This window comes from Hyphomonas sp. GM-8P (genome assembly GCF_003263315.1).
Taxonomy (GTDB): domain Bacteria; phylum Pseudomonadota; class Alphaproteobacteria; order Caulobacterales; family Hyphomonadaceae; genus Hyphomonas.
In genome coordinates this window covers 1-114,312 of sequence record NZ_AWFE01000105.1, presented here as the reverse complement: position 1 = coordinate 114,312, position 114,312 = coordinate 1, and the positions used below count along the sequence as shown (strand labels likewise).

Sequence of the window (114,312 nt, the reverse complement as noted above, 5' to 3'; positions counted from 1 at the left end):
CCAGCCCGGCGACAGCAGCATCATGCCGAACAGCACCAATGCGGCGCCCGATGTGTCTGTGATCGAGGCGGCATGCAGGCGGGTATAGATGTCCGGGAAACGCAACACCCCAACTGTGCCGATGACACAAAGGATGGATCCGCCGAGGCACAGAAGTGCGCCCAGCGGGAAGCGGATCATTTCCCAGTATCCGTGAAGGTCAGCAAGGAACTCAGCCATCGGCGTTGCCTCCCTGCCCGCGGCGCACCAGCGGCACCTGGAACGACCGGTAACGGAAGAACTTCAGGATCGCGATCGTCGAAACGAAGTTGATCAGCGCATAGGTAATGGCAATGTCGAGGAATTCCGGACGGTCCATCACAAAGCCCAGAAGGCCGAGCGCCAGCACGGTTTTCGTGCCGAAGGAGTTCACCGCCAGGATGCGGTCATAAAGCGTCGGCCCGATAAAGGCGCGCAGCAGGAGCAGCGCCATTCCAAACAGGATCGCGATCAGCGCGGCGGCGGTCATGCAGCAGCTCCCTTTCCGTCAATCGCGCGGGCAGAGCGCTGGTCCATTTCAACAAAAGCTTCCGGCTGGGAATCCTGTTCGTACAGTCCGTGCACCAGCAGCTTGTCGCCTTCGATCTCCACCGTCACGGTGCCCGGCGTCAGCGTGATCGAGTTGGCGAACGTCACCTTGGCGAGGTCCGATTTGCAGATCGTCTTCACCTTCACCAGCGCCGGCGCGATATCAAGGTCCGCCTTCACGCAGGCGCGGATGACGCTGATATTCGCCTTGACGATCTCCTTGGCCAGCCAGGGAAAGTAAAGGAGGAAACCGACAAGGCGCACATAGGGCGAGCCTTCACGGTCAATGATGTCCAGCCTGTAGGCCAGAATGCACGTCACGATGAGCGAGATACTGCCCAATGAAAGAATCAACGGGGTATTGTGGCCGGACATTCCGAGCCAGAACGCCGCCAAAGCCAGTACCAGCCCCAGAAAATACGCCACGCGCAACCCTCTTCCGATCGCCCTTAACCGGGATTGGGACTAAAGGTGTTAAGTGGTTTTGAAAAGCCCGTTCCCGACGCTTTTACAGTTTTGAGCGGTTATCTGCCAAAAACCAGACGTGCTGTGCGCTGTGCCGTGGAGAACTCTTCTTCCTCGTTCGCTGGCACGGGCATGGCCGGCCCGCTTTGCACCGCTCCTGGTGAATAGGCAGACGACAAAGCCCAGTTCCAGTAACGCAGGATCGTCTGCGCCTTGGCGACGCTCAAAACTTCATAAACTTCAGAGACATGCTGGAACTGAGGGTGAATGACCCCCTCCTCCAGTTCGAGCGGTTTTTTAAGCGCGACCCAGAGAACCGGCAGGAAGTCCCGTTTCACGCCAGTCGCCTTGCAAAGTACGGCCAGCGCCTCACCGCCCTCATCGCCCAAAATCTTGGCAGCGGTTACAGGTTTCACACCAGACAGGTATCCGATTTCCTGTTCGGTCTGCGCATCCATGCCGTTGAGGGCCGCGGCGTTGATGGCGCTTTCGAGGCTGTCGAAGGGACTGCGCTCAAGGGCTGCGCGGTTGCGCTGGCGGCGCTCGATCAGCTGGATGGCCTTGCGCGCGACAGGGTCTGCCCAGTTCTCCTCCGCGATCATTTCAAAGACGTCCTTGCAGGAGTCGATGATTTCAAGCCGGTCGGACGCGTAGCGCAAAAGGATCCGTTTCCGGGTCGGGCCATCCGCCCACCAGAACAGCGTCAGGGCGTGAGACGGGATCGTTTCCAGACGATCCGCGATCAGTGAACACAGGACCGGCAGGTCACGCGAACGGCGGACCAGCTTGTCCACCGCCTGCTCCGGCAATTCGGCGCCTTTGTTGAGCACCAGTTCCTTCAGCACATGATCCTCGCCGGTTTCTGCGAGATGGTTGCTGACCGGTCCCGGAACGAATTTCCGCTTGGCGATCGCAAGACGGTGTTCCGCTGTCCCGGTCATCGCAATGTCCAGCAGGTCACACGCATCAAAGGCTTCATTTTCTTCAAGAAGCGGCGCAGCGATCGCATACGGGCACTGCGCCAGGTACCGCAACAGCCGGCGCGGCGCCTCTTTGCTTTGCGCCAGTCGCCGGGCGCACATGGCGCGATCTTCATTGTCGGCGTGGAACAGCATGTCGAGCAGGATATCCGCTGCCATATGGCGGTCCTGTTGGGTCAGGCGCCCGCCGGACGGCATCGAAACAATATCCACCAACCGGCGGAACAGCGTGTTCCGCGCGCGGCCAATGCGTGGCTTTTCGGCCTGTTCGATCGATTCCATGTCGAATTCGTATCCGTTGAACCGGGAAAGGGTCGCAGGAAACAGTTAACGAGGGGTGGAATGTTTGGCGGTCTGCTAACCGCGGATACGGCCCGGATGCACCACCATGACCAGCAAGCTGGCGACCAGCATCAGGATGGAAAGCATGAACAGCTGTCCCCCGTCCGTCGCGGTGCTCGCAGGGTCCAGCGAAAGCGGGACATTCCGGCCAAGCCACGGCGACAGGTGAAACGCAATTGCGGCGCCGCAGACCAGTGCGGCAATCGCAGCGCCGAAGCGTCGCGAGAATGGCAGAAGCAGAAAGAAAGCTGCGAACAGTTCAATGATCGCTATCACGAACCGTCCAGCCGGCTCGAACAGGGAAACACCTGAGCGCTCGGCAATGGTCTGGAACACGATATTCTGACCTGGCGCATCAAACAGTTTCACGGAGCCTTCGGACGGGTCCGGCAAAGGCGCAATTGTGGACTGGATGAACATGGCGATCAGGAACAGTGCCAGCGCCCAACTGATAAGATGTCTGAATATACGCATGGTCCACCCTGGATACCGGCAGGTTTGTTAAGGCTACCGGTCGCAGCGCAGCAGCGCAACTGGTTGAAACCCGGCGTTTCTGTGGCGAAGCGGGCTTTCCATCCCTGCCCGGGCTACCTAATGTCCCGCCTCTAGCGGGAGGTCGAATGGACGAACAGGTCGAATCCATTGCCGACGAGATTACGGAAGAAGCGGCGGGCGACGTCACTTCTCCGGTCAGCGGTGTCAGCGAAGCGCTGACAGCAGGCGCCTCGCTTCTGTCGACCGCCAGCCATTGGCGTGCCCGGCGCATCCGCCGGGTCGTGAAGATCGAGCTGCCGGCCTACCTTCTTGTCCAGTGCAGCTGGTTCATGGCGTTCGGCCTCCAGATGGTTCTGTTCCCCTACCTGATTACGGACGCCAATCACCTGCACCGGGACGGCCTCGCACTCGGCCTCGCCAACATGGCCTTGTCCGGTCCCTCCGTGATTTTCCTGCTGCTGGGCGGTGTGGTGGCCGAACGCGCAGACGGCAAACGCCTGCTGATCCTGCTGCACCTTCTGGCAGCCGCGCCGGCGCTCGCGCTGGCAGCGTTCGTCTGGAAAGGCACCCTCACCTATCCCGCCATGATCGCCTATGGCCTCACCATCGGCACCGTCGGTGCCTTCATGATGCCCGCCCGGGACTCGATCGTGAACGAAGTCGTTGAACGCCGCGCCCGGGTCGGATCGGGCGTGACGCTGCAACTCGGCGTGACGCTGGCCACGATGGCACAGTTTGTCGCCCAGATCGGCGGACTGATCATTGGCGGCTATGCCGACAAGCTGACCAAGATGCCTGACTGGATGGGCGGCTTCGGGATCGGTCCGATCCCGGCACAGCAACTCCTTTTCATTCAAGGCACCGTCCTGGCACTGGGCGCCATCTTCGCGCTCTGGCTGGGCAAGGGCCGCCAGTTGCTCAGCAGCGGCCGGGGTGTAAAGGGCGCGCTGGCCGATATCGCCGATGGTTTCCACGCCGTACGCTCTGACGGCAAGCTCTGGGCGATGACGGCCCTGATGTTCGGCGTCGGCATTTTCGTGATCGGCGCCTTCCTCGTCGTGCTGCCCATCGTGAACCGGGATGTCTATGGCTTCGGCCCCGATGGCATCCGGGACATGTTCGTGACTTTCTGGATGGGCGCGTTCGTCTCGTCCGTGGTGCTGTCGGTCTTCAAGCGCATCAAACGGCAGGGCCGCCTTTTGCTCATCGCACAATTCCTGGCCTCGCTCAGCATCCTCCTGATGATGTGGCCGATCCCGCATTGGGGCTTCCTCACCATCGTGTTCGTCTGGGGGCTCGCCGCCGGTATTTCCATCGCCATGAGCCGTTCCATCGTTCAGGACGCCGCGCCGAAGGAAAAACTGGCCCGCGTACTGTCCATCTACCAGCTCGGCTTCATGGCAGGCGCGCCGTTCGGCGCGTTCCTGATGGGGGCCCTGGTCGACCTGTTCGGCCCGGCGAAGATCGCCATCGTGCCGGCAGGCGGCATGATCATCCTGATCCTCTGGATGGTTTTCTTCACACCGGTCTGGAACATGAAAGGCTCCGCCTGGCTTGCCCATCGCGAAAAGGCCTGAAAAGTGCCGCCATTGCCGGGCTGACAATTGGCCAGAAGCCAATTAACCCGTGCAGACATGTCGTCCCTGCCACGCGCCACCATCCACCTGGACCATATCGTCGCCAATTGGCGCACGATGGCAGGCCTGCAGCCGAAGTCGACAACCGCCGCAGTCGTTAAGGCCAATGCCTACGGCCTTGGCGCGGAACCTGTGGCCCGCGCACTGGCAGCCGCCGGGTGCAACACCTTCTTTGTCGCCTATCCGGAAGAAGGCGCGGCCGTTCGGAAGACCGTCGGGCCAGCCCCTGCCATATTCATTCTGAGCGGGCCTGCTCCCGCCACGATGCACCTGTTCCATGCACACGCTCTCACCGCAGTCCTGAACAGCGAAGCGCAAGTCAGTCTCTGGGCCGATATGGCGGGCCTGCCCTGCGCGCTTCACTTCGACACCGGCATGAACCGGCTGGGCCTGCCGGTGAGTGTGCTGGAATCCAATGGGGACGCGCTGCGCGCCCTGCAGCCGGTCCTGGTAATGAGTCACCTCGCCTGCGCCGATGAGCCGGACCATGAAATGAACGCCGCCCAGCTCGTCGCCTTCAGCGATATCGCAGCCGCCTTCCCCGGCGTTCCGGCAAGCCTCGCCAATTCGGCCGGCTGTTATCTTGGCCGCGATTACGGCTTTCAGCTCACACGACCCGGCCTTGCCCTTTACGGCGGCACGACCCCCCCAGCCCGCGTGCAGCTGCAGCACGCCGTTACGCTGGAGGCAGAGATCCTCAGCGTGTTCTCCGTCAAGGCAGGTGAAACCGTAGGATATGGCGCGACATTCAAGGCGCCGCAGGATATGATGCTCGCCACTGCCGGCCTCGGTTATGCCGACGGCGTTCTGAGGTCTGCCTCCAACTGTTTCATCGGCTGGCTGGATGATCAGCCTTGCCCCGTCACCGGCCGGGTGTCGATGGACCTCATCACAATTGATGTATCCAAAGCACAGCAGGCGGCAAAAGCAGGCCGCCGCGTTGAATTCCTTGGCTCGCATGCCAAACTCGAAGACCAGGCCGCACGGGCCAACACGCTCGGCTATGAGCTACTCACAGGACTCGGGACACGTGTCGAACGCCTCTACCCGTAATCGCGGGATACCCAATCCGCTGGCCTGGATCGGCGCAGCAGCACTCGGCCTCTTCGGGGAGATCGGCCGACTGGCTGTATTCTCCGCCCGGGTAAAGGCTGCGGCCTTCTCGCCGCGCTGGTATATTGGCCAGATCTGGAAGCAGATCGTCCAGATTGGCTTTTTCTCCCTGCCGGTCGTGGGCATGTCCGCCATCTTTATTGGCGCCGCGCTCGCCCTGAACATCTATCAGGGAAGTGGCCGCTTCGGCGCAGAACAGTTCGTTCCGAACATCGTGGTGCTCGGCATTACGCGCGAACTTGGCGCGACGATCACTGCACTGATGCTCGCAGGAAGGGTCTCTGCCGGTATCTCCGCAGAGATCGGTGCCATGCGCGTGACCGAGCAGATTGATGCGCTGGAATCCCTGTCCGCATCGCCGTACCGCTACCTCTATGCCCCTCGCTTCCTTGCCGCGCTGATCGCCTTGCCACTGCTTGTGCTGGTCGCTGACATTATCGGCGTCATGGGCGGCTGGGCTGTGTCTGTCTTTGGCCTCGGCTTCGACTCCACGGTCTACCTTCGCAACACGCTCGACTTCGTCACCCGTAACGACATCCTGACCGGCCTGATCAAGGCGGTGGTGTTCGGCGCCGTGATCGCGCTGATGGGGTGTTATCAGGGCGACAGGTCCAAGGCGGGCGCGACGGGTGTGGGCCGCGCAGCGACCCTCTCCATGGTCGGCGCCGCCGTCCTGGTGCTTGCCTCAAACTACATCATGTCGACCATCTTCGTGGAGGTCGGCCTGTGACGACACCCATTCTCAGCCTGCAGAATGTCGAGAAGCGGTTCGGCAAGAACCACGTCCTGCGCGGCGTGACGCTGGATGTCGCCCCCGGTGAGAGCCTTGTCGTGATCGGCGGCTCCGGCTCGGGCAAATCCGTCATGCTGAAGAATGCGCTCGGCCTGATGACACCGGACTCCGGCAAGATCCTCTTCAACGGCGAAGACGTGACCCAGGCTAAGGGCAAGACCCGTGCCCGCATGCGCGAGCGGGTCGGCATGCTGTTCCAGTCCGGCGCGCTGTTCGACTCGCTCACAGTCTGGGAGAATGTCGCCTTCCGCCTCGTGAATTCCGGCGTGGTCAGCCGCGCCAAGGCGAAAGACCGCGCCATCGAGACTCTCAGCAAGGTGCGCCTCGGGTCAGATGTGGCCGACCTTTACCCGGCAGAGATTTCCGGCGGCATGCAGAAACGCGTCTCACTCGCCCGCTCCATCATTTCCAAGCCGGACCTGATCTTCTTCGACGAGCCAACAACAGGTCTCGACCCGATCACGGCAGACGCGATCAATGACCTCATCATCGAGCAGGTGCGCGGCCTCGGCGCGGCGACAGTGACCATCACCCACGACATGGCGTCGGCTCGAAAGATCGCTGATGAAGTGGCCATGCTGTTCGAGGGTGAGATCATCTGGCGCGGCAAGGCGTCAGACGTCGACAATAGCGGCAACCCGTATGTCGACCAGTTCGTACACGGACGCGCCGAAGGCCCCATCCAGCCCGCGCTTTAAGGTCTTTCTTCAGCCCGCGAACCCGCCTATCCCGACATCATGGCCAAAACCGCTACCACCGCCTTTGTTTGCCAGTCCTGTGGGGAGGTTCACTCCAAATGGAGCGGCAAGTGTAATGGTTGCGGGGAGTGGAACACGCTGGTGGAAGAAGTCACCGGCGGAGTACCTGGCGGCCTCGCAGCGCCGAAGACAGGCTCCAAACGCTCCGGCAAGGTCGAATTCGTTGCGCTGAACGACACGGCTGAGGCGCCCGCCCGCATTGTCATGGGCGTCGACGAGCTGGACCGCGTGTTCGGCGGCGGCATTGTCCCCTCGTCTGCGACGCTGATCGGCGGTGATCCCGGTATCGGCAAATCGACCCTGTTGCTGCAGGTTGCCGCGCGCCTCGCCCGCAACGGGCTGAAGACAGTCTATGTCTCTGGCGAGGAAGCCGCGCCCCAGATTCAGGACCGCGCAAAGCGCCTCAAAGTGGCCGAAAGCCCTGTCCAGCTCGCGACGGAAACGGACTTACGCAAGATCATAAGCGCCCTGAAGGCTGCCGAGCCGGACTTTGTCGTGATCGACTCGATCCAGACACTCTGGTCCGACAGTCTGGAAGCGGCTCCCGGCTCGGTCGCCCAGGTACGGGCCTGCGCGCAGGAGCTGACCCGTTGGGCGAAGAAGTCCGGCGCGGCGCTTGTCCTCGTCGGCCATGTCACCAAGGAAGGCACCATCGCGGGCCCGCGCGTTGTGGAACACATGGTGGACGCCGTCTTCTATTTCGAGGGTGAACGCGGCCACCAGTTCCGCATCCTGCGCGCTGTGAAGAACCGGTTCGGTCCGACCGACGAGATCGGCATCTTCGAGATGCACCAATATGGGCTCGCCCCCGCCAAGGAACCCTCGGCCCTGTTCCTCAGCGCGGATGGCGAGAGCGAAGGCGGCGCAGCAGTATTCGCAGCCATGGAGGGCTCGCGACCCGTACTGGCAGAAGTGCAGGCCCTTGTCGCCAAAAGTGCCTATGGCACACCGCGGCGCAGCGTGGTCGGGTGGGATTCCGGACGCCTCGCCATGTTGCTGGCCGTGCTGGAAGCGCGCTGCGGAATCACGATGGCGGGCATGGACGTCTATCTCTCCGTGGCCGGAGGTTACAAGATTATGGAACCCGCCGGCGACCTCTCCGCCGCCGCGGCCCTGCTTACTTCCCTGTCTGCCAACCCGGCGCCGGAACGCAGCGTTTTCTTCGGCGAAGTCGCCCTGTCCGGCGCCGTCCGCCCGGTTGCCCGCATGGAACAGCGCCTCAAAGAAGCCGAGCGGCTCGGTTTCGAGCGCGCATTCGTGCCGGAAGGTGCGCCGACCGCAGTGGATGGCTTGACCGTGACGCCGATTAAACGGCTTATCGACCTTGTGGAGTTGCTTGCCCCGGACGCACTGAATGCTTGAGTCCATTACAGCTTTCGACGGAATCGCGCTGGCGGTTGTCGTGATCTCAGGGATCATGGGGTTTGCCCGTGGATTTCTAAGGGAATTGGCTACGCTCGGCGCATTTATCGGCGCGCTGGCCGCCGCCTATTACGCCCGCGTCTTCTTCCACGACGATCTTTCCGCCCTGCTGCCGCCGAATCTGGCGCCCTGGACGGCGGACGTGATTCTGCTGATCGTCGCCTTCATCATCGTTTATGTGCTGATTGCCTGGCTCGGGCAGCGACTTTCCAAAAATATCCACGGTGCAGAAGGCATTGGCATGTTCGACCATGTGGCCGGCGCCGTGTTCGGCGTGCTGCGAGGCTTCGTAGCCCTTGTTTTCTTTGTAGTCCTTCTGGGACTCGTGCTCGAACAGAGCCGGATTCCAAGCTTCATCCAGAACGGAATTACCTATCCGCCGCTGCGGAATCTGGCCGATTTCGTGAATGTTGAAGCAGCCAAGGTGGGAAAAGAAGTGCAAGTCCCCCTTTCCTCTGAGGAGGAAAACGGGCAATAGGCCCCTGTCGCAAGTCTGTCATCCAGGAGCGCATGTCGTATGGTCCACTTTGATCACGATGACGACAAGCCCCGCGAAGAGTGTGGCGTCTTCGGTATTTTCGGAAATCACGAAGCGAGTCTTCTGACTGCGCTTGGCCTGCACGCGCTGCAGCACCGCGGACAGGAAGCCTGCGGCATCACCTCTTTCGACGGCAAGCGTTTCCCCTCCGAGCGCCATATGGGCATGGTGGGTGAGCATTTTGGCGGAGACCTGCGGGCGCGCCTGCCGGGCCATGCCGCAATCGGCCACAACCGTTATTCCACGCAAGGCCGGCCGATGCTTCGCAACATCCAGCCGATCTTCGCGGATCTTGCCGGCGGCGGCTTTGCCGTTGCCCATAACGGCAACCTGACGAATTCCCGCGAGCTGCGCTACCAGCTGGTCCAGGATGGGGCGATCTTCCAGTCCACCATGGACACCGAGGTGATCCTGCACCTCGTTGCCCGCTCCAGCCGTCCGCGTTTCCTCGACCGCCTGATCGACGCCCTGCAGAAGATTGAGGGCGGCTATGCCCTGGTCGGCCTGACCGGCAAGAAGCTGATCGGCGCACGCGATCCGGTGGGCCTGCGCCCGCTGGTGCTCGGCCGCCTTGGCGATGCGTATGTGCTGGCTTCTGAAACCTGCGCGCTCGACATCATCGGTGCCGAATTCGTGCGCGAAGTTGAGAATGGCGAAGTTGTTGTCATTTCCGACAAGGGGATTGAATCCCATCGCTTCGCCCAGGCCCGCCCTGCCAGCCCCTGCATCTTCGAATATGTCTACTTTGCGCGCCCTGACAGTATCGTTCAGGGCCGCTCTGTTTATGAAGTGCGCCGCCGCATGGGCCACCAGCTGGCCGCGGAAACGCCGTGCGAAGCCGATGTGGTCGTGCCGGTGCCGGATTCCGGCGTACCTGCCGCGCTCGGCTTCTCAGAAGCCTCCGGCATCCCCTTCCAGATGGGCATCATCCGGAACCACTATGTGGGCCGGACCTTCATCCAGCCGACCCAGACTGGCCGCCAGAGCGCGATCTCCAAGAAGCACAGCCCGAACAAGGCTGTGCTGGAAGGCAAGCGCGTTGTGCTGGTCGACGACTCCATCGTCCGTGGCAACACGTCGAAGAAGATCGTGCAGATGGTGAAAGAAGCAGGCGCCAAGGAGATCCACTTCCGTTCCGCCAGCCCGCCGATCGTGAACCCGGATTTCTACGGTATCGACATGGCCGCGAAGTCCGAACTGTTCGCCGCGATCCACACCCATGAGGAAATGGTGCGTGAGCTGAAGGTGGACTCCCTCGGCTTCCTGTCGGTTCCGGGTCTCTACCACGCCATCGGCGAGCCGGTGCGCAACAATATGATGCCGCAGTTCGCCGACCATTGCTTCACCGGCGAATACCCCACCCCGCTGGTCGATTACGAACATGACGAGAGCGACAAGGAGCGTCAGCTCTCCCTGCTGGACGACGCGTAAGGCCTGCGCTAGACGCGCGGCATGACCCAACCCCGTCTCATCCTCGTTACCGGCGCCTCCCGCGGCATCGGCCGGTCCGCCGCCCTGCATCTCGCGAAACAGGGTGACATCGTCATTGCCATTGCCCGCTCGAAACTGGCCCTCGAAAAGCTGGACGACGAGATCCGCGCACTTGGCAGCGAAGCCGTTCTGGTGCCGATGGACCTGAAAGACACCAAGGGGATCGAGACGCTTGGCAAAGTGATCGGCGAACAGTTCGGACGCCTCGACGGCCTGGTGGCGAATGCTGGCATCCTTGGCACACTGGGACCGCTGGAGACCTGCGGCCCGCGCAGCTTCGAGGAAACAATCGCGGTGAACCTGACCGCCAATTTCCACCTGATCCGGGTGCTCGGCCCATGGCTGCACAAGTCGGAAGCCCCGCGCACCGTTTTCGTCACCTCTGGCGTTGCCCGTCACCCCCGCGCTTTCTGGGGACCTTACCAGGCCGCGAAGGCGGGTCTTGAGGCCATGGTGCTTGGCTGGGCCGACGAGCAGGAAAACCTGCCTTTGCGCGCGAACCTGTTCAATCCAGGTGGCACCCGCACCGGCATGCGCGCCGAAGCCATGCCGGGCGAAGACCCGATGAGCATTCCGTCAGCGGACGATGTGTCCGCTGAACTGGTGAAGCTCGTCAGCAAGGACGAGACCCGTACGGGCCAGCTGGTCAACTATCGCGAAGTGGCCGCCGCACATTGATGCCGGAGAAACCTGCTGTCCGGTCCGCCACAAGCGAAGACCTGCCGCTCCTGAAAGAATTCGAACAGGGCATCATCACGGCTGAGCGGCCGTATGATCACACGCTGAAGCCGGACCCGATCAGCTATTACGACATCGGAGAACTGATCGATTCCGATGATGCAGACGTTGCCGTGGTCGAACTGGATGGCGAGATCGTTGCGTCCGGCTATGCCCACAAACAGCGTTCAAAACACTATATCCAGCACGAATACCATGCCTTCCTGGGCTTCATGTTCGTCCGCCCGGAATATCGCGGACGCGGCCTGAACAAGATCCTGATCGATCATCTCACAGGCTGGGCCAAGGCAAACGGCCTCAGCGAGATCCGGCTGACGGTCTACTCCACGAATGAACCGGCGATCCGGGCTTATGAGAAGGCCGGCTTTGCGCCCTACATTACCGAGATGCGCCTGAATCTGGACGAGTAGTCTCGCGTTTTCGTTCCTCTTCGCGCACAGCTTCCCACCGCTTGCGCAAGCGGGCGACGCGTTCCGGGAAACGTATTTCCAGCATTTCAACCTGCTTCACCCGGTCGGTGCGAAAATGGCGGAAGCCTTCCCGCAGTTCGCACCAGGCGCACATCATGCGGATATCGTCGGCATAGACGATCAGGAAGGGCCAGACCGTGCGACGGGTTATTTTACCAGCCTCATCGGAATAACTGAGGTCCAGCTTCTTCTGTGTCCGGATCGCTTCGCGGACCAGTGCCACATCGAAGGAATCCTCAGGCCGCTTGCGGAAACTGACCGGCACAAGCCCCGCATCCATGATGACGGGCTGGAGGTCCAGCGGCACGGCGGTCGAGAGTTTTGCGATCAGGTCTTCCGCCCCGCGAACCAGCCGCGCATCCCCGCGTGCTGCCACCCAGCGCGCCCCCAGCACGGCAGCCTCCAGTTCGTCCGTCGTCAGCATCAGCGGCGGCATGTCATATCCGGAGTCCAGCACATAGCCCGTGCCTGCCTCCCCGCGGATCGGCACACGCTGCGCGATCAGCTCTGCCATGTCGCGGTAGAGCGTACGCAGGCTGGTTTCAAGCTCTTCCGCGAGTTCCCGTCCCGTCACGGGGCGGTTCTTCCGGCGGAGGATCTGGATGATCTGGAACAGTCTCTCGGTGCGTCTCATGAAAAGGACCCTACTGCCACGCTGCTGACACCATGCTGTCAGCAGGCCTCCCGTATCAAGTCCTCATCGCAACCCGAACCAGGAGAAAGACGATGATCACGCTTTACGGATGGGGGCCAATGTTCGACTGCCCCTCGCCCAGCCCCTATGTCATGAAGGCCGATATCCAGCTTCAGATGCTGGGCGTCGATTTCACCCGCGCCATCGCAGACCTCGACGCCGTGCCGAAGCACAAGGCTCCTTACGTCATCGATGATGGCCAGTTGATCGAAGACAGCAATTTCATCCGCCATTATTACGAAACGAAGCTCGGCAAGGGCCTCTATGACGGCATGAGCGGCAAGGACATCGCGCTCAGCTGGGCACTCGAGCGAATGGCCGAGGGCCAGCTGAACAAGATCATGGCCTATGAGCGCTGGATGAAGGAGGACAATTTCAACAAAGGCCCGGCCCAGTTCTTCGCTGATGTCCCCGCCCCGGCCCGCCAGGCCGTGCTGAAGGAAGTCCGCGACGGCGTCGCCGCCACCAATATGAGCGAAGGCACTGGCCGCTTCACGGAAGCCGAGCGCATGCAACTCGCGGACTGGGATATCGGTGCCATCGCCATGCAGCTTGGCGAGCAGGATTATTTGCTGGGTGACCAGCCAACCTGTGCCGATGCCGCGGTCGCCGCCGTACTGATCTCGTGTGCGACGGAGTTCTTCAACACGCCGCTGAACGGCCTGGTCCGCAAGCATGACAATCTTGTGGCCTATCTCGACCGGATGACAGCCCGATATTTCGCGCACGTTACATGGCCTGGATGGCCGGCACTGGAACAGGAGCCAGCCTGACCGCCGGCGAGTCGAAAAAAATATGCCGTAATCTGATAATGTAAAACGAACTTCCCGGGGCGTGGTTTCGCATTCCCCGGGAATAACGTATGCTGCGCACCAGAAGCCGGGCGATCCCTGTCATTTGTCCCGGAACGGAGGCAGCATGAAAGGCGCGATATTTTATTCCGGCCAGTATGGCAGCACAGCGCAATATGCCGACTGGATCAGCGAAGCGACAGGCCTGCCGGTGTTCAACATCAAACATGCGAGCGTCGCCCCGTCGGAGTTCGATTTCCTGGTGCTGGGCAGCTCGGTCATCATCTACAAGCTGACCATCCGGAAATGGGTCGCCAAACACTTGCCTGCACTCCTGAACCGCCCGGTGCTTTTGTATACGGTGTCCGGCGCCGCGCCCGGTCCGAAACTTGACGGCTGGGTGCATGACAGCCTGCCTGCCAGCCTTGTCTCCCATGCAGAACCATTCGCCTTCCAGGGACGGCTCGACATGGACTCCCTGGGCTGGTGGACCCGCACAGTGCTGAAGATCGGCGCCATGATGAACAAGGATCCGGAAGGCCGGAAGGACGAACTCCACGGGTTCGACTATATGGACAAGTCCGCAATCGATCCGCTCGTCGCCCGCATCAGCGAACTGACGGCGACACCGCGCGACAGCATTTAAAGCCGGAAGTGTTTCGACAGTTTCAGGCCCTGCCCCTGATAGTTTGATCCCTTGCCGCCATAGAGCGCGCCAGGCTTACCCAGCATCGGCTCGTAGATCAGTTTGGCCACCGGCTGGCCGTGTTCAAGAATGAAGGGCACATCACGCGAGCGCACTTCCAGCACAGCCCGGCTGCCGCCCGTATTGGTGCCGAAACCCGGATCGAAGAAACCGGCATAATGCGCGCGGAACTCGCCGAGCTCCGGCGCAATGGGCGCCATCTCCGCGGCCTCGTTCGGCGCCACCTTCACCGTCTCGCGTGACACAAGGATGTAGAATTCTTCAGGGTTCAGCACGATACGCCCGTCCCGCGGATAGACCGGTTCCCAGAACTGGGCCGCGTCATGCGCGCCGATGCCTCGCAGGTCCACCACGCCAGAATGGTGTTTCGCTCGATATCCGGCTGGCTGTCCTGCCGGTGGCTCCAGATCGATGGAGACAACTTTCTCTTTCAGCGCCTCGGGTTTTTTCTTCTTGAACCGGACCTGCGCCAGCCGGTCGCCCGGCCGCACCATGATTGGAAACGTCCGCGGGGACACTTCGAGATAGAGCGGACCGGAATAGCCGGTCGGCACTTCGTCAAAGGCGCGGGACCGATTCGTCACCAGCCGGGTGAACACATCGATCCGGCCAGTTGAGCTTTTCGGGTTCGCCCGCGCCGCAATGCCCGCTGGCAGGCGCAAATGCTCCTGAAGGGGCACGAGATAGACGCAGCCCGTCTCCAATACAGCGCCTTCCTGCGTCAGGTCGATCCGATGCAGGTGAATGCCGGGTTCCTGCAGCATCTCGGCGACCGTGCGCTCCTTGCCCGGCAGGAAGCTCGCCCGCAGACGGTAGGCATCCTCGGCCAGGCGCAGGTCCAGGCTCGCCGGCTGGACCTGTCCTTCGTCCAGCGGCGTGTCCGTCCGGATGGCGCCGGAAGCTACCAGCGCCTCGATTTCCCGGTCGGGAAGAACACCTGTATCCTGTGGCATCTCTTGCACCCCTCGCCCTCTCAGGCATAAGGGCGAAACACGGAAACACAAGGAATAAGCTGCCATGGCAGACGCATCAGGCGGAGACGCCAAAAAAGGCTGGAAACCTGCCACCAAGGCGGTGCGTGGCGGCCTCATGCGCTCCGAGCATGGGGAGATCGCCGAAGCGCTCTATCTCACCTCCGGTTATGCCTATGACAGCGCCGAACAGGCGATGCGCCGCATGGCGGGTGAAGAGCCGGGTTTCGTCTATTCCCGCTATGGCAGCCCGACCTGCGAGATGCTGCAACAGCGCCTCGCCCTGATCGAGGGGGCGGAAACCTGCCGTGTGACCGGATCCGGCATGGGCGCCATCTCCTCGGCCATCATGGCCCCGCTGAAAACGGGTGACCGCGTCGTAGCCGCGAAGGCCCTGTTCGGCTCCTGCCGCTGGATTATCGCCAACCAGATGCCGAAGTACGGGATCGAGACCGTTTTCGTGGATGGCGCCGACCTCGACGCCTGGGAACGAGAAATCGCCAAGGGCTGCCAGCTGGTGCTGATTGAAAGTCCGGCAAACCCGTTGCTGGACGGTGTGGATATTGCTGCTGTCTCGGAACTCTGCCGCAAGGCCGGCGCCCTGCTGGTGGTGGACAATGTCTTCGCCACACCGATCCTGCAGAAGCCGCTGGAACTTGGCGCCGATGTGGTCGTCTATTCCGCCACCAAGCACATGGATGGCCAGGGCCGTGTCATGGCCGGCGCCATCCTCTGCGACGAACCGCGAATGACCGAAATCTACGATCCGTGGCTGCGCCATATGGGCCCGGCCGCTTCGCCGTTTAACGCCTGGGTCGTGCTGAAAGGCCTTGAAACCCTGCAGCTGCGCGTCGAAGCGCAAAGCCGCAGCGCCGCGCGCCTTGCCGACGCCATTGCAGACCATCCGGCCATCGCCGCGGTGCGCTACCCGCATCGCAAGGACCACCCACATTACGAGGTCCATAAAAAGCAGATGCGCATGGGCGGCACGATGATGGCCCTGTCGGTAAAAGGAGGACAGGAAGCGGCTTTCCGGTTCCTCAACGCGCTGGAGCTGGTCGATATCTGCAACAATCTTGGCGACACCAAATCCCTGGCCTGCCACCCGTCGACCACGACGCACCGCGCCCTCAGCGACGAGGAACAGGCAACCATGGGGCTCGACCGCTCCTGGATCCGCTTTTCAGTGGGCCTGGAAGATGCCGATGACCTTGAATCGGACCTGATCCAGGCTCTTAACAAGGTGTAAACAAACAGCGGGCAATTTCACCGAATGGCTCGAAGGTCGCCCCCACCCCAGTACGAACACGTCACCGACGGAGTGCGCATCCGCGTGCGCCCGAAATTCATGTATGACGAGTCCGAACCGGCAGCCGGCCGCTTCATGTGGTCCTACACAGTCGATGTGGAAAACGAGAGCGACCGCACCTGGACCATTATCCGGCGGCACTGGGAAATTGTCGATGCGATGGGCCGCCTGCAGGCAGTCGACGGCGAAGGCGTCATCGGCCAGACGCCAACCCTCGGCCCGGGTGAGCGCTTCAGCTACACCTCCGGCGCGCCGCTATCCGCCCCGTCCGGCATGATGCGGGGCACCTATGACCTTGTGGATGAGGAAGGCGGCGAACTGGTCGCCCGGATCCCCGCCTTCTCCCTCGACAGTCCATACGACCAGTCGCGGCCGATCTGACAGCCTAGCCTTTCAGGGCTTCCTTGATAGCATTCTTGACGCCCTGCTCGTCGGCGCCGCCGATGGCCGTGTCACCGATGTAGAAGCCCGGCGTACCATCCAGGTTCAGCGCGTGACCGAGACGCTGCATGTCGTCCAGCTGCTTCTTCAGCGCGACCGATTGCATGTCCGCCCGCATCTTGCGGACGTCCACACCGATCTCCTCGGCGAGTTCGTCGATCTTGGCTTCGGTCAGCTGATCGTTCGACTTCAGGTTCATCAGAGCTGCGTGCATGTCGTAATACTTGTCCTGCTTGCCTGCCGCGAGCGCAGCCAGGGCTGCGGTTTCGCTGATGCCGCCGAAGATCGGGTATTCCTTGAAGACAACACGCACCTTGTTGTCGAACTCTTCAGGCAATGCCTGAACGAATGGCAGGGAGCGCTTGCAGTAGCCACAGCGGTAATCGAAAAACTCCACGACGGTCACCGGCGCATCCGCCGGACCGATGAAGTGGTCCGTATCCAGACTGTACAGCTTGTCCTTGTTCTGGCTGATCGCCTCCTGTGCCGCCTTGGCAGCCTCTGCCCGGTCGCGGGCATTCAGGGCGATGATCGCTTCCTCGATCACTTCGGGATGCGTCACGATATACTCGTGAATAATCGTCTCAAGCTCGGCACGCTCCATGGTGACCGGGGCCTTGTTGCCTTCGGCGCAAGCTGGGGTCATGGCGACCATGGCGACAGCGGTGGTCGCAAGCAGGGGGCGGATCATCATCAATACCTTTCCAGGCCCGTCAGGGGCTGTTTCAATTCAGCGGGACTATACTGGCGAAGGCCCGCCCGTCCATCAGTCCTGACAGAAAGTTGAACGGTTTCAGTGCTCACCGACTGTAATTGAGAACTGGTTCACCCCGCGCCGGGCAACGCGATTATAAAAATCGCGATTGTCGGGATTGTTCGGGTCCGTGATCAGCAGAATGTCGTCGGCACGGCGATAATTCACCGTGTTGCGATCCAGCTGATCTCGGGCGCGATGCGCGAAAATGTTCGCACGTTGCAGGTCGCCGACCGCATAGGCGGACTCAGCAGTGGCCAGCTGCGCTTCGGCGCGGCGCCCCTGCTTTTCCAACGTGATGGCCAGTTGTTGCCAGGCAAATGCATTGTCCGGTTCAGCGATCAGCGCATCCCGCAGGGCAGACTCCGCCTCTTCCACATCGCCTGGTTCAGCACGGGCATTCAGGGACCGTGCATAATTGATCAGGAGCAGTGGCTGGCCAGGTTTGAATTCAAGGGATTTGCGGTGCGGCTCAACCGAGTCAGCGGCACGACCGCCCTCAAACAGGATCTGGCCTTTCAATTCCCAGAAGTACGGGTTCTCGGGCTCGTCCACCAGAAGAGAATTGATATCGTCCAGCGCAACCTGAATGTCGGATGCCTGCATGGCAGCGATCGACCGGGCATAGCGTGCCGGTTCGCTCTGGTCGGCATCGGGATACTCCCGGCGCACTTTACCAGGGGTGTCGAGGAAACCGATCAGCTTGGCGCGCATCATCTCATATTGATACTGCTCCCGGTCCGTAGGCGGAACATCCCGCGTAGGGGACTCATCCGCCAGCATCCGCACATTGCGGATCCGGTCCGATGCCAACGGGTGGGAGCGGAAATACGGATAGCGGCGGGCTTGCGAGATAACTTCCTGCGCGCGGAATTTCTCGAAGAATTCCACGATGCCTTCCGGCGACTCGCCAAGTTCTGTGAGGTACGACACTGCCGCGGTGTCCGCCATCGACTCTTCGGAGCGTGTGTGGACGAAGAAATTCAGCGCCGCGAATTGCTGCGAGGATCCAATCAGGGCTGCGCCGGCTCCGCCCTCCCCGGCTGCAATGGCCAGGATGCCAAGGCCGATCGAGATCAGCGCCGGACGGGCGGCAACACCGGCTGCCCGGCTACGCGAGACCGTGTGACCGCAAGCGATGTGGCAGGTCTCGTGCGCCAGCACGCCCTTGATCTGTCCGGGTGTGTCCGCCGCGATGATCAGGCCGGTATGAATATGAATGTTCTGACCATTCGCCACAAACGCGTTGAGCGACGGATCGTTGATTACATAGAGGCCGACGTCTTTCGGATTGAGTCCCGCAACATCGAGGATCGGATCCGTCCACTCGCGCAGCGTTTCTTCGATTTCGGCATCCCGGATCAGGCCCTGGGCTGAGGCCGAGACAGCTACGGTCAAAGAAGCTGCTGCCATTGCGATATATCGCAGGAAAGTACGGGCCATGCGGGTCCTGTCTCCGTTTTCCGCCATTCCCCTGAATCTACGGGTCTCAGCCAGCAAATGCGAGGGGGAAGCTACAGAATAACAGAAATGTCAGGGTTTAGCTGAGGGGAAGATGAACGAAAGCGCCGGATCGAGCCGGACTCCCACGTCTTCACCCGCTTTTGGCGCCTGATCCCGTGGGACAAGCGCCACAAGGCGTTGTCCGCCGGCATTCAGCACCAGCCGAGTCATCGCCCCGGTCACCTGGCTGGCCAGCACGGTCGCACGCACGCCCGAGCTGGAATCGAGGAAAATGCCTTCCGGGCGTACGACCAGTTCCGTTCCATCCGCAACATCTGCAAGCCCTGCGGGCACATCCGCTGCGGCGAGCCGGTTCACCGGACCGAGCGAAGCCGCCACGTCGGCGCTGACTGGATTCATGTAGACGTCGGCCGCCGGGCCTTCCTGGCGCACCTTGCCTCCGCGCATGACCGCGACATGGTCTGCCGCCTCCAGCGCTTCGACCGGATCATGCGTCACCAGCAGCGCCGGAATGCCAGCGGCGCGGACCGCTTCCAGCGCTTCATCGCGCACGCTGGCCCTCAGCGCCGGATCGAGGCCAGAGAACGGTTCGTCCATCAGGATCGCAGCAGGTTTCGGAGCCAGCGCCCGGGCGATGGCCACGCGCTGCTGCTCACCACCTGACAATTCGTGCGGATAGGCATCGGCCCGCTCGGTCAGGCCAAGACGGCCGAGCCAGCCCCGCGCTTCAGCCCTAGCGGTCTCCTTGCCCAGCGGCTTCAGGCCGAACGCAACGTTCTGCAACGCCGTCAGGTGCGGAAAGAGCGCAAAGTCCTGAAAGATCAATCCGATGCGCCGCTTGTCCGGCGGCAGTGTTGTCTTTGTGGAAGACAGCACCCGGTCGCCGAGCCGGATCTCGCCTTCGTCCACCGGTTCCAATCCTGCGAACAGACGCAGAAGGGTCGACTTGCCAGCACCAGATCCGCCCAGCAGTGCAGTGACCATGCCGGGCTTCAGATCGAGCGACACCGCATCGACCACGCGCACGCCATGATAGGCGCGGCTCACTCCAATGGCGGACAGGCTGTCACTCATGCGTGTGCTCACCTGGCCGCGAATGGGATAGGCGCCACGAGAGCAGGATCACGGGAATCAGGCCCGCCAGCGTGATGAGCAATGCCGGCAAGGCCGCCGCCGCAAGGCGTTCATCCGAGGCGTAGGCATTGGCACGCACAGCCAGCGTGTCCCAGCTGAACGGGCGAAGCATCAGCGTTGCCGGTAATTCCTTCAGGCATTCGACGAACAGGATCAGCGCGCCGGCACTTGCACCGGAAAGCGCGATCGGCAGGTCGACCTCCCGCGCCCTGCGCAGCGGGGACGCGCCAAGACTTTCGGCCGCATGGCCAAGAGAGGCAGGCGCACGGGCAAGTGCCGCCACCATGGGTTCTGCGCCGGTGGTCGTGAACCGGCTGGCATAGACCCATGCCAAGGCCAGCACCGGCACAATCCCTGTCAGCGTCAAACCCAGCCCTCCCAGAACGACCAGCGCGCCCAGCGCCAGCACAGCTCCCGGAATGGCATAGGCAGACGAGGCCGTCAGCCGCGCAAAGGCAGCGGCAGGCCCCTTCCCGCGCCCTGCCAATGCGATCACGAGCGCCAGCACGAAACCGAATGCGGCGCCGGCCCCGGCCAGAATGAGCGTGTTCTTCAGGGCCTCCCCAACCGGGGCGACATATTCCCGTGCCTCAAGCGCACGCCAGACGAGACGCGAAACAGGCACGAGGAAGCCAATGGAAAATCCGACCAGGCAGAACATGGCCGCTCCCAGACCCGTCAGGCCACCCAGCTTGGTACGGGAAACGGTGCGCCAGCGCGTGGAGCTCTGCTGGCTGCCCGCCCGCCCCCGGCTCCAGCGCTCCGCCAGCAACAGGCCGACGACCAGAACCAGAAGAATAACCGCGAGGCGCGCAGCCGCAGCCGGTTCGCCGAAACTCTTCCAGGCGCGCACGATGCCAAAGGTCAGCGTTGGCACACCCAGATATTCCGCAGCGCCATAGTCCGCGGCAGTCTCCATCAGGGCCAGCGCGAGCCCTGCCGCAATCGCGGGGCGGGCCGCCGGCAACACGACGCTCCAGAAACTGCGCAGCGGAGACGCGCCGAGGCTTCGGGCCGCTTCCAGCGCGCAAATGGACTGGGACACAAAGGCCGTCCGCGCGGTCAGGTACACATAAGGATACAGGCCACTCGCCAAAACAAAGGCGAGGCCCGGCATCGATCGCATCGACGGGAACCAGTAGTCCCGCGCCGACCAGCCGGTCAGGTCACGCAAGACTGACTGAAGCGGGCCGCCAACGCCCATCAGGTCACCCCACGCATAGGCCAGTACATAGCCGGGCGCCGCCAGCGGCAGGATCAGCAGCCATTCGAAGACAGGCCGTCCCGGAAAATCATGCATCGTCACCAGCCACGCCGCAGGCACGGCGAAGACCAGCATGAAGAAGGCCGCCAGTGCCAACGTCCCCAGCGTCCCACCGAGATAGGACACCATCAGCGTGTCGCGAATATGCTGCCACGCCTCCCCGCCGCCCATGAACAGGGCCGCCACCAGGACGGAGACGACCGGCACGGAGATGATGACACCCGCCAGCACGGCCGGCACATCAGCAGGACGGAAGTTCAGGCGCTTCGGTATGAATACCCGGGCAGGAAGGGGAAGACCGGCCAAACGCGTCCGCCTCAGTTCCAGCCGGCCGTGTCATAGATCTCCTGCGCTTCGGACTGGTGCGTGCCCAGCTCGTCCAGCGGGAAGTCGCTCTTTTTGAAGTCCGGCAAGGCACCGAGACCCTCCGGCAGAGGAGTGCCTTCGATCATCGGGTATTCCTTGGTCTCGCCGGTCAGCCAAACTTGGCCATCGGTGCTGGCAAGCCATTCAATGAATTTGATGGCGTTGTCGCGGTGCGGGGCATTCGCCGCGACACCAGCGCCGGTGACGTTCACATGCGTGCCGGTCGTGTCCTGTTCCGGGAAGCTGAGCTTCACCTTGGCAGCGGCAGCCTGCTGGCTCGGCGCGCCGGTGGTCATGCGGACATAATAATAGTGATTGGTCAGCGCGACGGAGCATTCGCCTGCTGCGATCGATTCGATCTGCGTGATGTCCCCGCCCTGCGGCGGACGGGCGAAATTGGCGACCACGCCATCGGCCCAGGCCTGGGCCGCGTCATGGCCCATCCGGCCGATCAGCTCGCCCATCAGTGACAGATTGTAGATATTGGTCGAAGAGCGCTGACAGACTTCACCCTTGAAGCGCGGGTCGGCCAGGTCGCTGTAATGGGCAACCTCATCGGGCGTCACACGCTCCGGGTCATACGCGATCACGCGCACACGGCGGGCGAGGCCGAACCAGTAACCATCCTTCTGGCGGAAGTGCGCCGGGATCTTTTCGTCCAGTGTCACATCCTCAACAGGCTGCAGCAGACCGGCTGCTTCAAAGCGGTACAGCGTGCCAGCATCGGACGAAATCACGACATCCGCCGGGCTCGCATCGCCTTCAGCCTTCATGGTTTCCAGAAGTTCCGGCGCGCCCGATTCGCGAAAGCGGACCTTGATGCCGGTCTCGGTCTCGAACGCCTTGTACATCGCCTTGTCGGAATCATAGTGCCGCGCCGAGTAAACATTGAGGACACCCGCGCTTTTGGGCTTGTCCCCTGATTCAGCTACAGGTTTGCCTGCATCTGAGGCAGGCGCGCCCGGGTTCCCGCATGAGGCGAGGAGCACGGTGGCGGCGGTGAGCCATAGGCGAATTCCGGTCATATCAGAGCCTGTCTTCTGCTTTTAAGGCCATCAAACATAGTTGAGAATAATTCGCAACAAACCCTTGTCGCGACTTTTTGCCCGTTTTTTGCACAAGCGTAAGGAAATCTCCCGCTCCGGGAGAAAATGCTTCAAAATTCCTATGGTTTCCGATTAACTAAATGGAAACCCGGGGAACATGGGGGTTGGTGGTTATGACGACCGACATTGTGGTGGATCTAGGCTTGAAGTCGGCGGAAGAAGTCGCCCTTCTGGCAACTGTCGTGGACGCATTCGTGCAGCAGTTCCTGGGACGGAACCGCTACGGAAGCGATGCGCCTGACATGATGGTGCGCACGGCTTTCACGCCGGATGGCGAAGTCTCCAAAGCCGTCATCTTCCAGGACCGCAAATGGGCAGACGCCTTCGTCAATTTCTGGGAAGTCCAGAAAAACCAGGTCGACGCCGCCTGATCAGCTCCTGAACGCAGGTCATCTGTCGCCGCGTCAAAGCGGATAGTTCACCTTCGCGCGCAAAGGGCCTAAATGAAGGCCCATGAGCCCGCCCCTGCCTCCGCCGATTTCGAGTTTCACACCGAAGGTCGCCATCCTTGGCGCTGGCATCATCGGCCTCGCGACCGCTTTCGAACTGGCTGTCAAACGCGGCGTGCCGGTGACGCTTTACGATCCCGCCCCGATGGGCCGCGGCGCCAGTTGGGCCGCCGCCGGCATGCTGGCCCCAGCCTATGAGGCCGCCGCTGAAGAAGGCGTGCACCCGCACCTGTTCGATCTCTGCATGGAAGCCGCCGAGCTATGGCCGGATTTTTCCATCGATCTTGCCCACGCGGCCGACACCGATTCCGGTTATAGTGGCCGTCCCTCCCTCGCCCTCGCCTTCGACAAGGCAGAGACAGCCGCCATGCACAAACTCGCCCGCGCCCTCGACGCGCGCGGCATTGCGCATGAGGAACTCCCGCCTGCGACAGCGCACCTGCTGGAGCCTTCCATAGCGAAAGACCTGATTGCCGCTCTGCAGATGCCGACCGATGGCCAGGTTGACAATCGCGCTGTCGTCCGTGCCCTGATCATGGCACTGCAGCGTAGCCCGCTCGCCACGCTGCGCAGCGAGGCCGCGCCATTGCGCAGCGAAGGCGGACGCCTGACGCTGGAAGGACATGACCTGATCCTCGCCGCCGGCGGCTGGAACACCGCCGCCATCAAGGTGGAAGAGAATGGCCAGCCGCTCAGCCTCGTGAACTGGGATCCAGCCCTCGACCAGATCGACTGCTATGGCGGCCAGATGCTGTCGGTCGCGCATGGTTATGGCTCACCCGAAACGACCCTGCGCTGCGGCGCGATCTATATCGCCCCCAAAGCAGACCGTGTGATCATCGGCGCGACGGTGGAGCCAGGCGTTGCCACCGAAGCGCCCGAGCCGGAAGCCATTGCCGCCCTCCATGCCCGCGCCGCGCGCCTCTGCCCGGTGCTTGAAGACCTTCCCGTCATCGAGACCTGGGCCGGCATCCGTCCCGGTACGCCGGACCGCGCCCCGATGATCGGCCAGACAGCCTCGCCCGGCCTGTTTGTGGCCGCGGGCCATTACCGGAACGGTATCCTGCTTGCGCCGATCACGGCACGGATCATTGCCGACCTCATGCTCTGCAAGCCGCTGAGCCCGCTGCATGAAAGCTTTGCACCGAACCGGCTCTGCGCCGCCGCCTGAAAATTATTCCCACGCTCTTGAAATCGCGATGCCTGTCCGCTAAGTCGACCGCTCGGCGAGCCCCGCCCGAAAACTGAAGGATGCCCGAAATGAAAAACGCACAGCGCCTCGCCCTGCGTTCCAACTTCATTTCACAGCCCTTCCATGACCAGCTTTCTGACGCTCGACTCCCTCTCCCTTTCCACGCCTGACGGCACGCCGCTTTTCCGTGACCTGACACTCTCACTCGGCCGCGAACGTGTCGGCCTTGTCGGCCGCAACGGGTCCGGCAAGTCCACGCTGCTTCACGCGATCATCGGCAAGGTACCGCCTGCGAGCGGCAGCATTCACCTGAATGGGACCGTCGGCATGCTCCAGCAGTCGCTGGACGAAACGTTCGACCTTGCCGGCGCGCTCGCCGTCACAGACTCGCTCGCCTGCCTTGCCCGGCTGGAAGCCGGTGAGGGCAGTGTGGAAGATGCTGCAGAGGCAGACTGGACGCTGCCATCGCGCGTCGAACAGGCGCTTGCAGATACGGGTTTGCGCGATATCCCACTGGGAACACCTGTCGCCACCTTGAGCGGCGGTGAGCGCATGCGTGTTACCCTCGCCCGGCAGATCCTCGAAGCACCAGACCTGCTGCTGCTGGACGAACCGACCAACAATCTGGATACGGAAGGCCGTCAGGCGATTTCCAACCTGCTGCGCACCTGGCCGGGCGGGATGCTCATCGCCAGCCACGACCGGGACCTTCTGGAACAGGTCGACCGGATCGTGGACCTTTCCCCTGTCGGCATCACGATATTCTCCGGCGGATGGAGCGAATATGCCGAGGCCCGCAATGCCGCCCGCGAAGCAGCCGAAACCGATCTCGCCCGCGCCAGCGACGCGCTGAAACGCACACGCAAGAGCGCTCAGCAAGCGAAGGAACGTCAGGACAGGCGCGACAAGGCCGGCCGCGCCGCGCGGGCAAAGGGAGATGCCCCCAAAATGCTGCTCGACAAGCGACAGGAGCGCGCTGAGGCCACCCGCGGCAAAGGCAGCACGCTCGCCGCCAGACAGATGGCGGAGAGCGAAGAGGATCTCTCCGCCGCCCGCGCTCGTATCGAAATCCTTGCGCCGATCACGATGGACCTGCCGCCCTGCGGCCTGCCTTCCGGCCGACGCCTGATCGATTTTCGCGGCGTCGAAATGGCGTTCGGCAACCGGCACCTGTTCGGTCCGCTCGACTTCCAGCTGACTGGCCCGGAGCGGGTCGCCATCGCCGGGCCGAACGGGTCTGGCAAATCCACCCTGCTCCGTCTCGTCACCGGAGACCTTCAGCCCACCACTGGCAAAGCCTCCCGCCTGACCGAAAATGTCGCCCTGCTGGACCAGCATGTCAGCCTGCTGGCACCGGGTGAAACGATCGTCGACAACATGCACCGGCTGAATCCTGGTCTCAGCGCCAATGCCGCTCATGCCGCGCTCGCCCGGTTCGGCTTCCGCAATGACGATGCCCTGCAGGTGGCCGGGACGTTGAGTGGCGGGGAGAAACTGCGCGCGGGCCTTGCCTGCGTCTTTGCCCGCGAGACCCCACCGGATCTGCTGATCCTCGACGAACCCACCAACCACCTGGACCTGCGCGCCATCGAAGCGCTAGAGACCGGCCTGAACGCCTGGGATGGCGCCATCCTGCTCGTCAGCCATGATCACACCTTCCTGAGCGCTATCGGCGTGACCCGATTTTTGGAATTACCCGCCAACGGAAAAGCGGCGCGATCTTGACGTGAAGGGTTGAAACCGGCTGGGTGAAACAGTCACTTGCCTTGGCCAACCGCGCTTTTGCAGCCAAACTCTGACAGCCATGGCCCCGGCAAAGGCCTTCCCAAACTGTGCCGTCGGCTTGCCGGGTAAAGATCAACAGTGAAGCGGCTCCTGAACTGATCGCGCGTTCGAGCTCACGCTGGGTTCTTCCCAGCGTTTTGCGCGCGTCCGCTACCATGTTCCCGAATTCTTCGGCTGTTGTAATCATATCTGTTCTTCCCGATCGGGAGGATCGTGAAGGACAAAGCTCTCGACGAGGAAAATCCTTACCGATCGGGAAGCTTTAAGCAGCATCCGAAAGATCAAGCATGCCTGAAGACGGAACAGCCGGGCCGAGCAGGTCATACACATCCGACAAGGAAAGTGACGGCCAGGGCTTTGGCCAGACAACAGGATAGTCTTCCGAGAAAAGCCTGTCGCCATCATTGAGTTCGTGGGTCACGCCAACTTGCTGGATTGCGCCCTGACGGTCCAGATAGCGCACTTCATCTCCGCAATAACGAAATGACACAGCCCTGCGCCAATTATCGGACCGGTTGCCGCCAGAACCATGCACTGTCTTGACGTGATGAATAATCACATCACCTGGCGCAACATCAAAAGACACGATGTCATATTTGTCCGGCTCCGCTTCAATATCCGGACACCGCTTTTCCGGAGAGGAGCGAAACGGTGTCTGCGAAATGAATACGTTCGGCGCGTAGGTTTCACCCCATTTGTGCGAGCCGCGAACATATTGCATCGCGCCGCTTTCCTGCGTCACCGGATCCAGAGCGATCCAGACAATGACGCATTGCTCCCCATCGATCTGGAAATAGGCAAGGTCCTGATGAAATGCCGTTTTCTGGCGAGTATGAGGGGCTTTGACAAACGTCGTATCCTCCCAGAAATTCAGGTAGCGGGCCCCAAGCAGATCACTGACCAGTTCAGGCAGCCGTGAATCAAAAGCAACCTCGCGGACGCCTCGATCAGATTTCCAGGCCGCCACATCATAGAAAAACATGCCTTGTCCTTCGGACAGCCCCTCTTCCTGTAGGGGTCTGGCGGACAGATCTTCCCACACCATTTCCTTCATCACGGCCATGTCGAAACGTTCTGCTGCGCCGGTATCGACTTGCCCTTCCGGGTCCCAGACCTGGCTTGCCAGCGCCTCGAAGTCATATCCTGTCGGAGACGTCCTCAGGCCAGAAATCTGTCGTGCGACAGCATTCTGAAGGTGACGGATTTCTTTTGGAGTAAGGACATTCCGTAAGCAGATTACGCCGTCCCGTTCGAACGCTGAACGCTGATCGGGTGAGATAGAACTGGCCTGGTTGCTCATCCGACCCTCCCTGCAGATGCCCGACGCTTCGGGGACATATATTGCGCAACAATGTCCTCAGCATTGCGAAACCTGTCCAATTGCCGATCGAGTGTTTCCTGATCAATTTTTGAAACAGCCGGGATCCAGGCCCAATCATCCCCTTCCCGTCTTGGCAAGCCCAGCGGCTCTGTGGCCCAAACGCGCTGGACGAGGTTGTAGAATTTCTGATGCGTGAGCCAGCTCAGACGGGAAATTCTCTTGTCGATGCAGAAAACTGTCAGGCCAATTCCCAGCCGGCATCGGAAGCGGAAATCCTCGACCGGGTCCGGCATAAGCGATCTGTCCGTAACAAAGCGGGAGCACTCCCAGACGTCAGCGCCAACCGGAAAAGGCTGCAGGTCACAATAATCAGCGAACAATTCGCTCAGCATATGCGGCGTCACGGTTGGGTTGATCCGGGACGTTGCCACCACCTGTCCATGATCATCCTGCACGATCACATAGACTGTGCTATCGGTGTCAAACTGGTCCTTGTCGTATCCGGGTGAAATCCCGGGAATATCCCACCCCCATTCATCGACGACGATCCGGTAGCGCATCCGATACATCTCATCGAGGAGATCGCGGTTCGCTTCACGCTTTTCGGGTGTGATGATCCTGAACATGCCAACAATCTCCTGAAGCCAGGAGACAGTCTGGGCTGAATGGAGAGATTGGGAATGTCCCCTTTCGGGGACTTGATCAGGGAAAAATCTGGTTCTTTGCGATTGCCGAAGCAACCAGATGCGCCCGGTTCACGGTTTCGAGCTTGTCACCGGCCCGGCGCAAAGTCTTCTTCACCGTGTCTTCCTGAATGCCTAAAATCTGTGCGATTTCCCAGTTGGACTTGCCGGCCGCAGCAAACTGAACGCATTCGGTTTCACGGCGTGTGAGCTGGGCGACCTTCTGGTAGGGAAACGGCCCGAGCAGATCTTCCAGATGATAATAGACTGTCTGGCAGACAATCTCGAGTTCCTTCACCTGAGTGGCTGAAAGATCCAACTTGTTGGAGCCGCCAAGGGAGACACCGCCCGACACGCTGTGCAGGGCGTGCATCGGGAACATCATGCCATCGGTAATGCCATAATCGTGGACCATATCCACAACCATCCGGCCCGCCCGGGAGGCATGATCACGGGCTTCGGCCCAGGAGAATGGCCGCTTTGAGCGTAAAGCACAGATCGCGATCGGATCATGCAGGATCGCCATCTGGTTCCGACGGTGTTCCTTCAATTCATCCGGCCAGTCAGAGACATACAGGATTTCCTTGAGCGGAACGTTTGCCGGGTTCACCAATTGTCCGAGAAATATCCGCTCAAACCCATAGTGTTCAATAAATCCGGACAATACAGAAATTGTGCCCTCGACCGTCTGCATGGATTGTACAGACCGGATTGCGTCAAGCACCGCGGAGCCATCATAATCGCGCATTCAGGATGCCTTTTTCTCGTCAGACCCGGAAATCTATCTCAATGACGGGATCGCACAATGCCTAATCTGGGTAGCACACCAATATAACCTTTTGGTTGTTTTTTGCGCCCCGTAAGAGAGAAAAACTCGCATTCCCGCGCCTGAATTGCCACCTGCCTGACCGCAAGACCGGGTAGAATCCGACAACAAGCATTCATCCGGCCCGCCCAGATCGGTCTCAGAACAAAATTTCTCCTTTTGGTTGTTTTTGGATTCGCCTTTTACGTCATTTTTCCTTATACTTCAATTCTCCGGGAACGCCGGGTTTGCCCGCGTTCTCCCGGTTTTGACATGCCTTGTGACGTCACGGGAGAAACAGATGGACGGCGCAAACCACCGGCACGCGCGACCGAATACCGCCGACTCCCGAAACATGAAAATTGAGGCGGCCCGGCGCATGATGACGGAAGGGCTCCCCGAAGCCGCAGCGTCAATCCTCCGAAAGGTCACCGATACACGGTCAGATGACCTGCAAGCGAAATTCATGCTTGCCGTAGCCCTCTACCGATCCGGCAATTCTTCGGCGGCGTTGCCGGAATGCGATTTCATTCTGTCACACCAACCTCACAATCCGCATGCGCATCATATACGGGGTCTGTGCCTAGCCGCGCTCGGTGAGCGTCAACAAGCCATCGAGGCTTTTTTCACAAGCACTCGCCATGACCCAACAGCATGGCGAAGCTGGAATTCCATCGCCGACATCACTACGCGGGAGGAAGAACGGCTCGCCTCTATTCAGCATACTGCCAGCGCTCTTTTGGCAATATGCAAGCGCCGCCAGGCCAATTCCAGCCTGTTGAGGCACTGCACGAAAGCGCTGATCTGTGCAGGTCGCTCAGCAGATGCAGTCCGCTTTGCCACCGATCGGTTTGAAGATTTCAATTCCAAAGGACAAGCCAGCGAAAATCTTGCCCGCGCTCTTTACACCGACGGATTCTATGAAGACGCCGCTTTCTTTGCCGACGCAGCTCTTGCCGGGTGTCCTGCCTGGCACGCTGCACCATCTGTGCGCCGAAACACCTTCCACCCTGCGAAAGCCGCTCAGTCGGTTCAGCACGTTATGACCTTGTTGAACGCTGCGGGACTGACGGGCTTCCTGACCGGCGGCACACTGCTGGGCTTTGTCCGGAACGGCGCACCTTTGCCCCATGACCGGGATGCAGATATCGGAATTCTCTGCGACCGTTATGCCCGCCCCGACATCACGGCAATCCTGCGAGCACATCCATCAATCCAGCTGGCCCGATCCGCCCGGGCGGGCGATCGTTATGTCGGCCTGACACTTGGAACAGTTGCGGTCGACCTCTTCTTGTATGAGGCGGAGGGGCCTTACAGACTCTGCGGGTTTAGCGATCATCCCGGCGAGATACAGTGGCGGTTTTCAGGATTCGGGGTTTCCAGAAAAATCTGGCAGGGAGCCAGCTGGAACATTCCTGATAACCCGGATAGGCTGCTTTGCGAAACCTACGGACGCGACTGGCGCAAACCGGATAAGGATTTTTCCTCGGTTCTCTCATCCCCTGCCCTCCACATGACTAATCCGTACACACGGACATTCTACGCCGCCATGCGATCACTCAGACTTCTGCGTGAAGGTCGACCTGACAAGGCGACCAGCCTGATGAAACAGGCCCCCCACACAATCTGCGACCGAGATATCCCCAGACTTAATCATGCCCTCTCCGGTCGGCTAGCAGCTCTCCGCAGAACCTATGGGTCTGAAATCAGGAGCGCGATACCTGACTAAGGTGCGCTCTGCCAGCCTTTGCCAGTCACGCCCCGCAGCGTGAGCGATAGGCGTTTGTTTTTATTATATTTTATGGACTCTTTTTAAGGTTACAGCGCGTTGACTCCACTTTATTGAGGGTTCATTTTCTACCTGCCGTTGTTTCGACGGCAATAACCCAAGAAAGGAGATCCATCATGCCCCATGATGACCAGAAGACATCCAATGAAGACGTGTTCGAGATGATCGAACTCGGTGCGGTTTCTGAGGAAACCAGAGGCTTTTACGGCCAGGGTGTCGAAATCGAAGAAGGGTTGTCCAAGGTTCAGCCCTGATCTGACCCGGCCCTGACAAGGGTCGGCTCGGAACGTTCCTCCAGCTGGCGTCTCTTGCTCGGTGCAGGATTCGCCAGCGTTCCGTAACCGGAGCTTCCTGATGACGGATTTTCTATCGCCTTCTGGCTGCGCATCCGCTTCATCCCAACACCTGTCTCCGGACTCCAGGACAAACACGTCTTGCAGGTCCTTCCGCCTGGCACCGGATATTCATTGCTGTCACACCGGAGGCACATATGTTTTCCTGGATCTTTGCAGAGACCGCTACGCTTGCCTGACCGAAGCGCAAGCCGTCTTGTTTCAGGAATTTTGTCAACTGTCCCCGGACCTTGCTCCGGGCGTTGAGGCACTCTCTTTTGGCAACTTTCTTGGAAAGCAGGGCATCCTGCAGGCGTCATTCACAGAATCTGACCGGATCGATTTGTTCCAATGGCCTGCTCCGGATCGCTCCCTTTTCGACTTCGACCAGACCGAATGGCGGTTCAGGGCGAGCCGGGTTCCCGCCATGCTATGCTCCATGCAGGCAGCATCCGCCGCTTGCCATAGCGGTGCCTTCCAGGATCAGATTACCAGAGCGAGAGGCTGGAAATCCAAGTTAAAAGCAGTCAGTCTCGACACTTCCGACGTCGTTGCAGATCTCGCGCGCGAATTTCATACTTTTGCGCCTTTCGTGTTCTCCACCCGGGATGCATGCCGATACACAAGCCTCGCGCTGCTCCATTATCTGAGCGCGGCCGGCTTGTGTGCCGATTGGGTCTTCGGTGTACGGCTTTCCCCTTTTTCTGCACATTGCTGGCTGGAATTTAACGGCTTGCTCCTGACGGATGAAACGCTCACTGTTCGCGAGTTCACTCCGATCATGGCGGTCTGATGGCGATGCGCGCCTATTTCGCCGCCCTGTGGAATCCGGATGATCCGATCGCCAGCAAGACTGCCGAAGACGTCATCGCATGTCGCCGGTCAAACAAGCCTCCAGGCCGGCCTATGCCTGTCTCGACAGGGTTCTGCTTTTCAGACCTTGGAACACAGACGACACACACGAAACAGCTAGTTGTCTCTGCGGGCGCCCAATGGGCAGATGGCCTGATATATGGAACCCTTTTCCGGAAATCCGATCAGGGCACACACGATAACCAGGTGAATTTCTTTTCCCCTGCTGAGCAGGATCGGCTCATCCAATCGACCGGCAGGACACTCCTTGAGGATTATTGGGGGAATTTTGTCGGGATTTTCAGGCATGAGACCGGATTCTCGGTCCTGACGGATCCGTCTGCCAGCCTTCCCTGCTATTACACATTCAGGAATGGCGCCTGTTTTGTCTTTTCCAATCTGGAACTCTGCCCGTGGCTTGGCCTGTCCGGTTTTACGGTCAATCGGCGCTTCATCGCGGACCTCTTCGCCTATGACAAGATCCTGACGGGTGAAACCGGCCTGAATGAAGTTCACGAGCTTCTGGGCGGCGAAAGGCTCCACTTTGATAATGATCACATCCACAAGGATCTGATCTGGGATCCGCGCGACATCGCTTCGGACACATTGCCACTTTCCGTGGACCGGGCAGCCGCGCAACTCCGGTCAACCGTCTGCAGAACAGTACAGTCCTGGGGGCATACCAACAGGAACATTGCGGTCAGCCTCTCAGGTGGCCTCGACTCTTCCATCGTCCTGGCGGCGCTGGCGGATGGGTCGCTGAAGGCGCCGGTTCATGCCATCCATTTCTGTCTGGGCTCAGAAGATCCGCCGGAGCTCAGCTATGCCAGGCAGACAGCCCAATTGTGCGGCTGTCCATTGGAAGACATTCTGATTGAACCCGGTGAAGGGCTTGACCAATTACCTGAACATCACCCCCCGACGGTCCGGCCATTCCGGCAATTTACGTCACCGGACCTTGCCGCTTTGCTGCCCGAACATCTGCAGCTCCAGGGAGGTGTACGTTTTACCGGTCAGGGCGGAGATCATCTGTTCCGCGACGCCCCTGACGCAGCCATGTTCGCAGATTATCTTCTTCAGCATGGCCCAGGTCCTGATACGGGCCAGCGCCTGCTCGATGCCGCACGACTATCCGGCCACTCCGTCTGGAAGGTTATGGCGGACACCGGCCGTCTGATCCGGCAAAAGGGCGCCTTGTCGCCCTATCTGGAAACCATAAGCAAACGCCAGAACCGGCTGAACCAGTTGGCAAGCGCGCCGGAAGATATTGCAGCGCGCTCGCCCGTCTGGACCCGGGAGGCAAAAGGTTTGCCACCGGCAAAATTTTCGCAGGTCTGCGCACTCCTGCACATGATCCAGCTTCGCCAGAATCTGGCCTCGACCGGACAAAGAGAAACCCTGCACCCGCTTATCTCGCAGCCATTGATCGAGCTCTGCCTGCGGCTGCCAGCCTGGACCCTCAGTACAAACGGAGCCAATCGCGGTCTGGCACGTCTTGCCTTCAAAGGCCTCATACCCGAGCCTGTTCGCTTGCGTACCGCAAAGGGCAGCGCCAGCCGGTTTTATGTGGCGCGTGTCTCCCGGTTCCGGGACCAGATTATCGATACACTAAAAAACGGCGAACTGGTCTCACTCAGTCTCCTCACCGACATGGACATTGAAGCCTATGCTGCGCGCGATACTTTCATGACCGAATCCTCAGGCGTCATGATGCTTTTCTATTATGGAATGGAATGCTGGCTCCGGACATGGGCGCGCCAGCAGAGCTGCGCTTTATTTCACACCTGAACAATGTGATCTGTCTTGCTCAATGCGCAGGACCGCTCGCCGCTACATGGCCCAGGAATTCCAGCTTGCGCTGCCACATGTCCCGGATGTTGGCAGGTGAGGACAGGACATGTCCCTCCCCGCGATAGAGGACATAGCGGACATCCTTACCCTGCCTCGCAAGCGCTCCATACATTTCGTCAAACTGACTGTCGTCAAATGCGTCCATGTCCGAATGAACAAGCATGACAGGACATGTAATATCCGATGCTAGCAGGACCGGACTGTTGCGGTAATAGATTTCGGGATCGTCAAACGGTGTTTGACCCAGGCCGAAGGCGCTGCCTGCCAGGCTCTCATATCGCGTGAACTGCGCGCCCAGTCCGTCTACAGAGAAGTCGGCAAATATGCCTGCCGGACCAAAATAATGACTGACGAGATCGCTCCAGCTGTTCTGTGCGATGACCCCAGCGAACAGATCGGTCTTTGCCGCCACGTAGAGCGCAGATATGCCGCCCTGGCTTAGCCCGTAAAGCACCACCTGGTCCGGATCGGCATAGCCCTGCTCTACGAGCGCATTCACGCCCGCCTCGACCAGATCCGGCATGCCGGCGATCGGTCCTTCTTGAGTTCGGATCAGCTCTGTCGGCAGGGCGAGACGTGCATATGCAATGCCTTCTGCAGCCCAGAGATAGGGCGAATAGACATCCATGCCCGATTGGGCTGGATCTGTGTCCCCACACAGGCTCGGAGCGCCCGGATAAACTTCGACGATCAATGGAACGCGATGGCCGGTCTGGTAGTCTGGCGGCAGCAGGATACAGCTCTCCAGCGTCTGGTGTTCTGCACCGGTGCCCACCCCATAAGCAACTTTCTCCCAATGAACCCGAGCCATTCCGGCAAGGTGAGGATTGATCCGGTCGATCTCCCGGACACCGTCCATCAGACTGGCGATCAGCAGGCGCGTCTTTCCCGATTGTCCGGTACGGTAGAGGATCGCACCAGCTTGTGCCGAAGCAGCGACCGGAACGGCTGTCTCATCTGCCGGCAGAAAGGTCAGGTCCCTGTATGCTTGCTGAACTGCAGGACTTTGCACGTCAAAGCGCTGTGACGCGCCACGCCCCGACGCAAGCATCAGATCCTGTTGCAATTCCGGACGGATGACACCTGATCGCGTGAGGGCCGTTCCTTGCCGGACCTGACGGACCGGGCCTTCCAGCTCATCTGACAAAAGGGTCATTTCACCTGACGCCTCCATCCGGTAGAGCCCATTCCCCGACAGGATTTGCGCGCCTCCCTCACCCGAAACAATCGGGATACCGGAAACCTGCCTCAAGCCGGCTGTCAGGTTTTCAGGCGGAGCATGAAAGGAAAGCGCATACCAGTCGGCACGTGACAGCCCGGCTTCTCCAGGGTCACGATAGATAAAACTGCCAGCTGAAGCAGGGTCGGAGGCAGCGCGGGCATAGACCACCAATCGATCACCGGCAAAGACAGCCCGTTCAGGCCGCTGGGCCCAGCCGCGCTCCCGCTCGGAGACAAGATCCAGTCCTTTCTGCAAGAGACGCTGCGCCTTGCCGCTTTCCGCATCGACGAGGTAAAAGCCGCCTTCCCGCGGCGACTGCCCTTCTTCCCAGCCGAACAGCGCCAGGGATTGGCCGTCCGGAGACCATTCAAGCGTGTATGGCATAACCGACAAGTCCAGCGCCGCAGGACGACGGGTCCAGTCTTCTGCGTTGAAGAGAACCAGCCTGAAAATATCTGGCCCGTCTTCGAGCAGCGAGCGGGATCCATCCATCCGCTTTTTCCAGACCTGAAGTGCGGCAAGCGACCGGCCATCCGGCGAATGGCGAAGATCTGTATACCGTCCCTCAGAGAGACAGGTTTCGACTCCGGATGTTCCATCGGCGAGCATGAGGCAGCCTCGCCCGGCGGCTTCGACATGGCCGTTTGCATAATTCCTGGCCTCCCGCGCGGTGACGGTCTTGCCGGACCAGGCTGCGCGCCAGGATTCCGACAGTTTCCGCCCTGTGTCAGCCCGCACGCTCATCGACCGGTTCTGTTCCCCTTCCGGCAAAGCGGCAAAGACCAGCCTGCCTTCCGAAATCCAGACCGGATCCTGTCCACCGGTCCGGCTATCCACGGGCGCGCGTTCAAACTGAACCAGACGATTTTCTTCGGTATCAAAGATGCCAAACGCGACATGACCACGCTTATACTGAAGGACCGAAATATATCGGCCGTCCGGAGAGACAGTTACCAGCCTTGTATCACGCTCCGGATCGACACCTGGAAGGCGCATCGGCGTACCTCCAGCCTCCAGATCATACTTCCAGAGTTCATGGCCGATCCGGCCAGCCGCATAAAGGCCATAACTGAAGTCGGTATTATTCTCATACGGACGTTGACGTTCATAGATCAGCCAGCGACCGGAAGGGTCAAAAACAGCATGACCGATACCTTCCATCTTCAACACGTCATCCAACGTCAGGAGGCGTCCTTCAGCCTGAACCGGAGCGCACATCGGAAAGGCCAGGCAGACATGCGCGAACACGAACACGCGCAAAAGAGTGTCTCGCATCATTTTCTGCATCATCATCCGGCTGGAATGCCTCTGGAAGACCAATGAAGTGGTCCCGGGGCCGTGCGTGCGGCCCCGGGACAAAAGAAAGGTCAGAATGCCTTGCGGAACTCGAGGGACACGAACCGCATCAAAGGGGAGGCATTCGCCTGGTCATAGCCCGTCGTTCGCAAGCTGCCACTCACCGGGACTGCCGGAGGAACCTCGTCAAATGCGTTACGCACTGACAAGGACAGGCGGGTCCCTTTCAGGAGGCCCTCAGTCTCTGCTCCGAAATCGTAAGCCAGGGAGAGGTCGACCGTGGTCCACGAACCGATCTTGTCGGCCGTGTCCGTTCCGTCCGTACGATAATCGTCGAGGTAATTGACCCGTACGGTTCCGGAAAACCCGCCGCGTGTGAGGCCGAGGCGGGATTGCAGCTGCAGATCCACTGGATTGCGCAGCGTGTTGAGTGTCTCAACAGGCGCGGTCACATCCGTTGCCTGCTGGGTAAAATCGAGAATGTAGTTTGCCGATATCCCGCCGCTCACCTGGCCGAACCGGGTCTCGGTCTCATAGCCCAACTGGAGGTCCAGGCCGCTTGTCTCAGTCGAGGCGAGATTGCGGACGACGGCAGCATTGTTGATGACACCGATATTGTCGAGACTGTCGAGCCCAGGCCAGAAGAGAACCGGCTGGCTGAACGTCGCCGCCAATGCCGCGACCTCTTCCGGCGTCGGAAAGAAGATCACGGTTCCAGGCGGGAGAATGCCGGGGTTTTCTCCCTCGATGAACGGCGCCAGAAGCGGAGACTGGTTGAGGGGCATCGGTGTTGATCCCAGCCGGCCTTCAAACGCGATGTCATAGTAATTGAGACTTGCCGACCAGGACTGATCCTCTCCTCCGCCTTCGTAATCTACCCCAAATGTGTAGGTCCGGGATGTCTCCGGATCGAGATCACCAGCGGTTCCCACCGCCCGGAGATAATCCATATCTGCGAGCGCCGGATCTGGAGGTGTGAGATTGCCGAGCGCGCTCATGATATAAGACATCGGATACACAATCCCGAGCCGTCCGAGATCCCCGGTCCGGCCAAGCGCTGGCGGGGAAAAGCTCGTACTGTAAGTTCCGCGAAGGTTCAGCCCGTCTGCCGGAGACCAGAGCAAACCAATTTTCGGATTGGATGTTGTTCCGAAGTCAGAATAATCATCCAACCGGCCCGACAGGTTGAGCTCGAGACGTTCAATCCCGGGCCGGGCATTACCAGCACCGACAAACGGCACCTGGACTTCGGCATAAAGCGCCCGTACATCCCGGTCAGCCTTCCGGTCAAGCCCGGTGTCCGAGTTCGAATTCTCGAAATCTTCCTGCCGCAAATGACCTCCGATCGCTGCCTTCACCTTCCCGCCCGGCAAAGCGAAGAGGTCACCGGTCAATACGAGATCTGCAGAGGCAAGATTGGAATCCGTGTTGCTCCGTGCCGGATTGATCTGCACCGGGATCAGTGTCTTGCCATAGTCATTGTTACGGACCCGGCTATAGGTCAGATCCAGAGAGGCCGCCCAGCCTGAGGCAAACTCGTAGTCACCTCCGCCGCTGAGGGCGATCAATTCTGACTCTGCATCACTCATGGCGACTGAAACGGTCGAACGCCCCAGGAAGGAATAAGCCCGGCTTGAACGTTTGGAATAGAGTCCGGATCCGGACAGCTCGAGACTGGAGGTCAGGGATTGCTTGCCCGACAGGATCAGGCTGTGACGATCCTGCTCCGGCAGGAGGTCAAAGAGATTATTGACCGTAATCTCCTCCCCATTGCTCAGTGTCTGGCGCGGGATCTGAGGCCGGTCGGCAAGGGTCAGATTGTCTCGGTGGTAATATTCATAAGCTGCGAGAATATTCCCGCCGGTCCAGCTTTTTCCCAAGGTCTGGCTGGCCCGGTATTGTTTCATGTCACCGCTGGTTACGCTTCCATACTGCAGAGCGGTTTCAGCGCCATCATAATCATCACGCAGCACAAAATTCATCACACCTGCCACGGCATCGCCGCCATAGATGGAAGAAGCCCCGTCCCCCAGAACATCGACCCGCTCCAGGGCGGAAATCGGGATCATGGACAGGTCGACAAAATCGCCGATCGAGGAAGTCGGTGCCAGCCGGCGGCCATTGACCAGCGTCAGCGTCGCCCCGGAGCCCAGCCCGCGCAGATTGGCACCAGAGCCGAATGTGTTGTTGAACTTTGAACTGTCGTCGCCGGGTATTCCGTATGGGGCAAACTCTGTCGACCCGCCTCCGAAATTCTGCGGCAGCTGGCGAATGAATTCTTCTGTCGAGGCTGCTCCGGATCCCAGGATCTCCTCGCGTCCATAGACAAAAAGCGGTGAGCTCTCTGGAGCGAATCCACGCAGGCTCGTACCAGTAACGACGACCTTGTCCGCGACGAGGTCGTCGGATGAGGCCTTTTTGTCCGGCTCCTGAAGCGTGTCCGGGATCACGTCAGGCTTTACAGGTTGCATCGGTACGGGACGGGATGATTCAGAGTCAGCTCCCTTTTTCCGGATCAGGAAAGCATTTCCTTCGCCGCGAACCGCTTCCAGATCCGTCCCGGCCAACAGCAGGTCCAAGGCAGTCTGTGGCGAATAAGTGCCGGAAAGACCAGGCGACCGATGACCAGAAATGACAGCCTGGCTGAACAGCAAAGGCGTTCCGGTTTGGGCTGAATAAGCCTGCAAAGCCACGTCCAGAGACGACGCCGGAATCTCAATCTTTTCAGCCTGCTCAATCGAAGCCTGTTCAGCAAGCGCAGGCATCGACGTGATCGACATGGTGATGCCCGACAGCGCTGCTCCTGCCAGGAGCCGATATTTCGTATTGTGTAAAGTCAAAGTCGTTCTCCCCCTGAGGAACGGGATGGCAAGGCGCGCGGCCCAATCCGCACCGCCTGCATCCTCAACGAACGACTCTCCGGAGCTGGCAGAAATTATATTGAACCTGATCACCTGCCCGGCTGGACATGAACTGATGGCCGAGCTTCAGGACGTCCTGAGGGTTACACATGCGCATGCCTGGCGTCGTTTACAGGCGTGTGGATGATTGGTCAGCCGGGGACACCTGCTTCCCCAGCAGAACATCAGCATACTTCCTAATACGAAACAGATCGCCGACATCAGCTCAGATGGACATCCTGGCTGAACGTTTCCGCAGCCCAGCACCAATTGGTTCAGCGATATGCTGCGGAAAACCATCAGGCATATTTGTGGTTGCCCGCTCAAACGCACCTTCCGCCGAATTGGCAAGATCGCCGAAAAGGTCTCTCACCTGATTCTGGTCCATTCCTGCAGACTTGGCTTCCTGCAGGAAATGACCGGGCAGAATTTTTTCGACCAAATAGTCCCGACTATCCCCTACAGCCATGGCGAGGCGGAATTCTTTCCGTCTGAGCTGTTTGGCTGCATAGTTCGGTTGCAGGGACATGATGTCATAGAGCGGTGTCATTCGGTAACGCCCACCAGGCGTCAGAAAGAGGCTGAAATTCTTGGCGTGGCCATCGGTGGCACCAATAAGCCAGAACACAATCTGGGCTTTCAGGAAGGAGAGCCTGTCTTCCTCGGCATAGTCGCTGCCGGACAGCAGGCCCAGGCACTCCCTGATGCCTGGTCCGCCGTCATTGTTGTACTTTCGTACCGACGGTACTGAGAGTGCCTGACAGAAGTCCTCCTGAGGAATTCTAAGCAACCGGCCGTCACCTGCCCTCAACCGATCAAAGCGCTCAACGGCGAGGACACGAACACCATCAACATCCACGATCCGACTTTCTGCGACATCGAGCCCCAGTTCGCGACACAAGGCCAAGCAAAAATGTTCATTCTCTATACTGAGGGTCATGTCGAGCCCATTCGGAAGCTTGCCGAGTTCGGGCTTCAGGATATGGGTTGTCGGTGTTGACCCCTTTGGCAGGCACCAACCGTCCTGCCAAAGCAAGGCGGTCTTTTCCTGTGCACCCGCGATGGAAATACGTAGTTCCCGTTCGCCGTCCGGTCTTATCCCAAGTGGCGCTGCGGCCAGATTGCGGATCATCTCGGCAACGTCTGCGTCACTGAGCTGCAAATATTCGGGCGGACCGGGCGGCGCAACGTCCATACCTTCCGGAACAAACTGCAGGGCACCGACGCAGTCGCGGCCGATCTGACTGAGCAGGCTGAACGCATCCATGCCCCCGGCACCCACCCTCTCGGCGACTTTGCGTCTTATCCGGTCATTGTCGGGCAGAAGGTTGTCGAAGAAGGCCGACACCTCCGCTCCACTATAGCGCTCTTCGCGCAAAGGCAGTGAAATCGATACAGGTATGGCCCGTTTGGTATCGGCGAGCCATTCCTTGTTGTAGACGAAAGCGATTGCGCCAGTCGACGCACGCTCGAGCATACCGACGATGCGCCCGTTGAGCGCAACGGTCAGCCTGGTGCTTCGGCGCGACCTCGGCATCAAAACAGATCCTCAATTTCGCTGTGCGCCCCCTTGGTGCGCGGCCGGACAAGCAGCTCCAGATCGAGCGCGCGAAGCAGATCCATGACCGTGGAGAGCTTGACGGTTTCAAGTCCGTTTTCGATTTGCGAAACAGTGCCTTGCCTCACCCCGGCCCGGCCGGCGAGGTCCGCCTGTGTCATGGCCTGCGCCCGACGGGACCGGCGCAGGGCGACCCCAAGCTGCTTCGGCGATCTGACGAGCTCTGACATTGGCATTGTTCCTCATGCTTTGAACATTTATACGCCATAGCGCATAATTCGTCAATATACGCCTTAGCGTATAATTTTTATATATACGTTATAGCGTATAAAATTAGTGTGTGCTTTGGCGCATAGCGCAGGAAACAAGGCTCAGCGGTCTGTTGCGTCTGCACCGGGCAGGATGCGGATCTCCTGCCCCGTTTGCTCGATCCGGACAGGCAATAAATAGGTGAGATTGCGCGCAAAAGCTTCCTGCTGACCGGCTGGGAACCCGCCGCTGATCCGTTCTTCGCCAAGCGCGGAATCGCCAAGAACCAGCTTCGTCTCTGAATACCGGTTGAGCTCTTCGACTACCTCATCAAGGCGCATATCGTCGAACTGCAGGATGCCTGTCTGCCAAGCGAGCGCGGAGGCTGTGTTCACGATCTCGACCGCCGGAACGTCTCCGCGCATCATGACCAAGCGCTGGCCCGGCGCCAGCACGGTACGCGCACTTTCCTTACGTCTGGCCGGAAAGAGACCAAGAGTCTTGTGCTGCGGCCCGAGCTGCGAAACCGAGACCGATCCCTCGGCAAGGACGACACTGATCTCGTCTTCGCCCTTTTGGACGCTGAACTGTGTGCCGAGCGCCATCGTGCGGCTACCGCCGGCCTCGACCAGGAATGGCCGCCCATCCGTCTCGACTTCGAACAGGGCTTCGCCCGCCTCCAGGACCACCAGGCGCCGCGCCTTCGAATAGCTGACCTCCGCCACACTTGCCGTGTTCAGCGTGATCACCGAGCCGTCTTCAAGATCGATGCGCTTTTGTTCGCCAATAGAGGTCCGGTAGGTATCAGACGGAGGTCCTGCGCCTGCCAGCGGCGTGATGATGATCAATGTCGGAAGGGCGAGGATCCCGGCAAGCGCCGCAATGGACCAGACGATCAGATGTTTTCCCCTGCCCGGCTTTCCTTGTACACGCTCGTCCGGACGGTTTGCGGCGAGACTCTGATCGACAGCGCTCAGAACGGATTCGATGACGCGAAAGGCTTCGGCGTTCCGGGGATCGGCCTCCCAGGCGGAGAAAGCGTCCAGTGTATCCAGCGTGACGCCCGGATCCTGCAGGGCTGTGTGCCAGCGGGCCGCCGCCTCCAGCCGGCTTTCGCGATCCTGACTGTCATTCATCTTGCAACTCACCCGGTCTGGCCTCAGAGGCTGCGCTCTTTCCGGGCAAGGCCCTTGGTGATCGCCGCCAGCGCTTCGGTAATATCATTTCTGACCGTGCGGGGCGAGACGCCAAGCCGCCCGGCAATCTCGTCATGGGTCAGGCGCTCAAGGCGACTAAGAAGCAAGGCCTGCTTCTGCCTTGGGGCGATTGTCTCAAGAATTTCACTAACCTGCTGCAGGGTTTGCCTGTCCATCATCGCCTTCTCCGGTGTCACCGTTCGCGTACAGGCGAGCGTGTCGCCCTTGTCGGAAATTTCGGACGTCACCTTCCGCGCCTTCACACGGCCGGATTTTAGGTAATCAAGCGTGAGATTTCGCAGCGTTGTAAAAAGCAACGCCCTTAGCTCTTCGCCATCCTTGTCAGGATAAGCCCGGCCGACGGACAAGAAAGCTTCCTGGACGAGGTCTTCGGCATCACTGGCATTTGAAATCCGCACACGGCAGAAGTTAAGCAACTTTCCGCGGTCGTGGTGGTAGAGTTGGGTGAGGTTAGAATAATCACTGAACACAGATACGTCAGTGAGGGAGTCCTCACCAAGGCGTTCATAGTTGGAAATACCCGAAACAGATGGACGTGTAGAACCGGACAGGAAAGACCCCTTGGAAACCATGGCGGACCGATACTCAGTCATAGGCATCGCCCCCCAACCTAATGTTGAGCTTGTTTGCTTCTTGGTTTTTTTCAAACGTTCGCTGCAGCACCAAAATCGAGAACAATAACCTTTGGTTGAATAGTATTGTCTGTTGCATCATCTTCGCCATTTCTAAGCGGGTCGGACTGAACGGCCGCGGGTAAAAAAGATCGCCTTTCTGCAGCATCATGAGAAGCACAATAAAAACTGCAATCATAGCGATATTTTCAGAGTATACTCCGTAGCTGTATACTACTCAACCCTGTCAGCTCTCGGCATGACGCTTCGAGAGATTTTCGCAACAAACTTAAAGCGATTGCGGCAGCAAAATTGCTTGTCTCAAGAAGAGCTTGCGGGCTTGGCGGAGATCGATCGCACTTACGTCAGTTTATTGGAACGGGCGCAATACAGCGCCACCCTGGATGTCGTACAACGGATTGCCGACGCTTTCGGTGTAGAGCCGATCGAATTACTGACTATCAAATAGTGGCCGACAATTGCAGGGCTCGATTGGTATATCGGTGGTCACCGTTACAATCTGATCTAATTCCTGCGCCCTCTTCTGATCATATCAAGAGCTTCGAACGCCTCGTCTCGTTCACATATTTTTTTATGAGTATACTCCGTGGTATTATACTCATCACCCTCCGAAAAATCCAAGGGTGAACCTACGAAAAATATTTGCCGAGAATTTGAAGAAAGTCCGTCGCGCCCGAGGCTGGTCGCAAGAAGAGCTTGCTCACCGTGCGGACATAGACCGAACGTATGTGAGTTTATTGGAACGGCAAATTTATAGCGCAACTTTAGATGTAATATCTAAGCTGGCTGCGGCGCTCGAAGTCGAGCCGTCAGAACTGCTCAAGCGGAATCGTAAAAATTAACCCCTAACCTTGAACTGCTGCGACGAGGCAACCCCATTGCGCGCCGGACACAGCTTATCGCCCCAAACCGCTCCGCCAATGCCGCATGGCATTCTGGATCAGTTAGCTTTCCTCGAGGACAGAACTACTTTGAAGGGTGACTGCAGGCTGGAACATTTTCGAAAGCACTGCCACACGAACGCCGAGCAGCTTTGCTGTCCGCCGGTCAGCCAGGGGCGGCGCGACGTCTCCGCCTTCGTCTGCATTGGCCTGGGCCATTGCACCGAGTGAGCCTCCGATGCGGTTCAGGTCATCTATTGAAGCCTTGGAAGAATTGTTCCCTGGCAGGAGACCGAGGCTGACCCACAACATGCCATGCTGGGCCGCCAGTGTTGCCAGCTGACTGAGCGTTGCGAACTTGTCTCCTGCTTGCGAGCTGGAAACGGTGAACCCGGCCGCGAGCTTATCCTGCCAGCCCCGCTCCGCCCAGATTTTCGAAGTCTGGTCCATGAAGGTTTTAAAAGGTCCGGAGACAGCGCCCATATAAGTAGGCGAACCAAATATGATCGCATCGGACCGGGCAAGCAGCTCCCAGTCCCCATCTGACATGGACGTCACATCGACCAGATGTGCGCTGGCACCGTCCACAGATGCGGCGCCGTCCAGGACTTCGTCTGCCAGCGCCCTTGTGTGTCCGTAGCCGGAGTGAAATGCGATAGAAATCGTGACTGGCATACCTGCCTCCTCTGATTGTCGGGAGACAAATCTAGGTGGCCTGATCCCTCAGATAATGAGCCTGAGCGTAAGAAGGCTTTTTACCCGGACCGAACAATCTCAGGAGATGGCTGCAAACTCATCCCGGAGGAAATCGACAAGGAGGCGAATCTTTAATGAGGATTCCCGGTGCGCCGGATAGACAGCAAACAGTCCCTGCGGCTCGCCCCGCCAATCAGGAAGAACATTGACCAGGCCGCCGTCGGCAAGGTCTTCCCTGACATAGGCAACCGGTATCAGCGCGATACCAAGCCCCTTCAGGGCCGCCTGCCGGATCGCCATGGAATTATTCGCCCGGTACTTAACATTTACGGTCACCGATTGGCGCCTGGACCCGGAAACCAGAGACCAGGTGTCCGGCGTTGCAGATACAGAAAAAGCAAGGGAGGCATGCCCGGCAAGATCGGCAGGATCCTCAGGCGTTCCGGCAGCCTCCAGATAGTCCGGCGACGCGCAAAGGACCCGCTCGATATCGGTGAGCTTACGTGCCTTCAGGCTGGAATCTGCAAGCTGTCCGCCGCGAATGGCAAGATCGAACCCGTCCTGGACAAGGTCGACAAGTCGGTCATTCATGACGAGATCAACCTCAATCCCCGGATACTGCCTTGCAAAACGCGGCAACATCTTCGCAACCGTTACTAACCCAAACGACATGGGCGCGCTGATCTTGAGCCGTCCTTGCGGACTTCCAGATTCCGATCGTACACCATCATCAGCCGCCGCCACCGCATCGAGAATATCCGACACTTTCTCGAAATAAGCCTGCCCCGTATCGGTCAGATGAAGCGACCGGGTGGTCCGCACAATCAGTTGCGCCCCAAGACCCGCTTCGAGATCCTTGATGATCTTGCTAACCGCGGCCTTGGAGTAATTGAGGTCATCGGCCGCGGCGCTGAAACTCTCCAGCTCCACAACACGCCGGAACACAGTAAGGGCAGAAAACCGATCCATTATCTACTCCAGATGAACAGTCTTTCGACAAGACGGGCAATTATCATCTCAGACAGAAAACTCCAAATTCCAGCCATCACAAGCCGATCAGAGGAGTTTGAAATGCAGGTCCTGAAGCTGAAACGCCTTGCTGCAGTACTGGCCATCGGGGCCGGTATCGCAACCCCATCGCTTGCCCAAAGCGATGTGGGAACCAGTCCCTGGGGGCCCGATGATGAACTTGGCAGGCTCAACATGATGACGTCCCGGTCGCGCCAGGAAATAATGTCCATGGCTTCAGCCGACAAGGTCTACGATCTGTCCGTCGAATATTTCGTCGGCATGCCGAGCTGGCAGGCCGCTGGCGATCCTCACTACCAGATCTGGATGACCCATACGCCGCATGGCACCGTGATCGATGACCCGATGAACGTCGGCGACGAAATGAACGCCCATGTCGGCTACACCGGATCAGCGATCTCGATGTACACCCATTCGGGAACCCATATAGATGCCTTCAATCACTTCGGACTCAACGGAAAGATCTACAATGGCTTTTCCGCCGATGAGTATCTGGGGGATCGCGGCTGGCAGAAGACCGGCGCCGAAACCATCCCGCCGATCGTGGCGAGAGGCGTCCTGATCGATGTCGCCACCGCCAAAGGCGTACCCATGCTTGGCGATGCCTACCGGGTCACGCGCGCAGATATCGAGATGGCGCTACGTATTCAGAATACGGACATCCAGGAGGGCGACGTTGTTCTGATCCGGACGGGCCGCATGCAGGTCTATGAGGATGCCGGGCAATATATGGCCAATCCGCCGGGGCTCGGGCTCGACGCCGCAAAGTACCTGGTCGAAGAGGCAGGTGCGATGATCCTCGGTGCTGACAATCTGAGTTTCGAGGCTTTTCCGTCCGAAAGCGAAGACAATTACATCCCGCTGCACACCTATCTGCTCGCCCAGATGGGCGTGCCGATCATGGAGCTTGTCTATCTGGAAGATCTCGCAAAGGACAAGGTCTACGAATTTGCCTTTGTCGGTGGCTCCCTGAAGCTCCGCGGCGCAGACGCCTCTCCCATGCGGCCTATCGCGTTTCCCCTGAAATCAGGCCGCTGACCGGAGGCGGGCGGCGTGTCGTCACCTCCCTGCGCGCCGCCCGATTTCCCCGATCCGTCCGGAAGGAAAGATACATGACCTCCACGCGAGATATTTTGATCACAAGCCTTGCCCCTATCATCTGGGGCAGCACTTACATCGTGACCACAGAGTTCCTGCCGCCGGGTATTCCTATCACCATCGCCATGCTGCGTGCTCTGCCGGCAGGCCTCCTGCTCCTGCTCCTGGTGCGCCAATTGCCTGACCATGCCTGGATCGGTCGCATCTTCATTCTCGGGGCACTCAATTTTGCCATCTTCTGGAGCCTCCTCTTCGTCTCGGCTTATCGTCTGCCGGGCGGTGTTGCCGCGACCATTGGAGCCACCCAGGCGCTCATTGTTATCCTCCTCTCCCGGATTGCGCTTGCCATCCCCATCCGGCAGATGACCCTCCTGGCCGCAATGCTCGGCATAGGCGGCGTCGCGCTCCTGCTGATGACGCCAAAGGCATCGCTCGATCCGGTCGGTATCGCGGCCGGACTTGGCGCGGCCGCCTCCATGGCAGCCGGTACCGTGTTCAGCCGGCGCTGGCGTCCGCCTGTCCCCTTGCTGACGTTTACAGCCTGGCAGCTGACGGCAGGCGGAGTGCTTCTGCTTCCGCTCGCCCTCATCCTGGAACCTGGCCTGCCGGAACTCTCTTCTAAAAATCTGACCGGACTCGCTTATCTCAGCATCATCGGCGCTGCCCTGACCTATTTTGCATGGTTCAGGGGCGTTGACCGGATGGCGCCATCGGCGATTTCGACGCTCGGATTTCTAAGTCCCATCTCCGCAGTGGTCCTCGGCTGGTTGTGTCTCGGCCAATCCCTCAGCCCTGGCCAGGCGGCAGGCGCCATCATCATTCTCGCCTCGATTACCATCAGCCAGAAAGCGTCCGTGCCACCCGGCCCGATCAACCAGCCAAAGCCGGCCGTATCACAAGGCGTATGAACCGAAACCCTGACGCGCATGCCGGAGGATCAGACCCGTCTTATATCGATTTTTTAAAGCTATCCGCAGGGCGCCCGCGCGCGGCGCTGAAGGTAGCGCAGGTGCTCTATTCACTGCGCAAGCCACATCGCAGCATAGGTTCCGCCGGCTGCCAGCAGAGTGTCATGCGTACCTTCTTCGGTGATCTTTCCCTGATCAAGGACGAGAATCCTCTCTGCCGGGACAATCGTTGAAAGCCTGTGCGCAATGATCAGCAGGGTTGCATCTCCTGCCGACTGAAACAGGTTCCGGCTGACCTCGGCCTCCATCCTGCGGTCGAGAGAGGACGTCGCCTCATCGGCAATGAGAAGCCCAGGACGCCGCAATATGGCACGCGCAATGGCAATGCGTTGCCGTTCTCCGCCAGAGAGACATACCCCCCGTTCTCCAATGCGGGTTTCCAGCCCGTCCGGAAAGACATTCGGACTGCCATCCAGCCCTGCCAGCTTCATTGCCAGTTCGATATCTTCCCTGCGCGCCTCCGTATCTGGAAAACTGATATTGCCGGCAAGACTTGTATTGAAGAGCCCGGCTTCCTGCGGAACCAGCGCGATCCGTTCACGGAGCACGTCGCGAGGCCAGTCTTCAACAGGTATCCCATCCAGAATGATACGGCCCGATTGAGGCGCATACAGCCCCAGCAAAAGGCGGGCGATCGAGGATTTGCCGCTTCCTGACGGACCGACAAGCGCGGTGACTTGTCCGGGCTCAAGCGTAAAACTGAGATCCGTCAGAACCGGATGTCCCTCTTCGTAGGCAAAGTCGACATGCTCAAAACTCACCTGCACAGAACCTTTGAAAGGAACAGGCATATAAACTGATGCATTGAACGCTGTACGATTGCCCGCAGGCTCGGCAGGCTGGTCCAGAATACCGGCGATCCTGGCCGCAAATGCAGCCCCCTGTCCAATATCGCGCGCGCCATATCCCAAAAGTTCAACCGGACGCACTGCCTGCAACATATAGGTATGGACAAGGACAAACCCGCCAAGGCTCATACTGCCAGACAGAACCTGGCCGAGACCGATCCAGAGCGTCACGGCAAACCCCGATGCAAAAACCAGAGCGGCCAGAACGCCATTGATACATCGGGTGCTGTAGAATTTTGCCCAACCCCGCTCAACCTGGGCAAGCGCGTCATCATAACGTTCCGTAATGGCGCGCTCACCCGAGGTGCATTTAACCGTTTCGACATTAAGAAGCGCATCAGTCAGTTCGCTGTTCGCGCAAACCTGATGGACTGATACGTCCCGGCTCGCTGCCAGGACTTTGCGCGCTCCGTCGCCGAAGACAGCCAGATATGCTGTGACACTTGCACAGAAGATCAGAAGAAATTCCGGATCGAACAGCGTGGCAATCACGATCATCATCAGAGCAAGCTCGATCAGACCGGGTATCAGAGTGAATAAGACGTGCTGCAGGAGAAGCCTTAACCCCTGACGCCCATTCTCCAGAATCTGCACAGTCACCCCGGTCGGTTGATCTGTATGAGAAGCGAGTGGCACCCTCATCATGTGGTCGAGATAGGTCCGGCTCACCCATCGAAGCATCGACTGCTCGGCCATGCCATAAAGCCAGGAACGGACTTCCCCTGCGACCCGCGTTAGAAGAAGTGACCCGGCATAGAGCGCAGCCAGAAAACCAGGCGAAAATCCAGGTGCCATGCCACTTTCCGGTGCGGAAGTATCCGACAGGTGGTCGATCAACGCTTTCAGGGCCAATGGACCAAGCGCTGCCGCACCGGCCGCCAGCCATACGCTGACCAAAGCAAAGCCTACCTGGCGCCGCGCTATCGGCCCCTGTTCAAGGAGCACACCTGACAGGAAACGTGCTGTTTTACCGAACGAGGCAGACGGGACAGCCATAAACGCAAACTAACATAAAGTTGCGTTATATTTCTACCTTAAAGATAATTCAATCGCCCGACATTGCTTTGAGGACCTTGGCCATGGATTTCAGCTTGGGCAGAGACCGGGTCCGCTCGACAAGTGCCCGGCACTCCATCCGCGCACGTTCCGTCTTCGTAAGCTTTGTCGGCTGCTTCGGTCTGGCTCCGGCAAACAGGTCCTGAATCGGCACATTCAGAACCTCTGCCAGTGCGACCAGTGTTGACGCGCTCACGCGGCTTGCACCGGATTCGTATTTCTGAACCTGCTGCTGACTGACGCCAATCTCTCCGGCAAGGTCCGCGAGAGTCATCCCACATTCATTCCGGTAGAGGCGAATGTTGCGTCCTACCTGGCGATCCACATTGGTCGGAGACCTGTTAGACCTACGCGTGTCATGTTCCCGACCCTTGTTCATCCTGTGACGCTGGCTCTCCCTTTAAGCCGGTGACCTGATGTCTGACCCGACCATTTTCACCGCCAGACCGCTTTGCTAAAATGGGCTGGCCTCATTTTATGCACAGTCGCGTAAAATCCGGCCTGTTAGTCAACGATCTTTACCTCGATTCAGGCAATATTTTTTCGATCCAGTTTTGAATATAGTCCGGTTGCGTATCCGCTGAAACCTGACATCACGTTCGCAAGCTTGGAAACGCTCTTCCAAATTTCTCTTATTGGTTGTTTTTTATTCAATCCATGCTTGTTTTTGTGTAAGCGAATCTGAACATGTCAGATACGTCCGAAAAGCCGCAAGCCTCACTCAGTCACTACGCATATACTCAGGCATTGTCTCCCTGCCGCTGGGCCTGGGAGTTTCTGAGACGCAACAGTCAGTTCCTTGCCGACGCGGCCCTTCATGCCAACCATAAAATGTCGGTCCGGCGGATCAGTCGCGACATAAAACTGATTGCACCACAAACAATCCAGAACAACGCAAAACAATGGGGCCTCGTTTTCTTTCCTGACCCAGCCAGGAATGGCTACGAGGCAGAGGTCTTCTGGTCTTCGCCACATCCCCGAAACCTGGTCCACGTCCAGATCAGTCCATCTGCAACAGGTCGCCATTGCGACATCTACAAACAGGTCATCCGATCATGCCAGGTCACCCACCTGGTCGATAAAGAGGGAGGCGAACACTTACTGATCAAACGCTGCGGCCAGGTGATCCAGGCGCGTTGCTCAGGCATGTCTTTACTGTCTCCCCTTCCTGTCGAGGCTGGTTTTCTGATTTCAGAGACAGGCGAGTTGAAGGAGTCCTTCAGAGCGCTCCACAATGCCTTGCAGATGTTCAGGCCACATCCGACCCCCACCTGCTGGACCCGCACAAACCTGTCTCTTCGCAATGCGCTTATCGCCTATGATTGCCTAACCGCTGGACGATCAATCCGTGAGACGGCCATCATCATTTACGGCCGGGAGCGGACTTCTGCAGAATGGAGAAGTCCAGGAAGGGCTATGAAAGACCAGATCCGGCGATCCCGAAGAAAGGGAAGAGAGCTCGTCAATGGCGGATATACCCGCTTGCTCGAAATGCCTCACCCAGCCGGACCTCAGCGGTAGAAAAGCTCGGACCACCTCATCAGTCCTTTCCTGCTTCTTGACTGCCTGAATATTGGTAGGACAGGTTGCCTCGACCATTCCGAACCGGACGAATTCACCTACTTTTCTGTATACTGTATTATTAATCGGGTGTCGCTCAGATCAAACGCGCTTCGACCCTTTCGTTTCTGAAAACCGAAAAATAGTCTGCCACAACCATCTGGTTGTGACAGACTGCGGGGAACGACAAACAATGGAGAGCGCGTACACAAAAAAAGTGTTTTGCAGACCATCTTCGCACCAACCCGGACCCGCCGAATGGTTCAACACAATCGAAACAGCTCACCAACTGGGGCTCCAACCAAAGACCCTGGCCAATATGAGATCGCTCGGAACCGGACCACCTTTTCACAAAATCGGAGGAAAGGTCTGGTATCGGGGAGAAGATATTATCTCATACCGCAATCGCAGAAAATTCATCGCATCAGGTGAACGCGATGAAAGCTAAGATGTCGCTCATCTGGCTGGTGACAGGTCTCGCCCTCCTGGGATCGTCCAGCCCGGCCCATCCTGTCCGGATCATCTGGAATCGGACAGACAGTGTTCCAAGAGGGCTCTACGCCGTTCGGACCCTCCCGCCGACTGCCATGCCTGAAATCGGTGATTTGGTCGCTTTCTCGCCGACACCGCAGGACAGAGCCTGGCTCGAAAGCCGGGGATATATCGGGAAGAACTGGCCGCTCCTTAAATATGTCGCCGCTTTGCCCGGCGATACGGTTTGCCGGCATGGCGCAACACTCCGGATCAATCACCGTCCCGTTGCCCGTGCGCTTGCGCAGGACGATGAGGGACGCCCCCTTCCCATCTGGCAAGGCTGCCACAAGCTGGCAGACGGCGACGTGTTCCTACTGGCACCGCACACCAGATCGCTCGATGGGCGCTACATGGGTATACAGCGCTCAGGCAGAATATTCGGCAAGGCAAGCTGTGTCCTGGCATGGGGCGAGTCCGGATCTTCATCATCCTGTGCCGTTCGCCGGCAACAGACCGGTCCACTCACCCAATCTGATGTCTGACAATAATGAATTCACGCCGCGGATGGGGCGCATCCGGAACCAGGATAGTCACGGAAAACGTCTGGCGACGTCGCGCGCTATGGTCCGGACCGTATCAGCCCCATTCTTGCGCGCCAAACCACTTGCGTCTGGCACAATCAGGTATTTCGGGCGTGGCAAAGGCGCTGCCGCGGCCGCAAGGCTCTGGTCTCACACATATGGCAGGCGGGTGTTCATCAAGTTTCATATCGCCCGGTCCGGCCCTCAGCGCCATGCCGCATTTGCCAGATATCTCTCCTACATCAAGCGCGACGGCACTGACCGCGATGGCTCAAGAAGCCGCATGTACAGCCAGTCAGATGAAGAGATCGGCGTGCGCGATTTCAACGCGCGCGCTCGCAATGATCCCCACCAGTTCAGGATCATCGCATCACCGGAAGATTCAAAGGAGATAGAAGACCTGACCGGGTTTACCCGCAAACTCATGGCTCAGGCGGAAAATGATCTTGGCACCCGGCTTGACTGGATCGCCGTCAATCACTTCGACACAGAACAGCCTCACATTCATATCATTTTGCGTGGCAAGGATCTCCACAATCATGATCTCTATATCGACGGGAAATACATCACTGAGGGTTTGCGCTACCGGGCAGAAGAGATTGTCAGCAACTCTCTGGGGGCTAAGAAATGGCGGGATATCACGGCGCTTCAGCTGAGAGACGTCTCCCGGAATGCATTTACATCAATAGATCGTGACTTCGAGGAGGCGTTCAGCAATGGCGCCCTGAAACTGACCCGGCCTGTAACCCGCTCAGAGCGCATCCTGGCAAATATTTATGCCAAACGCCTCAAGCACCTTCAGATGCTCGGCCTTGCAAAGCAGTTGTCTCCTCACACATGGCGCCTTGAAACCGGGTGGACAGAAAGTCTGAAATCACTACGGCGCCACGAATATATCGAAAGAGCCCGGGGAAATACGTCCACACCTGATCGAAGCAATATGGAAGTGAGGCCGCCATCTGAAATCCTTCAGGCAGGAGAGACCATCACCGGACGGATCGTTGCGATCCTTCCGTCTGACGAGCTTTCCAGTCGTATGAACCTCCTCTTAGATGGGGTTGAAGGACAGCTGAGGCGGGTCACCCTTTCCGAAGCACGCATTGAAGACCTGCCTGGAATCGGCGGTGTCCTCAGCGTTTCCGCGACCGCCAATCCTGTTGCTGACATCGACCGGACCCTTCTTGAGATTGCGAAAGAGAATGGCGGTCTCTTTTCCACCCACCTGTTACATTCGCAGGGCCGTGATCTTTCGTCCATTAGCGAGGTCGAATTTCGAAGAAGGCTGGAGGCGCTCAAACGCGCAGGGCTTGCCACGCCGGCCAGGGTGGATGATTGGATCATTTCCGATGATTTCGAGCCTATGGAAACAGGTCCAAAACTATCCATCAGGGTGCGGTCCTGGCTGCCGGTCAGTCAGCTTGTAGAGCGCCGCGCTTTCACCTGGCTCGATGAAACAGACCCCCGACAATTTGCCGGCATCAAACGAGGTTATGGCGCACAGGTCAGACAGGCGCTGGACGCACGAAAAGCCTGGCTTGACCAACAAGGTCTCATGCGCCCGAGACCCGGCCTGCTTGATAATCAGGAATTGCAAGAGGCCCTTTCCGCAATGGCCGCAAGCAGAAGCAAGACCATCGTGGACTATTCCGGCGTAAGCGTATTCCAGGGCGTCTTTTCCGGGCATATGGATCTGGCCCGGAGACGGTTTGCGATTATCGAAAGCACCCGGCAGATCATGGCAATCCCCCACACAAGCGGGCGTGCCTTCTGGCAGGGGCGACACATAGAAATCCGCCGGTCGGGCAAATCCCTGGAATGGTCACTTGGAAGAACCCGCGGATAATTTGTCAAAACGCCTGAACGGCTGTCGCCGGCATATGCCAACATCCCGGCCCTTCCCCCGGTTTCCCGCTAATCCGGATATTCCGAAACAATCTGGCAGTTAAACTGGACCTTCACCAAGGCCCTGCGAGCAATTCATTGACCCCGACGAAATTCCTGTTCGGTCAGTTCATGCTGACCTTGTTCCTTATTCTGATCTCATTCTGGATTGCCACGCAATGGACGGCCGGCGCATTGGGCTTTCAGCCCAGACTTGGTCCTCCGGCCGCCAATATCAACGGATACGCCATTTACCCGCCATGGCGCTTTTTCCAATGGTGGTATGCCTATGATGCCTATGCGCCGGATATATTCGCCAGAGGCGGCATCATTGCCTCGCTCGGTGGGATTGCCGGCATCGTGATGGCAGTTCTGGCCTCCCTGTGGCGAGCCAGGCAGGACAGAAATTCGTCAACCTATGGATCGGCCCGCTGGGCAGATAGAATGGATATCCAACACGCCGGACTGCTCGTCCAGGATGGCGTGATGCTCGGGCGCCTGGGAGATCATTACCTTCGACATGACGGGGTGGAGCATATTTTTGCATTCGCCCCCACACGGTCAGGCAAAGGTGTGGGCCTGGTGGTCCCAACTCTTCTGTCCTGGACGGGCAGTGCGATCATCCACGACCTGAAGGGTGAAAACTGGGCCCTGACCTCCAGATGGCGGTCGGAATTTTCCAGATGCATCCGGTTTGATCCGACCCGGCAGACAAGTTTGCGCTTCAATCCGCTTGCAGAGGTCAGACTGGGTGCCCGGGAAGTCGGTGATGTACAGAATATTGCAGACATGCTGGTGGATCCTGAAGGGGCACTCGAAAGGCGCAACCACTGGGACAAGACGGCGCACGCCTTTCTCGTCGGCGCCATACTTCACATACTCTACGCCGGAAAAGACAAGACACTTGCCGGCCTGGCCTCCCTCATATCTGATCCCGGCCGCTCTGTGGATGAAACGCTCGAATTCATGATGAGCGCAAACCATCTCGGCACACCTGAAATGCCTGTAACACATCCCGTTGTCGCAGAAGCGGCACGTGAACTTCTGAATAAGTCTGAAAACGAGAAGTCTTCCGTCATTTCAACAGCCATCAGCTATCTCGGCCTTTATCGTGATCCTGTCGTTAAGCGCGCAACATCCGCATCGGACTGGCAGATCTGCGATCTGTGCGAGGGGAATCGTCCTGCGTCCCTTTATCTGATTGTGCCGCCATCTGATCTTTCCCGAACCCGCCCCCTGATCCGGCTCATTCTCAACCAGATTGCCCGCCGGTTGTGTGAGGAACTTCCGGCTCTGCCAGGTCGCAGGCATCAGGTCTTGCTGATGCTGGATGAGTTCCCGGCGCTCGGACGCCTGGATTTTTTTGAAACTTCGCTCGCCTTCTTTGCAGGATATGGCGTCCGCGCATTCCTTATTGCGCAGTCTCTGAACCAGGTGGAAAAAGCCTATGGGGACAAAAGCGCCATTCTCGATAATTGCCATATACGGATCGCCTTTGCGACAAATGACGAGCGGACGGCAAGGCGCATCTCCGACATGTTGGGAACCAAGACAGAGCAGCGCCACCAGCGCAATTATGCCGGACACAGACTGGCGCCATGGCTAAACCATGTGATGGTTTCCAGTCAGGAAACCCAACGCGCACTTCTGACTCCGGGGGAAATCATGCAATTGCCCGAGAATGATGCAATCATCATGATTGCAAGCACGCCGCCCATTCGCGCCAGAAAACTCCGCTACTACCGGGACGAAAACCTGATCGAACGTATCGGCGGGATCAAGATCGAAGATGAACCCGACAACTTTTCCTGGACCGGTTCAAACAGTCAGCCCTCCTCGGCGGACACACCGATCGCCGAAGGACGGGCCCATGTCCGTGATGTTTCACGATCAGAGGCCCCTCCTCCGGAACACGACCCGACAGAATTGGGCAGGTCACCTCCAGGACCTGCCCGAAACCTCAAGGGCGTCCGGGATCAGATTGCCCGCTACTATCTGCACTTCGACAATGGACGAAAATTATGAACCGCCAAAACGGCGCCCGACTATCTGTCTCCATATCGGAAACCAACCGGCAAAAGCTCGACCGGCTGGCGACGGAGCAAAATGTCGTCAGAGGCGCAATTGTGGACGAAGCCCTGACCCTGCTTTTTCTGCCACCCGCAGAGCGGCCGGAGGCAATCCTGACGCGGCAGATGTCCCGTGTGGAAAAGGAGGTGGACCAGCTGAATGCCACAACCACATTCCTGACAGACCTGCTGATTGAATTCGTGTTCGAATGGCTGCGAACCCGGTCCGAACCGAAACCGGCTGATCTGGCGGATGAGCGGGCTCGCACTGAACTCGAAGACCTGATGCGCCGGGTGGTCGATCGTACATGTGAGAACATCACCACCTGACGAAGGTGGCGTCAAACAAGCAGATGGAACGCGCTGGCATACTCATCAGACCTGAAAGGCATATGGAATGCCAAGCCTTGAACACAGAGGTCAGACCATATTGCCTGCAATCTATCAGGGCTTACAGTGGCGGTCATGAAGATCACGTCCATATTGCTGACCGGCCTGTCTCTCAGCCTCTGTCTTGCTGCTTGCTCAAACCAGGCTGAAAAACCGTCCTCGCCAGGATATGAGATGGACCGTCAGGCAGACATTGCCGGCACTGCCTCCGTAATTGATGGTGACACAATCGAAATCCATGGTCAGCGCATTCGCCTCTCCGGTTTTGATGCGCCCGAACGAGGCGCCAGATGCGGCGCTATCAATGTCTACCAGAAAGCCTCCTTGGCGCTTGCCGACATGATTGGCATGCATACCGTGACATGTTTTTCGCAAGGAACAGACCGTTACGGACGTATTGTGGCGACATGCTCGGTAAAGGGCGTCGACCTCGGACATGAACTGGTCCGGAAAGGCTGGGCGCGCGATTGGCCGCAATACAGTCAGCGCGCCTATGCAGAAGATGAAGTTTCAGCACGCGCCAACGCCAGAGGCATATGGGGACTGGACTGTCCGGGCGATCTGTGGGGTGAGAGAACCTATGACTGATCTCGCCATGAAGTTTTGATTTCTACTCTGATTTTTATCAATCTCGCCACCTGACGATCATACCGCGACCCGGTTCAACCTCCTCATTCCCGCGACTTCCCGGGGTTCCATTTAACACCAACTGGTCACAGCGCATCACGACTGGAAAAATCTCCTCATTACCAATGAGGACCTTACCCGTTGCCGTCTCCAGGCCAGCCTCCCGCAACCATCGCCCGGCATGCATCCATGCTACGCACGGCTTTTACCGGTCCTGTGCAGGCTGCTCTGGATGCCAGCGACACGATTGAAATTCTTGCCAATGCCGACGGATCGGTCTGGATAGAGCGGACCGGACACGGACTGGTTCGGGCGACAGATTTTCTCGGCGCGCCCGAGCGGGAACGGATCATCCGCCTGGTAGCGTCTTTTACAAAAGAGCCCTGTGATCACTCAACCCCGATCATTTCTACCGAGCTCCCCCACACAGGAGAACGGTTTGAAGGCATTCTTCCGCCGGTGTCGGAAGCGCCCTGTTTCGCAATTCGCAAAGCGACGCAGGATCCGGTGTCCCTGGACAGCTATGTGCAGTCCGGCGCCATCTCGCCCGCGCTTCTGATCGCGCTTCGCAGAGCCCTTCAGGACCGGCTCAATATCGTCATCGCCGGAGGCACCTCTTCCGGAAAGACGACATTCGCCAATGCCCTTCTCGCTGAGCATCAACTCCTGGAAGATCGTATTGTCATTCTTGAGGATACGCGGGAGCTTCGCTGTATCGCGCCCAATGTCGCGCAATTGCGGACCCATCGCTCATCTGTGACGCTTTGCGATCTTGTCCGGTCAACCATGCGCCTGCGACCGGACCGGATCATTGTCGGAGAGGTCCGTGGCGGTGAGGCCCTGGATCTCTTGAAAGCGTGGAACACCGGTCATCCCGGCGGGATCACGACACTGCATGCCAATTCAGCCAATGGCGCCCTCATTCGCCTCGAACAACTGGTTGCAGAAGCCACATCCGGGCTTCCCTACGCGTTGATCGGCGAAGCCGTCGATGTCGTTGTCTTCATGTCGCGCAGCTCAGGCAAGCGGAGGGTGGAAGAGACCCTGCGGGTCCTGTGCTTTGACGAAGACGGATACCGCACCGAGCCACTCGTCGCCCCCAGTTTCACAATCGTTCAATAAGGAGATTTTCAGATGCTCTATAGAACGGTGGACGCCATCCATCGAAGTGTTCAGTGCGGTGTCATCCTGGCAAGTGTCGCGCTGGTTGCGCCGGTCGCACATGCCGCTGGGTCCGGTATGCCCTGGGAAGGACCACTTGATCAGATTCTTCAGTCCATTGAAGGTCCCGTTGCCCGGATCGTGGCAGTGATCATCATTACACTGACCGGATTGACCCTCGCTTTCGGGGAATCGTCTGGCGGCTTCCGCAAACTCATCCAGATCGTATTCGGTCTGTCGATCGCCTTTGCTGCGACCAGCTTTTTTCTGACTTTTTTCTCATTCGGCGGCGGTGCGCTGGTCTGATGACAGAGGGATACGAAATTCCGCTTCACCGGGCGATCGCGGAACCCATTCTTCTGGCGGGGGCCTCGAGAAGCGCAGCCATTGCGATCGGAACGCTCGCGGCAGTCCTCGCACTCGGCCTTCGCCTTTGGTTACCAGGGCTCGGAGTCTGGATCATGGGGCATTCTGCGGCGGTCTTTCTGGCGCGCCTCGATCCGGACTTCATGTTGGTTGCCCTTCGCTCCGCCCGGCACAGGGAACACCTTTCATGCTGAACCTTTCGGAGTACGCCTCCAGGCCCCGCCTGCTTGCTGACTATTTGCCATGGGCCTGCCTGGTCGCCCCCGGTATTGCGCTCAACAAGGATGGCTCTTTTCAGACGACATTCCGCTATCGCGGCCCCGACCTTGAGAGTTCGACCGAAAGCGAACTCGTTGCCACGACCGCAAGGGTCAATAATGTTCTGCGACGGTTCGGCAGCGGCTGGGCCTTGTTTTTTGAAGCCGCGCGCCGACTGGCGGATGATTATGTCGAAGGCCGGTTCAACAATGCCTTTGCCTGGCTGGTCGATCAGGAACGCAGCGCCGCAGCTGAAGAGACTACAGCCAGGTTTGAGAGCGACTATTTCCTGTCTCTGGTCTGGCTCCCCCCCGCAGATGCGAAAGGCCGCGCCGAGCAGGCGCTGATCGAACGCCCGTCCCGTGTGGAAAACGAAGGCTGGCGGCAGAAACTTGAACAATTCGAAACAAGGTCCAGACAGGTCTTTGACCTGCTCTCAGGGTGCCTGTCCGAAATAGCTCCGCTCAGCGATGACGAAACGCTGACCTATCTCCATGCGTGTATTTCGACCCGGCATCACCCGGTCCAAACCCCGGATTTACCCGTCTTCCTCGATGCCATTCTCGCCGATGAGCCCTTCACGGGCGGCCTCGAACCAATGATCGGAGAGGCCCACATCCGGGCGCTGACCCTACTGGGCTTTCCCGGCACGACATTACCCGGCATGCTCGATGCACTTAATCGTCAGGGTTTTGCCTATCGATGGGTGACCCGTTTCATTGCGCTCGACAAAGCCCATGCTGAAAAGCTTCTGTCCAAGAAACGTCGCCACTGGTTTGCCAAACGCAAATCGGTTGGGGTCGTCCTTCGGGAAACACTTTTCAATGAGGCTGCAGGCCTTCTCGACAATGATGCATCCAACAAGGCTGCAGATGTTGACAACGCGCTTCAGGAACTCGGATCGGACCTTGTTTCCTATGGCTACATGACCACGACGCTCATCGTTGCAGACAAGGATGCGCGTGCAGTCGATGAACAGCTTCGCGCAGCAGAACGTATCCTCCATGGCCGCGGCTTCACATCCATCCGGGAAACACTGAACGCCGCAGAGGCCTGGCTCGGATCTCTGCCGGGTCATGTCTATGCCAATGTCCGCCAACCCATCGTTTCCTCACTGAACCTGGCCCACCTCCTGCCTTTGTCCGCCGTCTGGGCAGGTGCTGCTCGCAATGAACACCTGAACGCACCGGCACTTCTGGAAGCCCGAACGGACGGCACGACGCCATTTCGGGTAAACCTGCATGTCGGAGATGTCGGACACACGCTCATCGTCGGTCCAACCGGGGCAGGCAAATCCGTCCTTCTCTCATTCCTGTCTTTGCAGTTCAGCCGTTACATGGATCCGCAGGTCTTTGTGTTTGACAAAGGGCGCTCGATACGCGCCGCCCTGCTGGCGATGGGAGGCACCTATGTCGCCCTGAACAGTTCTGATGCCTCGTCACTTCAGCCTTTAAGGGACATCGATAGCGAGCGTGGGGCGACCTTCGCAACAGACTGGCTGGCGGGTCTTTGCGCCGCCGAGGGTGTCGTCATGACCCCTGACATGAAAGCGGCACTCTGGGACGGGATACAGGCGCTGGCATCGACGCCGGTTGCCGAGCGTACCCTGACCGGCCTCAGCCTGCTCATCCAGTCGCCTGTTCTGAAGGCAGCCTTGCATCCATACACATTGGACGGGCCCTATGGGCGCCTGTTGGACGGCGATGAAGAAACGCTCGAATTCAGTCATTTCGCATGTTTCGAAATGGAAGAGCTGATGCACAGTCCAGGCGCTGTCGCCCCCGTCATCTCATATCTCTTCCACCGGCTAGAAGCAAAGTTTGACGGGCGCCCAACCCTCCTGGTTCTGGATGAGGCCTGGCTCTATCTGGATCACCCGGTCTTTGCATCGCGCCTGCGCGACTGGCTCAAAACACTCCGTAAAAAGAATGTTGCCGTCGTCTTTGCAACGCAATCTCTCACCGACATCGAAACCTCATCGATTTCATCCACTTTGATTGAATCCTGTCCAACCCGAATTTTCCTGCCCAATGACCGCGCACGAGCGCAAGGGCAGTCTGAAATCTATCGCAGGTTCGGCCTCAATGACCGTCAGATCGACATTCTCGCACACGCCCAACCAAAGCAGGACTATTACTACACCTCCCCCCTCGGCGCCCGCCTGTTCGATCTCGGCCTCGGACCAATTGCGCTTTCGGTCTGCGCCTCAGCGTCCCCCGGAGACCAGGCCCTTCTGGAACGCTGCCTGGCAACATCAGGTGCCGGCGGACTGGTCGGAGACTTCCTGCGTCTGAAAGAGCTCGGATGGGCGGCTGACCTTTTGTCAGCCTGGCCTGGTCCAGGCGAAACATCATCCCCTCATGCCAACGCAAAGCCGGAATAGGAGATCCGCCTTGAAACGTCCCTCAGTCTGCGCCGCTCTGTCCCTCTGCATACTGCTGTGCGCCTGTATCGCTCCGCCAGCGACCGCACAGCTGTCTGTCTACGACCCCGCAAACCATGCTCAGAATATTCTGCAAGCCGCGCGCGCCCTGCAGCAAGTCGACCAGCAGGTCGAACAGCTGACTCATGAAATCGATATGCTCGAGAAAATGGCACGCGATCTTGAAACCTTTCCAATGGACGTCAGCCACGCGATCATCCAGGAGCGTATCTCGCGCATCGACGCTCTTCTGCATAAGGCAGAAGGGATTGGCTACGAAATCGGCGAGGTCGAACGCAGATACAATGAGGCCTACCCCGAAACATATGGTGACACGCCGCCTTCTGCGTCGGCGCTCCTCAGAGACGCCCGCGCCCGCTGGGCACAATCGCGAACAGCGCACCGCGACGTGCTGCTCATGGCAGCCGAGATCACCGCAGCAAACCAGTCCAATGCCGGAACTCTGTCTGAGCTCGTTCGCGGAAGCCAGGAGGCTGCAGGTAATCTGCAGGCGCTTCAGGCAGGCAATCAGATCGGTGCGCTCTCAACCGATCAGCTGATCCGTATTGAAACCCTGATGGCGGCCCACTACCGCGCCCGGTCACTTGATGAAGCAAGGCGTCTTGCTGAAGCCACCAGTGCCCGCGCACGCCTCAGAACCTTTCTGGAGAAGTGAGGCATCATGGAAGAGATGGATGTCATCGATCGGTTCCTGGATATTTTTATCTCCTACATCGATTCCGGATTTGGCCTGCTTCAGGGCGATATCGCCTATCTCACATCCACGCTGATCGTAATCGACGTCACACTGGCGGGGCTCTTCTGGGCCCTGTCAGACGGTGCAGACGTTATGTCGGGTCTCCTCAAGAAAGTTCTCTATGTCGGCTTTTTCGCCTTCCTGCTCGGCAATTTCTCTTTCCTGGCCGACACGCTGTTCCGGAGTTTTGCAGGCCTCGGGGTGAAAGCCGGGTCTGCGACCCTGACCGCAGAAGACCTGATGCGACCCGGCTATATCGCCTCAGTCGGGTTCGAAGCCGCCCTGCCACTGATTGAAGACATCGCAGAAATGCTTGGCCCGATCGCCTTCTTCGAAAATTTTGTAATGATTGCCGTGCTGCTGATCGCCTGGGCCGTCATCCTGATTGCCTTCTTCGTGCTGGCCGTCCAGCTTTTCGTTACAATCCTCGAATTCAAACTGACAACGCTCGCCGGCTTCGTACTTGTTCCTTTTGCGCTCTGGAACAAGACCGCATTTCTCGCCGAACGGGTGCTGGGGAATGTCATCAGCTCGGGCATCAAACTCATGGTGCTCGCCGTCATTATCGGCATCGGCTCGACCCTGTTCGGGACAATCACCGACGCTTTTTCCGGTCCGGACGATGTCACTTTGGCGGACGTTATGGGCGCCGTCCTGGCAGCCATCGTTTTTCTCTGGATTGGGATCTCCGGTCCCGGCATTGCCGCCGGACTTGTCACAGGTGCACCTCAACTGGGTGCAGGCTCCCTGGCGGGCACCGCAGCGGCTGTCGGCGCCGGAACCCTGCTTGCTGGCGCTGGTGGCGTCAGCGCTGTGCGGGGCGTTTCAGCCGGGGTTAAAGCCGGCGCCTCGCTCGCGGGCGGCGCCCGGACCGCCTATGACCTCGGCAAGGTCAGATCGGCTCAGACAGGTTGGCGCGGGATCGTCGCCGGGGCGCAAGGCATCGCGTCTGCCGGCGGGGCCGGTCTTCGTAGTCTTGCGGACAGGCCATTGGCAAATGTCAGGTCCGCCTATCGCGAAGGCGCCCGGCAAGCCTTCGGCACGACAGGCGGCTCTGCCGGAACAGGCGATGAGCCGCCAACATCACCTGCGAAACCTGCCTGGGCCCGGCGACTGACGGCAGAGCAGCGATTGCAACATGCCGGCACCCTGGCGGCGCATGCTCTGCGTGATGGTGATCGCGGCATGAGTGGCGCGATCCCTTCCCTGAAAAACGACGAGGACTGAACAGATGATTTTCAAACGCAGCTCGACCCATTACGGGCAGAGCCCGTTTCCCGAAACACCCTACCAGAAAGCCGGTCAGGTCTGGGACGAGCGAATAGGCTCTGCACGCGTCCAGGCGAAAAACTGGCGAATAATGGCGCTCGGCCTCCTTGGTGTTGTGATATTCACCTCCGGCGCACTCGTCTGGAAGAGCCTGCAATCAACCGTCACGCCTTATGTGGTTGAAGTCGACGAGATGGGCGCCGTGCGTGCCATCGGACCGGCCATGGCGACTTACAAGCCGGATGATGCTCAGATTGCTCACCACCTTGCAAACTTTATCGAGTATCTGCGAAGCCTTTCCATCGACCCGGTCGTCGTTCGACAAAACTGGCTGAAAGCCTATGATTTTGTCACCGACAAAGCTGCCATCACCCTGAATGAATATGCCCGGGACAATGATCCGTTTGCCGACATCGGCAGAAAATCGCGTGCGGTTGAAGTGGTCTCGGTTGTCCGTGTTTCCGATGACAGCTTCCAGGCGCGCTGGGTCGAAAAAACCTATGAAAACGGCGCGCTGACGATCGCCCGGCGCTACACCGGCCTGTTCACCCTGATTCAGGATCCGCCGCACGACGCTGAAACCCTTCGCGTCAATCCACTCGGAATATATGTCCACAGCCTCAATTGGGGCGAAGATCTTGTCACAGGAGACAACAAATGATCCGCCCTCCGCTTAACGTTCTCGCCTGCCTGCTTGCCTCCGCCTGCGCAACATCTCCGGAAACCTATTCCGGCCCGCCTGAGCGGCAGGACTTCGTTGCTGCAGCGCTCAATGCCGACACGCCGGAACGCCCCGTCAAAATTGTGGAGACAGCAATACCACTTCCTCTGCCCGGCCAGCTGAAACCCCTCGACCCCTCGCCTGCTGCAACAAGCCTGCCTGCCGCTGAAATCATTGCGAAGGGAACGCACGCGGCCCGGCTCGAACCGACGGCTGATGGCTATTTCAACGCGATACATGTCTATCCTTATACAGAAGGGGCGCTCTACTGCCTCTATGCCAGCCCGGGACAGGTGTCCGATATCGCTCTCCAACCCGGAGAAACACTGGTTTCGGTATCTGCCGGTGATACTGTGCGCTGGGTGGTTGGTGACACCTCATCCGGATCAGGTAATGATACCCGGACCCATATTCTGGTGAAGCCCGTCGCCTCCGGCCTCACCACAAACCTCATGATCGCAACAGACAGGCGGACCTATCATCTGGAGCTGACCAGTCTCGAAACCAGCTATATGGCTGCCCTGTCCTGGCGCTATCCAGCCGATGAGTTGGCCATTCTGACATACCGCAATGAAAGCGCCCGGTCACGCCAGGCAGAATCGGTCTCGCCCAGCCTCAACCTCAGCGACCTGAACTTCGACTATCGCATTGAAGGCGACAGGCCAGACTGGCGTCCGGTCCGGGTGTTCGATGACGGACGACAGGTCTTTATTCAGATGCCGGCAGATCTTGCAATGACAGATGCTCCGCCGCTCTTTGTTCTCGGCAGGAAAGGCAACGCCGAACTCATCAATTATCGTATTCGCGGCTCATACTATATTGTCGATCATCTCTTCCAGGCAGCGGAACTCCGCCTCGGCACAACGCCGCAGACCGTTGTACGTCTGCGCAGAGGCAAGGAGCCAGCCGGCTTTGCCGTTTTGTTCGGTGACCGGAAATGAGTGAACCTCCGCTCTTCCCGAAACAATCCGACACGTTGAAACTCAAGGCAAAGATCCGTCCCGTCACACGCATCAATCGCAAGGTCCTCATGGTAGGTGCAGCAATCTGTGTTCTGGGAATTTTTGCCGCTGTCTCGGTTGCCTTCGCGCCGCCCGGAAGTCTTGAGACGGCCGATCATACAGAGCTCTTCAATACCGTTACCAAACGTACACCCGATGGTCTGACGGAATTGCCCGCCTCTTATGCGAACTGGAACCCGGAGATCCCCCGGCTCGGCGCCCCGCTCTCCGGCGATCTTGGCGCCACCGTGGTGGCCGAAGAGCAGGAATGGGGATTGCAGCCCGAATGGCAGGTTCCGCCTGATCCGGACTTCCGGCCATCACAGGAAGACGAGGCCGCCCGCGCCCGAAGGCTCACAGAAGCAAAACTTGCAGACCAGGCACTCAAAGCGGGGGTCTTTTTCGACGTGTCCCTGCAGAGTCCGATGCCGGATCACCAATCACCCGGCCGAATGAGCGAGCCATTCGGCTCAGAACTGCTGGCGCTTGCTTCACGCGCCGGAGATACTTCAGCCCGCCGCAGCCCGGATGCGAATACCAATTTGCAGGATCGGAAGATCGCATTTGCTGACAGCCATGCCGATGATGACATTTACAATCCTCATGGCGTCGAAATGCCCGCCTCCCCCTTCCAGCTGATGGCCGGATCGCTGATTTCGGCCTCCCTGGTGACCGGCATCAATAGTGACCTGCCCGGAACAGTCATCGCACAGGTGACCCAGCCGGTGTATGATTCCATATCCGGCAACCACCTCCTCATCCCGCAGGGGTCCCGCCTGATCGGTCGCTATCAGTCAGAAATCTCTTTCGGCCAATCACGTGCACTTCTCGTCTGGGACAGGATATTGTTCCCGGATGGACGCTCGATCCGGATCTCAGAGCCGGGCGCAGATGCAGCCGGCGCCGCAGGGCTCTCTGATCGAACAGATAATCACTGGAACAAGGTCCTGGCCGCAGCGGGTCTGGCAACAATACTCGGAATGGGCGCTGAATTCGGCAAGGATGATGATGGCCTTGAACGCGCCATCCGGCGTGGGTTTGGCGATAGCATTTCCGATGCCGGTCAGCGGGTCGTTGATCGAAATCTCTCCATCCAGCCAACGCTTCGAATTCGTCCCGGCTGGCCTGTCCGCATCCTGGTGACCCGCGATATCATTTTCGAGCCATTCGAGTGACAATAGCCGCGACGCCCTGACTCTGGACGCAGCGCAACAGTCAGAATAAGTCTCCCTCCGATAAGAGGAGACACCGGATGTACCAGATTGCACCGATGAGCGAAGACCAGGAAGCCATCAAGGCGGCCGTCGAGAAGACACTGGAGCCGTTCGACGACGAATACTGGGGCACAGTGGACGAAACCGGCAACTGGCCGGAAGAGTTCTGCGATGCCATGGCCAAGGGCGGCTGGCTCGGCATCGCCTTCCCGGAAGAATATGGCGGCGCAGGCCTTGGCCTCACTGAAGCGGCGCTGATGATGCAGACTGTCACCCGCACAGGTGCAGGATTCTCAGGCGCCTCGGCGATCCACCTCAACATTTTCGGGCCGAAGCCGCTGGAAAAGTTCGGCAATCCCGAACTGAAGCAGGAGAGCCTGCCGAAGATCATCTCTGGCGAGGAGAAAATGTGCTTCGCCGTGACCGAGCCGAATTCCGGCCTCGACACGTCCAGCTTGGAGACCCGGGCCGAGCGCACGAACAATGGCTATGTCATCAATGGCCGCAAGATCTGGACGACCGGCGCCCAGCGCGCCGACAAGATCCTGATCATCGCGCGCACCACGCCGAAGGACCAATGTGCGAAGCCGCATCTCGGCCTGTCGCTCTTCTACACCGATCTTAACCGCAATCGGATCGAAGCAAACCCCATCCCGAAAATGGGCCGCAAGGCGGTGGAGTGTAACACGCTCTTCATCGACAATCTCGAAGTGCCGAAGGAGCATCTGATCGGCGAGGAAGGCGCAGGCTTCAAATACCTGCTGCAGGGCCTGAACCCCGAACGCGTGCTGTTCGCTGTGGAAAGCGTCGGCCTCGGCTTCGCCGCGCTGGAGCGCGCCGCACGCTATGCCAATGAGCGCGTTGTGTTCGGCCGCCCGATTGGCCAGAACCAGGGCATCCAGCATCCGCTGGCGAAATCATGGGCGGAGCTCTCCGCCGCCGAACTCCTCGCCTACAAGGCCGCCGGCCTTTACGACAAGGGCGAGGAATGCGGCGCCGAAGCCAATGCCTCGAAATATCTCGGCACCGAAGCCGGCTTCCGCGCCTGCGAGACAGCCGTGCTCACCCATGGCGGCATGGGCTATGCGAAGGAATACCATGTCGAGCGCATGATGCGCGAAGCGATGCTCGCCCGCATCGCCCCGGTCAGCCGCGAAATGATCCTGAACTTCATCGCTGAACGCGTGCTGGGCCTGCCGAAGAGTTACTAGGCCAGCAGGGACTACATCTCGTCGGCCTTCTTCATGTGCTGGAAGAATTCTTCCTTGCTGTTGGTGCGGGGATAATCGCCTGTCGGCACCGGCACGCCGAGAAAGGCGCAAAGCGGTTCCCAGCCGTCTTTGGCCGAATGGACGAGCAGGCGCTCGGCGGGGATCGCGGCTTTCACGGCGGCTTCGTGCTGGTGGAAGGCCTCGATCAGCTCTTCCTTCGTCTTTGCGCCGCCGAAGCTGCGCTCCAGCACCTTGCTGACCATTGTGAACCATTCCACGGCCTGCGACGGCCAATTCTCCGGCGCCCAGACGGTAGCAAGGATGGTCTCGGAAATGCTGCCATACCAGCTCTCGGCAGATCGCGAAGAGAGGATGATCTTCGCATCCGGATAGTAATCCGCCAGCTCCTTCCAGAACGCCGCCGAGGGCCAGTCGACGGCCGAGTTGTAGCCCTTGTAGATGGCGTCGAAGTCCGGCTTGCCGGCCAGCGCATCGTTCCACAGCGGCACCTGTTTCTCGCCATTCTCGATCACTTCGATCATGTGGTGGCACGGCCCGAAGCCCAGTTGCTCGAGCGCGAGTTTGAGGGACATCGTCCCGGTCCGGCCGAAGCCGGCACTGATTGCCTTGAGTGTCACATCATTCTCCCTGAGCCCGGTTGATCCGGAACTGTTTCAACAGCGCTGGCACAATTGCCCTGCGCAAGACAGACACGCCCTAGTGCCGCGGAACCCGGCCGCGGATGCGGTCGAACCCGGCCTTCACATTGTCGAAGCGCTCCATGATGGCAGGCTCGAACTCATTGTCGGTGAAGATGTAGGCCCAATTGCCTTCAATCCCCTCACGGACAAGCTCACCCACATAAAGCGGATCGATGCCATGGGCGATCGCGTCACGTGCCATCTGGGCGAATTCGGAATGGTCGAGATCTGCACTCTGACCCGTAGTGTCCCGCGCGCCGGCAAAGCGGGCCGGCACATTGCGCGAGGAATCCATGATCTTTGTCCGGATGAAACCAGGACACAGCACAGACACGCCAATACCCCGCGGCTCCAGTTCCGTCCGCAGGCCTTCACTCAAGGCAACGACGCCGAACTTGGTGACATTGTAGGGCGGGTTCGTGACCGGCAGAAAGCCCGCAATCGACGCCGTCGAAACGATCTGCCCGCCTTCGCCATGCGCCTCAATCAGAGGCCCGAAGATCTCGATCCCCCACACGACCGACATCAGGTTCACCCCGATGGTCCAGTTCCAGCCTTCATCAGTCCATTCGCCATAGCGTCCGCCCCCGCCCACGCCGGCATTGTTAACCAGAATATCCACGCGGCCATAGCGCTCCATCGCCGCGTCGGCGGCAGCCTGTAGCTGGTCTTTCAGGGAGACATCCGCGATCACGCCGTCGACATCGGCATTGGTCTGCTTCAGCCCGCTGATGGCGTCATCCAGCGCGTCTTTCTCGATGTCGCACATCATCACCTTCACGCCGGCCTGCGCCAAAGCGGTGGTGATGCCGAGCCCAATGCCGGATGCGGCCCCCGTTACAAAGGCAACCTTGCCTGCCAGATCTTTCATGATGTCCTCCCGGTATTTTGTTATGCCGGGAAGCATGCGCCCGCCCTGCCAAACCGGCAAGACCAGACTGAGGGAATTTCAGAAGACCACCGCCGCGAAACCAACGGCTTACGCGACGTCGCGCTGCGATCCTTCCAGCAATTCCCGGTAAGTCGGGAAACGCTTTTCGCCAATGAGGTAGGCGTGCAGCTCACGCGCCTCCAGCGGCGGGGCATAGAGGTAGCCCTGTACCAGGCGGCACCCGGCACTGCGTGCAATCTCCAGCTGTTCGCTGGTTTCAATGCCTTCGATGATGCACTCGATCGACAGCGACCGGCAGAGATGCTGGATCGTGGCGACAAGACCCAGGCCACGTGCAGTCGTGTTGATGGCTGCGCCGAAGCTGCGGTCGATCTTCACAATGTCGAATTCCAGTTCCTGAAGGTAGCGCAGCGAGGAATACCCCGTACCGAAATCGTCGAGCGCGATCTTCAGGCCCATGAAGCGGAACTTCATGAGATTGTAGCGCGCTTCTTCCATGTCGTTCAGAAGGGAGGATTCCGTCACTTCCAGAACCAGGCGATGGCGCACGGTTTCCGGTTCTGCCAGGATCATTGCCACCAGCGCATCGCTCGTCTCGCGGCTGATGATATCCTGCGCGGACAGGTTCACCGACATGGACGGCAGTTCCGGCCAGTGGCGCAGATGGTCCAGTGCCTTGCGGACCACGACTCGGGTCAGCTGCTGGGTCATGCCCATCTTCTCGGCAATGGCCACGAATTCGAGCGGCGGCACAGATCCTAGCTCCGGACTGTCCCAGCGGGCCAGCGCTTCGCACCGGGTCACCTCGCCTTCAGTGGAGTTCACGATGGGCTGGAAGACAAGACGCAGTTCGTTGTCGAGGTCGGCCTTCTTGAGCGCCTGGTGCACGACAGCTTCACGTAGCTGCGTTTCGGCATGGCTGGCCGAAAATTCAACCGCCTGCCCCACCTTGTGCTCCTTGGCGCGGAACAGCGCAAAGTCTGCCTGCTCCATCAGGTCGTGAGCAGTCTGCACCGGGAAGGAACGCGAGGAATAGCCGACCGAAGCCGATACGCGGCTGATATCCTTGTTCGGCAAGCGAACAGGCTCGTTCATGGCGTTGACGATCTGCTGGGCGATGCGTTTGGCGTCTTTCTGGCTCACGGTCTTTGGCAGGATGTATGCAAACTCATCCCCGCCGAGACGCGACACGCTCGCCTTGTCACCCAGCACGCGTTTCAGGCGGCGGGCCGTCTCCACCAGCACGGCGTCGCCCGCCGTATGGCCGAACACGTCGTTGATCGGCTTGAACCCATCCAGGTCAATCAGGCCGATAACCGGAAGCATTTTATCTGTCTTCGGATCATATGCGGCCTCAACATCGATGAAGAACTGCCGCCGGTTTGGCAGGCCGGTCAGCATGTCGGTCAACGCCATGGACTCGTTGGTATGGGCCAACTCCGACGAACGGCGGTTTTCCGCATTCAGCCGGTTGAGCAGCACGACCGACTGGGCCAGGCGCAGCTTGTAGGTCCGCGAAGCCAGGAAGAACACAAGGTAGGTGACCCCCAGCTGCATGGTCGCATAGAAATAAAACCGCTCACTCCAGTCGAAGAACAGCACACAGAAAACGCCGAGCGTCATGAACAGGCACACGCCGACCAGCCTCGGCCGGGAAATGGCACAGATCGTCGAAGACGCCCCCGTGAAGGCCGTGAAGAAGGACAGGTAAAGCCGTTCCTGACTGTCGCCATACGGCAGAAGCGCCCAGACCCAGATTCCCAGGATGAGAAACAAGGCGGCCGTGAGCACTTCGACCTGTTTGAGTTTAACGCGCGCCTCGTCCGGATGCTCCAGCCGGCTATTGCCGAATTTCCAGAAAGAGAGGCGCACAGTGCTGAGTGCAACAAAAATAACCGGGACACCCAACGTCAGGAAATCCGGGGCATTGCCAACGAAGGTCGCACCGAGCGCGACGGCAGCGACCGTCAGCATCATGTAGAGTGCGGGAATATTCTGCGAGATGGCCCGCAGCTGCTCCATCATCACAGCTTCTTCCGGCGTGCGCGCGTTCTGAAGCATCGTCCGGTACGCGTTGATGTTGGTTCTTTTGAGCATGTTCTCCGCCCGTTTGGTCTCCCCTGACTAGACGGGAAACCCTAATCTTCGGTGGATTCCGGGCGCGAATTTGCGGGCTTGGTTAAGCATCTGTTTAACATGTCGCACTGGCCCCGCCCTATCTCGCCGGAACCTGGCGCGATCTGTTGCCGCCACTGCGGGACCTGCCAGCCAATCCAACGGGTTTCTGGCCGCTGCAGGGTGGCGTCATGTCATTCCTGCCTGCCCCCTCTTGCCGTGGGCGCGGCCCGCGCTAAAACCGCTGCCATGACTGACCAGCTTCCTGACCGCCTCTGCGTCGACCCCGACAGCCCGTTCCACGATCCAGAGCTCCTCCAGAAGGAGATCGGTGTGCGTTTCAACGGCACGGAAAAAACCAATGTCGAGGAGTACTGCATCTCCGAAGGCTGGATCAAAGTCGCCGCCGGCAAGGCGCTCGACCGCAAGGGCAAGCCCCTGACCCTGAAACTGAAAGGCCAGGTCGAGGTCTGGATCAAGGACGCCAGCGAGGGCTGAAGCCCCTTCCGGATTCTGCCAACTCGCCGTAAGCTCCCTTCAGGGAGGGCCCCTCATGGCGATATTCATTCTCGGTCTGGTGATCTTTTTCGGCGCGCACGTCTTTTCGGCTGTGCGGTCGCGGGAACCGGGCAAGGATCTCAAGAAGAAGATGGGATACGGGCCCTTCATGGGGACCTATACCTTCGTCTCCATCATCGGCTTCTTCCTCATCTGTGTCGGCTTCAACGAGACCCGCGGCATGGGTCTGGTCTATTCCCCGCCGAGTTGGGGCAAGCACGTCAATTTTGCCCTTATGCCGCCGGCCTTCATTCTGATCGTGGCCTCGCAGCTGCCGGTTGGCCGGATCAAGAAATGGGCGAAGCACCCGATGCTGGTCGCCGTGAAGCTGTGGGCGTTCGGGCACTTCTTCGCCACCGGCCAGCTGAACGCCTTCCTCCTGTTCACTGCATTCCTCACCTTCGCCATCTTCGACCGGGTCATGGTGAAACGCCGCGGTGATACCGGACCTGCCCCGGATGCGCCGACCAAACTGTGGCCCGATGTGGCTTCGGTCATCGGTGGCATCGTGCTTTATGTGGCGTTTGTGGGCTACCTGCATGCAGCCCTGATCGGCGTTCCGGTGGTCATGCCGGGCCGCTAGCAGGTCCGCCAACCAAACCGGGGCGCCAGCGCCATTGCGGCAAGACCGATGGGGAATAGCGCACCCCGACGGATATCGAAGGAAGCCAGGTACTCATCCAGCGGCTGGCGCAACAGGCCGAGGGCGAAACCGCTTTCGATCAAGAGCAGCACCGCAACACCGCCCAGTCCAACAGTCCAGGTGTCCGTCCGGAAACCGATCCCCCGGCCAGATCTGTATCCGAGAAAGCAGATGGCGCTGGTCACCAGCGGAAACTCCAGCCAGTGGGCCTCCGGATCCCCCAACCACGGCATGAAAACAAGCTCCCGCAGAGCGCCGAAAAAGAAGCCGACCACAAAAGCAGCAGCGCCATAAACCAGAGCCAGTTTCCATGTTCTGTGTCGCATCGCCGTGTTTTGGCTCCCAGATAACTTCCTTGTAATCCCAGAAGGAATTCTTGCCCGCACCTGCCGGAGCGGATAAGCCGCTGCGCATGTCAAAGCAAACTGAGATCACCCGCAAGACCGTCAAGGACATCGCCAGAGCCAAGGGCGGTACGCCGCTGGTCATGCTGACGGCCTATGACGCGCCGATGGCCGAACTGATGGACCCGCATGTGGACATGCTGCTCGTCGGCGACAGCCTCGGCATGGTCGTCCATGGCCTGCCCTCCACCGTCGGCGTGACGATGGAAATGATGATCCTGCACGGCCAGGCCGTGATGCGCGGCTCGCAGCAGGCCTTCGTCGTCGTGGATATGCCCTTTGGCAGTTACGAAACCAGCGAGGACCAGGCCTTCCTGAACGCGGTACGGATCATGAAGGAAACCGGCTGCCAGGCAGTGAAGATCGAAAGCGGCGCCTATGCCGCCAAGCAGATCGCGCACCTGGTCGAGCGCGGCATTCCGGTCATGGGTCATGTCGGCCTGCGCCCGCAGGCGATCAATGTCGATGGCGGCTTCCGCGCCAAGGGCCGGACCGAAACCGAGCGCGAGATCGTCATCAATGAAGCCCGCGCGGCCGACCGCGCCGGCGCTTTCGCCATCGTCATCGAAGGGGTCGCAGAAGACCTGGCGGCGGAAATCACCGCAGAAGTCAGCTGCCCCACGATCGGCATCGGCGCCTCAGCTGCCTGCGACGGGCAGGTCCTGGTTGCGCAGGACATGCTGGGCCTGTTCGACTGGGCGCCAAAATTCGTCCGCCGCTACGCCGACCTGCGCACCGAGACGGAAACCGCCGTGAAAGCCTATGCCGACGACGTCCGGGCCCGCAAATTCCCCGGAAAAGCTGAAACCTACAGCCTGCGAAAACCTTGACCAGAACAGCGCTGGCACATTGCAGCCAGCGGCGGCGACGTCTAGGTTCCCGCCAGAATTGTGAACCCCGACCGGAGCGGCCCCTTGAGCGACATTTTTGAAGAAGTCGACGAAAGCCTTCGCCAGGACAAGATCGAGACTATCTGGAAGCGCTATCGCCTCTTTGTCTATGGCGGTGCAGCACTCCTGATCGGTGCGGTCGCCCTGAATGAATTCGTGCTTCATCCGCACTTCGCTGAAGTCCGCGCCGAACGGGCGAAAGCCTTCGAGCAGGCAACAACGCAACTGGCAGACGGCGACTATACCGATGCCGAAGCCGGCTTCCGCGAACTGGTGAGCGAGGAATCGAGCCTGTCGCCGCTGGCGGCAAACTTTCTGGCCCAGACCCTTTATGAAGGCAGCGGTGACGCTGCTGGCGCCACAGAAGTACTGGCGACTTCCGGCAAGGCAGACGGAACGCCCTTCGAGCGCGCCGCGCTGCTGAAGGCCGCCTATGCCAAGGCCGATACCGTTTCGCTGGCAGAGCTGGAAACCCTGCTGGGCGATCTGAAAGAAGAAGAGTCCGGCCTCGGCGCCCTCGCCCGCGAACTGATCGCTGCGAAGGCCTATGCCGAGGGGGACCCAGCCCGGGCCCGGACTGCCTATAACCGGCTGAAGTTCGATGCTGCTGCGCCGCAAGGCGTCGTCCGGCGGGCAGAGATTGCCCTCGCGGCGATCCCGATCCCGGAAGAAACAGCCATCGAGACACCTGCTGAAGCGGCAGCCCCTACCGAGCCGTCCGAAACCACCGAGGAGACCGGTCAATGACCCCTACCCGCAAGTTCCTGCTGGCCGGAGCCGCACTCGGCTTCCTTGGCCTGACGGCCTGCTCCAGCCTGCCCAGCTTCAATTTCGGAAACAACAAGGCAAAGGAACTGGCCGAGGCCGAAAAAGCCGGACGGATCACCATGGTCCTGTCGGATACCGAGCTTGAGGCCAATCCGGAACTCGCCACTGAAACCATCAACCTGCCGCCTGCGCAGGACGTCACGGCCTGGCCCCAGGCCGGCTCGAATGCCGAAAAGGTGATCGGGCACATCAAGGCCGCGGAGACGCTGTCGGTTGCCTGGCGCAATGGTGTCGGCAAGGGTTCCGGCAAGAAGTCGGCAATCTCCACGCCGCCGGTCGCCAGCGAGACGACCGTGTTCACACTCGATTCCGAGCAGGCTGTGGTCGCAACCGATCTGGCAAGCGGCAACACGAAATGGCGCAAGAAGCTGAAAGGCCTGACCAAGCGCGACAAGGCCGCGCTCGGCGGCGGTCTTGCTGTCCAGGGTGACTCCCTGATCGTTGCCAGCGGCTTCGGTTATGTCACTGCGCTCGATGCCAATACGGGTGAAGAAAAGTGGAAGAACACACTGAGCGCACCGATGACGGGCGCGCCGACCATCAAGGATGGCCGAATCTTCGTCGAGTCCAACAATAACGAAATCTACGCCCTGTCGATGGACAGCGGCGAAATCGAATGGTCCGATCAGGCAATCTCCGAAACGGCCCGCGTGCTGGGCAGCCCCAGCCCCGCCGCCGTGGAAGACTTTGTGATCGCGCCTTTCTCTTCCGGTGAAGTCATCGCCTATCTCGCCTCGAATGGCCGCCGCCTGTGGACGGATGCCATTTCCAGCGCCGGGCGGTTCACCCCTATTTCCGAGATCAATGACATCGGCTCACGTCCGGTGCTCGCTGGCGGGCTCGTCTATGCTTCCAGCCAGTCAGGCATCACGATCGCCATCGATGGCCGCAGCGGCCAGCGCATCTGGTCCAAGCAGATCGGCTCGGTCCAGCCTCCAGCCGTCACCGGCGAGCATATGTTCGTACTCGGAACGGATGGAAAACTTGCCTGCCTCAACTCCTCCTCGGGCGAGGCCTACTGGGTTGTTCAGCTGCGCCAGTTCGAAAAGCAGGAAAAGAAGAAAAAGCGCATCTCCTATTCCGGTCCGATCGTCGCATCCGGCCGGGTCCTGGTCGTCTCATCGACCGGACACCTGCTCGCTTATTCGCCGCAAACCGGCGAAGAAGTTGGCTCTCTCAAACTGGGTGACCGCGTTTACCTCGAACCCATCGCCGCTCAGGACAAACTCATTGTTCTGACGGATGATGCCAAACTGATCGCAATCAAGTAAGGGGCGGCGCCGGCAGGCGCGAACCCCGCTTATGTTACGGGCCTGCCATGCCGCTCAAACTCGCCATTGTCGGACGTCCGAACGTCGGAAAGTCCACGCTCTTCAACCGGCTCGCCGGCAAGAAGATTGCGCTCGTCGATGACCAGCCGGGCGTCACCCGCGACCGCAAGGAGGCCGAGGGCAACCTCGCCTCGATGCCGTTGATCCTGATCGATACGGCCGGCTATGAAAGCGTCCATGATGACAGTCTGGAATCCCGCATGCGCGCCCAGACCGAGGCCGCCATCGCAGAAGCAGAGCTGTGCCTTTTCCTGGTCGATGCACGTGTCGGTATCACGCCGGACGACGAAAACTTCGCTCAGCTGCTCCGCAAATCCGGACTGCCAATTGTTCTGGCGGCGAACAAGGCGGAAGGCCGCCAGGGCGAAGCGGGCGTAATGGAAGCCTGGTCGCTTGGCTTCGGTGAGCCAATCGGCCTGTCAGCAGAGCATGGCGAAGGCTTTGCCGAACTCTTCGACGCCATCCGCCGCGCGCTCGGAGAAGAAGCCTTCGAGAAGGCGATGGAGGAGCCGGAGCCCGACTATGCGCGCGGCGGCGGCGAAGACATTCTCGAAAAGCTCGCCCATATCGACATCGACGATGAAACGCTCTCCGACGACGACCTCGTCGCGGCCATCGAAGAAGCCGATGTCGATGTGGAACCGGAACCGCCGCGGGCCGACAAGCCCGTCAAGCTCGCCATTGTCGGTCGCCCGAATGCCGGCAAATCAACCCTGATCAACCAGCTCCTGAAGTCCGACCGCCTGCTGACAGGCCCAGAAGCCGGCATCACACGCGACTCCGTCATGCTCGACTGGGAGTGGGAAGGCCGCCGCATTCGTCTCGTCGATACGGCTGGCCTGCGCCGGAAGAGCAAGGTGCAGGAACGGCTGGAACGCATGTCCACGGCCGAAACCATCCGTTCCCTGAAATATGCTGAGATCGTTGCGCTGGTGATGGATCCGCACGATGCACTCGAAAAGCAGGACCTGCAGATCGCAGACCTCTGCCTGCGTGAGGGGCGCGGCCTCGTGCTTGTCGTGTCCAAGTGGGACACGGTGAAGGATCAGGACGGCGCCGCCCGGCACATCCGCGACATTGCCAACCGGCTGATGCCGAACGCCGGCGGTGCGCCGGTCGTCTTTCTCTCCGGCCTGACCGGCAAGCATGTCGAACGGCTGATGCCGGCGGTGCTGCAGGTTCACAAGGACTGGACGGCGCGCGTGAAGACCGGCGACCTGAACCGTTGGCTGCGCCACACGATCGAGCGCCATCCGCCTCCAGCCGTTCAGGGCAAGCGCATCAAGCCGCGCTACATGGCTCAGATGAAATCACGCCCGCCGACTTTCGTGCTGATCGCCTCGCGCGGCGACCAGATGCCGGAAACCTACAAACGCTACCTGATCAATGAGCTGCGGAGCGATTTTGACCTGCACGGCGTGCCGATCCGCTTGTTCGTGCGTCAAGGCAAGAACCCCTATGCCGACAGGCCAGCCGGATTCCAGAAGCCGCCTTCGAAAAAAGGCAGCAAGCGCTGAGATCCCGCACACCAGAATGTTATTCGTCTGACAGCGCCTGCTTTTATAAGCAGGGGCAACCGTCAGAAGGAGCCGCGGCATGAACCAGATTCAGGACATCGTAAAAACCTATTATGGCGAAACGCTCTCCGGTTCGAACGATCTGAAAACCGACGCCTGCACCACCGCCGACCGCCCGCCCCCACATGTCTCTGAAGCCCTCGCGGCGGTGCATGACGAGGTCGCGGCGAAATACTATGGCTGTGGCCTGGCCATTCCGACCGTGCTGGAAGGCCTGAAAGTGCTCGACCTTGGCTGCGGCGCCGGACGCGACGTCTTTGCGCTGGCGAAGCTGGTCGGCCCGGGCGGCCACGTGACTGGCGTCGACATGACCGACGCGCAGCTGGAGACCGCCCACGCGCACGAGGCCTGGCACGCCGAACAGTTCGGTTATGACACGCCGAACACAAGGTTCGTGAAAGGCTATCTTGAAAAGCTCGGTGAGCTGGACCTGGAGCCCGGCTCTTTCGACCTGATCATTTCCAACTGCGTCATCAATCTCTGCACTGACAAGCCGGAAGTCTTCCGCCAGGCACACCGCCTGCTGAAACCCGGCGGGGAACTCTATTTCTCAGACGTCTATGCTGACCGGCGTATCCCGGCCGATCTTGCCGCCGATCCGGTGCTCTATGGCGAGTGCCTGTCCGGCGCGCTTTATTGGGGGGACTTCCAGTCTATCGTGAAAGCCGCCGGCTTCACGGATCCGCGCACGGTGAACCATCGCCGTCTCGGCATTATCGACCCGGTCCTGAAGGACAAGCTCGGCCCGATCCGGTTCGCCTCGGTCACCGCCCGACTCATCAAGCTGGAGGGTCTGGATGCCGCGTGTGAAGACTACGGTCAGGCTGTCATCTACAAAGGCGGCATACCCGGCATGGAGCAGGTGTTCGTGCTTGACGCGGAACACAGTATCGAAGCCGGCCGCGTCTTTCCTGTCTGCGGCAATACGCTGGCGATGCTGATGGACACGCGCTTTGCGCCCTGGTTCGACGTGATCGGTGACGGCGCCGCGCACTACGGCTTGTTCCCTGGGTGCGCTGCGCCAGACGTGTTTGCAGCCACGACCGCAGACGAAGCTTCGGCCTCCCCTGGCGGCTGCTGCGGCTGATCCCTCCATAACAGGTAATCCTCGGGGTTGCCTTCTTTTGAGATTTTATATAGATATCTATATATTATCATGAAAGGAGGCCGTGATGCTTTCCCGGCGCGCACTTCTGGTCACTGGCGGTGCCAGTATTCTTGTCCTCGGCGGCGGTTATGCCGGCCTCTCAGCCATGAGCAATATCGCGCCCGCGCGGGAGCCATGGCAGCAAGCAACACAAGGGTTCGGAGACGCCCGCCTGAATGCGGCGGCCTACGCCATTCTTGCGCCAAGTCCGCACAACCTTCAGCCCTGGATGATCCGGCTGGAAGGAGAAGACAGTCTGACCCTGTTCTGTGATCTGGACCGCCGCCTGCCGGAGACAGATCCGCCAGACCGGCAGACCACGATCGGCCTTGGCGCATTTCTGGAACTGTTACGGCAAGCGGCCGCCGAACAGGGCCACAGGCTGGAAATCACCAAATTTCCTGAAGGTGAGCCTGGCGTCCGGCTGGACGAGCGCCCCATCGCGCATGTGCGTTTTGTTGAAGATGCCGATGTCGAACGCGATCCTCTGTTCGGCTATGCGCTGCGGCGGCGTACAGCCCGCGCGAAATTCGACCCGGGCCGTCCGGTGCCTTCCGACAGGCTGGCCGCCCTGATGGAAATCTCGACCGCCCAGCCGGACCTCGAAGCGATGAAGGTGGATGCAAGCAGCGATCCGGAAACCGCCAACTGGCTGAAAGACGTCTGCAAGCGCGCATGGGAAATCGAATTGCGCAAACCCGAGACATGCCGCGAGAGCGCCGACCTCACCCGTATCGGAGCTGAACAGATCAATACCAGTCCTGATGGCATTTCCCTTTCAGGCCCGATGATGGAAGCCTACCGCATGACCGGTATCCTGACGCAGGACAGCATGGGCGAAACCGGCTCGTCCGCATGGAATTCAACCCTGTCCATGTACAATGGCCTGATCGAGAGCGCGCCGACCTTCCTCTGGTTCACGACGCCCGGTAACTCACGTGCCGAACAGCTGGACAGCGGCGCCGTCTGGATCCGACTGCAACTGGCCGCAGCGGCTGTCGGGGTCGGTTTCCAGCCGCTTTCCCAGGCGCTCGAAGAATACAGCGAAATGGCCGGGCCTTTCTCTGAAATCCATGAACGTTTCGGCGTCACGCTGCCAGGCCGGATGCAGGGCCTGTTCCGGCTCGGCTATGCAGGCGGGCAAGCGCCTTCCCCGCGCTGGCCGCTTGAATCGCGGATCATCGCATGAGCCGGCCGGCCGGGCTCGCCGGAGACCCTTTGGAATTTGCGGTGATGACGGAGATTTCCATCATCGCTCATCTCGCCGATAACGCCTTCGCCCGACGCCTGCCCGATGGTCTGACAACGGCGCAGTTCGCCGTGCTGAACCATCTGTTACGGCTGGAGACCCAACAGACGATCGGAGAACTCGCGCGCGGGCTTCAGGTGTCGCAGCCGACCATGTCGTCCACCGTGAAAAAGCTGGAAGAAAAAAGGCTCGTGACACTGGTTCCTGATCCGGACGACCGACGCATCCGGCGGGTCTCTGTCAGCCCTGCTGGCACGAAGGCCCGGAACAAGGCCGTGAAAGCACTTGATGCGACGAAAAGCGAACTGGCGGTCCTGTCACAGAAGGAATGGAAGCAGCTGCTGCCCTTGCTGAACAGGCTGCGGGTTGCGCTCGATTCGGCGCGCTGAGCCCTATTCTTCCGTCCGGTCGACAGTGCCCCTCAGGGACTTGATCTCGCCGCGCCGTTTCTTCGCAGCGATGCGACGGCGAATACTCCCCTTGGTCGGTTTGGTGCGGATCCGCCGCTTTGGCTTCTGACTGGCCTTGAGAATCATCTCCGCGAGCCGTTTGCGGGCCGCTTCCCGATTCAGCACCTGGCTGCGATGGCTGCTGGCTTCCAGAATGAGGCGGCCATCATTGGTCATGCGGCTGCCAAACAGCTTTACAAATCGCTCTTTGACCTCCGATGGCAGGGATGACGCCTCGACGTGCCAGGTCAGCTGAACGGCGGTCGAAACCTTGTTCACATGCTGGCCGCCCGGCCCGGACGCGCGGACGAAGGATTCCGAAAGCTCCCAGGCCGGTACGGTGAGCGCGTCTGACACCCGAAGATCCCCGAAATCGGACATGGATAAAGCTTAACCCCTCGTTCAGAGACCGTTCAGGCCGGAAAACATAAGTTTGCTCCAATGCGCAATGCGCGACAACCAGACGGCCAGCCGATCACAGAGCGGCCGGCCATTTCAACGGAGGCTCGGCCTGCCATGAAACTGATGAACACATTTGGAAAAGCCATGGCGGCACTGGCCGTTGCCGGCCTGACCATCGCTCCCATCGCCAGCGCCGATCCTGACCGAGGCCGCGACCGGGGCGGCTGGGACCGCGGTGACCGGGATCATGACCGCAGCCGCAGGGACCGCGGTGACCGGCACGACTATCGCGGCGATCGCAGGGACTACCGCGGTGACCACCATGATTATCGCCGGGACCGTAGCCGGTATGAGTGGCGTGACCGCCATGATTATCGCCGCAGCCATCACCCGCCGCGCTATGCGTATCGGCCCCCCGTCCGGCACTATTATGCGCCCCCGCCGCGCTATAGTTCCTATGTGACGTATGGCTACCGCACGGGCCCCTATTTCCGTTCGGGCTACATCTCACCCTATCGGATTGGCGGCTATTACCGCCCGCACCCGCGCACGGTTTATATCCGCGACTATGACCGTTATGGCCTCTATGCCCCACCGCCCGGATACTACTGGGTGCACGATTATGATCGCGGAGACGCGATTCTGGCCTCGGTGGCGACAGGCGCAATCATTGGCCTCGTCGTCGGCGCGCTCGCCTACGATTAAGGCCGATCGGGCGTCCTGCCCGCTTGGTGAACGCCCGGATGTCTTCCCGGCATCCGGGCGTTTTCTGTTCATCACGCAAATTTGGGCCAAAAAGTCGTGTTCTTAACTTTTGCATGGCGCAAATCATGCTTAACTCCGAGTCGTCCGGGATGGTCCCGGGCACAAGTACGCGCCTGTTGCGCGCCTGAAAGGAGGTGATCCATGTCGAGTGAGAAACCAGGTGAGGCCAAGTGGTCCAAGTCCTATGGTGTCTGGCTGGAGCAGCCTCTGATCAGCGCCTAGAGATTTGTACCGGTAAGCTGCGACGCTGCCGGGACCATTGTCCTCAACGGACTCACGGGAGCCGCCCTCATCAGGGCGGCTTCTTTGATTCTGGAGCAGATTTCCTGGCCCCTGACAGCCTTCGCTGGCCGAAACGGGTTCGCGCGGGCGCCCAATTCGGCTATCTGGCTGCAAACACCCGAACGGAGACCTGCCCATGACCGTCCTCACCCACGCCGCCTCCGGATGGACCATCGGGACAGGCAAGCCGCTGTCCGTGATCGCCGGCCTGAACGTACTGGAAGATGAGGGCCTGGCTCTGGAAATCGGCACGGAACTGAAGCGAGTCTGTGGCGAGCTGGGCTTGCCCTACGTGTTCAAGGCGAGCTTCGACAAGGCGAATCGTTCCTCGATCAAATCCTATCGCGGGCCGGGCATGGAAGCCGGCCTGAAGACGCTGGCCAGCGTGAAAGCCAAGCTCGGCGTGCCAATCTGCGCCGACCTGCATGAGCCCAGCCAGGCCGAACCAGTCGCCGAGATCGTCGATATCGTCCAGATCCCGGCCTTTCTGTGCCGCCAGACAGACCTCGTCGTCGCCACGGCCAAAGCCACCGCAGCCGCAGGCGGAATCGTTCAGGTGAAAAAAGCCCAGTTCATCGCGCCATGGGATACGAAGAACATCGTTTCCAAGATCGGCGAGGCGGCAGACGTCGGCGTCATCCTTTGCGAGCGCGGCTCCAGTTTCGGCTACAACAATCTGGTCGTCGACATGCTGGGCATTCCCGAGATGCAGAAACTTGGCTGCCCGGTCACTATCGACGCGACCCACGCGGTGCAGCTTCCGGGCGCCGACCCACGCACGGCGGGCGCTTCCACCGGCGGGCGCCGGGAAGGCGTGGCGATCATTGCCAAGGCGGCGATCGCGGCTGGCGCCGACGGCGTCTTCCTCGAATTCCACACAGATCCGGACAAGGCCCTGTGCGACGGACCGAGCTGCCTGCCGATCACAGACGCCGAAGGTCTGCTGACGACGCTGAAAGCGTTGCACGAGGTGGTTGCCGCGTGAGGCGGGAAGCCGGCCAGGAAACGCGTGTCATCCTGCTGAACAAGCCCTTTGGCGTGCTCTCCCAGTTCACCGACAAGGGCAATGCCGGTTCGAAGCGGCGCACCCTGTCGGAGCTGATCGATATTCCGGGTGTCTACCCGGCCGGTCGGCTGGACCAGGATTCCGAAGGCCTGATGATCCTCACCAATGACGGCCGCCTGCAACACCGCATCGCCAATCCGGCGAACAAGATGCCCAAGACCTATTGGGCGCAGGTCGAAGGCATCCCGGACGACGACGCCCTTCAGCGCCTGCGCGATGGGGTCGACCTCTCGGATGGCCTGACCGCACCGGCAAAGGCCAGCGCCCTGCCCGCGCCCGAGACTCTCTGGCCGCGCGTGCCGCCGATCCGTTACAGGAAGTCCGTGCCGGACAGCTGGATTGAACTGACGATCACGGAAGGGCGTAACCGCCAGGTCCGCCGCATGACCGCCGCTGTCGGCCACCCGACACTGCGTCTGATCCGTGTCCGCATCGGAGAATGGGAACTCGGCAGCCTGCAGCCCGGCGAATGGCGCGAGGGCCATGTGCCGCAGCCACCGAAACACAGGAGTCGGGGCAGTTTGCGCCACTGACACCACAGGGAAGCCAATCCCCAGGGGGAATTCAGAATGGAAAATACTGCCCAGTTCCAGTCCATCGGCGGCTGGTTTGACCAGAATGCACCGCAATGGGCCCGGGACGCCGCCAGCTATATCGCCACGGTATGGAACCAGGGCGATTACGGCCTGACCTATGGCGAGATTTTTACCGCCGTCCTGATCGTCGTCATTGCTCTGTTGGTACGCGGTCTGTTCGCGCGGATCATCGTCTCGACGATCATGCGGCTCACAGCGGGCACCAAGACGCGTCTTGATGATGCTCTGGTCAATTCGATCTCGACCCCGCTGAAAGTCGTGCCGGTGATCATCGGCATCTATATCGCGCTGCAGGTCACCGATATTTCCGGTGAGGCGGAAGTCTATGCCAACCGCATCCTGCGCTCGGTGATCACGCTAGCCGTTTTCTGGACGCTTGCCCGCGCCGTAAATGCATTCGAGTTCATGTTCGGGACACTGCGCAACGCGCTCTCCTCAGCCGCGGTCGACTGGATGGTAAAGGCGCTTCAGGTCCTGCTGGTGGTTCTGGGTCTTGGCGCGGTAGCCGAACAATGGGGGATCCAGATTGCGCCGCTTCTGGCCGGCCTTGGCGTCCTCGGCATCGCCGTCGGTCTTGGCGCGCAGGATCTGTTCAAGAACCTCATATCCGGCATCCTGATCATTACGGAAAAACGCTTCGTGCCCGGCGAATGGATCAAGGTGGATGGCGTCGTCGAAGGGACGGTGGAGAAGATCAATTTCCGCTCCACGCTGGTCCGCCGGTTCGACAAGAGCCCGGTCTACGTCCCCAACAGTGCCTTGTCCGATGCGGCCGTGACGAACTTCTCCCGGATGACCTACCGGCGGATCAAATGGGCCATTGGCGTTGAGTACCGCACAACGGTCGACCAGCTGAAATATGTCCGCGACGAGATCGAAGCCTGGCTTTGGAACGATGACCGGTTCGTCAAACCGCCGGAAGCGGCGCTCTTCGTGCGGGTCGACAATTTCAATGCCAGCTCCATCGATTTCCTCATCTACACCTTCACCAAGACCAAGGACTGGGGTGAGTGGCTGGCGATCAAGGAAGAGTTTGCCGTCGCGGTGATGGATATCATTGAAAAGGCCGGCACCAGCTTCGCCTTCCCGAGCCGGACGATCTACATGCAGGAAACCGATCCGCCGGAAATCATGGCGCCGCCCGCTCGCAGCGAGCGTGTCGCCCGGGCACAGCAGATGATCGAACAGAGCGGCAAGCGCCGCGGCATGGGCGAAGCCGACGACGAAGGCTGATGTCCGGCGTCGATACGGGCAGCAGCTATTCCAGGTCTGGCGGCAAATCGGGCTGCGCCATCGAGCATGTCAGCGGCGCCCCGTCTTCCAGCGCGTAGAACAGGGCCGTGTCATCCAGCACGTTGAACTGGGCTGTGAACTGGCCGTCGCTGCACTCCGGACCAATCCGGGTAGGTGAACAGTCGAGGTAAAGCGGGACATTCACCTTGCCCGGAATCAGAACAGCTGTCAGGTCTTCATCGCCGTAGAATACGACGTGCGCGCTGACACTCTCCTGGTTGCACGTGTAATCGGCTTCCTGTGTCAGGCCGAGTGAAGCGGCCCGCTCTTCCGGATCGCTCACTGAGCGTGAGGAAGACATATCATCGGTGTCTGCAGCATTTGCTTCAGACCCGCTGACCGGCTCCTCCGCAGGCGCCCTTTCCGCCCTGGTCGCCTCGATCACGGCCGAGGAGGTGTCATCCGGGTAACCGGACCCCACCGCATCGTCACATGCAGCAGGAATCAAAAGCAGTACTGAGCACAGTCCGGCATAGCGCATCACGCCTGATCCTCCTCCACCCTCGCGGAAAGAGTATCATGCAGCAGGCGATTCCGGAAACGCGGACTATTTCACCCAGGCGCCGGGCGAATTCGTCCGATAACCGAGCGAGCGGTAGGCCGCATCAATGAGGCTCTGCCCACGGTCGTTCAGCAGGATGCCATTGCCCATCTGGTTCATCGTGTAGCTGAAGGCGAGACCGCAATCCGGATCGGCAAACCCGATGGAGCCGCCCGCCCCGACATGGCCAAACGCCCGCTCTCCCAGAATGGCGCTGGTGCCCGGCCCCATCTTGCGCCGCCTGTTGTCCATCGACTTCATGAAGCCGGATGCAAACCGGGTGGGGATCAGAAGCGTCGCATCGCGATGAGTCGCGGTCGACACCATGGTCATGTTGTTGAGCCGGTCTTCCGACACCAGCGACCCGTCATTCGTGGCGAGCGGCGTGTACATCGCCACTTGTCCGCGCGCATTCGACAGGCCACCTCCGCCTCCGATTTCCGCGGTCTGGCCCCTGCGGTCATTGAAGTCCCATCCGCCGTTATTCATGAAGCTCTTGTGCTGGATCGATTCCGGGTCTGTCATCAGCTTGATCCCGAACTCGGTCGCCTCGTCACCCGGCTTCGGCACATATTGGCGGATCGGGGCAATGTGCACATCCTCCGTTTCCGGAAGGCCCAGCCAGAAGCGGGCACCGGTCTTCTCCGCGACTTCTTCCCGGAAGAATGTGCCCAGCGACTTGCCGGACACACGGCGGACGAGTTCTCCGACCGTCCAGCCGAAATTGATCATGTGATAGCCATTACGTGTGCCGGGCTCCCAGAACGGTTCCTCATCTGCCATGCGCTGGACCATATAGTCCCAGTCGGCAAAGCCGCCCGGCTTCACCGGGTCACGCAGTGTTGGCAGGGCGCTTTCATGGTTCAGCATCATCTGAACCGTCGTCTTCTCTTTCCCGTTCTTCGCAAATTCCGGCCAGTATTCCGAAACCAGCGCCTCGGGATCGAGCTGCCCCCGGTCGATCAGGATATGAGCACAGATCGCGGTGGCTGCCTTGGAACAGGAAAAGACGATGGAGATCGTGTCTTCCTGCCACGGGTCATTCGTTTCCGGATTGGCCATGCCGCCCCAGAGATCCACAAGCGTTTCGCCGTTGACGGACAGGCAGACCGACGCGCCGACTTCTTCCCGCTCCGCGAAGTTCTTTTCGAATTCGCGTTTCACTTCCTCAAAACGCGGATCGCACCGCCCGTCGACGTTCGCTGTCATCTGAATTCCTCCCGGTATGTTTTGCCCGGAGCATAAGCACCGCTCACACCGGATGCGAGTACGAAAAGGGCCGTACCCTTCGGTACGGCCCCATAACGTCGCGGCAACTGAAGCGTCCGCCGTTGATCAGGTTATGCAGGCTCCTGCGAGCCTTTCTTCGCAGCCGGTTTCTTCTTCTTCGGCTTTTCGGCCACGTATTTGAAGGCCAGCTTGCTGTCGTCGTCCTTGTCGATGTCGATGTGGACAACGCCGCCCTTCTGCAACTCGCCGAAGAGGAGTTCCTCCGCCATCGGCTTCTTGACGTGCTCCTGGATCGTCCGGGCCAGCGGCCGGGCCCCCATGTCGGCGTCGAAACCGCGCTTGGCGAGCCAGTCGCGGGCCGGCTTGGAGATCTCGATCGAAACGTTGCGGTCTTCCAGCTGGACTTCCAGCTGCAGGATGAACTTCTCGACCACGCGGTCGATGATCTCCGGCGTCAGGCCGCCGAATGTGATGATCGAATCGAGGCGGTTGCGGAATTCCGGGGTGAACAGGCGCTTGATCGCCTCGTCCTGCTCGTCGTCCTTCTTGCCGGCACCGAAACCAATGGCGTTCTTCGCCGCGTCCGATGCGCCCGCATTGGTGGTCATGATCACAACCACATTGCGGAAGTCGACCTTGCGGCCGTTGGCATCGGTCAGCGAGCCATTGTCCATCACCTGAAGCAGGATATTGAACAGGTCCGGGTGAGCCTTCTCGATCTCATCGAGCAGCAGCACGCAGTGCGGGTGCTGGTCCACACCATCGGTCAAAAGGCCGCCCTCATCATAACCGACATAGCCCGGAGGCGCGCCGATCAGGCGGGAGACGGTGTGCCGCTCCATATATTCCGACATGTCGAAGCGCAGCATCTCGACGCCCATGATGGAGGCGAGCTGTTTGGCCACTTCGGTCTTGCCGACACCGGTCGGACCGGCGAACAGGTAGGAGCCAATCGGCTTATTCGGTTCGCGCAGGCCTGCCCGAGCGAGCTTGATCGAGGCAGACAGGGCTTCGATAGCTTCATCCTGGCCATAGACCACACGCTTGAGATCGGTCTCCAGCGAGCGGAGCGCCTCGGCATCGTCGCTGGACACCTGTTTCGGGGGAATGCGGGCAATCTTGGCCACAACGGCCTCGATGTCACGCACGCCAACCGTCTTCTTCCGCTTGCTGGTCGGCAGCAGCCACTGGGCGGCCCCTGCCTCATCGACGACGTCTATGGCCTTGTCCGGCAGCTTGCGATCCGTGATGTAGCGGTCAGACAGTTCGACCGCCGATTTGATCGCGTCATTGGTATACCGAAGGCCGTGGAAATCCTCGAAGCGGGACTTCAGACCCGTCAGGATCTTGATGGCGTCTGCCACGGTCGGCTCCACCACGTCGATCTTCCGGAACCGGCGGGACAGAGCGCGGTCCTTCTCGAAATGCTGCTTGTATTCCTTGAACGTGGTCGAGCCCATGCAGCGCAAACCGCCGCTCTGAAGGGCGGGCTTCAGCAGGTTCGACGCGTCCATTGCGCCGCCGGAAGTGGCCCCGGCGCCGATGATCGTGTGGATCTCGTCGATGAACAGGATGGCTTTATCCTGCTGCTCCAGCTCCTTCATCACCGATTTCAGGCGTTCCTCGAAGTCACCGCGATAGCGGGTACCTGCCAGGAGGGCCCCCATGTCGAGCGACCAGATGATGGCCTCATCCAGGATCTCCGGGGCTTCACCGTCGACAATCTTCTTGGCCAGGCCCTCGGCAATGGCGGTCTTGCCGACGCCCGGGTCACCCACGAGGATCGGGTTGTTCTTGTTCCGCCGGCAAAGAACTTCGATGCAACGATTGATTTCCATGTCGCGGCCGATCAGCGGATCGATCTTGCCGGCGCGGGCCTTGGCGTTGAGGTTCACACAGTAGGCATCGAGCGCCTCGTGCCCCTGTTTCACCGCTTCCTCTTCGGACGGCTCGGCGCCACGCGGGCTGGACGGGCGCGACATGCCAGGCTGTTTGGCAACGCCATGGGAAATGAAGTTCACCGCGTCATAGCGGGTCATGTCCTGCTCCTGCAGGAAGTAGGCAGCGTGGCTTTCGCGCTCGGAGAAGATCGAGACCAGCACGTTGGCACCGGTCACTTCATCCCGGCCAGAGCTTTCGACATGAAGGATGGCGCGCTGAACCACGCGCTGGAAGGCGGCCGTCGGCTGAACGCGGCCTTCCCCGTCTTCCACGATCAGGCTGGTCAGCTCGTCATCGATGTAGCGGACCAGTTCCGAGGTCAGGGTCTCTATATCGACCTTGCAGGCCCCCATCACTTCTTTGGCGTGCTCATCCTCTGTCAGAGCCAGCAGGAGGTGCTCGAGTGTGGCGTACTCATGCTCCCGTTCGGAGGCCAGGGTGAGGGCCTTTTCAAGAGCCGTTTCCAGGGAGGGGGACAAGCGTGGCAATGTGGAAGCCTTCCGGGGTTAGAGGTCTAGTCGTCTTTCTCCATGACACATTGGAGAGGGTGTTCGTGCCGCTTCGCAAGGTCAAGCACCTGGGCAACCTTTGTTTCGGCCACCTCATATGTGTAGACCCCGCACAGTCCGACACCCTTCTGATGCACGTGAAGCATGATGCGGGTCGCCTGCTCGCGCGATCGGTTGAAGAACCGTTCGAGAATGAACACGACGAATTCCATCGGCGTGTAGTCATCGTTGAGCAAAAGCACACGATAGAGCGAGGGTTTCTTGGTCCGCACACGCGTTTGCGTGGACAGGCCATACTCGATCCCATCATCGCCAGTTCCTCCGTCGCCGGGCGGTGCTGGCGGCTCGGGATCGTTCATTCGGAAATGCGGAATGCCCTTGCTCATGAGTCTTAAGATATACGGTTCAGGGCAAGATTGAAGATGTGACAGGCCGCAAATTCATTTCCTGCCTGCTTTTAGGGCATGCGTGCTCAGCGTGTACCTATCAATTCGAGCAGTTCCTTCACCCGTTTGGCATTGGTTCCGAGATCGGAATACCCAATACGCGAACCGGAATAGATCGCCACACTGGAGCGGTCAGCCTGCCCGTCCACGGGCACAGCCTGCACATAGACATCGTCCTTGAATTTCATCAGCGGGGTCACCGCAATGAAGGATATCCGCAGCGTATCGGGGTCTGAGGCCCGCAAGCGCCACTCGACCCGTTCCAGCACCAGGTCCATCACGGCATTGAAGACCTGCTTCGGCGTCTTGTCGAAGACAGGCGCCGTCTCATCAATCTGAACCATGCCGGTGAACCCCTCCGGCGCCACGAGGCAATTGTTCGGCCGGGCGGGGCGCTTCAGCGCCGGAAACTCGATCAGATCAGGCAGTCGTGACATGAGAGGCATCTAACCGTGTGCGGCGAGACTCGCCAATCCTGTTTTTCCGGCAATTTTCCCAGGCATGGACCGGCGAAAACGCGTTTCCAGAACAAAAGAACCGGACCAATCAGGTCCGGCTCTTTCCAGTCTACTGCACTCTACAACCAGGCGGTGAGGCCCGATCCCAGAAGCTTACTTCGCAGCGAAACCCATGAACGGCTTTGCTGCGCTGCGCCATGCAGACATGCAGAGTTCTGCCTGCGCATTCATTTCCTTCGTATACGCGGAAAACATGTTTTTCGCAAATCCAGCCTGGATTTCCATGACTTCGCGAACGTCTTTCGCGGAAGTGATCGCCTGAGTGGCTTCAACACCCTGTTCCAGCGACTTGGTGAAGAAATCCATGTTCCGGCTGCCCAGCTGGCGCGCCATGTCGGTCGAAGCCGCCGTGCGCTCGCTGAAAGCTTTCAGGCCGGATTCGGCGTACTCGCCGAACATGCCTGCAAAACCGGAAAGCTGTTCCATGCCCTCGTCGAGCATTTTCGTTGTGGTGTCCATTTTTGCACTCGCCTCGGCCTTTGCGCGCTTTGCGGTGGTGGTGGCCGTCTTTGCCTTCGTCATCGATCGTTCCTTTATATACTACCCTGCGCTTACCCTAGGGGAGCTTATACCGCTTTTTCTTCGCTCCCGCAATAAATTTTTGTGCGCTGCAACATAAGGCATTCTGCATGTTTATTGCATCGCTTCGATTACGATTTCGCAATCCGGGCGCCCATGTGCCGTTAAGGTGTGGTCAAGGGATTTGCACGATTCTAAGTTAAATCCCGGAGGGCCGGGGTTAACAATCGGGAGACCTGAATGTTCCTGCGCGCTTTCGCAGCCCTGACCCGAGCCGTGTGCACCGCAGCGATCATGATGGTCATGGCGTTCGGTGGCGGAACGGCCCTGGCAGAAAAATATGCCGCGATCGTCGTCGATGCCGACACCCAGCAGGTGCTGCATGATCGCCACGCCGATGAACCGCGTTACCCGGCTTCGCTGACCAAGGTCATGACGCTTTACATGCTGTTCGACGCGCTCAAGAGCGGCGAAGTCTCCCTGGATGAGCGCATGGTCGTTTCCCGCTATGCCGCGGCCCAGGCCCCATCGAATCTCAAATTGAGAACCGGCTCCACCATCAAGGTGCGCGATGCCATCGGCGCCCTGATCACCAAATCCGCCAATGATGTCGCCGTTGTCGTCGCCGAGCGTCTGGGCGGAACCGAAAGCCGCTTTGCCCAGCTGATGACTGTGAAGGCCAAGTCGCTCGGGCTGGAGAACACCCGCTTCGTCAACGCATCCGGCCTGCCCGACACCCGCCAGCTCAGCACAGCGCGGGACATGGCCTTGCTTGCCGACGCGATGCTGACGGATCACGCCGACTACTATCATTATTTCGCGACCGAGAAGTTCAGCTGGGGTGGCAAGACCTACAAGAACCACAACAATCTGCTCGGCGATGTGGACGGCGTGGACGGGATCAAGACCGGCTACACGCGTGCATCAGGCTTCAATCTCATGGCCTCGGCCAAACGCGACGGCCACCGCATCATTGCCGTCATGCTTGGCGGTACGACGGCCCGTGCCCGCGACCGCCACGTCGAAGCCCTGCTGGAAGCCGCTTTCAGCTCCTACTCGCTGCCGGCCGACGATCCGGAGCTGCGCACACGCCTCGCCTTCGCCATGCTGGAGGAGCCGCTCAGCCCCGAAGCCGCCGCAGAGCCCATGCTGAACGGCAAGCCGCTGTCGGTCATCCTCGCAACGGAGGCCGCTGCCCAACAACTGGCGGCAAGCGATGCTTTGCCGGCTGAATCCGCACAGGGCGACGCCGACGATACACCGGCAGCCCCCGCGATGGACGCACCTGTCCTGGCGGCTGAGTCTGCATCTGAGGCGGTAGAGCAAGCCCTGCCGATCGATCCGGAGAAAACCTCGCTCGGACGCTACTATGCTGAAGCCCCGGTCCTGGAGGCGCCAGCCTTCTCTCCGGAGGAGTATCGCCGCCGCCAACTGGCCAAGTAGGCTTGTCACCGCGTCCGGCTTGCCGGAAAACGCGGGCGCCAGTCCAGCAGGAGCAGTGCCCGTGCCCCAGGAATCCGATCTAGATCTCGCCCGCAACACGATCCGCATCGAGCGGGACGCGCTGGAGCAGCTGGAGGCGGGCATCGGTCCGTCCATCGCCCAGGCCGCGGACCTGATCATGGCGACCGACCGGCACGTCATTGTCGCGGGCGTCGGCAAGTCCGGCCATATCGGCCAGAAGATCGCTGCCAGCCTCGCCTCCACCGGTACGCCGAGCTTCTTCCTGCACCCGACAGAGGCCAGCCATGGTGACCTTGGCATGGTCGTGCCGGGCTCGGTCGTGATCGCGATTTCCTATTCCGGCGAAAGCCGCGAACTGGTGGATCTGTTGCGCTTCTGCAAGGGCAACAACATCCCGTTGATCGGCATGACGCGCTCAGCCGACTCCACACTGGGCCGGGCGTCGGACGTGCTGCTGGAGATGCCGGTCGTGGCCGAAGCCTGCCCGAATGGCCTCGCGCCGACCTCGTCGACCACGATGGCGCTGGCGCTCGGCGATGCGCTGACCATCGTGCTGATGGCCCGCCGGGGCTTCTCCAGGGAAGAGTTCGGCTTCCGGCATCCGGGCGGCAAGCTCGGCCGCTCCCTGCAGACTGCAGGCGACTATATCGAGACGAAAACGGATCATATGCCGATCATCAGCGCCTCAGCTGATGTCCGCGATGTGATCCTGGCGGTCTCCGAAGGCCGCAAGGGCTGTGTCGGCGTGATCGACGAGGATGGCCGCCTGATCGGCATGGTCACCGACGGCGACCTTCGCCGCGCCATGCTGGCTGGCAAGCTGTCGGGCACGGCCGCCAACATCATGACCGCCAATCCGAAAGCGCTCGGCCCCGACGACCGCATGTCTGCGGTCATCAAGACCTTCACCGAGCAACGTATCTCGAACGCCTTCGTGACAGTCGACGGCAAGCCGGTCGGCATCATCGACATGAAGGACCTGCTTGCCGAAGGGTATGTCTGATCCGGCTCGGCCGGAGGCTTACTGGCCGAGTTCGAAGACCACGTTCACCGTCGCGCTGTAGCCGACTTCACCGCCCGCCACCGGGGTGGAGAAGCTGTCGGCCATCTTGGCTTCCTGCATGCGGGCCATCGGCATGGGCGAGGGTGAGTAGCTGCCGCTTTCATCGATCGTCACGATGCGCAGCACGCTGAGGCCTGCCGCTTCGGCATAGAGATCGGCGCGGGCGCGGGCATCGGCCATGGCTTTACGGCGGGCTTCGTCCCGGACCTCAGTGTCATCATCGAGCGCGAAGTTCAGGCCGTTGAACGTGTTGCCGCCAGCCTTCACCAGGCTGTCGAGCGTTGAGCCGAGATTGTCGAGGTCGCGCACCTTCACGGTCAGTTGGTTGGAGGCCGTGTAGCCGATCAGCTTCTGCTCTCCGCGGGAGGAGCCGTCTTTCAGCTTGGTCTCGATATAAGTGTAGCGCGGCCAGAGCGAGAAATTGGACGTCTGCATGTCCTTCTTGGCGACGCCCGCTTTTTCCAGCGCGTCGAACACACCGGTCATGGCTTTCGCCTGCGATTCCATGGCCTCGGTCGCTGTCTCGCCTTCCGCCTGAACCCCGGCATTGATGTAGGCAATGTCGGGCTCGCGTTTCACGGTCGACTGGGCGGAGATCGAAAGCGTCGTCTCAGGCTGGATCGAGTTCGGGGCCTGATAGGCGCCTGCCACCGATTGCTGGGTGAGTCCGAGCGCCGGGCCTTGCATTTGGGCGCAGGCGGCCTGTGGCACGATCAGCGCCAGAGCGGCGGTCGACGTAATGAGGGGTAAAAATCGGCGCATGAGAATCTCCCATTGGTAGTTGTCTCTAATGTTCTACCGAACACACTGGGAGGCAATCTTGTTCCGATTGTGTCTCAGGCCGATGACAAATCAGGCGTTTTCATAGCCGTGCGGGTTCTGGCTCTGCCAGGCCCACTGATCGCGGCACATGTCTTCCAGCGTCCGCTCGGCTTGCCAGCCAAGCAGTTCCTCGGCGAGTGACGCATCGGCCCAGAAGGCGGCGATGTCGCCTGCCCGCCGGGGCGCGAATTCCATCGCGATGGACTTGCCGCTCGCCGCTTCGAACGCCCGGACGATATCGAGAACGGATGAGCCATGTCCGGTGCCGATATTCACGGTGAAAGGGCCATGCGTATGCTTGAACCGGTCCAGTGCCAGCACGTGCGCACGGGCAAGGTCCACGACGTGAAGATAGTCACGCACACCGGTGCCATCGGCCGTGTCATAGTCATTGCCGAACACGTTGAGACAAGGCCGGCGCCCCACCGCGACCTGTGCCACATAGGGCATCAGATTGTTCGGAATGTCATTCGGGTCTTCGCCGATCATGCCGCTTGGATGCGCGCCAATCGGATTGAAGTATCTGAGGATCGCAACATCGGTCAGCGCGCCGGATCCGGCCACATCGTTCAGCAGCATCTCTGCGGCGAGTTTTGTGTTGCCGTACGGGTTTGTCGGACGCAGACGGTGGGACTCGGTATAGGGCAGGAATTCCGGTTCGCCATAGACCGTCGCGCTGGACGAGAACACGATCTGGCTTGCCCCTGCTTCCAGCATTGCCTGGATCAGGCTGTGCGTGCCGGTGACATTGGCGCTGTAATATTCGAGCGGCTTTTCCGACGACTCGCCCACGGCCTTGAGCCCGGCAAAGTGGATGACCGCGTCGCATTCATGCTTCGACAGGATTTCAGCAATGCGGGCCGTGTCGCGGACATCGGCATCGTGCCAGTCCACGCGGGAATTGGTTAGCTGGCAGATACGGTCGATCGCCTTGGGCGAGGAATTGACGAAATTGTCCACGATCACGGGCTGATACCCACGCGAGACAAGCTCCACACAGGTGTGGGATCCGATATATCCGGCACCGCCGGTTACAAGCACGCGGGTCATGGCTACCCCAAAGCAAGATTTACGCCGGGTTTCAGCGTATTAACCACAATAGCGGTAAGACTCCGTTACCTGCTTTGACGGGATTCATCAGGCCCATTGCAAGCCGCGCGGCACCCGCCTAAACGGAAGCCTCGGTGGGCCTGTAGCTCAGTTGGTTAGAGCGGACCGCTCATAACGGTTTGGTCGCGGGTTCAAATCCTGCCGGGCCCACCATCCAGCACCTGTCCAGGCCGGCTACCGGCCGCCCTTGTCGAAATAGGCATGCGTGCCGCGGTGGATCACTTCGTCGCCTGGAGCGATCTCGTGGGCCTCATAGTCAGGCATGCCTTTCACGTCGGCATAGACCGTTCCGAAATCCCGGTAACAGGTTTCCAGCAGGGCTTCGAAACTGTCGACGACGAAATAGGTTTGCTGGAAATCATCGATAATGTATTTGGTACGCATCAGGCGCTGCACATCGAAGCCGATCCGGTTCGGGCTGTCATCTTCCAGTGCAAACACCGTTTCCTGCGGGCTGGAGAGGATCCCGGCACCATATATGCGCAGGCCGTCATCTTCGCGGATCAGGCCGAATTCCACCGTGTACCAGTAAAGCCGGGCGAGGTTGTGCAACTGGCCAAGCCGCATCGCCCGCTGTCCGCCCTTGCCATAGGCTTCCATGAAGTCCGCAAACACCGGATTGGCCAGCATCGGCACATGGCCGAAGATATCGTGGAAGATGTCCGGTTCCTGCAGGTAATCGAACTCCGCTTCAGGGCGGATGAAGGCCCCGGCCGGAAATCGCCGGTTGGCAAGGTGATCGAAGAAGATCTCGTCGGGCACCAGCTCGGCAACCGGCACCACCCGCCAGCCGGTGAGCTTTTCCAGCCTGTCCGACAAGCGCCCCATATGCGGAATGCCCGTGGGGGAAAGTTCGAGCTGCGACATCGCCTGCAGTGCCGTGGTGCAGGCCCGCCCCTTGGTTACATCCTTCTGGCGGCGGAACAGCCGGTCCCACCGATCATGTTCTTCAGCCGAATAGCTTTGCCAAGCCTGATCGATGGTGAAATCAGCCGCGCGGGGCGCATTATGATAGCGATTTTTAGGGGCTTCGATGTCCATGGCCGGAACATAACTCCAACAAAAGATTAGTTCCAGATGAAACCAATATTTTGCTGTGCCCGGCGGTTTGACACTTGCTGAAACCATCTGTGACTTGGCAGCAGGTGAGGCCCACTCTCTAAGGGCGACAGTTTAGCTATTTTCCGGTGTACCTTCATGACCCTCCCCTTCATTGACCTTCAGGCCCAGCGCAAACGCATCGAGAATGAAGTCAACGCCGCCATTCTCTCCGTCGTCGAAAGCGGGCGCTATGTGCTCGGCCCAGAAGTGATCGAGCTGGAAAAGCAGCTCGCAGCCTGGTGCGGCGCGAAACATGCGGTCAGCTGCGCCAACGGCACCGATGCGATCGCCCTGCCGCTGATGGCATGGGAAGTGGGCCCGGGCGACGCGGTCTTCTGCCCCTCTTTCACTTTCGTCGCCACGGCGCAGGTCGTGCCCTGGACGGGCGCCTCGCCGGTCTTCGTCGACATCCTGCCCGACACCTACAACATGGACCCGGCGAGCCTCGAGGCCGCCATTGCCCGCGTGAAGACCGAAGGCAAGCTGACCCCCAAAGTCGTCATCGCCGTCGACCTGTTCGGCCAGCCGGCCGACTATCCCGCCATCAAGGCGATCTGCGACCGCGAAGGCCTGAAGCTGATCTCCGACAATGCGCAGGGCTTCGGCTGCACGCTGAACGGCAAGGCGACGACCGACTGGGCCGACATCGCCACGACCAGCTTCTTTCCGGCCAAGCCCCTCGGCTGCTATGGCGACGGCGGCGCGGTGGTGACCAATGACGACCGGCTCGCCGAACTGGTTGAGGCGCTGCGCGTCTATGGCAAGGTGACGCCGACGGATGCCGCCGAGCGCAACTTCCACCACGACCCGAAATACCTCTCGCTGCGCGTCGGCATGAACTCCCGCCTCGACACGATCCAGGCGGCTGTCCTGCTGGAGAAGCTCAAAATCTTCGGCGACGAGATCGAGCAGCGCCAGAAAGTCGCTGCACGGTACACGGAAGGTCTGAAAGACCATGTCCGCCGCGTGCCGCATGTCATTGACGGCGGCAAGAGCGTCTGGGCGCAATACGTCATTGAGCATGAGAACCGCGACGGCCTGCAGGCGCATCTCGGCACGCAGGGCATTCCGTCCATGGTCTACTATCCGGTGCCGATCCACATGCAGGACTTCGCCGCCGAATGGGCCCCGCCCGCCGGCACCCTGCCCGTCACCGAAGCGGCCAGCAAATTCGTCATCGCCCTGCCGATGCACCCCTATCTCGGCGAAGAAGACCAGGACCGCGTGATCGAAGCGATCCGCGCGTTCAACGGCTAGCCCGAACGGGCATCAGGTCTGCGGGGCTGACTGTACCACGTCGACCCATTCGGCGCGGGTCAGTTCGGCGAGGCGTTCCGGAGTGATCCGGATCGCCGCGTTCGGTGCGCCGCCGGCAGGAAAGACTTCCCGGAACGCCCGGATCGAAACATCGCAATAAACCTGAAGCGGGTGTGACAGCCCGAAAGGCGTGACCCCGCCGACGGGATGACCGGTGTGGCTTTCCACCTCGTCCGCTTTCACCATCCGGGCCTTGGTGCCAAACCGCGCCTTGTATTTCCGGTTGTCGAGCCGCGCATCGCCGCGCGTGACGAGAATGATCACCTCGTCACCCACATATAGCGACAGGGTCTTGGCGATCTGCCCCGGCAATACGCCAAGGGCTTCGGCGGCAAGATCGACCGTGGCAGTGCTCCGATCCAGCTCAAGAACTTCAAGGTCCGGCGCAGAGGCGTTCAGGGCGGCTTTGACCGATTGCAGGCTCATGAAGTCGTCATCCGATTTTGAGGGGCGTCGTGAAGCAGATTATTCGGGTTCCTGATCGAGTGGCGTGTTCCCGCGCGCCTTCAGATCCTGAAGCATCACGTTGAGAGCCCAAATGACAGCCCGCGCCATCCGGTCGGCATCGAGGTCCCACTGATCGCGCATTTCGCGCCAGGCAAATCCGCTGCAAAGCAATTGCATCACGGCTGTCGCCTCCCTGGCATCTGCCGGATCGAGCTCTTTGACGGCATCGGCAAACACATCTGTATACGCAGCGACACGTTCCGCCTTGCGCTCGTTGCGCATGGTGCGCCCCTCGACGCTGGACATGGCCATCATGGTCGCGTCGGCATTCGAATCGAACATGCGGAAATGATCGCGCAAGCCATGGTCGAGCAGTGTATCCAGATTGTCCGGCATGGCGCCGGTGGAGGTTAACAATGTCCAGATACGTGCGCGCAGCGCGGTCTGGTCTTCATAGCGGCGGTAAACGGTTCGCCGCGAAACGCCCGCCACTTCGGCCACCCTGTCATGATTGAGTACGCCGCCTTCACCCATCACTTTCAGGAGGGCGGCATCGATCGGATCGATCTGCTCGCTTCCGGAAGCCTTGGAACCGGAAACGCTATTGCGGGTATGGCGATTTGATGTGTTCTGCTTAGTCATGATGTCCTGATAAAGTGTGGCACAAATTGTGTCAAACCGTATTGACACAATTTGTGCCACGTGAAAAAAGCGCGCCTTCACTGAGCATGAAAGGAAAAGTCAGTGTTGTTCCATCTTTCGATAGATGCGCATGATCCCGAGCATGTTGCCGGTGTGATTGCTGAATTGTGGGAAGGCGAAGCATTCCCGTTTCCGCCCGTCATTGAAGGCAGCTGGATCGCCATGGCCGGAGATTCGCGCAATACCGCCGTCGAGGTTTATCCGCGTGGAACCGAACTTCACATGGCGGAAGGCTCCGGCGACGGCTATGGCCTGCCCGGATCAGGCGGACGCTCGCCGACCCATTTCGCCATGGCGACCAATTTGACCCTGGAAGCGGTCATGGCGATTGCCGAACGGGAAGGCTGGCCAGCCAAATACTGCAAGCGCGGCGACATCTTTGGTGTCATCGAAGTCTGGGTGGAGGGGGACCGCATGGTCGAAATCCTGACCCCTGACATGCAAGCGGAATACCTTGCGACGATGACCATTGATGGCTGGAAAGCGTTCATGGCCAGCCTTGGCGCCGCGGCCTGACCCTTCATCCGTAAGCGTTCAATCCACTCCCGATTACTGGCCTGAACCTCGGCCAGCTCCTCCCCTGTCCAAACAAGACAAGTGACCTGAACCGGAGCCCCCTTGCCTCCGGTTTCCCTAGGCTTTTGCCTGAAATGAAAGACACAAACTGATGTTTAGAAAAGCGATTGCCGGCTGCGCCTTCATTGTCGCAGCCCTCGCCCCTGCTGCTGTCGCAGACACGTTCAGCGGCCCCTATGCCGGGCTGGAAGCCGGCTACGAAGATTTCACTGATGACCTCGACGGAGGTGTCTACGGCGGCTTCGCTGGCTGGGACATTCCGATCTTCGACAACTGGGTACTCGGCATTGAAGGCCGGCTGGCCGAGCCGGACTCCTCCTTCCGCCTGTCGCGCGACACCGCCACCGCCACCGCCGTTTCAGCGGTCGACCTGAATGAGCAGTATGGCGCAAGCCTCCGGTTGGGCCGCGTCTTTGGTGAGCGCACCCTCGTCTTCGGCCAGATCGGTCACGAATGGTTCGAAGTGGACGCAACCATAACGCACACCCCGAAGCCGCCTTGCCAGCAGTGCGCCTCGACGGTCGATGATTTTTCATTCGATGAGGAAATGCCGACCTATGGAGCCGGCATCGAGCATGCCCTGACCAGCAAGGTCCGTGCACGCCTCGTCTACACCTATGGCGATGGGGACGCTTACGAGCGCAACCGTCTCAGCGTGGGCGTCGCATTCGCATTCTGATCTCGGGCAGCGCTTAGGTGCCCCGCCTCAGATGCTTGAGGCGGGGCACAATTTATCCAACGCCTGTTACCGGCTGTAATAATCCGAGATCAGATCGAACATGAGCCGGATGCGCTTGCTGGTGTGCAGCTCGCGATGGGTCACCAACCAGACCGGCACGTCGAAAGGTTTGAACCCGGGCCAGACGATTTCCAGGTCCGGGAACTGATCCACTTCATCCGCGATAAACAGGCCGACGCCGAGGCCTTTCCGCGCCAGCTCAATGGCTGCCAGGCCACTGTCGGCGGACACGGTGAAATTCGATCCCGTCAGGGCGAGCCCGTTCTGCTTCAGAGGCGCAATCAGCGTGTCGCGCGTATCCACCCCGATGAAATTCAGCTGCTGAAGATCTTCAACGCTCCGCGGCCGCCCGACCCGGTCGAGATACTCCCCCGAGGCATATAAGGTTGCGGACGTCGTTCGCACCTTCTTGGCGATCAGTTCCGGCTCGCTGGGTCTGGCATGCCGGATGGCGATATCCGCCTCGCGCTGGATGAGGTCCTGCAATTGGTTGGACGTGCGGATCTCGACTTCGATGTCTGGCGACATTTTCCGTAGACTGATGAGAATATCCGGCAGATGATAACAGGCCAGCGTGTCTGTCGTCGCGATGCGGACAAGGCCCGCAATGGCCTGTGACTGGCCGGAGGCAGAGAGAGATAGTTTCGCCGCCGCCTCGTACATTGCCCGCACATGATCCAGAACCTCGAGGCCGGCAGACGTCAGGATCGTCGTGCGCGGGCCGCGCTCGAACAGGGTGATCCCCAGCGTCTCTTCCAGCGCGCTGACCTGCCGGCTCAGCGTCGGCTGGGTCACGCCAAGGGCGCGCGCGGCCGCCGACAAGGACCCCTCCTCCGCGGTCGCGAGGAAGGCGCGCGCCTGGTTCCAGTCGAAGTCTGCCGCATCCCAGTTCATCGATTTTCGTATACCACTTCCAGAGTTTTACGCAATTTATGCATGGCGAGGCTTCGGCTATCTATGCCCTGACAGAGAAACGGCGCTTGCCGGAAACCATGCCGAGGCTGCCATGACCCTTTCAGAAAGCGTTCCAGTTCCTTCCAGCCGCCGGGAATTTCCCGACACCTGGCCGCCCGCCGAAATGAAGTCGATCGGGCGCCTGACCGGGGCGCTCTACCTGTTGCTCGCCATCATTGGCGGCGCCGCCTATTTCCTCGTCTCGGAAACCCTGATCGTCCATGGCGACGCCGCCGCCACAACACAGAACATTGTCTCGCACGAGCCCCTGTTCCGGGCAGGTGTTGCTGCGTGGCTGGTAACCGCCCTGATCGATGTCGTCCTCGCCTACCTGTTTTACTGGATCTTCGCCCCGGCAACGCCAATGCTGGCCCTGGTGTCGATGGTCTTCCGCCTCGCCTATGTCGCGGTCCATGCCGCCGCGCTGACCCGTCTTTTCGACATAATTACGCTGATCGATCAGGGCGCCGCGACAGCAAACCCGGACCAGATCCTCTTCCTCGCCGAAGCGCATCTGAACGGGTTCATGGTGTCGCTCCTGTTTTTCGGCGTGCACCTGATCCTTCTGGCGGCGATGATTGCCAGAACCGGCTATATGCCGCGCCTGATTGCCATTCTGCCGGTGCTGGCGGGGCTCGCCTATTTGGCCGATACGTTCGCCCTGGCATTGCTGCCATCGACATCTGCGATATCCGGGTATATCGATCTTGCGGTCACGATGATGGCATCGCTCGGCGAAGTCGGCTTCCTGCTCTGGCTGCTGTTTGCCGGGCTGAAGACTGCAACACCGAACCGGGGACCCGATTGATGACTTTCGTTCCCATACGCACCCTGGTCTTCTTCATTATCGGTTTCCCGGTGGGCTTCATTCTCACCGCGCTTGTGTTCGCGGTGACGCAGACCCCCATTTCGGCGCCGGCGATCTTCCCATGGGCCCTCGCGGCTGCGGTCACCGCCGGAGTCGCGGGCGGCTTCCGCAAGGCGGCTGACTAAGCCCGGCAGCATTCCTTCTCCTGTTTTGACCGCGCCGGCCCCCTTCTTCGGGGGTCTATTCATGGTTTTGTTCATGGTGTTTTGGCCGCCCGGCGCACCTCTGGCCGCGCATGCACGTTGCCTTTTGCCACGCTGCATGCTAGGCGCGCACAAACACATAAAGGAATGTTGATATGGCGAAGACGTACCACGTCAAGGACATCACCCTCGCAGACTTCGGACGCAAGGAAATCGCGATCGCCGAGACGGAAATGCCGGGCCTGATGGCTGCGCGCGAAGAGTTCGGCGCCGAGCAGCCGCTGAAAGGCGCCAAGATCGCTGGCTCGCTGCACATGACCATCCAGACAGCTGTCCTGATCCAGACGCTCGAAGCCCTCGGCGCCGAAGTTCAGTGGGTCTCCTGTAATATCTACTCCACACAAGACCACGCCGCCGCCGCGATCGCCGCCAATGGCACGCCGGTCTGGGCCTATAAGGGCGAGACGCTGGTGGAGTATTGGGACTACACCGACCGCCTGTTCCACTGGCATGACGGCACCGCCCCGAACCTGATCCTCGACGATGGCGGCGACGCGACGCTCTACCTGGTCCTCGGCGAAAAGGCTGAAGCCGACCCATCCATTCTGGACAAGCCGTCTTCCGAGGAAGAGACCGCCCTGTTCGCCCAGATCAAGAAGCGGATGGAAGCCTCCCCCGGCTGGTTCGCCAAAACCAAGGCTGGCATCAAGGGCGTCTCCGAAGAGACGACCACAGGCGTCAACCGCTTGTATCAAATGGAAAAACGCGGCGAGCTGCCCTTCCCGGCGATCAACGTCAACGACTCTGTCACCAAGTCGAAATTCGACAACAAGTATGGCTGTAAAGAGAGCCTCGTCGACGCGATCCGCCGCGGTACCGACGTGATGATGGCCGGCAAGAAGGCCTTCGTCGCCGGCTATGGCGATGTCGGCAAGGGCTCTGCCGCCTCGCTCTCAGGCTCCGGCGCACGCGTCTCGGTTTCCGAGATCGACCCGATTTGCGCGCTGCAGGCGGCGATGGACGGCTACGAAGTCCTCACGATGGAACAGGCTGCGCCGAAGTTCGACATCTTCGTCACCACGACAGGCAACAAGGACATCATCACCGTCGACCACATGCGCGCCATGAAGGACATGGCCATCGTCTGCAATATCGGCCACTTCGACAACGAAATTCAGGTCGAAGGCCTGCGCAATTTCGAATGGACGAACATCAAGCCGCAGGTCGACATGATCACCTTCCCGGACGGGAAGCGTATTATCCTCCTATCCGAAGGCCGCCTCGTGAATCTCGGCAACGCCACGGGCCACCCGTCCTTCGTGATGTCGGCCTCGTTCACCAACCAGACGCTCGCCCAGATCGAGCTTTGGACGCGCGGCCACGAATACGAGAACAAGGTCTACACCCTGCCCAAGCATCTGGATGAAAAGGTCGCCATGCTGCACCTTGAAAAGCTTGGCGTTCAGCTGACCGAACTGTCCCGTGAACAGGCCGACTATATCGGCGTGAACACGGTCGGTCCGTTCAAGCCTGAACACTACCGCTACTAGGGCCCGGACGGGGACGCAGCATGACATCCGGCGACCACATTCTGACTTTGTCCTGCCCGGACCGGGTGGGCATCGTCGCAACGCTGGCACGGCTCATGGAAGCGCATGAGTGCTTCATCGCGTCCTCGCGTACCTTTGGCGACAGCGAGTCCGGGCAGTTCTTTGCCCGTCTCGTGTTTCGCGCACCGGAAGGCGGAACAGTGCCGCTCAGCCTGCTCGGCGATATCGAGGAAGCCGCCGAAGAGCTGGAAGCCGACTGGAGCGTCGCCCCGGTCAGCCAGCGCATGAAAACACTCCTGCTCGTCTCCCAGTCGGACCATTGCGCCAACACGCTGCTTTATGCTTCCCGCCGGAAGGAACTGCCGATCGACGTGGTCGGCATCGTTTCGAACCATGACACGCTGAAGGACCAGTTCGCCCATTTCGGCCTGCCCTGGTTCCACATCCCGGTGACCTCAACCACCAAGCCGGAAGCCGAAGCGCGCCTGTTCAACGTGATCGAGGAAACCGGCGCGGACCTCATCGTGCTCGCCCGCTACATGCAGGTGTTGAGCGACAATGCCTGCCGGGAACTTGACGGGCGGTGCATCAATATCCACCACTCCTTTCTGCCAAGCTTCAAGGGCGCCCGCCCCTATCATCAGGCCCACGCCCGCGGCGTGAAGGTGATTGGCGCGACCGCCCACTATGTCACGGCAGACCTGGATGAAGGCCCGATCATCACCCAGGTCACCGAAACCATCGATCACACTTACACACCCGCCGACATGATCGAGACCGGCCGCCATCTGGAGGGCACAGCCCTCTTGCGCGCCGTCAAAGCGCATGCAGAGCATCGCGTCTTCAGCCATGCCGGACGGACCATCGTCTTCGCCAGATAAGCCTTCAGAGGAAACTGCCATGAAACTTTCCAGCCACGAATTCACCTCCGAAAGTGTATCGGAAGGGCATCCCGACAAGGTCGCAGACCAGGTTTCTGATGCGGTTGTCGACCTGTTTCTGGCAAAGGACCCGACGGCCAAGGTCGCCGTGGAAACCCTGACCACGACCAACAAGATCGTGCTGGCAGGCGAAGTCCGCACCAACAATGGCGCGGTGGTCACCGAAGACGAAATGAACGAGGCCGCCCGCGCTGTGGTGAAGCGGATCGGTTACGAGCAGGAAGGCTTCCACTGGCAGAACCTGAGCATCGACAATCTCGTCCACGGCCAGTCCGCCGAAATCGCCCAGGGCGTTGAAGCGGGCCAGGGCCTGTTCAAGGAAGAAGGCGCCGGTGACCAGGGCATCATGTTCGGTTACGCGACCAACGAAACGCCGGAGCTGATGCCGGCGACGCTGGTCTACTCTCACCAGATCCTGCAGAAACTGGCTGCGCTGCGCCATTCCGGCGCGCGCCCGCAGCTGGAACCGGACGCGAAGAGCCAGGTCACGCTTCAGTATGAAGGCTCCCAGCCGGCTGGCGTGAACGCAATCGTCGTCTCCCACCAGCACGGCAAGGATGTCAGCCAGGACGAACTGCGCGAAATCATCCGCCCGGTCGTGCAGGAGGTGCTGCCGGAGGGCTGGTTCCCGCCGGAAGACAAGTTCTATGTGAACCCGACAGGCAGCTTCTACATCGGTGGACCGGACGGCGACGCAGGCCTCACTGGCCGCAAGATCATCGTAGACACCTATGGCGGGGCCGCCCCGCATGGCGGCGGGGCCTTCTCCGGCAAGGATCCGTCGAAAGTCGACCGTTCGGCTGCCTATGCCACGCGCTATCTTGCCAAGAACGTCGTCGCTGCCGGCCTTGCCGACCGCTGCACGATCCAGGTCAGCTACGCCATCGGCGTATCACAGCCACTGTCGATCTATGTCGATACCCACGGCACCGGCAAAGCGGATGAAGTCCGGATCGCGAAAACCCTGCGGGAACTGTTCGACCTGTCGCCGAAAGGCATTCGCACGCATCTTCAGCTGAACCGTCCGATCTACAGCCCGAGCGCGGCTTACGGTCATTTCGGCCGGCAGCCCGGCGACAATGGCGCCTTCAGCTGGGAAAAGACGGACCTGACGTCAGAGCTGGTGCGCCTCATCAACTGAGACTGGGGATCAGAGCGGGCCCGAAAGCCTGAGGTCCAGCTTCGACACCATGCCAGAACCCCGCCTGATCAGCGACATGGTGATCCGCCGGTAAGAGCACAGCACCAGAGAGCCTCCTCGCACTTTGATAGCTGCAAGTCTCGATACAGTGGCAGCAAGCAGCTCGACCACAAGGCTTACCTGCCCCTTGCAGCAAAAAATAAGAGGAGGCGCAACGCTGGCGTTCATTGTAATCATAGCTAATCAACCGATAATAACCTCCAGAAGCGACTCAGGACTAATGAGGCTGAGGAACTGATTCGGCTTAGTGTTACGCGACAGTGGCCAGAGACGGTTCACCGCCCACCTTTGCAATCAAAGGTTGAACAATCATCAAGTTTTCTGAATACGTTCTTCTGCTAATTATCGGCCCGCATTGTGCTTGCCCCCGCCTTCTGCTTTTGCCTTGAAAGATCTACAGACACCCAATGCCTTTCTTCAGTGTACTTATCGTCAATTACAATGGAGGAGATTTTCTTGCCGGAGCTCTGAAATCTCTTGAACAACAAACATTCCGTGATTTCGAGGTAATCCTCGTTGACAACAACTCAACGGATAGCTCCATCGACCAGCTTGAGACTACGGGACTCCCGCATTTTACCATTCTGGCACAGTCAGAAAATCTGGGATTTGCCGGTGGAAACAATATTGCAGCGAAATCCGCCCGCGGAAGGTGGCTGGCCCTACTGAATCCTGATGCGGTAGCCGATCCGCATTGGCTGGAAAGGGTGGCTCAAGCCACAACCAAATTTCCAAAATGCGTACATTTTGCCTGCACACAATATGCACTGAATGAACCCGAGCGCCTAGACGGTGTAGGCGATTCATATCTGGCTTTTGGTATTCCCTGGCGCGGTGGATATGGCTTGCCTTCGTCGTTTCTTCCTGCACAGGGTCTATGTTTCTCCCCTTGCGGCGCCAGCGCGATCATCCGCGCAGACATCTTCCGCCAATTTAACGGATTTGATGAACGTCTATTTTGCTACTGTGAAGATGTTGATCTCGGTTTCCGAATGCAGCTCGCCGGACATCGTTGCATTTTCCTTCCCGACGCTGTGGTGCATCATGCCGGAAGTGGAATAACAGACAAGGTCAATGACTTCGCCGAATTCCACGGCACCCGAAACAGAATTTGGGTTTACTGGAAAAATATGCCTCTCCCGCTGCTTTTACTAACGTCGCCTGGACACATTTTAATTTCACTGTACCTGCTAGTTCGAGCTTGGATGCACGGTAGGTGCACGGTAATGCTAAAAGCCACCTCGGCCGGCCTTCGTGGCGCGCGGACTATGCGATGCAAAGATTCTCCTTGGGCCGCCCCAAAACGCAAAGTATCTCTTTTGCGCATCGCTCACGAAATGGCTTGGAATCCTTTCAGAATGTCCAATCACCGACCACATGTCCGTCCCTTGCCTAGACCGGACCACAAAGTACGGGCTGAAAGCGCGGAGAATTAGCTCTCGATCACCCTGCAGGTGAACCTGCCAAAAAGAGCGATCGCCTCGGCCTGTCGGTCGGCCGTTTTCTCATGCCCCATTCGATAAACCTCCGGTGTTGATTTTACCGCCGCCATCTAGGATACGAGGTGAGTGCGTGGGATGGGGCCAACCTCGGATTCGAACGAATCCACATGCCGAATACGGAGAAGACTTGGTGTTTGCGTTTCTGTTGCCGGTTTGGCGAAACAGGTATTTCATTCCGGCAGCCATATCAGGTGAATTCAAGTCTCGTGTCGCGCGTTCCAAAATCGGAACCTTGTGGTTCGTATTGCAACCTCTAGCGATGGCCGCGGTATACCTGTTGGTCCTGTCGGAAGTGCTAGGCGCAAAGCTAGGCGGCATGGACCAGAAAGGCGCCTATGCTGTCTACCTGCTGGCTGGGATCACCGCCTGGGGCCTTTTCAGCGAGATTGTTGGGCGAAGCGTCAACATGTTCCTCGAATACGCGAACATATTGAAAAAGATCCGGTTTCCGCGGATTTATATCCCTTTGGTCATTCTCGGGGGCGCACTGATCAATAATCTGCTCCTGCTGGTGACTGTGGCCTGCCTGATCGCGTTCAATGGCTTCTATCCGCATCTTGTCTGGCTATCCCTAATCCCGGCAACGGCGGTGATTGTGCTACTGGCAGTGGGGCTCGGCATCATGCTCGGCATCCTTAACATCTTTTCGCGGGACGTCGCACAGGTAATGACCGTGGTGCTGAACGTCTGGTTCTGGCTGACGCCGATTGTCTACACGTCAGACATGCTGAGTCCGAAGATCGGCCAGTTTTTGCAATTTAATCCGATGGTCCCGGTCGTTGGCATTTATCACGACGCCATCGTCTACAACCGGATGCCGCACTTCGAGACGCTGCTCTATCCGATCGCGCTGGGCACCGTGCTAATGTGCCTGTCGCTCTTCATTTTCTGGCGGTCTGGACCCGACATGGTGGATGCCCTCTGATGAGCCAGGGAAAACTGATCAGCCACATTCCACACGAGCAGGAAACGACTACGTCGCCGGGCGGCAGCCTTGAAAATGGCGCGTTCAAACCGGAACGGCCGAACCTGGAAACCGCCCCGGTGGTCCTCAAACTGGACAGCGTGTCAAAACGCTTTGCCAGCTACTCCTCCAGCTTTCACCGATTCTGCCACTGGATGGGCCTGCCCGTCCGGCCTGCGGCAGCTATCGAAGTCATCCAGAAAACCAGTTTCGAAGTTCGCCGCGGCGAAGCCGTCGCTCTCATCGGCCAGAACGGTGCCGGCAAGAGCACGCTCCTTAAACTCATCACCGGCACAATGAAACCAACCACAGGCCGTATTGACCACGTCCCCTCGGTCAGCGCGATCCTGGAGCTTGGCCTTGGCTTCAATCCCGAATTCACAGGCCGGGAAAATGTCGTGCATTCTGGTGGCATGATGGGACATTCACCGGCCGAACTTCAGGCGATAATGCCGGGTATCGAAACGTTTGCCGAAATTGGAACCTTCTTCGACAAGCCGCTCCGCACCTATTCCAGCGGGATGCAGGCACGTCTTGCCTTCTCTCTTGCGACCGCTGTGCAGCCGGAAATCCTAATCGTCGATGAAGTACTCTCCGTGGGCGATGCATATTTCCAGCACAAGAGCTTTGCACGCATCCGTGAGTTCCGTGATAAGGGCTGCACTATCTTCCTTGTCACCCACTCCCTCGGCGATGTGCGCGAATTGTGCGACCGGGTCCTGCTGCTGGACAAAGGGGCAATCGCGCGCGACGGCGAGCCGGATGAAGTGATCGACTATTACAACGTGCTCATCACCGAAAAGCAGAATGCGTTACTCTCCGTGGAACAACGTCGCGACAAGCAGGGGTGGTCTGTCACACGATCAGGAGACTTCCGGGCAGTGGTCAGGGAAATCACCCTGCTGTCCGCCAGCACGGGTGCCGAGATTGCCACTGCTCGCGCCGGGGAGCGAGTAATCCTCAGGACAGAAGTCGAAGTGCATGAAGGCGTCGAAAAACTCGTGCTGGGACTGATGATCCGCAATCGGACGGGTCATGTTGTCTGGGGGACGAACACCTGGCACACACATCAAGTCATCGACAATGTCAAAGCCGGAGAGCGGGTGACCTTTGTCTATGAATTTGACTGTAATCTCGGGCCGGATTCCTATTCAATCTCGCCTGCGCTGGTCAGTTCTAACACGCATCTCGACGACAATTATGAATGGGTAGATAACCTATTCGTCTTCGATGTCGTCAACACGACTAAGGACTTCTTTATCGGAACCACGTTATTGGATGGGGCTTTCACGATTGAAAGGGCACAGGTTAAATGACGATCTCCTACGCCCAGCAATTTGAAGATGTCATGCTCTGGCGAGCCCTGAAGGATGTCGGTAAAGGCGCATACATCGACATCGGCGCGAATGACCCCGTCATCGATTCTGTCAGCATGCTCTTCTACGAAAACGGCTGGCGTGGCATGCATGTAGAGCCCATGCCGGACTGTGCCGCGAAACTCCGGGAAGCCCGGCCGGATGAGGATGTGCTTGAGGTTGCGGTCGGGAGCGGCGTCGAAGAACTGACGCTTTATTCCTTCGAAGGCACCGGTCTGACCACGGCGGTCGAGGAGCATGCCCGCAGCCATCAGGAAAACGGACGGGAAGCAGAGCTGATCAAGGTGCCTTGCTTACCATTGTCGGAGATTTTCGAACAGTTCAACCGGCGCCATATCCACTGGCTGAAAGTGGACGTCGAGGGCATGGAAAAAGCGGTTCTCGAAAGCTGGGGCAAACATCCTGCGCGGCCGTGGATTGTCATCGTCGAAAGCACCGAGCCACTTTCGTCTGAACCGGCATTCGAGGCCTGGGAGGGCGAACTAACGAAACGAAACTACGACTTTGTCTATTTCGATGGCCTTAATCGCTTTTATCTTCATTCCCACCATTCAGAACTGGAAGGCGCGTTTTTAACTCCACCAAATTATTTTGATCGCTTCGTACTTAGCGAACATTCGCCCTTCAGCGGTTTTGTCGCAGGCAAATGGAATGATGCTCGCAAGACCGCCGAGCGGCTGGAACACAAGTTGGAGCACCTTCAAGCACACCACCAGAGTGTCGACGAGGCTCGCCTCCACCTTGAGCGCCACGTTGCAGCCATTGAATCCCAGCTCACAGCAAGCCAAGACCAGCTAACAAACGAACGTATTAGCTGGACAGCGTCTCTCGAAGACCTGCAGTCTAAGTTTGACGCGAAAGAGGCTGCGCTCGAAGATCTGCAGTCAAGATTTGAGGCGAAGACGGCGGCGGCCGAGGCGCTTGGGACGAATCTGCAGGCACTTTCCCAGCAACTTGCGCTGTCTGAGCAACGTGTTGCCAGCCTTCAACACGAACTGGATAATTGGCGCGCAGAAGCCTTCGCTTATCGCGACCAGTCCAGAGAGATCTTCAATTCTGCCTCTTGGAAATTGTCGGCCCCAATCCGCTGGGCCGGCAGCGGCGCACGTGGTGCCGTGGAATTGATGAAAGCGATGCTGCGCCCGGTCATCGATGGCTCCCTGAAACTGGCGCGGGCCAATCCGTGGATAAAGCGTCCCATCCTAGCTGCCGCAAACCTGGTCCCCCCGGTCCGCAGCAAAATCGATCACTTCGTGTCAATACGAGCACCTGAACGTCCGCCGAACAGTGTGATTCGCACTGAAGCATGGAAAATCGCACCTGATTCTCGCCAAGTGGCTGAGTGGAATACCCTGTTGAACAGCGGTAAAAGCGATCGGAGCACAATAAATTGAAGCTTTGGATAGACGGTCAATGCTTCCAGACGTCAAGCCGAAACAGGGGTATCGGCCGTTATGCGTTTGAGCTGCTACAAACGATTATCAATGAACATAGCGATGTCGAGGTGCATATCTCGCTGAATGCGGAAATGGCGGAAGAAGCCATAGCTGCGCGCGACGCCCTATCTATCTCCCTGCCCAACAGCCAGATCCACACTTGGCATTCGCTCGCTACCGGCGGAGAAGCAGCGCAGGGCTATACTGCAGAACGCCGCCTCAGTGAAATCGCGCTCGTACACCATGTGAACTGTATAGGGCCTGACGTTGCCCTTTCACTGAGCCCTTTTGAAGGAGTCGGAGACGCCTCAGTGCCACTTTTGCCACATGATGCGCTGAGTGCTCCGCTGCTTGGCATTTTCTATGATGCCATCCCCGCCCGATATCGTCAGGAATACCTGACCTTCGAGGCGTTAGCGCAGGCATTTGACCGCCGGATGGCGGCCTGCCGTGACTTCTCTGACCTTCTATGCATTTCAGAATTTGCCTTGCATGAAGCCAGAGAACTTCTGGGCACGGATAATGGTATAAACATTTCAGCGGGCGTTTCGCACGAGCTTGAAGCACTTCTCAAATCGATTCCCAAACGTTCGGCTTCGCGCGGACGAGACAAGATTGTCTATGTCGGCGCGCTGGATTGGCGAAAAAATGTGTCCATCATTCCCAAGGCGCTTTCCCTGCTTCCGGAAACAACAAGGCGGTCCATTGATTTCGTCATGGCAGGCGACCATCCTTCGGATCAACTCCAACCAATCAAAGACTTGTGGAAGTCTCTCGACCTTGATCCGATTGCACTGAAAACCATTGGACATGTCTCAGACCGGGAACTCGTAGAATTGTACCGGGCTGCGTCCGTTGTCATCCAACCCTCTTTCATGGAAGGGTTCGGGCTGACAGCGCTTGAGGCCATACTTTGCGGCACACCGGTTGTTGCCGCACGCGCGGGCGCACTACCGGAGGTCGTCGGGATGGACCATCTCCTGTTCGATCCTAATTCGCCTCAAAGTCTAGCAGAGGCAATCGGGAACGTGATCGGAAACCCGGACGTAGAAGTCGACATCGCCGGACGGCGACAGATTGTTTCGAAACAGTTCAATTGGTCGAATTCTGCGCGACTCTCGGTCGACCTTCTCAAAAAATACGCCCAAAAGGCGACCACTGCTCCAGATGTAACAGCACTGCGCAAGAAAGTCCTTCCGGCGATCAAGTCGTTCGACGGACAAATGGAAGCCATATCAGAAACGCTTTCGCTTGCTGAACCACCTTACAGAGATTCGAAGCGCCTGATCGTTGACGCGACAGCGACAATCAGAACCCAGTTCAAAACCGGAATTCAAAGAGTCGTTCGAAACATCTGCAACCAGTTGCCCGCTGCAGGCAAAGACAGTGGATATGACATCAGCATATCCTTTGCAGACGATTTGAGCGGTCGATATCGTGCGCAAAGTGATCTTCTGAAAGCTCCGGACAAATCCGAAGATAATAAGATAACTCCGAGGGCTGATGACAGCATTCTCATGCTGGACAGTTCCTGGGACATTGCACTGCTACACCGCCCTTATCTAATTGATGCCCGCGTTCGCGGTGCAAATGTTATATCCTGCCTTTATGATACTGTACCGCTAAAGATGCCCGCGTTCACAGTACCTTTGATGCCGCCTGTATTTCGGGACTGGCTTTTATCTGCGCTCAGCGTTTCGACCGGATTTGTGTGTATTTCAAAGGCCGTTGCCGACGAATTTCATTCCCTGCTCGAGGATATCAATTATCCTCATTTGATGAAGATCGGGTACTGGCGGCTGGGCGCCGATTTCATGACGCTCGATGGGGCGCGCGATACGCGCGCAAATGTGAAATCCCTGACCCCATCCTTCCTGATGGTCGGCACCCTGGAACCGCGTAAGGGTCATGCTGTCGCACTAGATGCCTTCGAATTGGCCTGGCAGGCCGGCCACGACGCCCAATTGACTATCGTCGGCCAATTCGGCTGGGGCGCCGAAGCTTTAGTCGACCGGATCGAGAATCACCCCGAGTTAGGCAGACGGCTGCGCTGGTACAACCGCATGGAGGATGAAGAACTGATCCGGCTCTACATGCAATGTGATGCCCTGATCGCTGCATCGTATGCGGAAGGGTTTGGCCTGCCAATTGTTGAGGCCGGCCGATTTGGCGCCCCCATCATCGCCAGCGATATTCCGGTATTCCGCGAAGTTACCGCCGGTGCCCCTGATGCACATTTTTTTGACGTCGGCTCAGCTCAATCGCTCTTTGAAGTTGTGAGACAGTTCCTTCGCGACCATTCCAATGCCCCACGCAAGGCACCAGCCACCCTGCCGGACTGGCCAGACTGGGCTGAAAGTACTCACGAATTGTTAGACGTGATCCTGAGCGAAAATTGGTACAAGACTTACGAACCAATTTCGGCCAAACGGTTCTGTTTGCCCGGCCGTATTGGAAAGACCTCAGAAGAAAAGGTAATAGAGTTTGACAACCGGGCGCATGACCTGCGGATCGTCGATGGGCCGGTTCTCACCAGCACCGACAGCGATTTGCTCTTTTCTGTTGCCGTCACAAACAAATCCAATTGCACTTGGTTTGGCAAAGGCGATGCAGAAGGCCGGTTTGGTGTCGCGCTCAGCTATCATGTCATCGGCAAAGATGGACTGGTCTTGAGCTACGAAAATCCGCGCAGCCCGATCGTGCTGGCGCTTCACCCAGGCGACACGCACTTCTTGCCTGTCACTATTCCTAGCAAATGGTTAGAAAAAGGAGCCGAGAAAATCGAGCTGGAACTTGTACAGGAAGGCGTATCTTGGTGGGGTAATGGAATAATGGCGAGTTTGCAGCACATAGATAAAAAGCAAGACGCCAAGACACTCCGTCCTTCAAAATAGAACATGTTAATCAAGAAGTTGCAGCACAGCCCCCTTAACTGCATCCAAATAAAATGAAACCCAGTGGTTCAACTTCTGGCACAAAGACTGTCAGTGATGGTTTCGATTCGGAATGGATGGGTTGGCAGGCTACCGCAGGTTCAGTGAAACAAAAAACCCGATCCAATAATGTCGATTGCTTTTTTGAGTTTACAACCTGAAACGCACCCTGGTCTGCCCCCGCAAAAGTGGTCCATTATTTGAGTTAGTTCCGGCTTCAGATATGGAGCTGAGACATGGGCAAGAGATCAACGCCTGAAGAGATCATAGCGAAGCTGCGGGAGGTGGAGGTTCGCCTCGCGCGCGGTGAGACGACAGGACAGGCCGTGCGTTCGATCGGAGTGACCGAACAGACATACTATCGGTGGCGCAAGGAGTATGGCGGGCTGCAGGTTGGCCAGGCCAAACGGATGAAGGAGATCGAGAAGGAGAATGCGCGCCTTCGCAAGGCGATCTCCGATCTCACGCTGGACAACCAGATCCTGCAGGAAGTCATCAAGGGAAAGTTCTAAGCCCTTCACGCAAACGCGAAGCGGTCGATCATGTGGTGGAGACACTCAGTGCAACCGAGCGCCGGGCCTGTCGCGTGATCGGCCAGCACCGTTCCACTCAGCGCAAGCCGCGTGTGCCACGCCAGGACGAGGATGTGCTGACAGCGGCCATCATCGCCCTGGCTGAAAGGTTCGGCCGGTATGGTTATCGCCGGATCACGGCCCTGCTGAGACGGGATG

At 59.5% G+C, this 114,312-nt stretch carries 111 protein-coding genes, 1 tRNA gene and 1 pseudogene (1 of these 113 only partly in view); 70 read left to right on the top strand and 43 right to left on the bottom strand.

The window, feature by feature from the left end; genetic code table 11:
- The 5 genes from mnhG to HY26_RS15885 form a co-directional block, all read right to left on the bottom strand.
- Positions 1-219 carry the 5' portion of a monovalent cation/H(+) antiporter subunit G gene (gene mnhG / locus HY26_RS15905; RefSeq protein WP_051599750.1) on the bottom strand. Its footprint begins 153 nt before the window's first position, so 219 of the gene's 372 nt are visible here — the first part of the coding sequence; it begins with the start codon at positions 217-219; its stop codon lies off the left edge, out of view.
- A complete protein-coding gene (locus HY26_RS15900) occupies positions 212-508 on the bottom strand; it encodes a monovalent cation/H+ antiporter complex subunit F (RefSeq protein WP_034764268.1) in 297 nt (98 codons plus the stop codon). Before HY26_RS15900 ends, mnhG begins: the two co-directional genes overlap by 8 nt.
- Positions 505-993: a Na+/H+ antiporter subunit E gene (locus HY26_RS15895; RefSeq protein ID WP_112074108.1), complete on the bottom strand. Its 489-nt coding sequence runs from the start codon at positions 991-993 to the stop codon at positions 505-507. The genes HY26_RS15900 and HY26_RS15895 overlap by 4 nt, the downstream gene beginning before the upstream one ends.
- Before the next feature lie 98 nt (positions 994-1,091).
- Positions 1,092-2,294, bottom strand: a complete 1,203-nt coding sequence (locus tag HY26_RS15890) for a DUF2336 domain-containing protein (protein WP_034764269.1) — start codon at positions 2,292-2,294, stop codon at positions 1,092-1,094.
- 75 nt (positions 2,295-2,369) lie between these two features.
- Positions 2,370-2,828, bottom strand: coding sequence for a hypothetical protein (locus tag HY26_RS15885; protein ID WP_233351662.1), 459 nt, complete (start codon positions 2,826-2,828; stop codon positions 2,370-2,372).
- A gap of 146 nt (positions 2,829-2,974) precedes the next feature.
- On the opposite strand from HY26_RS15885, the gene HY26_RS15880 reads away from it, so the two are divergent.
- The 9 genes from HY26_RS15880 to HY26_RS15840 are packed head-to-tail and all read left to right on the top strand — an operon-like array spanning position 2,975 to position 11,749.
- On the top strand, positions 2,975-4,426 hold the full coding sequence (locus HY26_RS15880) for an MFS transporter (RefSeq protein WP_034764273.1): 1,452 nt from the start codon (positions 2,975-2,977) through the stop codon (positions 4,424-4,426).
- A gap of 57 nt (positions 4,427-4,483) precedes the next feature.
- Positions 4,484-5,539, top strand: a complete 1,056-nt coding sequence (alr, locus tag HY26_RS15875; protein ID WP_112074083.1) for an alanine racemase — start codon at positions 4,484-4,486, stop codon at positions 5,537-5,539.
- Positions 5,517-6,329: an ABC transporter permease gene (locus HY26_RS15870; RefSeq protein WP_051599751.1), complete on the top strand. Its 813-nt coding sequence runs from the start codon at positions 5,517-5,519 to the stop codon at positions 6,327-6,329. The genes alr and HY26_RS15870 overlap by 23 nt, the downstream gene beginning before the upstream one ends.
- Positions 6,326-7,090 (top strand): ABC transporter ATP-binding protein, encoded by a 765-nt coding sequence (locus tag HY26_RS15865; protein ID WP_034764279.1) that lies wholly within the window; start codon positions 6,326-6,328, stop codon positions 7,088-7,090. Before HY26_RS15870 ends, HY26_RS15865 begins: the two co-directional genes overlap by 4 nt.
- Before the next feature lie 39 nt (positions 7,091-7,129).
- The gene (radA, locus tag HY26_RS15860; protein ID WP_112074082.1) at positions 7,130-8,512 is read left to right on the top strand and encodes a DNA repair protein RadA; all 1,383 of its coding nucleotides are present in this window, start codon (positions 7,130-7,132) and stop codon (positions 8,510-8,512) included.
- Positions 8,505-9,050 (top strand): CvpA family protein, encoded by a 546-nt coding sequence (locus HY26_RS15855; protein ID WP_051599752.1) that lies wholly within the window; start codon positions 8,505-8,507, stop codon positions 9,048-9,050. The genes radA and HY26_RS15855 overlap by 8 nt, the downstream gene beginning before the upstream one ends.
- A gap of 39 nt (positions 9,051-9,089) precedes the next feature.
- Positions 9,090-10,541, top strand: a complete 1,452-nt coding sequence (purF, locus tag HY26_RS15850) for an amidophosphoribosyltransferase (RefSeq protein ID WP_034764289.1) — start codon at positions 9,090-9,092, stop codon at positions 10,539-10,541.
- 21 nt (positions 10,542-10,562) lie between these two features.
- Complete coding sequence (locus tag HY26_RS15845) at positions 10,563-11,279, top strand: SDR family NAD(P)-dependent oxidoreductase (RefSeq protein ID WP_034764294.1); 717 nt, start codon at positions 10,563-10,565, stop codon at positions 11,277-11,279.
- Positions 11,279-11,749, top strand: coding sequence for a GNAT family N-acetyltransferase (locus HY26_RS15840; protein WP_034764297.1), 471 nt, complete (start codon positions 11,279-11,281; stop codon positions 11,747-11,749). Before HY26_RS15845 ends, HY26_RS15840 begins: the two co-directional genes overlap by 1 nt.
- Here HY26_RS15840 and HY26_RS15835 read toward each other — a convergent pair.
- On the bottom strand, positions 11,718-12,443 hold the full coding sequence (locus HY26_RS15835) for a YafY family protein (RefSeq protein ID WP_034764301.1): 726 nt from the start codon (positions 12,441-12,443) through the stop codon (positions 11,718-11,720). The two genes, HY26_RS15840 and HY26_RS15835, sit on opposite strands and share 32 nt — an antisense overlap.
- Before the next feature lie 92 nt (positions 12,444-12,535).
- Here HY26_RS15835 and HY26_RS15830 point away from each other — a divergent pair, with 92 nt between their 5' ends.
- Entirely contained in the window at positions 12,536-13,276 is a 741-nt protein-coding gene (locus HY26_RS15830; protein WP_065382750.1) for a glutathione S-transferase family protein, read from the top strand.
- Positions 13,277-13,421: 145 nt separating this feature from the next.
- The gene (locus HY26_RS15825) at positions 13,422-13,940 is read left to right on the top strand and encodes a flavodoxin domain-containing protein (RefSeq protein WP_034764305.1); all 519 of its coding nucleotides are present in this window, start codon (positions 13,422-13,424) and stop codon (positions 13,938-13,940) included.
- On the opposite strand, the gene HY26_RS15820 is transcribed toward HY26_RS15825, so the two are convergent.
- Complete coding sequence (locus HY26_RS15820) at positions 13,937-14,953, bottom strand: 2'-deoxycytidine 5'-triphosphate deaminase (protein WP_112074081.1); 1,017 nt, start codon at positions 14,951-14,953, stop codon at positions 13,937-13,939. The two genes, HY26_RS15825 and HY26_RS15820, sit on opposite strands and share 4 nt — an antisense overlap.
- Positions 14,954-15,017: 64 nt before the next feature.
- Here HY26_RS15820 and metZ point away from each other — a divergent pair, with 64 nt between their 5' ends.
- Both metZ and apaG read left to right on the top strand, forming a co-directional pair.
- On the top strand, positions 15,018-16,220 hold the full coding sequence (gene metZ, locus HY26_RS15815; protein WP_112074080.1) for an O-succinylhomoserine sulfhydrylase: 1,203 nt from the start codon (positions 15,018-15,020) through the stop codon (positions 16,218-16,220).
- A gap of 24 nt (positions 16,221-16,244) precedes the next feature.
- Positions 16,245-16,661, top strand: coding sequence for a Co2+/Mg2+ efflux protein ApaG (apaG, locus tag HY26_RS15810; protein ID WP_034764314.1), 417 nt, complete (start codon positions 16,245-16,247; stop codon positions 16,659-16,661).
- Positions 16,662-16,665: 4 nt separating this feature from the next.
- On the opposite strand, the gene HY26_RS15805 is transcribed toward apaG, so the two are convergent.
- From HY26_RS15805 to HY26_RS15785, 5 genes are all read right to left on the bottom strand, one after another.
- Complete coding sequence (locus HY26_RS15805; RefSeq protein ID WP_034764317.1) at positions 16,666-17,415, bottom strand: DsbA family protein; 750 nt, start codon at positions 17,413-17,415, stop codon at positions 16,666-16,668.
- 99 nt (positions 17,416-17,514) lie between these two features.
- Positions 17,515-18,918 carry a M48 family metalloprotease gene (locus tag HY26_RS15800; protein ID WP_051599754.1) on the bottom strand — a complete coding sequence of 468 codons (1,404 nt, stop codon included), beginning with the start codon at positions 18,916-18,918 and terminating at the stop codon, positions 17,515-17,517.
- A 90-nt stretch (positions 18,919-19,008) separates the two neighbouring features.
- On the bottom strand, positions 19,009-20,013 hold the full coding sequence (locus tag HY26_RS15795; protein WP_112074079.1) for an ABC transporter ATP-binding protein: 1,005 nt from the start codon (positions 20,011-20,013) through the stop codon (positions 19,009-19,011).
- The gene (locus tag HY26_RS15790; protein WP_233351661.1) at positions 20,006-21,643 is read right to left on the bottom strand and encodes an iron ABC transporter permease; all 1,638 of its coding nucleotides are present in this window, start codon (positions 21,641-21,643) and stop codon (positions 20,006-20,008) included. The genes HY26_RS15795 and HY26_RS15790 overlap by 8 nt, the downstream gene beginning before the upstream one ends.
- Before the next feature lie 11 nt (positions 21,644-21,654).
- On the bottom strand, positions 21,655-22,728 hold the full coding sequence (locus HY26_RS15785) for an extracellular solute-binding protein (protein ID WP_034764325.1): 1,074 nt from the start codon (positions 22,726-22,728) through the stop codon (positions 21,655-21,657).
- Positions 22,729-22,922: 194 nt separating this feature from the next.
- Between HY26_RS15785 and HY26_RS15780 the strand changes: the two genes are divergently transcribed.
- The 3 genes from HY26_RS15780 to HY26_RS15770 all read left to right on the top strand — a co-directional run bounded on the left by HY26_RS15780 (position 22,923) and on the right by HY26_RS15770 (position 26,175).
- Positions 22,923-23,180, top strand: a complete 258-nt coding sequence (locus tag HY26_RS15780) for a hypothetical protein (protein ID WP_034764327.1) — start codon at positions 22,923-22,925, stop codon at positions 23,178-23,180.
- An 82-nt stretch (positions 23,181-23,262) separates the two neighbouring features.
- Complete coding sequence (locus tag HY26_RS15775) at positions 23,263-24,429, top strand: FAD-binding oxidoreductase (protein WP_112074078.1); 1,167 nt, start codon at positions 23,263-23,265, stop codon at positions 24,427-24,429.
- A gap of 144 nt (positions 24,430-24,573) precedes the next feature.
- Entirely contained in the window at positions 24,574-26,175 is a 1,602-nt protein-coding gene (locus HY26_RS15770) for an ABC-F family ATP-binding cassette domain-containing protein (protein ID WP_112074077.1), read from the top strand.
- Between the two features lie 322 nt (positions 26,176-26,497).
- Here HY26_RS15770 and HY26_RS15760 read toward each other — a convergent pair whose 3' ends face one another.
- The 3 genes from HY26_RS15760 to HY26_RS15750 all read right to left on the bottom strand — a co-directional run bounded on the left by HY26_RS15760 (position 26,498) and on the right by HY26_RS15750 (position 28,987).
- On the bottom strand, positions 26,498-27,535 hold the full coding sequence (locus tag HY26_RS15760; protein ID WP_112074076.1) for a phytanoyl-CoA dioxygenase family protein: 1,038 nt from the start codon (positions 27,533-27,535) through the stop codon (positions 26,498-26,500).
- The gene (locus HY26_RS15755) at positions 27,532-28,182 is read right to left on the bottom strand and encodes an acyl-homoserine-lactone synthase (RefSeq protein ID WP_112074075.1); all 651 of its coding nucleotides are present in this window, start codon (positions 28,180-28,182) and stop codon (positions 27,532-27,534) included. Before HY26_RS15755 ends, HY26_RS15760 begins: the two co-directional genes overlap by 4 nt.
- A gap of 76 nt (positions 28,183-28,258) precedes the next feature.
- Complete coding sequence (locus tag HY26_RS15750) at positions 28,259-28,987, bottom strand: LuxR family transcriptional regulator (protein WP_112074074.1); 729 nt, start codon at positions 28,985-28,987, stop codon at positions 28,259-28,261.
- 412 nt (positions 28,988-29,399) lie between these two features.
- On the opposite strand from HY26_RS15750, the gene HY26_RS15745 reads away from it, so the two are divergent.
- The 4 genes from HY26_RS15745 (at position 29,400) to HY26_RS15735 (ending at position 33,805) form a co-directional block, all read left to right on the top strand.
- A complete protein-coding gene (locus HY26_RS15745; protein ID WP_158531534.1) occupies positions 29,400-30,773 on the top strand; it encodes a LicD family protein in 1,374 nt (457 codons plus the stop codon).
- Positions 30,774-30,949: 176 nt separating this feature from the next.
- Complete coding sequence (locus HY26_RS19070) at positions 30,950-31,087, top strand: hypothetical protein (protein ID WP_158531533.1); 138 nt, start codon at positions 30,950-30,952, stop codon at positions 31,085-31,087.
- 100 nt (positions 31,088-31,187) lie between these two features.
- Complete coding sequence (locus tag HY26_RS15740) at positions 31,188-31,958, top strand: lasso peptide biosynthesis B2 protein (RefSeq protein WP_112074072.1); 771 nt, start codon at positions 31,188-31,190, stop codon at positions 31,956-31,958.
- Positions 31,959-32,224: 266 nt separating this feature from the next.
- Complete coding sequence (locus tag HY26_RS15735; RefSeq protein WP_158531532.1) at positions 32,225-33,805, top strand: asparagine synthase C-terminal domain-containing protein; 1,581 nt, start codon at positions 32,225-32,227, stop codon at positions 33,803-33,805.
- Positions 33,806-33,824: 19 nt separating this feature from the next.
- On the opposite strand, the gene HY26_RS15730 is transcribed toward HY26_RS15735, so the two are convergent.
- The 7 genes from HY26_RS15730 to HY26_RS19065 form a co-directional block, all read right to left on the bottom strand.
- A complete protein-coding gene (locus HY26_RS15730) occupies positions 33,825-36,368 on the bottom strand; it encodes a prolyl oligopeptidase family serine peptidase (protein WP_158531531.1) in 2,544 nt (847 codons plus the stop codon).
- An 89-nt stretch (positions 36,369-36,457) separates the two neighbouring features.
- Positions 36,458-39,226: a TonB-dependent receptor gene (locus tag HY26_RS15725; RefSeq protein ID WP_146740260.1), complete on the bottom strand. Its 2,769-nt coding sequence runs from the start codon at positions 39,224-39,226 to the stop codon at positions 36,458-36,460.
- Between the two features lie 286 nt (positions 39,227-39,512).
- Complete coding sequence (locus HY26_RS15720) at positions 39,513-40,823, bottom strand: type II toxin-antitoxin system HipA family toxin (protein ID WP_112074068.1); 1,311 nt, start codon at positions 40,821-40,823, stop codon at positions 39,513-39,515.
- A complete protein-coding gene (locus tag HY26_RS15715; protein ID WP_112074067.1) occupies positions 40,823-41,074 on the bottom strand; it encodes a helix-turn-helix domain-containing protein in 252 nt (83 codons plus the stop codon). The genes HY26_RS15720 and HY26_RS15715 overlap by 1 nt, the downstream gene beginning before the upstream one ends.
- A 141-nt stretch (positions 41,075-41,215) precedes the next feature.
- Positions 41,216-42,229 (bottom strand): FecR family protein, encoded by a 1,014-nt coding sequence (locus HY26_RS15710; protein WP_112074066.1) that lies wholly within the window; start codon positions 42,227-42,229, stop codon positions 41,216-41,218.
- A 23-nt stretch (positions 42,230-42,252) separates the two neighbouring features.
- Positions 42,253-42,903 (bottom strand): RNA polymerase sigma factor, encoded by a 651-nt coding sequence (locus HY26_RS15705; protein ID WP_158531530.1) that lies wholly within the window; start codon positions 42,901-42,903, stop codon positions 42,253-42,255.
- A complete protein-coding gene (locus HY26_RS19065) occupies positions 42,896-43,120 on the bottom strand; it encodes a hypothetical protein (protein ID WP_112074064.1) in 225 nt (74 codons plus the stop codon). The genes HY26_RS15705 and HY26_RS19065 overlap by 8 nt, the downstream gene beginning before the upstream one ends.
- Positions 43,121-43,180: 60 nt before the next feature.
- Here HY26_RS19065 and HY26_RS15695 point away from each other — a divergent pair, with 60 nt between their 5' ends.
- Both HY26_RS15695 and HY26_RS15690 read left to right on the top strand, forming a co-directional pair.
- Positions 43,181-43,390, top strand: coding sequence for a helix-turn-helix domain-containing protein (locus tag HY26_RS15695; RefSeq protein ID WP_112074063.1), 210 nt, complete (start codon positions 43,181-43,183; stop codon positions 43,388-43,390).
- A 175-nt stretch (positions 43,391-43,565) separates the two neighbouring features.
- Positions 43,566-43,784, top strand: coding sequence for a helix-turn-helix domain-containing protein (locus tag HY26_RS15690; RefSeq protein ID WP_112074062.1), 219 nt, complete (start codon positions 43,566-43,568; stop codon positions 43,782-43,784).
- Between the two features lie 102 nt (positions 43,785-43,886).
- Here the strand turns inward: HY26_RS15690 and HY26_RS15685 are convergent, their stop codons facing one another.
- Positions 43,887-44,498 (bottom strand): flavodoxin family protein, encoded by a 612-nt coding sequence (locus tag HY26_RS15685; protein ID WP_112074061.1) that lies wholly within the window; start codon positions 44,496-44,498, stop codon positions 43,887-43,889.
- Positions 44,499-44,597: 99 nt separating this feature from the next.
- Positions 44,598-45,488 carry a LysR family transcriptional regulator gene (locus HY26_RS15680; protein WP_112074060.1) on the bottom strand — a complete coding sequence of 297 codons (891 nt, stop codon included), beginning with the start codon at positions 45,486-45,488 and terminating at the stop codon, positions 44,598-44,600.
- A gap of 102 nt (positions 45,489-45,590) precedes the next feature.
- Here HY26_RS15680 and HY26_RS15675 point away from each other — a divergent pair, with 102 nt between their 5' ends.
- The gene (locus tag HY26_RS15675; RefSeq protein WP_112074059.1) at positions 45,591-46,586 is read left to right on the top strand and encodes a cyclase family protein; all 996 of its coding nucleotides are present in this window, start codon (positions 45,591-45,593) and stop codon (positions 46,584-46,586) included.
- A 74-nt stretch (positions 46,587-46,660) separates the two neighbouring features.
- Positions 46,661-47,554 carry an EamA family transporter gene (locus HY26_RS15670; protein WP_112074058.1) on the top strand — a complete coding sequence of 298 codons (894 nt, stop codon included), beginning with the start codon at positions 46,661-46,663 and terminating at the stop codon, positions 47,552-47,554.
- Positions 47,555-47,664: 110 nt separating this feature from the next.
- Here HY26_RS15670 and HY26_RS15665 read toward each other — a convergent pair whose 3' ends face one another.
- Together HY26_RS15665 and HY26_RS15660 are read right to left on the bottom strand one after the other, a co-directional pair.
- Entirely contained in the window at positions 47,665-49,458 is a 1,794-nt protein-coding gene (locus tag HY26_RS15665; protein ID WP_112074057.1) for an ABC transporter ATP-binding protein, read from the bottom strand.
- A gap of 49 nt (positions 49,459-49,507) precedes the next feature.
- Positions 49,508-49,897: a helix-turn-helix domain-containing protein gene (locus tag HY26_RS15660; protein ID WP_112074056.1), complete on the bottom strand. Its 390-nt coding sequence runs from the start codon at positions 49,895-49,897 to the stop codon at positions 49,508-49,510.
- Positions 49,898-50,205: 308 nt separating this feature from the next.
- On the opposite strand from HY26_RS15660, the gene HY26_RS15655 reads away from it, so the two are divergent.
- The 16 genes from HY26_RS15655 (at position 50,206) to HY26_RS15580 (ending at position 67,480) form a co-directional block, all read left to right on the top strand.
- On the top strand, positions 50,206-51,039 hold the full coding sequence (locus tag HY26_RS15655; protein WP_112074055.1) for a DNA -binding domain-containing protein: 834 nt from the start codon (positions 50,206-50,208) through the stop codon (positions 51,037-51,039).
- A gap of 476 nt (positions 51,040-51,515) precedes the next feature.
- Positions 51,516-52,094: a S26 family signal peptidase gene (locus tag HY26_RS15650; protein WP_112074054.1), complete on the top strand. Its 579-nt coding sequence runs from the start codon at positions 51,516-51,518 to the stop codon at positions 52,092-52,094.
- Between the two features lie 322 nt (positions 52,095-52,416).
- A complete protein-coding gene (locus HY26_RS15645; RefSeq protein WP_158531528.1) occupies positions 52,417-53,976 on the top strand; it encodes a DUF3363 domain-containing protein in 1,560 nt (519 codons plus the stop codon).
- Between the two features lie 137 nt (positions 53,977-54,113).
- Positions 54,114-56,039 carry an IncP-type conjugal transfer protein TraG gene (gene traG / locus HY26_RS15640; RefSeq protein WP_112074052.1) on the top strand — a complete coding sequence of 642 codons (1,926 nt, stop codon included), beginning with the start codon at positions 54,114-54,116 and terminating at the stop codon, positions 56,037-56,039.
- Positions 56,036-56,413, top strand: coding sequence for a hypothetical protein (locus HY26_RS15635; protein ID WP_112074051.1), 378 nt, complete (start codon positions 56,036-56,038; stop codon positions 56,411-56,413). Before traG ends, HY26_RS15635 begins: the two co-directional genes overlap by 4 nt.
- A 135-nt stretch (positions 56,414-56,548) precedes the next feature.
- Positions 56,549-57,061 carry a thermonuclease family protein gene (locus tag HY26_RS15630; RefSeq protein ID WP_112074050.1) on the top strand — a complete coding sequence of 171 codons (513 nt, stop codon included), beginning with the start codon at positions 56,549-56,551 and terminating at the stop codon, positions 57,059-57,061.
- Between the two features lie 228 nt (positions 57,062-57,289).
- Positions 57,290-58,222: a P-type conjugative transfer ATPase TrbB gene (gene trbB, locus HY26_RS15625; protein WP_112074049.1), complete on the top strand. Its 933-nt coding sequence runs from the start codon at positions 57,290-57,292 to the stop codon at positions 58,220-58,222.
- A gap of 12 nt (positions 58,223-58,234) precedes the next feature.
- Positions 58,235-58,567, top strand: coding sequence for a TrbC/VirB2 family protein (locus HY26_RS15620; protein ID WP_112074048.1), 333 nt, complete (start codon positions 58,235-58,237; stop codon positions 58,565-58,567).
- Positions 58,567-58,821, top strand: a complete 255-nt coding sequence (locus tag HY26_RS15615; protein WP_112074047.1) for a VirB3 family type IV secretion system protein — start codon at positions 58,567-58,569, stop codon at positions 58,819-58,821. Before HY26_RS15620 ends, HY26_RS15615 begins: the two co-directional genes overlap by 1 nt.
- Positions 58,815-61,268, top strand: a complete 2,454-nt coding sequence (gene trbE, locus HY26_RS15610; RefSeq protein WP_112074046.1) for a conjugal transfer protein TrbE — start codon at positions 58,815-58,817, stop codon at positions 61,266-61,268. Before HY26_RS15615 ends, trbE begins: the two co-directional genes overlap by 7 nt.
- Before the next feature lie 10 nt (positions 61,269-61,278).
- Positions 61,279-61,983, top strand: coding sequence for a P-type conjugative transfer protein TrbJ (trbJ, locus tag HY26_RS15605; RefSeq protein WP_233351660.1), 705 nt, complete (start codon positions 61,279-61,281; stop codon positions 61,981-61,983).
- A 6-nt stretch (positions 61,984-61,989) separates the two neighbouring features.
- A complete protein-coding gene (gene trbL / locus HY26_RS15600; protein WP_112074044.1) occupies positions 61,990-63,291 on the top strand; it encodes a P-type conjugative transfer protein TrbL in 1,302 nt (433 codons plus the stop codon).
- A gap of 4 nt (positions 63,292-63,295) precedes the next feature.
- The gene (gene trbF, locus HY26_RS15595; protein WP_112074043.1) at positions 63,296-63,994 is read left to right on the top strand and encodes a conjugal transfer protein TrbF; all 699 of its coding nucleotides are present in this window, start codon (positions 63,296-63,298) and stop codon (positions 63,992-63,994) included.
- Positions 63,991-64,995: a P-type conjugative transfer protein TrbG gene (gene trbG / locus HY26_RS15590; protein ID WP_112074042.1), complete on the top strand. Its 1,005-nt coding sequence runs from the start codon at positions 63,991-63,993 to the stop codon at positions 64,993-64,995. The genes trbF and trbG overlap by 4 nt, the downstream gene beginning before the upstream one ends.
- Positions 64,992-66,230 carry a TrbI/VirB10 family protein gene (locus tag HY26_RS15585; RefSeq protein ID WP_112074041.1) on the top strand — a complete coding sequence of 413 codons (1,239 nt, stop codon included), beginning with the start codon at positions 64,992-64,994 and terminating at the stop codon, positions 66,228-66,230. Before trbG ends, HY26_RS15585 begins: the two co-directional genes overlap by 4 nt.
- A 77-nt stretch (positions 66,231-66,307) precedes the next feature.
- Positions 66,308-67,480: an acyl-CoA dehydrogenase family protein gene (locus HY26_RS15580; RefSeq protein WP_233351659.1), complete on the top strand. Its 1,173-nt coding sequence runs from the start codon at positions 66,308-66,310 to the stop codon at positions 67,478-67,480.
- 11 nt (positions 67,481-67,491) lie between these two features.
- On the opposite strand, the gene HY26_RS15575 is transcribed toward HY26_RS15580, so the two are convergent.
- The 3 genes from HY26_RS15575 to HY26_RS15565 form a co-directional block, all read right to left on the bottom strand.
- Positions 67,492-68,118, bottom strand: coding sequence for a sulfotransferase family protein (locus tag HY26_RS15575; RefSeq protein WP_112074040.1), 627 nt, complete (start codon positions 68,116-68,118; stop codon positions 67,492-67,494).
- Positions 68,119-68,197: 79 nt separating this feature from the next.
- Positions 68,198-69,052 (bottom strand): SDR family NAD(P)-dependent oxidoreductase, encoded by an 855-nt coding sequence (locus HY26_RS15570; protein ID WP_112074104.1) that lies wholly within the window; start codon positions 69,050-69,052, stop codon positions 68,198-68,200.
- A gap of 108 nt (positions 69,053-69,160) precedes the next feature.
- A complete protein-coding gene (locus tag HY26_RS15565; protein ID WP_034764351.1) occupies positions 69,161-71,170 on the bottom strand; it encodes a bifunctional diguanylate cyclase/phosphodiesterase in 2,010 nt (669 codons plus the stop codon).
- A 267-nt stretch (positions 71,171-71,437) separates the two neighbouring features.
- On the opposite strand from HY26_RS15565, the gene HY26_RS15560 reads away from it, so the two are divergent.
- Positions 71,438-71,686, top strand: a complete 249-nt coding sequence (locus HY26_RS15560; protein WP_034764355.1) for a DUF3297 family protein — start codon at positions 71,438-71,440, stop codon at positions 71,684-71,686.
- 55 nt (positions 71,687-71,741) lie between these two features.
- A complete protein-coding gene (locus tag HY26_RS15555) occupies positions 71,742-72,329 on the top strand; it encodes an NnrU family protein (RefSeq protein ID WP_034764358.1) in 588 nt (195 codons plus the stop codon).
- On the opposite strand, the gene HY26_RS15550 is transcribed toward HY26_RS15555, so the two are convergent.
- Positions 72,326-72,715 carry a hypothetical protein gene (locus tag HY26_RS15550; RefSeq protein ID WP_112074039.1) on the bottom strand — a complete coding sequence of 130 codons (390 nt, stop codon included), beginning with the start codon at positions 72,713-72,715 and terminating at the stop codon, positions 72,326-72,328. The genes HY26_RS15555 and HY26_RS15550 overlap by 4 nt on opposite strands.
- Positions 72,716-72,801: 86 nt before the next feature.
- Between HY26_RS15550 and panB the strand changes: the two genes are divergently transcribed.
- The 7 genes from panB (at position 72,802) to HY26_RS15515 (ending at position 80,204) form a co-directional block, all read left to right on the top strand.
- The gene (panB, locus tag HY26_RS15545; RefSeq protein WP_112074038.1) at positions 72,802-73,623 is read left to right on the top strand and encodes a 3-methyl-2-oxobutanoate hydroxymethyltransferase; all 822 of its coding nucleotides are present in this window, start codon (positions 72,802-72,804) and stop codon (positions 73,621-73,623) included.
- Positions 73,624-73,707: 84 nt separating this feature from the next.
- Complete coding sequence (locus HY26_RS15540; RefSeq protein ID WP_112074037.1) at positions 73,708-74,430, top strand: hypothetical protein; 723 nt, start codon at positions 73,708-73,710, stop codon at positions 74,428-74,430.
- Positions 74,427-75,782 (top strand): PQQ-like beta-propeller repeat protein, encoded by a 1,356-nt coding sequence (locus tag HY26_RS15535; RefSeq protein WP_112074036.1) that lies wholly within the window; start codon positions 74,427-74,429, stop codon positions 75,780-75,782. The genes HY26_RS15540 and HY26_RS15535 overlap by 4 nt, the downstream gene beginning before the upstream one ends.
- Before the next feature lie 47 nt (positions 75,783-75,829).
- On the top strand, positions 75,830-77,359 hold the full coding sequence (der, locus tag HY26_RS15530) for a ribosome biogenesis GTPase Der (RefSeq protein WP_112074035.1): 1,530 nt from the start codon (positions 75,830-75,832) through the stop codon (positions 77,357-77,359).
- A 79-nt stretch (positions 77,360-77,438) separates the two neighbouring features.
- On the top strand, positions 77,439-78,506 hold the full coding sequence (locus tag HY26_RS15525) for a methyltransferase domain-containing protein (RefSeq protein ID WP_034764375.1): 1,068 nt from the start codon (positions 77,439-77,441) through the stop codon (positions 78,504-78,506).
- 85 nt (positions 78,507-78,591) lie between these two features.
- Positions 78,592-79,755: a nitroreductase family protein gene (locus HY26_RS15520; protein WP_112074034.1), complete on the top strand. Its 1,164-nt coding sequence runs from the start codon at positions 78,592-78,594 to the stop codon at positions 79,753-79,755.
- Positions 79,752-80,204 carry a MarR family winged helix-turn-helix transcriptional regulator gene (locus tag HY26_RS15515; RefSeq protein ID WP_112074033.1) on the top strand — a complete coding sequence of 151 codons (453 nt, stop codon included), beginning with the start codon at positions 79,752-79,754 and terminating at the stop codon, positions 80,202-80,204. Before HY26_RS15520 ends, HY26_RS15515 begins: the two co-directional genes overlap by 4 nt.
- Positions 80,205-80,207: 3 nt before the next feature.
- On the opposite strand, the gene arfB is transcribed toward HY26_RS15515, so the two are convergent.
- Positions 80,208-80,645, bottom strand: a complete 438-nt coding sequence (gene arfB, locus HY26_RS15510; RefSeq protein ID WP_112074032.1) for an alternative ribosome rescue aminoacyl-tRNA hydrolase ArfB — start codon at positions 80,643-80,645, stop codon at positions 80,208-80,210.
- A gap of 135 nt (positions 80,646-80,780) precedes the next feature.
- Between arfB and HY26_RS15505 the strand changes: the two genes are divergently transcribed.
- The 4 genes from HY26_RS15505 (at position 80,781) to HY26_RS15490 (ending at position 84,608) form a co-directional block, all read left to right on the top strand.
- Positions 80,781-81,371: an RcnB family protein gene (locus HY26_RS15505; protein WP_158531527.1), complete on the top strand. Its 591-nt coding sequence runs from the start codon at positions 80,781-80,783 to the stop codon at positions 81,369-81,371.
- A gap of 478 nt (positions 81,372-81,849) precedes the next feature.
- Positions 81,850-82,698 (top strand): 3-deoxy-8-phosphooctulonate synthase, encoded by an 849-nt coding sequence (gene kdsA, locus HY26_RS15500; protein WP_112074030.1) that lies wholly within the window; start codon positions 81,850-81,852, stop codon positions 82,696-82,698.
- Positions 82,695-83,312 (top strand): pseudouridine synthase, encoded by a 618-nt coding sequence (locus tag HY26_RS15495; RefSeq protein ID WP_112074029.1) that lies wholly within the window; start codon positions 82,695-82,697, stop codon positions 83,310-83,312. The genes kdsA and HY26_RS15495 overlap by 4 nt, the downstream gene beginning before the upstream one ends.
- A 36-nt stretch (positions 83,313-83,348) precedes the next feature.
- The gene (locus tag HY26_RS15490; protein ID WP_051599761.1) at positions 83,349-84,608 is read left to right on the top strand and encodes a mechanosensitive ion channel family protein; all 1,260 of its coding nucleotides are present in this window, start codon (positions 83,349-83,351) and stop codon (positions 84,606-84,608) included.
- 25 nt (positions 84,609-84,633) lie between these two features.
- Here the strand turns inward: HY26_RS15490 and HY26_RS15485 are convergent, their stop codons facing one another.
- From HY26_RS15485 to HY26_RS15460, 6 genes are all read right to left on the bottom strand, one after another.
- Positions 84,634-85,152 (bottom strand): hypothetical protein, encoded by a 519-nt coding sequence (locus HY26_RS15485; protein ID WP_146740259.1) that lies wholly within the window; start codon positions 85,150-85,152, stop codon positions 84,634-84,636.
- A 63-nt stretch (positions 85,153-85,215) separates the two neighbouring features.
- Positions 85,216-86,418: a serine hydrolase domain-containing protein gene (locus HY26_RS15480; protein WP_112074027.1), complete on the bottom strand. Its 1,203-nt coding sequence runs from the start codon at positions 86,416-86,418 to the stop codon at positions 85,216-85,218.
- Between the two features lie 131 nt (positions 86,419-86,549).
- Positions 86,550-88,868: an ATP-dependent Clp protease ATP-binding subunit ClpA gene (gene clpA, locus HY26_RS15475; protein ID WP_034764387.1), complete on the bottom strand. Its 2,319-nt coding sequence runs from the start codon at positions 88,866-88,868 to the stop codon at positions 86,550-86,552.
- 26 nt (positions 88,869-88,894) lie between these two features.
- Complete coding sequence (gene clpS, locus HY26_RS15470; RefSeq protein ID WP_034764389.1) at positions 88,895-89,275, bottom strand: ATP-dependent Clp protease adapter ClpS; 381 nt, start codon at positions 89,273-89,275, stop codon at positions 88,895-88,897.
- 86 nt (positions 89,276-89,361) lie between these two features.
- Complete coding sequence (locus tag HY26_RS15465; protein ID WP_158531526.1) at positions 89,362-89,772, bottom strand: DUF1499 domain-containing protein; 411 nt, start codon at positions 89,770-89,772, stop codon at positions 89,362-89,364.
- Between the two features lie 174 nt (positions 89,773-89,946).
- Complete coding sequence (locus HY26_RS15460; RefSeq protein WP_034764393.1) at positions 89,947-90,375, bottom strand: phasin family protein; 429 nt, start codon at positions 90,373-90,375, stop codon at positions 89,947-89,949.
- A gap of 237 nt (positions 90,376-90,612) precedes the next feature.
- On the opposite strand from HY26_RS15460, the gene HY26_RS15455 reads away from it, so the two are divergent.
- Positions 90,613-91,815: a D-alanyl-D-alanine carboxypeptidase family protein gene (locus tag HY26_RS15455; protein WP_233351657.1), complete on the top strand. Its 1,203-nt coding sequence runs from the start codon at positions 90,613-90,615 to the stop codon at positions 91,813-91,815.
- Between the two features lie 61 nt (positions 91,816-91,876).
- Positions 91,877-92,839, top strand: coding sequence for an SIS domain-containing protein (locus HY26_RS15450; protein WP_233351656.1), 963 nt, complete (start codon positions 91,877-91,879; stop codon positions 92,837-92,839).
- Between the two features lie 18 nt (positions 92,840-92,857).
- Here the strand turns inward: HY26_RS15450 and HY26_RS15445 are convergent, their stop codons facing one another.
- Together HY26_RS15445 and galE are read right to left on the bottom strand one after the other, a co-directional pair.
- Complete coding sequence (locus HY26_RS15445; protein ID WP_112074025.1) at positions 92,858-93,661, bottom strand: SIMPL domain-containing protein; 804 nt, start codon at positions 93,659-93,661, stop codon at positions 92,858-92,860.
- A 90-nt stretch (positions 93,662-93,751) separates the two neighbouring features.
- Positions 93,752-94,771, bottom strand: a complete 1,020-nt coding sequence (gene galE / locus HY26_RS15440) for a UDP-glucose 4-epimerase GalE (protein ID WP_112074024.1) — start codon at positions 94,769-94,771, stop codon at positions 93,752-93,754.
- A 136-nt stretch (positions 94,772-94,907) separates the two neighbouring features.
- On the opposite strand from galE, the gene HY26_RS15435 reads away from it, so the two are divergent.
- Positions 94,908-94,984 (top strand) — tRNA-Ile (locus tag HY26_RS15435).
- Between the two features lie 21 nt (positions 94,985-95,005).
- Here HY26_RS15435 and phhA read toward each other — a convergent pair.
- Positions 95,006-95,872, bottom strand: a complete 867-nt coding sequence (phhA, locus tag HY26_RS15430; protein ID WP_112074023.1) for a phenylalanine 4-monooxygenase — start codon at positions 95,870-95,872, stop codon at positions 95,006-95,008.
- A 156-nt stretch (positions 95,873-96,028) separates the two neighbouring features.
- Here phhA and HY26_RS15425 point away from each other — a divergent pair, with 156 nt between their 5' ends.
- The gene (locus HY26_RS15425) at positions 96,029-97,189 is read left to right on the top strand and encodes a DegT/DnrJ/EryC1/StrS aminotransferase family protein (protein ID WP_112074022.1); all 1,161 of its coding nucleotides are present in this window, start codon (positions 96,029-96,031) and stop codon (positions 97,187-97,189) included.
- Positions 97,190-97,201: 12 nt separating this feature from the next.
- On the opposite strand, the gene HY26_RS15420 is transcribed toward HY26_RS15425, so the two are convergent.
- Together HY26_RS15420 and HY26_RS15415 are read right to left on the bottom strand one after the other, a co-directional pair.
- A complete protein-coding gene (locus HY26_RS15420; RefSeq protein ID WP_112074021.1) occupies positions 97,202-97,675 on the bottom strand; it encodes a YbaK/EbsC family protein in 474 nt (157 codons plus the stop codon).
- A 39-nt stretch (positions 97,676-97,714) separates the two neighbouring features.
- A complete protein-coding gene (locus HY26_RS15415) occupies positions 97,715-98,338 on the bottom strand; it encodes a resolvase (protein ID WP_112074020.1) in 624 nt (207 codons plus the stop codon).
- 102 nt (positions 98,339-98,440) lie between these two features.
- Here HY26_RS15415 and HY26_RS15410 point away from each other — a divergent pair, with 102 nt between their 5' ends.
- Together HY26_RS15410 and HY26_RS15405 are read left to right on the top strand one after the other, a co-directional pair.
- Positions 98,441-98,914, top strand: coding sequence for a hypothetical protein (locus HY26_RS15410; RefSeq protein WP_112074019.1), 474 nt, complete (start codon positions 98,441-98,443; stop codon positions 98,912-98,914).
- Positions 98,915-99,065: 151 nt separating this feature from the next.
- Positions 99,066-99,653, top strand: coding sequence for an outer membrane beta-barrel protein (locus HY26_RS15405; protein WP_112074018.1), 588 nt, complete (start codon positions 99,066-99,068; stop codon positions 99,651-99,653).
- A gap of 66 nt (positions 99,654-99,719) precedes the next feature.
- Here HY26_RS15405 and HY26_RS15400 read toward each other — a convergent pair whose 3' ends face one another.
- The gene (locus HY26_RS15400) at positions 99,720-100,607 is read right to left on the bottom strand and encodes a LysR family transcriptional regulator (RefSeq protein WP_112074017.1); all 888 of its coding nucleotides are present in this window, start codon (positions 100,605-100,607) and stop codon (positions 99,720-99,722) included.
- Between the two features lie 112 nt (positions 100,608-100,719).
- Between HY26_RS15400 and HY26_RS15395 the strand changes: the two genes are divergently transcribed.
- The 11 genes and pseudogenes from HY26_RS15395 to HY26_RS19310 all read left to right on the top strand — a co-directional run.
- Positions 100,720-101,475 carry a DUF4386 domain-containing protein gene (locus HY26_RS15395; protein WP_112074016.1) on the top strand — a complete coding sequence of 252 codons (756 nt, stop codon included), beginning with the start codon at positions 100,720-100,722 and terminating at the stop codon, positions 101,473-101,475.
- On the top strand, positions 101,475-101,660 hold the full coding sequence (locus HY26_RS15390) for a hypothetical protein (RefSeq protein ID WP_112074015.1): 186 nt from the start codon (positions 101,475-101,477) through the stop codon (positions 101,658-101,660). The genes HY26_RS15395 and HY26_RS15390 overlap by 1 nt, the downstream gene beginning before the upstream one ends.
- A gap of 173 nt (positions 101,661-101,833) precedes the next feature.
- Positions 101,834-103,228, top strand: coding sequence for an adenosylhomocysteinase (ahcY, locus tag HY26_RS15385; protein ID WP_112074014.1), 1,395 nt, complete (start codon positions 101,834-101,836; stop codon positions 103,226-103,228).
- Between the two features lie 20 nt (positions 103,229-103,248).
- Entirely contained in the window at positions 103,249-104,109 is an 861-nt protein-coding gene (locus tag HY26_RS15380; RefSeq protein ID WP_112074013.1) for a formyltetrahydrofolate deformylase, read from the top strand.
- 19 nt (positions 104,110-104,128) lie between these two features.
- On the top strand, positions 104,129-105,310 hold the full coding sequence (gene metK / locus HY26_RS15375; protein WP_112074012.1) for a methionine adenosyltransferase: 1,182 nt from the start codon (positions 104,129-104,131) through the stop codon (positions 105,308-105,310).
- Between the two features lie 467 nt (positions 105,311-105,777).
- On the top strand, positions 105,778-106,806 hold the full coding sequence (locus tag HY26_RS15365; RefSeq protein WP_112074010.1) for a glycosyltransferase family 2 protein: 1,029 nt from the start codon (positions 105,778-105,780) through the stop codon (positions 106,804-106,806).
- Positions 106,807-107,002: 196 nt separating this feature from the next.
- The gene (locus tag HY26_RS15360; protein ID WP_112074102.1) at positions 107,003-107,797 is read left to right on the top strand and encodes an ABC transporter permease; all 795 of its coding nucleotides are present in this window, start codon (positions 107,003-107,005) and stop codon (positions 107,795-107,797) included.
- Complete coding sequence (locus HY26_RS15355; protein ID WP_112074009.1) at positions 107,797-109,152, top strand: ABC transporter ATP-binding protein; 1,356 nt, start codon at positions 107,797-107,799, stop codon at positions 109,150-109,152. Before HY26_RS15360 ends, HY26_RS15355 begins: the two co-directional genes overlap by 1 nt.
- On the top strand, positions 109,149-110,606 hold the full coding sequence (locus tag HY26_RS15350; protein ID WP_112074008.1) for an FkbM family methyltransferase: 1,458 nt from the start codon (positions 109,149-109,151) through the stop codon (positions 110,604-110,606). Before HY26_RS15355 ends, HY26_RS15350 begins: the two co-directional genes overlap by 4 nt.
- Positions 110,603-113,542, top strand: a complete 2,940-nt coding sequence (locus tag HY26_RS15345) for a glycosyltransferase family 1 protein (protein ID WP_112074007.1) — start codon at positions 110,603-110,605, stop codon at positions 113,540-113,542. Before HY26_RS15350 ends, HY26_RS15345 begins: the two co-directional genes overlap by 4 nt.
- A 275-nt stretch (positions 113,543-113,817) precedes the next feature.
- A pseudogene (locus HY26_RS19310) lies at positions 113,818-114,312 on the top strand (transposase); the annotation flags it as partial.

Bases quoted from the DNA above. Each gene is read 5' to 3' on its own strand.
- HY26_RS15900 (WP_034764268.1), bottom strand. From the start codon at position 508: ATGACCGCCGCCGCGCTGATCGCGATCCTGTTTGGAATGGCGCTGCTC.
- HY26_RS15890 (WP_034764269.1), bottom strand. From the start codon at position 2,294: ATGGAATCGATCGAACAGGCCGAAAAGCCACGCATTGGCCGCGCGCGG.
- HY26_RS15885 (WP_233351662.1), bottom strand. From the start codon at position 2,828: ATGCGTATATTCAGACATCTTATCAGTTGGGCGCTGGCACTGTTCCTG.
- HY26_RS15880 (WP_034764273.1), top strand. From the start codon at position 2,975: ATGGACGAACAGGTCGAATCCATTGCCGACGAGATTACGGAAGAAGCG.
- alr (WP_112074083.1), top strand. From the start codon at position 4,484: ATGTCGTCCCTGCCACGCGCCACCATCCACCTGGACCATATCGTCGCC.
- radA (WP_112074082.1), top strand. From the start codon at position 7,130: ATGGCCAAAACCGCTACCACCGCCTTTGTTTGCCAGTCCTGTGGGGAG.
- HY26_RS15855 (WP_051599752.1), top strand. From the start codon at position 8,505: ATGCTTGAGTCCATTACAGCTTTCGACGGAATCGCGCTGGCGGTTGTC.
- purF (WP_034764289.1), top strand. From the start codon at position 9,090: ATGGTCCACTTTGATCACGATGACGACAAGCCCCGCGAAGAGTGTGGC.
- HY26_RS15845 (WP_034764294.1), top strand. From the start codon at position 10,563: ATGACCCAACCCCGTCTCATCCTCGTTACCGGCGCCTCCCGCGGCATC.
- HY26_RS15840 (WP_034764297.1), top strand. From the start codon at position 11,279: ATGCCGGAGAAACCTGCTGTCCGGTCCGCCACAAGCGAAGACCTGCCG.
- HY26_RS15835 (WP_034764301.1), bottom strand. From the start codon at position 12,443: ATGAGACGCACCGAGAGACTGTTCCAGATCATCCAGATCCTCCGCCGG.
- HY26_RS15830 (WP_065382750.1), top strand. From the start codon at position 12,536: ATGATCACGCTTTACGGATGGGGGCCAATGTTCGACTGCCCCTCGCCC.
- HY26_RS15825 (WP_034764305.1), top strand. From the start codon at position 13,422: ATGAAAGGCGCGATATTTTATTCCGGCCAGTATGGCAGCACAGCGCAA.
- HY26_RS15820 (WP_112074081.1), bottom strand. From the start codon at position 14,953: ATGCCACAGGATACAGGTGTTCTTCCCGACCGGGAAATCGAGGCGCTG.
- metZ (WP_112074080.1), top strand. From the start codon at position 15,018: ATGGCAGACGCATCAGGCGGAGACGCCAAAAAAGGCTGGAAACCTGCC.
- apaG (WP_034764314.1), top strand. From the start codon at position 16,245: ATGGCTCGAAGGTCGCCCCCACCCCAGTACGAACACGTCACCGACGGA.
- HY26_RS15805 (WP_034764317.1), bottom strand. From the start codon at position 17,415: ATGATGATCCGCCCCCTGCTTGCGACCACCGCTGTCGCCATGGTCGCC.
- HY26_RS15800 (WP_051599754.1), bottom strand. From the start codon at position 18,918: ATGGCCCGTACTTTCCTGCGATATATCGCAATGGCAGCAGCTTCTTTG.
- HY26_RS15795 (WP_112074079.1), bottom strand. From the start codon at position 20,013: ATGAGTGACAGCCTGTCCGCCATTGGAGTGAGCCGCGCCTATCATGGC.
- HY26_RS15785 (WP_034764325.1), bottom strand. From the start codon at position 22,728: ATGACCGGAATTCGCCTATGGCTCACCGCCGCCACCGTGCTCCTCGCC.
- HY26_RS15780 (WP_034764327.1), top strand. From the start codon at position 22,923: ATGACGACCGACATTGTGGTGGATCTAGGCTTGAAGTCGGCGGAAGAA.
- HY26_RS15775 (WP_112074078.1), top strand. From the start codon at position 23,263: ATGAGCCCGCCCCTGCCTCCGCCGATTTCGAGTTTCACACCGAAGGTC.
- HY26_RS15770 (WP_112074077.1), top strand. From the start codon at position 24,574: ATGACCAGCTTTCTGACGCTCGACTCCCTCTCCCTTTCCACGCCTGAC.
- HY26_RS15760 (WP_112074076.1), bottom strand. From the start codon at position 27,535: ATGAGCAACCAGGCCAGTTCTATCTCACCCGATCAGCGTTCAGCGTTC.
- HY26_RS15755 (WP_112074075.1), bottom strand. From the start codon at position 28,182: ATGTTCAGGATCATCACACCCGAAAAGCGTGAAGCGAACCGCGATCTC.
- HY26_RS15750 (WP_112074074.1), bottom strand. From the start codon at position 28,987: ATGCGCGATTATGATGGCTCCGCGGTGCTTGACGCAATCCGGTCTGTA.
- HY26_RS15745 (WP_158531534.1), top strand. From the start codon at position 29,400: ATGAAAATTGAGGCGGCCCGGCGCATGATGACGGAAGGGCTCCCCGAA.
- HY26_RS19070 (WP_158531533.1), top strand. From the start codon at position 30,950: ATGCCCCATGATGACCAGAAGACATCCAATGAAGACGTGTTCGAGATG.
- HY26_RS15740 (WP_112074072.1), top strand. From the start codon at position 31,188: ATGACGGATTTTCTATCGCCTTCTGGCTGCGCATCCGCTTCATCCCAA.
- HY26_RS15730 (WP_158531531.1), bottom strand. From the start codon at position 36,368: ATGATGCGAGACACTCTTTTGCGCGTGTTCGTGTTCGCGCATGTCTGC.
- HY26_RS15720 (WP_112074068.1), bottom strand. From the start codon at position 40,823: ATGCCGAGGTCGCGCCGAAGCACCAGGCTGACCGTTGCGCTCAACGGG.
- HY26_RS15715 (WP_112074067.1), bottom strand. From the start codon at position 41,074: ATGTCAGAGCTCGTCAGATCGCCGAAGCAGCTTGGGGTCGCCCTGCGC.
- HY26_RS15710 (WP_112074066.1), bottom strand. From the start codon at position 42,229: ATGAATGACAGTCAGGATCGCGAAAGCCGGCTGGAGGCGGCGGCCCGC.
- HY26_RS15705 (WP_158531530.1), bottom strand. From the start codon at position 42,903: ATGACTGAGTATCGGTCCGCCATGGTTTCCAAGGGGTCTTTCCTGTCC.
- HY26_RS19065 (WP_112074064.1), bottom strand. From the start codon at position 43,120: ATGATTGCAGTTTTTATTGTGCTTCTCATGATGCTGCAGAAAGGCGAT.
- HY26_RS15695 (WP_112074063.1), top strand. From the start codon at position 43,181: ATGACGCTTCGAGAGATTTTCGCAACAAACTTAAAGCGATTGCGGCAG.
- HY26_RS15685 (WP_112074061.1), bottom strand. From the start codon at position 44,498: ATGCCAGTCACGATTTCTATCGCATTTCACTCCGGCTACGGACACACA.
- HY26_RS15680 (WP_112074060.1), bottom strand. From the start codon at position 45,488: ATGGATCGGTTTTCTGCCCTTACTGTGTTCCGGCGTGTTGTGGAGCTG.
- HY26_RS15675 (WP_112074059.1), top strand. From the start codon at position 45,591: ATGCAGGTCCTGAAGCTGAAACGCCTTGCTGCAGTACTGGCCATCGGG.
- HY26_RS15670 (WP_112074058.1), top strand. From the start codon at position 46,661: ATGACCTCCACGCGAGATATTTTGATCACAAGCCTTGCCCCTATCATC.
- HY26_RS15665 (WP_112074057.1), bottom strand. From the start codon at position 49,458: ATGGCTGTCCCGTCTGCCTCGTTCGGTAAAACAGCACGTTTCCTGTCA.
- HY26_RS15660 (WP_112074056.1), bottom strand. From the start codon at position 49,897: ATGAACAAGGGTCGGGAACATGACACGCGTAGGTCTAACAGGTCTCCG.
- HY26_RS15655 (WP_112074055.1), top strand. From the start codon at position 50,206: ATGTCAGATACGTCCGAAAAGCCGCAAGCCTCACTCAGTCACTACGCA.
- HY26_RS15650 (WP_112074054.1), top strand. From the start codon at position 51,516: ATGAAAGCTAAGATGTCGCTCATCTGGCTGGTGACAGGTCTCGCCCTC.
- HY26_RS15645 (WP_158531528.1), top strand. From the start codon at position 52,417: ATGTACAGCCAGTCAGATGAAGAGATCGGCGTGCGCGATTTCAACGCG.
- HY26_RS15635 (WP_112074051.1), top strand. From the start codon at position 56,036: ATGAACCGCCAAAACGGCGCCCGACTATCTGTCTCCATATCGGAAACC.
- HY26_RS15630 (WP_112074050.1), top strand. From the start codon at position 56,549: ATGAAGATCACGTCCATATTGCTGACCGGCCTGTCTCTCAGCCTCTGT.
- trbB (WP_112074049.1), top strand. From the start codon at position 57,290: ATGCTACGCACGGCTTTTACCGGTCCTGTGCAGGCTGCTCTGGATGCC.
- HY26_RS15620 (WP_112074048.1), top strand. From the start codon at position 58,235: ATGCTCTATAGAACGGTGGACGCCATCCATCGAAGTGTTCAGTGCGGT.
- HY26_RS15615 (WP_112074047.1), top strand. From the start codon at position 58,567: ATGACAGAGGGATACGAAATTCCGCTTCACCGGGCGATCGCGGAACCC.
- trbE (WP_112074046.1), top strand. From the start codon at position 58,815: ATGCTGAACCTTTCGGAGTACGCCTCCAGGCCCCGCCTGCTTGCTGAC.
- trbL (WP_112074044.1), top strand. From the start codon at position 61,990: ATGGAAGAGATGGATGTCATCGATCGGTTCCTGGATATTTTTATCTCC.
- trbF (WP_112074043.1), top strand. From the start codon at position 63,296: ATGATTTTCAAACGCAGCTCGACCCATTACGGGCAGAGCCCGTTTCCC.
- trbG (WP_112074042.1), top strand. From the start codon at position 63,991: ATGATCCGCCCTCCGCTTAACGTTCTCGCCTGCCTGCTTGCCTCCGCC.
- HY26_RS15585 (WP_112074041.1), top strand. From the start codon at position 64,992: ATGAGTGAACCTCCGCTCTTCCCGAAACAATCCGACACGTTGAAACTC.
- HY26_RS15580 (WP_233351659.1), top strand. From the start codon at position 66,308: ATGTACCAGATTGCACCGATGAGCGAAGACCAGGAAGCCATCAAGGCG.
- HY26_RS15570 (WP_112074104.1), bottom strand. From the start codon at position 69,052: ATGAAAGATCTGGCAGGCAAGGTTGCCTTTGTAACGGGGGCCGCATCC.
- HY26_RS15565 (WP_034764351.1), bottom strand. From the start codon at position 71,170: ATGCTCAAAAGAACCAACATCAACGCGTACCGGACGATGCTTCAGAAC.
- HY26_RS15560 (WP_034764355.1), top strand. From the start codon at position 71,438: ATGACTGACCAGCTTCCTGACCGCCTCTGCGTCGACCCCGACAGCCCG.
- HY26_RS15555 (WP_034764358.1), top strand. From the start codon at position 71,742: ATGGCGATATTCATTCTCGGTCTGGTGATCTTTTTCGGCGCGCACGTC.
- HY26_RS15550 (WP_112074039.1), bottom strand. From the start codon at position 72,715: ATGCGACACAGAACATGGAAACTGGCTCTGGTTTATGGCGCTGCTGCT.
- panB (WP_112074038.1), top strand. From the start codon at position 72,802: ATGTCAAAGCAAACTGAGATCACCCGCAAGACCGTCAAGGACATCGCC.
- HY26_RS15535 (WP_112074036.1), top strand. From the start codon at position 74,427: ATGACCCCTACCCGCAAGTTCCTGCTGGCCGGAGCCGCACTCGGCTTC.
- der (WP_112074035.1), top strand. From the start codon at position 75,830: ATGCCGCTCAAACTCGCCATTGTCGGACGTCCGAACGTCGGAAAGTCC.
- HY26_RS15525 (WP_034764375.1), top strand. From the start codon at position 77,439: ATGAACCAGATTCAGGACATCGTAAAAACCTATTATGGCGAAACGCTC.
- HY26_RS15520 (WP_112074034.1), top strand. From the start codon at position 78,592: ATGCTTTCCCGGCGCGCACTTCTGGTCACTGGCGGTGCCAGTATTCTT.
- HY26_RS15515 (WP_112074033.1), top strand. From the start codon at position 79,752: ATGAGCCGGCCGGCCGGGCTCGCCGGAGACCCTTTGGAATTTGCGGTG.
- arfB (WP_112074032.1), bottom strand. From the start codon at position 80,645: ATGTCCGATTTCGGGGATCTTCGGGTGTCAGACGCGCTCACCGTACCG.
- HY26_RS15505 (WP_158531527.1), top strand. From the start codon at position 80,781: ATGAAACTGATGAACACATTTGGAAAAGCCATGGCGGCACTGGCCGTT.
- kdsA (WP_112074030.1), top strand. From the start codon at position 81,850: ATGACCGTCCTCACCCACGCCGCCTCCGGATGGACCATCGGGACAGGC.
- HY26_RS15490 (WP_051599761.1), top strand. From the start codon at position 83,349: ATGGAAAATACTGCCCAGTTCCAGTCCATCGGCGGCTGGTTTGACCAG.
- HY26_RS15480 (WP_112074027.1), bottom strand. From the start codon at position 86,418: ATGACAGCGAACGTCGACGGGCGGTGCGATCCGCGTTTTGAGGAAGTG.
- clpS (WP_034764389.1), bottom strand. From the start codon at position 89,275: ATGAGCAAGGGCATTCCGCATTTCCGAATGAACGATCCCGAGCCGCCA.
- HY26_RS15465 (WP_158531526.1), bottom strand. From the start codon at position 89,772: ATGTCACGACTGCCTGATCTGATCGAGTTTCCGGCGCTGAAGCGCCCC.
- HY26_RS15460 (WP_034764393.1), bottom strand. From the start codon at position 90,375: ATGACGAAGGCAAAGACGGCCACCACCACCGCAAAGCGCGCAAAGGCC.
- HY26_RS15455 (WP_233351657.1), top strand. From the start codon at position 90,613: ATGTTCCTGCGCGCTTTCGCAGCCCTGACCCGAGCCGTGTGCACCGCA.
- HY26_RS15445 (WP_112074025.1), bottom strand. From the start codon at position 93,661: ATGCGCCGATTTTTACCCCTCATTACGTCGACCGCCGCTCTGGCGCTG.
- galE (WP_112074024.1), bottom strand. From the start codon at position 94,771: ATGACCCGCGTGCTTGTAACCGGCGGTGCCGGATATATCGGATCCCAC.
- phhA (WP_112074023.1), bottom strand. From the start codon at position 95,872: ATGGACATCGAAGCCCCTAAAAATCGCTATCATAATGCGCCCCGCGCG.
- HY26_RS15425 (WP_112074022.1), top strand. From the start codon at position 96,029: ATGACCCTCCCCTTCATTGACCTTCAGGCCCAGCGCAAACGCATCGAG.
- HY26_RS15420 (WP_112074021.1), bottom strand. From the start codon at position 97,675: ATGAGCCTGCAATCGGTCAAAGCCGCCCTGAACGCCTCTGCGCCGGAC.
- HY26_RS15415 (WP_112074020.1), bottom strand. From the start codon at position 98,338: ATGACTAAGCAGAACACATCAAATCGCCATACCCGCAATAGCGTTTCC.
- HY26_RS15405 (WP_112074018.1), top strand. From the start codon at position 99,066: ATGTTTAGAAAAGCGATTGCCGGCTGCGCCTTCATTGTCGCAGCCCTC.
- HY26_RS15400 (WP_112074017.1), bottom strand. From the start codon at position 100,607: ATGAACTGGGATGCGGCAGACTTCGACTGGAACCAGGCGCGCGCCTTC.
- HY26_RS15395 (WP_112074016.1), top strand. From the start codon at position 100,720: ATGACCCTTTCAGAAAGCGTTCCAGTTCCTTCCAGCCGCCGGGAATTT.
- HY26_RS15390 (WP_112074015.1), top strand. From the start codon at position 101,475: ATGACTTTCGTTCCCATACGCACCCTGGTCTTCTTCATTATCGGTTTC.
- ahcY (WP_112074014.1), top strand. From the start codon at position 101,834: ATGGCGAAGACGTACCACGTCAAGGACATCACCCTCGCAGACTTCGGA.
- HY26_RS15380 (WP_112074013.1), top strand. From the start codon at position 103,249: ATGACATCCGGCGACCACATTCTGACTTTGTCCTGCCCGGACCGGGTG.
- metK (WP_112074012.1), top strand. From the start codon at position 104,129: ATGAAACTTTCCAGCCACGAATTCACCTCCGAAAGTGTATCGGAAGGG.
- HY26_RS15365 (WP_112074010.1), top strand. From the start codon at position 105,778: ATGCCTTTCTTCAGTGTACTTATCGTCAATTACAATGGAGGAGATTTT.
- HY26_RS15355 (WP_112074009.1), top strand. From the start codon at position 107,797: ATGAGCCAGGGAAAACTGATCAGCCACATTCCACACGAGCAGGAAACG.
- HY26_RS15350 (WP_112074008.1), top strand. From the start codon at position 109,149: ATGACGATCTCCTACGCCCAGCAATTTGAAGATGTCATGCTCTGGCGA.